The 115,343-nt window shown below is 42.0% G+C and carries 120 protein-coding genes, 1 riboswitch and 1 other annotated feature (2 of these 122 running past the window's edge); of the genes, 25 read left to right on the forward strand and 95 right to left on the reverse strand.

Going from position 1 to position 115,343, the window contains the following annotated elements:
- The 6 genes from KJS58_RS00865 to KJS58_RS00890 form a co-directional block, all read right to left on the reverse strand.
- Positions 1-97 carry the 5' portion of a stage V sporulation protein AB gene (locus KJS58_RS00865; protein ID WP_213529650.1) on the reverse strand. 326 nt of this gene lie to the left of the window's left edge, so the window shows 97 of its 423 coding nt (coding positions 1-97); its start codon is at positions 95-97; its stop codon lies off the left edge, out of view.
- Positions 94-753 (reverse strand): stage V sporulation protein AA, encoded by a 660-nt coding sequence (locus KJS58_RS00870; RefSeq protein WP_213529652.1) that lies wholly within the window; start codon positions 751-753, stop codon positions 94-96. The genes KJS58_RS00865 and KJS58_RS00870 overlap by 4 nt, the downstream gene beginning before the upstream one ends.
- Before the next feature lie 219 nt (positions 754-972).
- Positions 973-1,728 (reverse strand): RNA polymerase sporulation sigma factor SigF, encoded by a 756-nt coding sequence (sigF, locus tag KJS58_RS00875; RefSeq protein ID WP_213529654.1) that lies wholly within the window; start codon positions 1,726-1,728, stop codon positions 973-975.
- An 11-nt stretch (positions 1,729-1,739) separates the two neighbouring features.
- The gene (gene spoIIAB / locus KJS58_RS00880; protein ID WP_213529656.1) at positions 1,740-2,192 is read right to left on the reverse strand and encodes an anti-sigma F factor; all 453 of its coding nucleotides are present in this window, start codon (positions 2,190-2,192) and stop codon (positions 1,740-1,742) included.
- Entirely contained in the window at positions 2,189-2,542 is a 354-nt protein-coding gene (spoIIAA, locus tag KJS58_RS00885) for an anti-sigma F factor antagonist (RefSeq protein ID WP_213529658.1), read from the reverse strand. The genes spoIIAB and spoIIAA overlap by 4 nt, the downstream gene beginning before the upstream one ends.
- Before the next feature lie 113 nt (positions 2,543-2,655).
- On the reverse strand, positions 2,656-3,840 hold the full coding sequence (locus KJS58_RS00890) for a D-alanyl-D-alanine carboxypeptidase family protein (protein ID WP_213529660.1): 1,185 nt from the start codon (positions 3,838-3,840) through the stop codon (positions 2,656-2,658).
- 244 nt (positions 3,841-4,084) lie between these two features.
- Here KJS58_RS00890 and KJS58_RS00895 point away from each other — a divergent pair, with 244 nt between their 5' ends.
- The 3 genes from KJS58_RS00895 (at position 4,085) to KJS58_RS00905 (ending at position 7,507) form a co-directional block, all read left to right on the forward strand.
- A complete protein-coding gene (locus tag KJS58_RS00895) occupies positions 4,085-4,624 on the forward strand; it encodes an RNA polymerase sigma factor (RefSeq protein ID WP_213529662.1) in 540 nt (179 codons plus the stop codon).
- Positions 4,614-6,269 (forward strand): DUF4179 domain-containing protein, encoded by a 1,656-nt coding sequence (locus KJS58_RS00900; RefSeq protein WP_249716852.1) that lies wholly within the window; start codon positions 4,614-4,616, stop codon positions 6,267-6,269. The genes KJS58_RS00895 and KJS58_RS00900 overlap by 11 nt, the downstream gene beginning before the upstream one ends.
- 239 nt (positions 6,270-6,508) lie before the next feature.
- The gene (locus KJS58_RS00905; RefSeq protein ID WP_213529665.1) at positions 6,509-7,507 is read left to right on the forward strand and encodes a cation diffusion facilitator family transporter; all 999 of its coding nucleotides are present in this window, start codon (positions 6,509-6,511) and stop codon (positions 7,505-7,507) included.
- An 83-nt stretch (positions 7,508-7,590) separates the two neighbouring features.
- Here the strand turns inward: KJS58_RS00905 and KJS58_RS00910 are convergent, their stop codons facing one another.
- The 10 genes from KJS58_RS00910 to KJS58_RS00955 form a co-directional block, all read right to left on the reverse strand.
- A complete protein-coding gene (locus KJS58_RS00910; RefSeq protein WP_213529667.1) occupies positions 7,591-8,925 on the reverse strand; it encodes a pyrimidine-nucleoside phosphorylase in 1,335 nt (444 codons plus the stop codon).
- Positions 8,926-8,975: 50 nt separating this feature from the next.
- The gene (locus KJS58_RS00915) at positions 8,976-9,842 is read right to left on the reverse strand and encodes a purine-nucleoside phosphorylase (protein ID WP_213529669.1); all 867 of its coding nucleotides are present in this window, start codon (positions 9,840-9,842) and stop codon (positions 8,976-8,978) included.
- A 52-nt stretch (positions 9,843-9,894) separates the two neighbouring features.
- Positions 9,895-10,719, reverse strand: a complete 825-nt coding sequence (locus KJS58_RS00920) for a purine-nucleoside phosphorylase (RefSeq protein ID WP_213529671.1) — start codon at positions 10,717-10,719, stop codon at positions 9,895-9,897.
- A 17-nt stretch (positions 10,720-10,736) separates the two neighbouring features.
- Positions 10,737-11,930 carry a phosphopentomutase gene (deoB, locus tag KJS58_RS00925; protein WP_213529673.1) on the reverse strand — a complete coding sequence of 398 codons (1,194 nt, stop codon included), beginning with the start codon at positions 11,928-11,930 and terminating at the stop codon, positions 10,737-10,739.
- Positions 11,931-12,005: 75 nt separating this feature from the next.
- Entirely contained in the window at positions 12,006-12,911 is a 906-nt protein-coding gene (gene xerD, locus KJS58_RS00930) for a site-specific tyrosine recombinase XerD (RefSeq protein ID WP_213529675.1), read from the reverse strand.
- A gap of 54 nt (positions 12,912-12,965) precedes the next feature.
- Positions 12,966-13,208: a DUF4227 family protein gene (locus tag KJS58_RS00935; RefSeq protein WP_213529678.1), complete on the reverse strand. Its 243-nt coding sequence runs from the start codon at positions 13,206-13,208 to the stop codon at positions 12,966-12,968.
- Between the two features lie 265 nt (positions 13,209-13,473).
- Positions 13,474-13,935 (reverse strand): ferric iron uptake transcriptional regulator, encoded by a 462-nt coding sequence (gene fur / locus KJS58_RS00940; protein WP_213529680.1) that lies wholly within the window; start codon positions 13,933-13,935, stop codon positions 13,474-13,476.
- 119 nt (positions 13,936-14,054) lie between these two features.
- The gene (gene spoIIM / locus KJS58_RS00945; protein ID WP_213529682.1) at positions 14,055-14,681 is read right to left on the reverse strand and encodes a stage II sporulation protein M; all 627 of its coding nucleotides are present in this window, start codon (positions 14,679-14,681) and stop codon (positions 14,055-14,057) included.
- Between the two features lie 77 nt (positions 14,682-14,758).
- Entirely contained in the window at positions 14,759-15,967 is a 1,209-nt protein-coding gene (locus KJS58_RS00950; RefSeq protein WP_213529684.1) for an endonuclease Q family protein, read from the reverse strand.
- A 1-nt stretch (position 15,968) separates the two neighbouring features.
- Entirely contained in the window at positions 15,969-16,568 is a 600-nt protein-coding gene (locus KJS58_RS00955; protein ID WP_213529687.1) for an NUDIX domain-containing protein, read from the reverse strand.
- Positions 16,569-16,667: 99 nt separating this feature from the next.
- Here KJS58_RS00955 and KJS58_RS00960 point away from each other — a divergent pair, with 99 nt between their 5' ends.
- Positions 16,668-16,832: a Z-ring formation inhibitor MciZ gene (locus tag KJS58_RS00960; protein ID WP_213529689.1), complete on the forward strand. Its 165-nt coding sequence runs from the start codon at positions 16,668-16,670 to the stop codon at positions 16,830-16,832.
- An 81-nt stretch (positions 16,833-16,913) separates the two neighbouring features.
- On the opposite strand, the gene KJS58_RS00965 is transcribed toward KJS58_RS00960, so the two are convergent.
- The gene (locus KJS58_RS00965) at positions 16,914-18,041 is read right to left on the reverse strand and encodes a M20/M25/M40 family metallo-hydrolase (protein WP_374705766.1); all 1,128 of its coding nucleotides are present in this window, start codon (positions 18,039-18,041) and stop codon (positions 16,914-16,916) included.
- 86 nt (positions 18,042-18,127) lie between these two features.
- Between KJS58_RS00965 and prli42 the strand changes: the two genes are divergently transcribed.
- Complete coding sequence (gene prli42 / locus KJS58_RS00970) at positions 18,128-18,229, forward strand: stressosome-associated protein Prli42 (protein WP_160033399.1); 102 nt, start codon at positions 18,128-18,130, stop codon at positions 18,227-18,229.
- A 95-nt stretch (positions 18,230-18,324) separates the two neighbouring features.
- On the opposite strand, the gene lipB is transcribed toward prli42, so the two are convergent.
- The 5 genes from lipB to lpdA form a co-directional block, all read right to left on the reverse strand.
- On the reverse strand, positions 18,325-19,023 hold the full coding sequence (gene lipB, locus KJS58_RS00975) for a lipoyl(octanoyl) transferase LipB (RefSeq protein WP_213529693.1): 699 nt from the start codon (positions 19,021-19,023) through the stop codon (positions 18,325-18,327).
- A 46-nt stretch (positions 19,024-19,069) separates the two neighbouring features.
- Positions 19,070-20,431: a dihydrolipoamide acetyltransferase family protein gene (locus tag KJS58_RS00980; RefSeq protein WP_213529694.1), complete on the reverse strand. Its 1,362-nt coding sequence runs from the start codon at positions 20,429-20,431 to the stop codon at positions 19,070-19,072.
- Positions 20,432-20,479: 48 nt separating this feature from the next.
- Complete coding sequence (locus tag KJS58_RS00985; protein WP_213529696.1) at positions 20,480-21,466, reverse strand: alpha-ketoacid dehydrogenase subunit beta; 987 nt, start codon at positions 21,464-21,466, stop codon at positions 20,480-20,482.
- The gene (locus tag KJS58_RS00990) at positions 21,466-22,482 is read right to left on the reverse strand and encodes a thiamine pyrophosphate-dependent dehydrogenase E1 component subunit alpha (protein ID WP_191799457.1); all 1,017 of its coding nucleotides are present in this window, start codon (positions 22,480-22,482) and stop codon (positions 21,466-21,468) included. The genes KJS58_RS00985 and KJS58_RS00990 overlap by 1 nt, the downstream gene beginning before the upstream one ends.
- A 205-nt stretch (positions 22,483-22,687) precedes the next feature.
- Positions 22,688-24,109 carry a dihydrolipoyl dehydrogenase gene (gene lpdA, locus KJS58_RS00995; protein ID WP_213529698.1) on the reverse strand — a complete coding sequence of 474 codons (1,422 nt, stop codon included), beginning with the start codon at positions 24,107-24,109 and terminating at the stop codon, positions 22,688-22,690.
- A gap of 161 nt (positions 24,110-24,270) precedes the next feature.
- On the opposite strand from lpdA, the gene KJS58_RS01000 reads away from it, so the two are divergent.
- Both KJS58_RS01000 and KJS58_RS01005 read left to right on the forward strand, forming a co-directional pair.
- On the forward strand, positions 24,271-24,555 hold the full coding sequence (locus KJS58_RS01000; protein WP_191799176.1) for a DUF2627 domain-containing protein: 285 nt from the start codon (positions 24,271-24,273) through the stop codon (positions 24,553-24,555).
- Positions 24,556-24,648: 93 nt separating this feature from the next.
- The gene (locus tag KJS58_RS01005; protein ID WP_213529700.1) at positions 24,649-25,023 is read left to right on the forward strand and encodes a potassium channel family protein; all 375 of its coding nucleotides are present in this window, start codon (positions 24,649-24,651) and stop codon (positions 25,021-25,023) included.
- Positions 25,024-25,070: 47 nt separating this feature from the next.
- Here the strand turns inward: KJS58_RS01005 and KJS58_RS01010 are convergent, their stop codons facing one another.
- Positions 25,071-25,289 carry a hypothetical protein gene (locus KJS58_RS01010; RefSeq protein ID WP_213529702.1) on the reverse strand — a complete coding sequence of 73 codons (219 nt, stop codon included), beginning with the start codon at positions 25,287-25,289 and terminating at the stop codon, positions 25,071-25,073.
- Positions 25,290-25,467: 178 nt separating this feature from the next.
- On the opposite strand from KJS58_RS01010, the gene KJS58_RS01015 reads away from it, so the two are divergent.
- Positions 25,468-26,064 carry a thymidine kinase gene (locus tag KJS58_RS01015; RefSeq protein WP_213529704.1) on the forward strand — a complete coding sequence of 199 codons (597 nt, stop codon included), beginning with the start codon at positions 25,468-25,470 and terminating at the stop codon, positions 26,062-26,064.
- 94 nt (positions 26,065-26,158) lie between these two features.
- Here KJS58_RS01015 and KJS58_RS01020 read toward each other — a convergent pair whose 3' ends face one another.
- From KJS58_RS01020 to KJS58_RS01150, 27 genes are all read right to left on the reverse strand, one after another.
- Positions 26,159-26,638 carry a hypothetical protein gene (locus KJS58_RS01020; RefSeq protein ID WP_160033417.1) on the reverse strand — a complete coding sequence of 160 codons (480 nt, stop codon included), beginning with the start codon at positions 26,636-26,638 and terminating at the stop codon, positions 26,159-26,161.
- A gap of 507 nt (positions 26,639-27,145) precedes the next feature.
- A complete protein-coding gene (gene spo0A / locus KJS58_RS01025) occupies positions 27,146-27,955 on the reverse strand; it encodes a sporulation transcription factor Spo0A (RefSeq protein ID WP_160033419.1) in 810 nt (269 codons plus the stop codon).
- Positions 27,956-28,142: 187 nt separating this feature from the next.
- Complete coding sequence (gene spoIVB, locus KJS58_RS01030; protein WP_213529706.1) at positions 28,143-29,477, reverse strand: SpoIVB peptidase; 1,335 nt, start codon at positions 29,475-29,477, stop codon at positions 28,143-28,145.
- A 100-nt stretch (positions 29,478-29,577) separates the two neighbouring features.
- Positions 29,578-31,317, reverse strand: a complete 1,740-nt coding sequence (gene recN, locus KJS58_RS01035; protein ID WP_213529708.1) for a DNA repair protein RecN — start codon at positions 31,315-31,317, stop codon at positions 29,578-29,580.
- A gap of 155 nt (positions 31,318-31,472) precedes the next feature.
- On the reverse strand, positions 31,473-31,922 hold the full coding sequence (gene ahrC, locus KJS58_RS01040) for a transcriptional regulator AhrC/ArgR (protein ID WP_160033425.1): 450 nt from the start codon (positions 31,920-31,922) through the stop codon (positions 31,473-31,475).
- A gap of 37 nt (positions 31,923-31,959) precedes the next feature.
- Entirely contained in the window at positions 31,960-32,442 is a 483-nt protein-coding gene (locus KJS58_RS01045; RefSeq protein ID WP_213529710.1) for a hypothetical protein, read from the reverse strand.
- Positions 32,443-32,548: 106 nt separating this feature from the next.
- Entirely contained in the window at positions 32,549-33,376 is an 828-nt protein-coding gene (locus tag KJS58_RS01050) for a TlyA family RNA methyltransferase (RefSeq protein ID WP_213529712.1), read from the reverse strand.
- A 36-nt stretch (positions 33,377-33,412) separates the two neighbouring features.
- Entirely contained in the window at positions 33,413-35,320 is a 1,908-nt protein-coding gene (gene dxs, locus KJS58_RS01055) for a 1-deoxy-D-xylulose-5-phosphate synthase (protein WP_213529714.1), read from the reverse strand.
- A 129-nt stretch (positions 35,321-35,449) separates the two neighbouring features.
- On the reverse strand, positions 35,450-36,352 hold the full coding sequence (locus KJS58_RS01060; RefSeq protein ID WP_374705767.1) for a polyprenyl synthetase family protein: 903 nt from the start codon (positions 36,350-36,352) through the stop codon (positions 35,450-35,452).
- Positions 36,349-36,603 (reverse strand): exodeoxyribonuclease VII small subunit, encoded by a 255-nt coding sequence (xseB, locus tag KJS58_RS01065; RefSeq protein ID WP_160033433.1) that lies wholly within the window; start codon positions 36,601-36,603, stop codon positions 36,349-36,351. The genes KJS58_RS01060 and xseB overlap by 4 nt, the downstream gene beginning before the upstream one ends.
- A complete protein-coding gene (gene xseA, locus KJS58_RS01070; protein WP_213529716.1) occupies positions 36,593-37,954 on the reverse strand; it encodes an exodeoxyribonuclease VII large subunit in 1,362 nt (453 codons plus the stop codon). The genes xseB and xseA overlap by 11 nt, the downstream gene beginning before the upstream one ends.
- Before the next feature lie 14 nt (positions 37,955-37,968).
- Positions 37,969-38,826: a bifunctional methylenetetrahydrofolate dehydrogenase/methenyltetrahydrofolate cyclohydrolase FolD gene (gene folD, locus KJS58_RS01075; protein ID WP_213529718.1), complete on the reverse strand. Its 858-nt coding sequence runs from the start codon at positions 38,824-38,826 to the stop codon at positions 37,969-37,971.
- A gap of 23 nt (positions 38,827-38,849) precedes the next feature.
- Positions 38,850-39,299, reverse strand: a complete 450-nt coding sequence (gene nusB, locus KJS58_RS01080) for a transcription antitermination factor NusB (RefSeq protein ID WP_213529720.1) — start codon at positions 39,297-39,299, stop codon at positions 38,850-38,852.
- Between the two features lie 144 nt (positions 39,300-39,443).
- Complete coding sequence (locus KJS58_RS01085; RefSeq protein WP_213529722.1) at positions 39,444-39,677, reverse strand: DUF2273 domain-containing protein; 234 nt, start codon at positions 39,675-39,677, stop codon at positions 39,444-39,446.
- Positions 39,678-39,690: 13 nt separating this feature from the next.
- Positions 39,691-40,230 (reverse strand): alkaline shock response membrane anchor protein AmaP, encoded by a 540-nt coding sequence (gene amaP, locus KJS58_RS01090; protein WP_213529724.1) that lies wholly within the window; start codon positions 40,228-40,230, stop codon positions 39,691-39,693.
- Between the two features lie 105 nt (positions 40,231-40,335).
- The gene (locus KJS58_RS01095; protein ID WP_213529726.1) at positions 40,336-40,749 is read right to left on the reverse strand and encodes an Asp23/Gls24 family envelope stress response protein; all 414 of its coding nucleotides are present in this window, start codon (positions 40,747-40,749) and stop codon (positions 40,336-40,338) included.
- A gap of 117 nt (positions 40,750-40,866) precedes the next feature.
- Entirely contained in the window at positions 40,867-42,210 is a 1,344-nt protein-coding gene (gene accC, locus KJS58_RS01100) for an acetyl-CoA carboxylase biotin carboxylase subunit (RefSeq protein ID WP_213529728.1), read from the reverse strand.
- Positions 42,211-42,277: 67 nt separating this feature from the next.
- Positions 42,278-42,778 (reverse strand): acetyl-CoA carboxylase biotin carboxyl carrier protein, encoded by a 501-nt coding sequence (gene accB, locus KJS58_RS01105; protein WP_213529730.1) that lies wholly within the window; start codon positions 42,776-42,778, stop codon positions 42,278-42,280.
- Positions 42,779-42,917: 139 nt separating this feature from the next.
- Positions 42,918-43,628 carry a SpoIIIAH-like family protein gene (locus KJS58_RS01110; RefSeq protein WP_213529732.1) on the reverse strand — a complete coding sequence of 237 codons (711 nt, stop codon included), beginning with the start codon at positions 43,626-43,628 and terminating at the stop codon, positions 42,918-42,920.
- 64 nt (positions 43,629-43,692) lie between these two features.
- Positions 43,693-44,334, reverse strand: a complete 642-nt coding sequence (gene spoIIIAG, locus KJS58_RS01115) for a stage III sporulation protein AG (RefSeq protein ID WP_213529734.1) — start codon at positions 44,332-44,334, stop codon at positions 43,693-43,695.
- 28 nt (positions 44,335-44,362) lie between these two features.
- Positions 44,363-45,094 (reverse strand): stage III sporulation protein AF, encoded by a 732-nt coding sequence (gene spoIIIAF / locus KJS58_RS01120; RefSeq protein ID WP_213529736.1) that lies wholly within the window; start codon positions 45,092-45,094, stop codon positions 44,363-44,365.
- A 94-nt stretch (positions 45,095-45,188) separates the two neighbouring features.
- A complete protein-coding gene (gene spoIIIAE, locus KJS58_RS01125) occupies positions 45,189-46,379 on the reverse strand; it encodes a stage III sporulation protein AE (RefSeq protein ID WP_213530243.1) in 1,191 nt (396 codons plus the stop codon).
- A 23-nt stretch (positions 46,380-46,402) separates the two neighbouring features.
- Positions 46,403-46,792 (reverse strand): stage III sporulation protein AD, encoded by a 390-nt coding sequence (spoIIIAD, locus tag KJS58_RS01130; RefSeq protein WP_160033457.1) that lies wholly within the window; start codon positions 46,790-46,792, stop codon positions 46,403-46,405.
- A 30-nt stretch (positions 46,793-46,822) separates the two neighbouring features.
- Complete coding sequence (spoIIIAC, locus tag KJS58_RS01135; protein ID WP_191799151.1) at positions 46,823-47,026, reverse strand: stage III sporulation protein AC; 204 nt, start codon at positions 47,024-47,026, stop codon at positions 46,823-46,825.
- A 16-nt stretch (positions 47,027-47,042) separates the two neighbouring features.
- Complete coding sequence (gene spoIIIAB, locus KJS58_RS01140; RefSeq protein ID WP_213529738.1) at positions 47,043-47,561, reverse strand: stage III sporulation protein SpoIIIAB; 519 nt, start codon at positions 47,559-47,561, stop codon at positions 47,043-47,045.
- Positions 47,554-48,528 (reverse strand): stage III sporulation protein AA, encoded by a 975-nt coding sequence (spoIIIAA, locus tag KJS58_RS01145; RefSeq protein ID WP_213529740.1) that lies wholly within the window; start codon positions 48,526-48,528, stop codon positions 47,554-47,556. The genes spoIIIAB and spoIIIAA overlap by 8 nt, the downstream gene beginning before the upstream one ends.
- Positions 48,529-48,648: 120 nt before the next feature.
- Positions 48,649-48,912, reverse strand: a complete 264-nt coding sequence (locus KJS58_RS01150; RefSeq protein WP_374705768.1) for a YqhV family protein — start codon at positions 48,910-48,912, stop codon at positions 48,649-48,651.
- Positions 48,913-49,085: 173 nt separating this feature from the next.
- On the opposite strand from KJS58_RS01150, the gene KJS58_RS01155 reads away from it, so the two are divergent.
- Positions 49,086-49,817, forward strand: coding sequence for a 2-phosphosulfolactate phosphatase (locus KJS58_RS01155; protein WP_213529742.1), 732 nt, complete (start codon positions 49,086-49,088; stop codon positions 49,815-49,817).
- Positions 49,818-49,875: 58 nt separating this feature from the next.
- Here the strand turns inward: KJS58_RS01155 and KJS58_RS01160 are convergent, their stop codons facing one another.
- From KJS58_RS01160 to KJS58_RS01175, 4 genes are all read right to left on the reverse strand, one after another.
- Entirely contained in the window at positions 49,876-51,129 is a 1,254-nt protein-coding gene (locus KJS58_RS01160) for an aspartate kinase (protein WP_213529744.1), read from the reverse strand.
- A 246-nt stretch (positions 51,130-51,375) separates the two neighbouring features.
- The gene (efp, locus tag KJS58_RS01165) at positions 51,376-51,933 is read right to left on the reverse strand and encodes an elongation factor P (protein WP_160033467.1); all 558 of its coding nucleotides are present in this window, start codon (positions 51,931-51,933) and stop codon (positions 51,376-51,378) included.
- Between the two features lie 23 nt (positions 51,934-51,956).
- Positions 51,957-53,027, reverse strand: a complete 1,071-nt coding sequence (locus KJS58_RS01170; protein ID WP_213529746.1) for a M24 family metallopeptidase — start codon at positions 53,025-53,027, stop codon at positions 51,957-51,959.
- Positions 53,028-53,329: 302 nt separating this feature from the next.
- Positions 53,330-53,815 carry a YqhR family membrane protein gene (locus KJS58_RS01175; protein ID WP_213529748.1) on the reverse strand — a complete coding sequence of 162 codons (486 nt, stop codon included), beginning with the start codon at positions 53,813-53,815 and terminating at the stop codon, positions 53,330-53,332.
- Between the two features lie 151 nt (positions 53,816-53,966).
- On the opposite strand from KJS58_RS01175, the gene KJS58_RS01180 reads away from it, so the two are divergent.
- A complete protein-coding gene (locus KJS58_RS01180) occupies positions 53,967-54,971 on the forward strand; it encodes a DUF1385 domain-containing protein (RefSeq protein WP_213530247.1) in 1,005 nt (334 codons plus the stop codon).
- Between the two features lie 9 nt (positions 54,972-54,980).
- Positions 54,981-55,316 (forward strand): hypothetical protein, encoded by a 336-nt coding sequence (locus KJS58_RS01185; RefSeq protein ID WP_213529749.1) that lies wholly within the window; start codon positions 54,981-54,983, stop codon positions 55,314-55,316.
- Between the two features lie 99 nt (positions 55,317-55,415).
- Here KJS58_RS01185 and KJS58_RS01190 read toward each other — a convergent pair whose 3' ends face one another.
- Both KJS58_RS01190 and mntR read right to left on the reverse strand, forming a co-directional pair.
- Complete coding sequence (locus KJS58_RS01190; RefSeq protein ID WP_213529751.1) at positions 55,416-56,999, reverse strand: family 10 glycosylhydrolase; 1,584 nt, start codon at positions 56,997-56,999, stop codon at positions 55,416-55,418.
- 132 nt (positions 57,000-57,131) lie between these two features.
- Positions 57,132-57,557: a transcriptional regulator MntR gene (gene mntR, locus KJS58_RS01195; RefSeq protein WP_160033477.1), complete on the reverse strand. Its 426-nt coding sequence runs from the start codon at positions 57,555-57,557 to the stop codon at positions 57,132-57,134.
- Positions 57,558-57,756: 199 nt separating this feature from the next.
- On the opposite strand from mntR, the gene splB reads away from it, so the two are divergent.
- Positions 57,757-58,827: a spore photoproduct lyase gene (gene splB, locus KJS58_RS01200; RefSeq protein WP_213529753.1), complete on the forward strand. Its 1,071-nt coding sequence runs from the start codon at positions 57,757-57,759 to the stop codon at positions 58,825-58,827.
- 99 nt (positions 58,828-58,926) lie between these two features.
- Here splB and KJS58_RS01205 read toward each other — a convergent pair whose 3' ends face one another.
- From KJS58_RS01205 to adhE, 16 genes are all read right to left on the reverse strand, one after another.
- The gene (locus tag KJS58_RS01205; RefSeq protein WP_213529755.1) at positions 58,927-59,640 is read right to left on the reverse strand and encodes a cytochrome c biogenesis CcdA family protein; all 714 of its coding nucleotides are present in this window, start codon (positions 59,638-59,640) and stop codon (positions 58,927-58,929) included.
- Positions 59,641-59,685: 45 nt separating this feature from the next.
- Positions 59,686-60,489: a metal ABC transporter permease gene (locus KJS58_RS01210; RefSeq protein ID WP_213529756.1), complete on the reverse strand. Its 804-nt coding sequence runs from the start codon at positions 60,487-60,489 to the stop codon at positions 59,686-59,688.
- Positions 60,490-60,510: 21 nt separating this feature from the next.
- The gene (locus KJS58_RS01215) at positions 60,511-61,260 is read right to left on the reverse strand and encodes a metal ABC transporter ATP-binding protein (RefSeq protein WP_213529758.1); all 750 of its coding nucleotides are present in this window, start codon (positions 61,258-61,260) and stop codon (positions 60,511-60,513) included.
- Between the two features lie 58 nt (positions 61,261-61,318).
- The gene (locus KJS58_RS01220) at positions 61,319-62,335 is read right to left on the reverse strand and encodes a metal ABC transporter substrate-binding protein (protein ID WP_213529760.1); all 1,017 of its coding nucleotides are present in this window, start codon (positions 62,333-62,335) and stop codon (positions 61,319-61,321) included.
- Between the two features lie 229 nt (positions 62,336-62,564).
- Positions 62,565-64,565, reverse strand: a complete 2,001-nt coding sequence (gene metG / locus KJS58_RS01225) for a methionine--tRNA ligase (protein WP_213529762.1) — start codon at positions 64,563-64,565, stop codon at positions 62,565-62,567.
- An 81-nt stretch (positions 64,566-64,646) separates the two neighbouring features.
- Positions 64,647-64,916 (reverse strand) — a binding site (T-box leader).
- Positions 64,917-64,999: 83 nt separating this feature from the next.
- A complete protein-coding gene (yidD, locus tag KJS58_RS01230) occupies positions 65,000-65,233 on the reverse strand; it encodes a membrane protein insertion efficiency factor YidD (protein WP_213529764.1) in 234 nt (77 codons plus the stop codon).
- A gap of 2 nt (positions 65,234-65,235) precedes the next feature.
- Complete coding sequence (locus tag KJS58_RS01235; protein WP_213529766.1) at positions 65,236-65,703, reverse strand: Fur family transcriptional regulator; 468 nt, start codon at positions 65,701-65,703, stop codon at positions 65,236-65,238.
- Positions 65,704-65,860: 157 nt separating this feature from the next.
- Positions 65,861-68,146 (reverse strand): stalk domain-containing protein, encoded by a 2,286-nt coding sequence (locus tag KJS58_RS01240; protein WP_213529768.1) that lies wholly within the window; start codon positions 68,144-68,146, stop codon positions 65,861-65,863.
- Positions 68,147-68,313: 167 nt separating this feature from the next.
- Positions 68,314-69,921: a response regulator gene (locus KJS58_RS01245; RefSeq protein ID WP_213529770.1), complete on the reverse strand. Its 1,608-nt coding sequence runs from the start codon at positions 69,919-69,921 to the stop codon at positions 68,314-68,316.
- Positions 69,918-71,744 (reverse strand): cache domain-containing sensor histidine kinase, encoded by a 1,827-nt coding sequence (locus KJS58_RS01250; RefSeq protein ID WP_213529771.1) that lies wholly within the window; start codon positions 71,742-71,744, stop codon positions 69,918-69,920. Before KJS58_RS01250 ends, KJS58_RS01245 begins: the two co-directional genes overlap by 4 nt.
- Positions 71,745-71,784: 40 nt before the next feature.
- Entirely contained in the window at positions 71,785-72,612 is an 828-nt protein-coding gene (locus KJS58_RS01255) for a carbohydrate ABC transporter permease (RefSeq protein WP_213529773.1), read from the reverse strand.
- Position 72,613: 1 nt separating this feature from the next.
- On the reverse strand, positions 72,614-73,498 hold the full coding sequence (locus KJS58_RS01260) for a carbohydrate ABC transporter permease (RefSeq protein ID WP_213529775.1): 885 nt from the start codon (positions 73,496-73,498) through the stop codon (positions 72,614-72,616).
- Positions 73,499-73,621: 123 nt separating this feature from the next.
- Positions 73,622-75,001 carry an ABC transporter substrate-binding protein gene (locus tag KJS58_RS01265; RefSeq protein ID WP_213529777.1) on the reverse strand — a complete coding sequence of 460 codons (1,380 nt, stop codon included), beginning with the start codon at positions 74,999-75,001 and terminating at the stop codon, positions 73,622-73,624.
- A 190-nt stretch (positions 75,002-75,191) separates the two neighbouring features.
- Positions 75,192-75,941 carry a pyruvate formate-lyase-activating protein gene (gene pflA / locus KJS58_RS01270; RefSeq protein WP_213530249.1) on the reverse strand — a complete coding sequence of 250 codons (750 nt, stop codon included), beginning with the start codon at positions 75,939-75,941 and terminating at the stop codon, positions 75,192-75,194.
- A 47-nt stretch (positions 75,942-75,988) separates the two neighbouring features.
- On the reverse strand, positions 75,989-78,250 hold the full coding sequence (gene pflB / locus KJS58_RS01275) for a formate C-acetyltransferase (RefSeq protein ID WP_213530251.1): 2,262 nt from the start codon (positions 78,248-78,250) through the stop codon (positions 75,989-75,991).
- Positions 78,251-78,672: 422 nt separating this feature from the next.
- Positions 78,673-81,288: a bifunctional acetaldehyde-CoA/alcohol dehydrogenase gene (adhE, locus tag KJS58_RS01280; RefSeq protein ID WP_213529779.1), complete on the reverse strand. Its 2,616-nt coding sequence runs from the start codon at positions 81,286-81,288 to the stop codon at positions 78,673-78,675.
- A 315-nt stretch (positions 81,289-81,603) separates the two neighbouring features.
- Between adhE and KJS58_RS01285 the strand changes: the two genes are divergently transcribed.
- The gene (locus tag KJS58_RS01285; RefSeq protein ID WP_213529781.1) at positions 81,604-82,326 is read left to right on the forward strand and encodes a Crp/Fnr family transcriptional regulator; all 723 of its coding nucleotides are present in this window, start codon (positions 81,604-81,606) and stop codon (positions 82,324-82,326) included.
- A 79-nt stretch (positions 82,327-82,405) separates the two neighbouring features.
- Here KJS58_RS01285 and KJS58_RS01290 read toward each other — a convergent pair whose 3' ends face one another.
- The 8 genes from KJS58_RS01290 to KJS58_RS01325 all read right to left on the reverse strand — a co-directional run bounded on the left by KJS58_RS01290 (position 82,406) and on the right by KJS58_RS01325 (position 89,652).
- Complete coding sequence (locus tag KJS58_RS01290; RefSeq protein ID WP_213529782.1) at positions 82,406-83,116, reverse strand: hypothetical protein; 711 nt, start codon at positions 83,114-83,116, stop codon at positions 82,406-82,408.
- Between the two features lie 178 nt (positions 83,117-83,294).
- Entirely contained in the window at positions 83,295-84,023 is a 729-nt protein-coding gene (locus KJS58_RS01295) for a hypothetical protein (RefSeq protein ID WP_213529784.1), read from the reverse strand.
- A 178-nt stretch (positions 84,024-84,201) separates the two neighbouring features.
- Complete coding sequence (locus KJS58_RS01300) at positions 84,202-84,519, reverse strand: winged helix-turn-helix transcriptional regulator (RefSeq protein WP_191799125.1); 318 nt, start codon at positions 84,517-84,519, stop codon at positions 84,202-84,204.
- A 268-nt stretch (positions 84,520-84,787) separates the two neighbouring features.
- Positions 84,788-85,516, reverse strand: coding sequence for a ThuA domain-containing protein (locus tag KJS58_RS01305; protein ID WP_213529786.1), 729 nt, complete (start codon positions 85,514-85,516; stop codon positions 84,788-84,790).
- A 21-nt stretch (positions 85,517-85,537) separates the two neighbouring features.
- Positions 85,538-86,506, reverse strand: coding sequence for a sugar phosphate isomerase/epimerase family protein (locus tag KJS58_RS01310; RefSeq protein ID WP_213529787.1), 969 nt, complete (start codon positions 86,504-86,506; stop codon positions 85,538-85,540).
- Between the two features lie 147 nt (positions 86,507-86,653).
- Positions 86,654-87,736, reverse strand: coding sequence for a Gfo/Idh/MocA family protein (locus KJS58_RS01315; protein ID WP_213529788.1), 1,083 nt, complete (start codon positions 87,734-87,736; stop codon positions 86,654-86,656).
- A complete protein-coding gene (locus tag KJS58_RS01320) occupies positions 87,729-88,496 on the reverse strand; it encodes a sugar phosphate isomerase/epimerase family protein (protein WP_213529789.1) in 768 nt (255 codons plus the stop codon). Before KJS58_RS01320 ends, KJS58_RS01315 begins: the two co-directional genes overlap by 8 nt.
- Before the next feature lie 40 nt (positions 88,497-88,536).
- Complete coding sequence (locus KJS58_RS01325; RefSeq protein ID WP_213530253.1) at positions 88,537-89,652, reverse strand: Gfo/Idh/MocA family protein; 1,116 nt, start codon at positions 89,650-89,652, stop codon at positions 88,537-88,539.
- A gap of 162 nt (positions 89,653-89,814) precedes the next feature.
- On the opposite strand from KJS58_RS01325, the gene KJS58_RS01330 reads away from it, so the two are divergent.
- A complete protein-coding gene (locus KJS58_RS01330; protein ID WP_213529790.1) occupies positions 89,815-90,636 on the forward strand; it encodes an AraC family transcriptional regulator in 822 nt (273 codons plus the stop codon).
- Here KJS58_RS01330 and KJS58_RS01335 read toward each other — a convergent pair.
- The 3 genes from KJS58_RS01335 to KJS58_RS25745 form a co-directional block, all read right to left on the reverse strand.
- The gene (locus KJS58_RS01335; RefSeq protein ID WP_213529791.1) at positions 90,633-90,944 is read right to left on the reverse strand and encodes a hypothetical protein; all 312 of its coding nucleotides are present in this window, start codon (positions 90,942-90,944) and stop codon (positions 90,633-90,635) included. The two genes, KJS58_RS01330 and KJS58_RS01335, sit on opposite strands and share 4 nt — an antisense overlap.
- Before the next feature lie 33 nt (positions 90,945-90,977).
- Positions 90,978-91,928, reverse strand: a complete 951-nt coding sequence (locus KJS58_RS01340) for a Gfo/Idh/MocA family protein (RefSeq protein ID WP_213529793.1) — start codon at positions 91,926-91,928, stop codon at positions 90,978-90,980.
- A 127-nt stretch (positions 91,929-92,055) separates the two neighbouring features.
- Positions 92,056-92,130: a tyrosine-type recombinase/integrase gene (locus KJS58_RS25745; RefSeq protein WP_374705773.1), complete on the reverse strand. Its 75-nt coding sequence runs from the start codon at positions 92,128-92,130 to the stop codon at positions 92,056-92,058.
- 23 nt (positions 92,131-92,153) lie between these two features.
- Here KJS58_RS25745 and KJS58_RS01345 point away from each other — a divergent pair, with 23 nt between their 5' ends.
- Together KJS58_RS01345 and msrA are read left to right on the forward strand one after the other, a co-directional pair.
- Positions 92,154-92,705 carry a TVP38/TMEM64 family protein gene (locus KJS58_RS01345; protein WP_374705774.1) on the forward strand — a complete coding sequence of 184 codons (552 nt, stop codon included), beginning with the start codon at positions 92,154-92,156 and terminating at the stop codon, positions 92,703-92,705.
- A 94-nt stretch (positions 92,706-92,799) separates the two neighbouring features.
- Complete coding sequence (gene msrA, locus KJS58_RS01350; RefSeq protein WP_213529797.1) at positions 92,800-93,762, forward strand: peptide-methionine (S)-S-oxide reductase MsrA; 963 nt, start codon at positions 92,800-92,802, stop codon at positions 93,760-93,762.
- 56 nt (positions 93,763-93,818) lie between these two features.
- On the opposite strand, the gene KJS58_RS01355 is transcribed toward msrA, so the two are convergent.
- Positions 93,819-94,616, reverse strand: a complete 798-nt coding sequence (locus KJS58_RS01355; protein WP_213529799.1) for a lipid II flippase family protein — start codon at positions 94,614-94,616, stop codon at positions 93,819-93,821.
- 147 nt (positions 94,617-94,763) lie between these two features.
- Here KJS58_RS01355 and KJS58_RS01360 point away from each other — a divergent pair, with 147 nt between their 5' ends.
- Complete coding sequence (locus KJS58_RS01360) at positions 94,764-95,213, forward strand: DUF2188 domain-containing protein (protein WP_213529801.1); 450 nt, start codon at positions 94,764-94,766, stop codon at positions 95,211-95,213.
- On the opposite strand, the gene KJS58_RS01365 is transcribed toward KJS58_RS01360, so the two are convergent.
- The 6 genes from KJS58_RS01365 to KJS58_RS01390 form a co-directional block, all read right to left on the reverse strand.
- Entirely contained in the window at positions 95,210-96,145 is a 936-nt protein-coding gene (locus tag KJS58_RS01365; protein ID WP_213529802.1) for an ROK family protein, read from the reverse strand. The two genes, KJS58_RS01360 and KJS58_RS01365, sit on opposite strands and share 4 nt — an antisense overlap.
- Positions 96,146-96,338: 193 nt before the next feature.
- Positions 96,339-97,202 (reverse strand): DUF421 domain-containing protein, encoded by an 864-nt coding sequence (locus KJS58_RS01370; RefSeq protein WP_213529803.1) that lies wholly within the window; start codon positions 97,200-97,202, stop codon positions 96,339-96,341.
- Between the two features lie 185 nt (positions 97,203-97,387).
- A complete protein-coding gene (gene pyk, locus KJS58_RS01375) occupies positions 97,388-98,803 on the reverse strand; it encodes a pyruvate kinase (RefSeq protein WP_213529804.1) in 1,416 nt (471 codons plus the stop codon).
- Between the two features lie 183 nt (positions 98,804-98,986).
- A complete protein-coding gene (locus KJS58_RS01380; protein WP_191799110.1) occupies positions 98,987-99,253 on the reverse strand; it encodes a CD3324 family protein in 267 nt (88 codons plus the stop codon).
- A 737-nt stretch (positions 99,254-99,990) separates the two neighbouring features.
- On the reverse strand, positions 99,991-100,461 hold the full coding sequence (locus KJS58_RS01385) for a hypothetical protein (RefSeq protein ID WP_213529805.1): 471 nt from the start codon (positions 100,459-100,461) through the stop codon (positions 99,991-99,993).
- A gap of 137 nt (positions 100,462-100,598) precedes the next feature.
- Complete coding sequence (locus tag KJS58_RS01390; protein WP_249716840.1) at positions 100,599-101,435, reverse strand: YitT family protein; 837 nt, start codon at positions 101,433-101,435, stop codon at positions 100,599-100,601.
- Positions 101,436-102,085: 650 nt separating this feature from the next.
- Between KJS58_RS01390 and KJS58_RS01395 the strand changes: the two genes are divergently transcribed.
- The 4 genes from KJS58_RS01395 (at position 102,086) to cysK (ending at position 105,072) form a co-directional block, all read left to right on the forward strand.
- Complete coding sequence (locus tag KJS58_RS01395; protein WP_213529806.1) at positions 102,086-103,120, forward strand: nucleotide-binding protein; 1,035 nt, start codon at positions 102,086-102,088, stop codon at positions 103,118-103,120.
- Positions 103,117-103,347, forward strand: a complete 231-nt coding sequence (locus KJS58_RS01400) for a hypothetical protein (RefSeq protein WP_213529808.1) — start codon at positions 103,117-103,119, stop codon at positions 103,345-103,347. The genes KJS58_RS01395 and KJS58_RS01400 overlap by 4 nt, the downstream gene beginning before the upstream one ends.
- Positions 103,348-103,602: 255 nt before the next feature.
- Positions 103,603-103,995, forward strand: coding sequence for a YhjD family protein (locus tag KJS58_RS01405; RefSeq protein WP_213529810.1), 393 nt, complete (start codon positions 103,603-103,605; stop codon positions 103,993-103,995).
- Positions 103,996-104,151: 156 nt separating this feature from the next.
- Positions 104,152-105,072 (forward strand): cysteine synthase A, encoded by a 921-nt coding sequence (gene cysK / locus KJS58_RS01410; protein ID WP_213530256.1) that lies wholly within the window; start codon positions 104,152-104,154, stop codon positions 105,070-105,072.
- Positions 105,073-105,223: 151 nt separating this feature from the next.
- Here cysK and KJS58_RS01415 read toward each other — a convergent pair whose 3' ends face one another.
- On the reverse strand, positions 105,224-107,200 hold the full coding sequence (locus KJS58_RS01415) for an ATP-dependent DNA helicase (protein WP_213529812.1): 1,977 nt from the start codon (positions 107,198-107,200) through the stop codon (positions 105,224-105,226).
- Positions 107,201-107,404: 204 nt separating this feature from the next.
- On the opposite strand from KJS58_RS01415, the gene KJS58_RS01420 reads away from it, so the two are divergent.
- A complete protein-coding gene (locus KJS58_RS01420; RefSeq protein ID WP_213529813.1) occupies positions 107,405-108,376 on the forward strand; it encodes a GNAT family N-acetyltransferase in 972 nt (323 codons plus the stop codon).
- Positions 108,377-108,469: 93 nt separating this feature from the next.
- On the opposite strand, the gene KJS58_RS01425 is transcribed toward KJS58_RS01420, so the two are convergent.
- Positions 108,470-109,414, reverse strand: a complete 945-nt coding sequence (locus KJS58_RS01425) for a substrate-binding domain-containing protein (protein ID WP_213529814.1) — start codon at positions 109,412-109,414, stop codon at positions 108,470-108,472.
- A 139-nt stretch (positions 109,415-109,553) separates the two neighbouring features.
- On the opposite strand from KJS58_RS01425, the gene modA reads away from it, so the two are divergent.
- The 3 genes from modA to KJS58_RS01440 all read left to right on the forward strand — a co-directional run bounded on the left by modA (position 109,554) and on the right by KJS58_RS01440 (position 112,438).
- A complete protein-coding gene (modA, locus tag KJS58_RS01430; RefSeq protein ID WP_213529815.1) occupies positions 109,554-110,405 on the forward strand; it encodes a molybdate ABC transporter substrate-binding protein in 852 nt (283 codons plus the stop codon).
- Between the two features lie 12 nt (positions 110,406-110,417).
- Positions 110,418-111,083, forward strand: coding sequence for a molybdate ABC transporter permease subunit (gene modB, locus KJS58_RS01435; protein WP_213529816.1), 666 nt, complete (start codon positions 110,418-110,420; stop codon positions 111,081-111,083).
- Between the two features lie 359 nt (positions 111,084-111,442).
- Positions 111,443-111,576: riboswitch (cyclic di-AMP (ydaO/yuaA leader) on the forward strand.
- Between the two features lie 4 nt (positions 111,577-111,580).
- Positions 111,581-112,438 carry a C40 family peptidase gene (locus KJS58_RS01440; RefSeq protein WP_213529817.1) on the forward strand — a complete coding sequence of 286 codons (858 nt, stop codon included), beginning with the start codon at positions 111,581-111,583 and terminating at the stop codon, positions 112,436-112,438.
- A 271-nt stretch (positions 112,439-112,709) separates the two neighbouring features.
- Here KJS58_RS01440 and KJS58_RS01445 read toward each other — a convergent pair whose 3' ends face one another.
- The 3 genes from KJS58_RS01445 to KJS58_RS01455 form a co-directional block, all read right to left on the reverse strand.
- On the reverse strand, positions 112,710-113,381 hold the full coding sequence (locus KJS58_RS01445) for a cell wall hydrolase (RefSeq protein WP_213529818.1): 672 nt from the start codon (positions 113,379-113,381) through the stop codon (positions 112,710-112,712).
- 164 nt (positions 113,382-113,545) lie between these two features.
- Positions 113,546-114,184 (reverse strand): cell wall hydrolase, encoded by a 639-nt coding sequence (locus KJS58_RS25580; protein WP_213529820.1) that lies wholly within the window; start codon positions 114,182-114,184, stop codon positions 113,546-113,548.
- A 140-nt stretch (positions 114,185-114,324) separates the two neighbouring features.
- A protein-coding gene (locus tag KJS58_RS01455) for an MFS transporter (protein WP_213529822.1) crosses the window boundary here: on the reverse strand, positions 114,325-115,343 show its 3' portion. 199 nt of this gene lie beyond the right edge of the window; the window shows 1,019 of its 1,218 coding nt (coding positions 200-1,218); its start codon lies off the right edge, out of view — the gene reads right to left on this strand; it ends in the stop codon at positions 114,325-114,327.

Here is a 115,343-nt window from a genome sequence, read left to right on the forward strand (position 1 = left end):
TATCCAGTACGATAAACAGGGCTATCACACCACTCCCGACCGCAATACCACTGGCGACACCGAGGAACATAATTATGACGCCATCAAGTACAGTCATGGCGAATCCCTGCCGCTAAAGTTATCTGCGCTGATCGTGGATTTAATTCGTTCGTATTCCTCACTGATTGCGTATTGGTCTACATTCTGTTGATATAGATACATTTCCACTTCTAGCGGGGTAGGCTCATCGTTCCATTTTTTCTTAAATAAGTGATTAAAAAACACAGCCATACCAAAGCCGATCCCGATGGAGTAAGCAATCTGAAACATGTAAGGATTCTCATCCCTATATCCAGTAAGCATCTCAACAACACGAACATGAACCTCTTTCATATTAACGTCTGCGTGAAAATTCATAATCGTCAGAGCTGATCCAAAAAACAGCAAAAGCCAAACCAAAATGAAAAGAGATTTGGAAGGAGGCTTCTCATGGGGCAGCAATTCGACCAAAGTATGACTGCTCCCAAGCGTCTCCACCTGAGCCCTCGGAACAACTTGTTTAATCCGCGCAATAAGAGGAAGCACATCGACAAGTAACAATGTCCCATCCTTCTTTTCCGTATGTACCAGAACGGTTTCCCGCAATTTATTCTCATACTCTGGCGGATCACTCAAAATATTAGCAACATGCTTAATTTGGAGTGTACTGCCCATCTTTATTTTAATTCGGCTGTGCAGCCGAACATACACTACAGGAGTGGATGTTCCATTCATCCTGACGTCACTCCTTATACTGCGAAATTAGACATAGTATGGAGATTTAGACTCTTATTTATTCCATCAATCAGGAATGTAATTCGGTTCTTAGAAAATCACATCACAAAAAGACCCCATCCTAAACATAGGATAGGGTCTATTCTTATTCGCTTATTATCGTTGTTACATGAATTTACTATTCACTTACGTACACAAATCAGTGTCTTCTTGCGCCAGTTACTGCGCAATCTGATCACGAATGACCTGAAGGATTTTCTTCTCTAATCTGGATACTTGCACTTGAGAAATACCAAGTCTTGTAGCTACTTCGGACTGAGTCTGATCCCGATAATATCTGAGATACACAATCAGGCGTTCTCGCTCAGACAAGTTTCCAATCGCTTCGTTCAGCGCCAGTTTATCAAACCAGCGCTCCTGAGATTCGTCAGCAATCTGATCCATTAAGGTAATCGGATCCCCATCATTCTCAAATACAGTCTCATGAATGGAAGTTGGAGGCTTGTTTGCCTCCTGTGCGAAAACTACTTCCTCTGGTGTAATCTCCAAGGCCTCTGCCACTTCTTTAATTGTCGGCAACCGGTCTAAATATTTAGAGAGTTCGTCTTTCTTTTTACGAACTTTGTTCGCTGTCTCCTTAAGGGACCGGCTTACCTTGATGGTTCCATCATCTCTTAGGAACCTTTGAATTTCGCCAATGATCATTGGCACTGCATACGTAGAGAACTTGACGTCGTAGCTGAGATCAAATTTATCTACTGATTTCAGCAGCCCGATGCAGCCGATCTGAAACAGATCCTCAGGCTCGTATCCACGGTTCATAAACCGCTGTACGACGGACCACACAAGACGTATGTTACAATTGACAAGCGTGTCTCTGGCCACATTGTCCCCGCTTTGGGAGAGAGCAATGAGGCGTTTGACTTCCGCATCTTCTAGATACGTGTGTGTTTTATGTTTCGTTTCTGCTTCCATAGGTCCAACCCCTAATTATACAGTGCTTTCTTGGATTCTATCCTCTTCTTCATGAGGATTGAAGTCCCGCGTCCAAGCTCGCTTGACACTTCAAATTCGTCCATGAAGTTTTCCATAATCGTAAAGCCCATCCCTGAACGTTCCAGCTCCGGTTTAGAAGTATAAAGCGGCTGCTTAGCCATTTCGAGATCCTCTATTCCATGTCCGTTATCTTCAATAACCAGGGTAATGGTATCGTTAAGGATCTCAGCCCTAATCGTAACTACACCGCTCTCATCACTGTGATAACCATGGATAATACTATTGGTTACCGCTTCCGATACCACTGTCTTTAGATCACTCAGTTCATCCATCGTTGGATCAAGTTGTGAAATAAAGGCAGCAACTGCCACACGAGCAAAAGATTCATTTTCCGACTTTGCAGAGAACTGCAAGTTCATAAAATTCGATTGTTCTGGTTTCATGAAACTACCTCCAGACCCGAGAGGGCACTTCCCTCATTATCAAAAACCGGCATTATTTTGAACAAGCCCGACATATCAAGCAAACGGTGAACCGCTGGATTAGCGCCTGAAATCACCATTTTCCCGCCTTTATGATGGATCAGTTTATAGCGTCCTAGAATTACACCGAGACCCGAACTGTCCATAAACTGAAGATCTTGTAAACTAAGTACGAGATGCTTGCACTGTTGCTTCTGAATCGCTTCATCCATCTGCATACGAACGACATCTGCCGTGTGATGATCTAGCTCTCCTGTAAGCCGGACAATGAGTACCCCGCGATCGTGCTCCATGTTCACTTGCAAATTCATGCTTGCTCACTCTCCTCCCTGTCATAGCCAACCATTTCTACATCTGTAAAATGGTTTCCTGCCCCCCGACAAAACTAGAAGAAAACTCTCATGAATCTACAAAAGTACTTTTTTTAGCGAAAAAGATCAGAGGTAGTCCGTTTAAACAGCTTCCAGAAACCTGCTTTCTCCACATCCACCGCTGCCTTAATCTCAAATTCTTTCAATACCTTGTTATCTTGTGAAACAATTAATTTTCCTAAAACCTGACCTTTGGCAATAGGAGCTTTAATCTCTGCTGGAATGGTCAGCTGCTGAGTCGTTTCATCCGATGCTCCTCTTTTCATGAGGACGCTGTAAGGTGTGTCGGCAATGATTTCAATCTCTTTGATGTTCCCTTTTTCTATCTGCACTTTGCCTATAACGTCACCTTTTTTATAGATGGTTTTCATCATATACTGAGAAAATGCGTAATCCATCATGTTAGAAACTTCACTGTTTCTTGTTTTTGTATTCGGTTCGCCAAGTACCACAGCTACCACCCGCATGCCGTCTTTTACAGCGGTTGCAGACAAACAGAATTTAGCTTCTGATGTATAACCTGTTTTGAGACCATCGGCCCCCGGATAGAACCGCACCAGTTTATTCGTATTCACGAGCCAAAATGGTTTTTCGGAATCTTTACGCAAGTGGTCCTGATAGGCTCCTGTATATTTCGTAACGTCTTTATGTTTCAACAATTCCCTGCTCATGATCGCAATATCATGTGCAGATGAATAATGGTTATCAACAGGCAGCCCGTTACAGTTTGCGAAATGAGTATCGTTCATCCCAAGTTCTTTAGCACGTTTATTCATCAATTCAACAAATGCCGCTTCCGTCCCTGCCAGCTTCTCTGCCATGGCCACGGATGCATCATTACCTGAAGCCATAGCGATTCCTTTGAGCATATCATCTACCGTCATTTCTTCTCCAGCTTCAAGGAAGATTTGTGACCCGCCCATCGATGCAGCATATTCACTTGTACGCACTTTATCGGTCCATTTCAATTTTCCAGCATCAATTGCTTCGACGACCAATAACATCGTCATGATTTTGGTAATACTCGCTGGAGGAAGTTTCTCATGTCCATTTTTTTCATAGATAATGGTCCCTGTGTCTGCGTCAAGCAGTACCGCCGAAATTGCATTTTCCGCAAGTTCAACGGGAGGTATTACATTATTTTGCTCTTTAATCGGCTCCTCGGCTGTTGCGGTACCTGGAACAATAATGGCGCATGTCAACAAAAGAGCGGTTAGTAATTTTATCCTTTTTTTCATAAGTACCTTATCCTCCTCTTCGATCTATTGAGTTAACTGATGTGTGGCGTCATACTGCTATACATTCTCGTCAGGAAAATTGGGAATTATTCCATTATCTGAGATAAAATAATAATTCGACTTTGATTATTCGTTTTAATAAGACCTACATAATGAATTGGAAGAATGATAATTAACGGTAAAATGAACCTTTTTTGCAGCTTATTTGTTTTATATACATCAGCAGGCGAAAGGAGTGACGGCCATGACAGAACGTGAACTATTCAATACCTACAATAAAGAGATTTATCGAACCTGTTATTTTCTGCTTCAGAATGCACAAGATGCCGAAGACGCATGCCACGATGTTTTCGTTACCGTTTTCCAACGAGACTTCCGAAAAGTAGTTTATTTAAAGGCTTGGCTCATGCGAATTACTACAAATCATTGCTTGAATCTACTCAAAAAAAGTCGAAAGAAAAGAGAAAAACAACTGCAAATTTGGCATCTTTATGAGGAAGCAAGAACCTCTGCAAAAGCACTGGAAACGATTGTCGAGGAAAAATCTACTGCAGCCGATTGGCAAAAGTTATTTAAAGAGCTCCCGGACAAGCTTCTTGTGGTGATTACGCTTAGGTATGTTAACGATCTGACAACAACAGAGATTGCAAATGTTCTTCATATCCCTGTCGGAACGGTGAAATCGAGACTGCATAAAGCTTTAAAGATCATGAGAAACAAACTGCAAGAAGAAGACTTCTACTATCTGAAGGGAGAGAATCCTATTGAAGCCTATGGAAGATGAAAAGATTAGAGAAGCGATAAAGAAAGCTCCTTCTGTCACTTATCCGGATTTTGACCTGATGTGGAATAAGATTGAACAAAACAAAGAATGGCAACAAGGTTCAAAAATGAGGTGGTTTCAACGTAATAATCTAAGCAAAGCAGCAGTGATTACCGGGATCTCTGCAGTTATGATCTCAACTCCCGTATATGCAGCCATTCATTATAATTGGACAGATGTACTTTCTCATAAGGCGGGCATTCATTCGGTATGGGAACAGGGTCTTGGACAAACGATTGACCAGTCTGTTAGTAATCATGGAATTACACTTACGGTCGATACGGCTTTTTCCGATGAAAACAGAACTGTACTCTTGTACACACTGAATCCAGGTACATCTTATAAAGAGGAAACTTTGAGTTACGACAAAGTCGAGCTACTCAATTCAGATGGGCAGATAATCCCAGGTAATTACTATCAAAGATGGAATGCGGAGATCGGTAAATATCAGGGTTATTTTGAAACCGATTATGTTTTGAATCATAAGAGAGAAAATCTTCGTTTTTCGATTACGAATGTAGTCCTTACAGAAAAAACAGAGGTGCCTCTCTCCTATAATCCAGCAAATCAGGAGACACAAACGTTTGAGGTCAAGAAAGATGGGATTAGCACCGTTAGGATTGAGACTTTTGAACAGTCCGAAAAAGATACCCTTTTAAATACTACTGTTCATTTTGAAGGGCTTGATCAGCGTCAGCGGGAGCGTACCTGGACTACCTTTACTGTACTGGATACTAAAAATAATATCGTGAGAGGATCAAAAAACGTATACGGCATACCAGGTGCTAGCTCGGAGGAAACCGAATCTGAACAAATCTATACCAAAAAGCAGCTTATTGCTGATGGAACTCATTTCACTCTCTCTTATGAACGGGAGACAGGACGTACATCAGGCGAATGGGGAATGGATCTGACCTTGTCTAAATCCGAATTAGAAAACAGTACAATCAGAGAAAAGTTAGACCTGCCTGTACCTGAAATGCTGGAAGGCAGCAAAATTACGGAGATGATCGTAACTCCATCCGAAGTTCGTTTAATCATCACCAATCAAGAAAAATATGCTCATTTACCATTTATCGATTACGAGCTTGAAATCGGTGGAAAACAATTAAGTGGCGGTATCAATTATCATACAAATCCATCCAAAAAAACGGAGCTTCGTTTTGAAATGATGCATATGGATCTTACCTCTCTTCACGAACAGCCTATCTCTCTTACGGCTAAGAAACGTGTAGACGAGTATAAAGGAAGTGAAAAGACGTCTATCCGACTTTCCAATATCTCAACCAAACCACAGCATCTTCAAACGAAATACGGCGGATATACGGTAGATTGGACTTATTATCTAAAAGATGAGCAGCTATATGTAGAGTCCAGCAGCCAGGATCCTACTTTTGGAGGAATCAATCAAACCTATTATTATGACGGTAAAGAAAAGATTTATGGAAAACCGGTCATTGTGAACTTTAGAGGTGAAGGAAACAATAAAAGTATGGATGTTTATGAAAATTTCGCGCCGGATCAATTAGATATCTTTGTTTACATGTATACTGTAGATCATTTGAATGAAAAAATAACGATACCGATCAATTTGAAAGATCAATAACTTACTAAAGATATCAGGGTGTCCCTGGTATCTTTTTTGTTATACTCTTTTTAATGGTCAGTTTAAAACCCTCTCAAAGGCAGGCTTCAACGCGGGTAAGTATGGGGTAATATCAAGTATCAAGTCACTTGTCTTGTTTCATAAAATAAGGAATAGAAGGTACAGTATACGAGGACAATAATTCATTTGAGAATGGACTCTAGATCACATCTTTGTTATTTACATGGAGGCAATGAAAAATGAAAGAACATCAGCATACACAAGACCATAAAAATAATCATTCCCATCGTCATGAAGACCACCACCACCACCACCATAACCATGACCACGGACATTCTCATGGCGGCGGTGGAGGTCACACTCACATCCATACAAACAATAAAAAGGCGCTCTTCCTTTCCTTTTTACTGATTACGGCATTTATGATTGTCGAAGTCATCGGCGGTCTGTATACGGGCAGTTTGGCTCTTCTTGCAGACGCAGGACATATGCTTAGCGATGCGATCGCAATGGGACTTGCCTTATTTGCCTTTAAGATTGGAGAAAAAGCCGCCAGCTCATCCAAAACATATGGCTATAAACGCTTTGAGATCTTGGCCGCTTTTCTGAATGGCTTAACCTTGCTGATCATTTCCATTACGATTGTATGGGAAGCAGTTCAGCGATTCTCTGCTCCGCCGGAAATAGCCAGCAGCGGTATGTTAGCTGTAGCAGTCATCGGTCTTATTATTAATATTGTTGTAGCCTTTATCCTGATGTCGGGCGGCGATGTGAAAGGAAATTTGAATTTACGAGGTGCTTTCCTGCATGTCATAGGCGATCTGCTTGGCTCGATTGGAGCCATTATAGCCGGTCTGCTCATAATATGTTTTGGATGGTCTATTGCTGATCCAATCGCGAGCTTAATCGTTGCCGTGCTGATCCTAATCAGCGGGTACCGAATTACTAAAGATGCTGTTCATGTTCTAATGGAAGGAAAACCTGATTTTATTGACCTTGATGATGTTCGTGAAGAGCTTTTGAAAATTCCTTCGGTTATCAGCCTTCATGACCTTCATAGCTGGTCTATTACATCTGACTTTCCGGCCCTTACCGTTCATTTAGTAGTCTCTGGAGAGGCGAACCGAGATGAACTGCTGATCGAAGCAAAATCATTGCTAGAACAAAAGTTTCATATCTCCCACTCCACGATTCAAATGGAAAGTGAAATACCTCCCCTAGAAGAGCCTTGTAATTAAAAACGAAAAAAGAAGCAGATATCCTTTTACGGACTTCTGCTTCTTTTTGATGTCTGATAGCGATCTATACGGCCTTATCGAAGCTATACGAATCGCTCTACGCCATGTTTTGTAACAAGTGCATATATTAAGGGTTGTTTAGGTACGGCAGCATCTGTAATGCTGTAAGCCTGTTTCAGCTTATTCTCCGCCTCCTGCACCTTTGATTCACTTGCTTCATTGATGTGCATAACGGCAAGAGTATCCCCTGCTTTTACTTCATCGCTGACTTTTTTCATAAGGGTAACGCCGACTCCGTAATCAATAACAGATTCCTTTGTCTCGCGCCCTGCACCAAGCAGCATGGCAGCAATACCGATCGCTTCTGCTTCGATACTCGCCACATAACCGCTTGTATCTGCTTTCACCTCGAGTGTACGGCTCGCTCCAGGAAGTTTGCTTAGATCATCTATTTGTCCTACATCTCCATGCTGGGCAGCAACCATTTGTTTCAGTTTATCAAAAGCCGCTCCGCTTTTCAGCAGTTCTTCAAGCACAACACGTGCTTCTTCTACGGTCTTTGCTTTTCCGCCCAGTACCAACATATGCGATGCCAAAATAAGACTGACTTCCTGAAGATCTTCCGGTCCGTTTCCTTGCAAGGTTTCAACTGCTTCCTTGATCTCCAGCGCATTACCAATGCCAAAACCAAGCGGCTGATCCATATCACTGATTACAGCAACGGTATCGCGACCAACATGAGTTCCGATATCAACCATGGCTTCAGCGAGACGAATTGAATCATCCAGTGTTTTCATAAAAGCTCCGCTGCCTGTCTTCACGTCCAGTACAATCGCATCAGCGCCTGCGGCAATCTTCTTGCTCATGACTGAACTTGCAATCAGTGGAATGGAGTTAACCGTCGAGGTGACATCCCGGAGAGCGTATAACTTTTTGTCTGCAGGGGCCATATTTCCACTCTGACCAATAACCGCTGCTCCCACTTCATTCACTTGACTCAGAAACTCATCCCTGGTGAGCTCAATGGTAAAGCCTGAGATCGATTCTAACTTGTCTAGGGTACCACCGGTATGACCTAATCCTCGGCCTGACATCTTAGCTACAGGAACACCTGCCGCGGCAACAAGCGGAGCAAGTACAATCGTTGTTTTGTCTCCTACTCCCCCCGTAGAATGTTTGTCTACTTTGATGCCCTGAATCGGGGATAGATCCACTTGATCTCCTGACTTCGCCATTTCCATCGTAAGATGACCTGTCTCCTGTGCCGTCATACCCTGGAAATAAACCGCCATAGCCCAAGCCGACATCTGATAATCCGGTATCTCACCGCGGCTGTAACCCTGGATTAGAAACGTAATTTCTTCTGCTGACAACTCATGCCCATCGCGCTTCTTCTGTATTATATCCACAGCTCTCATATGCTTGACCACACCTTATTACCGTATTTAAAAAGTCAGTAAATCTTTGGTTACACTTCACGAACGAAAGCACGTACAAGACCGATAAATTTCGGTTTGGTACGATTTGCGACAGCAACTACTTGTTCATGAGTCAGAGGTTCTAGTTCTTCTCCAATTGCCATATCCGTAATACAAGAAATGCCCAGTACACGTAAACCCGCATGTCTTGCCGCAATCACTTCACCTACGGTAGACATCCCAATTGCATCTCCCCCAAGAAGAGCAAACATGGTTGATTCTTTCGGTGTTGAATACGTTGGGCCGCTGATACCGCAGTATACCCCTTCCTGCAATTCCAAATGCGTACCGTCCTCACCTTTAATTTCTTTCGAAAGTTTTTTGGCAAGAGCACGATATTCTGGATCATAGGCAGCAGACATATCAGGGAATCGAACGCCAAGTTTCGAATCATTTGGACCAATCAGGGGATTCGCTCCCGTCATATTGAGGTGATCTGTAATTAACATGAGATCTCCTGCTTTAAATCCCCGATTCATACCGCCTGCTGCATTCGTTAGCATCAGCGTTTCTACACCGATCTGTGCCATCACATAAACAGGAAGAACAACAGTACGCATATCATAACCTTCATAGTAATGAAAACGTCCTTGCATAATCACTACATCTTTACCTTCAAGCTGTCCAATAACAAACCGGCCCGCATGTCCTGCAACGGTCGATTCAGGAAAATGAGGAACTTCGTTATACGGAATATAGACTGCATCTTCAATCTGGTCACCCAAGTCACCGAGTCCGGAACCTAAAACCAGGCCAATCTTAGGAGCATACTTGCCTAATTTTTGTTTGATATAAGCTGCAGCTTCTTCAATGCGAGCACCGTAATCTTTTGTCAGATTACCTGTAGTTTGAGACATGTTTGTCATTCCCCTTTAGTTAAAAATTATGTTGCTATGATCCGTACCATATCTACATTTGTGGAATAAGCGACATGACCAGGTTCAAAAATTTTTCTTTTACCATTTCGGCTGTTTCCATGACTTCCTCATGAGATAACGGCTGCTCAAGAATACCTGCAGCCATATTTGTAATGCAAGAGATACCGAGCACTTCAATTCCTGCATGACGAGCTACAATGACTTCAGCTACCGTAGACATTCCTACTGCATCCGCGCCTAGTGTCCGTAACATAACGATTTCAGCCGGTGTCTCATAGTTAGGACCAAGAAGACCTGCATATACACCTTCCTTCATCGCAAAACCTTGTTTCTCCGCCGTTTCTTTCGCAAGCTTACGGAGTCTAAGGCTATACGCTTCAGACATATCAGGGAAACGCACTCCAAAATCATCATGATTGGGTCCGATCAGCGGATTACGGCCTGTCATATTGAGATGATCTGATATAATCATCAGATCTCCAGGCGTATAAGACGTGTTAACGCCTCCTGCTGCGTTTGTTACAAGCATCTTTTGAACACCGATCGCTTTCATCACTCGAACCGGAAAGGCGGTTACTTCAGGACCATAACCTTCATACATATGGAAACGGCCTTTCATCATCACTACAGGACGCCCCTGAATGGTTCCAATCAATAATTCCCCAACATGACCTTCTACAGTGGAAACCGGAAAATGAGGAATATCTTCATAAGGAATTGCGATGGCATCTTCAATCAGTTCAGCCAGAATGCCGAGTCCTGAGCCAAGAATAAGCCCGATTTCAGGAATAATGTTCGTTTTTGATTGGATATAAGTTGCTGCTTCCCCTACGCTGCTTCGCGCTAGCTGTGTCATAAACTTGGTTGTCCCCCTTAAATAAGTTCCCTTAAAAAACTCTCCCCATGCAGTGGAGCTGTCGTACCGAAATTATCAGCAATCGTCGCACCCAGATCGGAATACGTATCTCTTACGCCAATGCTTTTTCCTGGTGTTTGTAAAGATGGACTATAGATCAGCACCGGTACATACTCTCTCGTATGATCCGTTCCTGCATGTACAGGATCATTACCATGGTCAGCAGAGATAATCAGCAGATCATCAGGACCGATGCGCTCCATAATCTCTGGCAAAGCTTTATCAAATACTTCAAGAGCACCTGCATAGCCTTCCGGGTCTCTACGGTGACCGTACAAGGAATCAAAGTCTACTAAATTCGTAAACAAAAGTCCATTAAAATCCTTGCCTAATTGCTCAATAGTTAGTTCAATACCATGTTCATTGCTCTTAGACGGATAAGAAGCGGTTACCCCTTCTCCATCGAAAATGTCATTAATCTTTCCTACTGCGATCACATCATAGCCAGAAGTTTGCAGAGAGTTCATTACCGTTGGCTCTGGCGGTTTTACTGCGTAATCGTGCCGGTTAGGCGTTCTTTTGAAAGAACCTGGTTGTCCCACATAAGGACGAGCAATCACACGCCCTACAGAGTGCTCAGGAGCAAGCGTAAGTTTACGAGCAATCCGGCAAGCTTTGAATAACTCCTCTACCGGAATAATGTCTTCATGCGCAGCAATTTGGAATACACTGTCTGCGGATGTGTATACAATCCAAGCGCCTGTCTTCATTTGCTCTTCACCGTACTCCTCAAGTACTTCCGTACCGGAAGCCGGTTTATTACAAAGAACCTTACGGCCTGTCTGTTTTTCGAATTCAGTAATCAGATCTTGCGGGAAGCCGGCAGGATATGTATTAAACGGAGTTTCAATTTTGAGCCCCATTAGTTCCCAGTGTCCCGTCATTGTATCTTTACCTGCAGATACTTCTTTCATCTTTCCATAGTACCCTGCAGGTGCTTCAGCAGGAGACAAAGGCGGAATAGAAGCAATATTTCCAAGCCCTAATTTTTGCATGTTGGGAAGCTTTGTACCCGGAACTCGTTCCAAAATATGACCTAGTGTATGAGCACCTGCATCACCAAACTTAGGCGCATCTGGTTGTTCTCCAATTCCTACACTATCCAGCACAATAAAACAAATCCGTTTAAACCGTGATTCTCTGCTTGTCATGATGTATTGCCCCTTCCATGGTTCGAAAATTTATCTGAATATACATATAGTGCTGGAAATAGTGCTGAAAATCCATCAGGCACGGGGATGATAATGATCATACACATCTTTCATGTTGCGTTTGACCACTTGATTGTAAATCTGAGTAGTCGAGATATCAGCATGTCCCATCATTTCCTGCACTGATCTTAAATCAGCACCATTCTCCAGCAAATGTGCAGCAAAAGAATGTCTAAGCGTATGCGGTGTAATTCCTTCGCCAGCGAGACCCGCTTCTTCTGCGTACTTTTTTATCATTTTCCATATGCCTTGCCGTGTTAACCGGCTACCATTCGTATTTACAAACAAAGCTTGTTCCTCAGTATGTTCCCTTAGTAGTTTGCTGCGAGCAGACTCCAGATATTCAGTCGTTGCCCTGGCCGCAATCCCTGTCACAGGTATTACCCTTTCTTTCGCACTGTCTCTTCCCGTCCGAACATACTTGAGCTGGGTATTTAGGTCCTCTACGTTTAGATGAACAAGCTCTGAAACTTTAATTCCCGTCGCATATAAAAGCTCTAGCATAGCTTTGTCCCTAAGCCCCGAAGGCACAGAGGGATCCGGAATGCTGAGAAGCCTGTCCACTTCAGAAATAGAAAGGATTTTGGGCGGGTTTTTCTCTGTTTTAGGTGAATCCAGATGATAGGTCGGATCTTTAGAAACCAGGCCTTTAAACATAAGATAATGAAAAAAAGAACGAAGGGAAACGACATTTCGGGCAATGGTTGAAGCCGCCTTCCCTTCTTTTTTAAGATAGGATAAATACAGTACAATATGTGTACGTGTAATCTCAGACGCTTCCACATCCGCATCCATATGCTGTTCTCTATTCATATACCCAATAAATTGTTCAATATCACGTTTGTACGACTCAAGCGTACTGACAGAAGACCCTTTATCCTCCTGCAAATAATCCATGTAGGGCTGCACATACTTCCTCATCGTTTTCCTTACAGCTCCTTACCTTTGAATTTTTAAGTTAACAAGGCCACACTTCTATTCACCATACCAATAAAAAAAACGAAGACGATTCATTAAGTTTGTTTTCTCGGCTGCAAGCTGAATTCCTTCTTCGGGATGAAATACTTTCAGTGCATTCCCCTCAGGAATCTTATAATGATCCACAGGAGTGATCCAGTTTGAGAATAAATCGAACACATTATAAAACATATAAACAAGGGCAGCAAAGATGATAAATAAACGAACCATGCGAAGCCATTTACGAAGTGAAATTACCATAAGTTTCTTCCGCCTTTCCTAAAGTCATAATGTTGTCCTATATAGGGTTTGGGTAGTATTCCCCGATGACAATTTGGCTATGATTCAGCCTATGAAACTGTCAACCCGACTATGACCACCTTTAGGCTGGCGTAAAGAGGAAGTTATCGATATTCTATATTCAATGTACTATGAAATTCATTCCTGTTATTACCTATACGTGAACATGCTAAAAAAGCTCCCCCGAACTTGACTCGGTGAGAGCTTGCTCATGCTTGTCTTTATATCAGTTCTTCGGTTTCTGATCGTTCTTGTCTTTGCAACGATAACAGATTCCTTGAAAATCAAGTCTGTGATCTAGAACCGTAAAATTAAACTCACGCTCTAATCTTTCTTCAAGCGGCCCAAGCCAATCTTCTCGTATTTCGTCCATACTGCCGCATTGAACGCATATCAAATGGTGATGATGGTGCTTGCTTGTGTCACCGCGTAAATCATAACGGGCTACTCCGTCACCAAAATTTATCTTCTCAACGACATGCAGCTCACTGAGCAGTTCCAGGGTTCGATATACGGTTGCCAGACCGATTTCGGGAGCTTTTTCCTTAACCAACATGAACACATCTTCTGCGCTCAAATGGTCTTCTTCATTCTCTAGCAAGACTCGAACTGTCGCTTCCCGTTGGGGCGTTAGTTTGTAGCCTTGAGATTGTAACTGTTGTTTTATCTTGTCGATCCGTGCTTCCATATTATCCCTCCCCCTCGGAAATCACTGCATCGTGTACGTAAACCCACTTGTTTATTATAGGGTCACTTACGAAATAAAGTCAACAGTATCAGGGTTTTAAGGGAGATTTGGTCCCAGGTTTAAACCTTAATAAATAATGGGGTTACCCACTGCATTAACACAGGAGTTACAAAGGTCTCAAAGGAAGAGATTCCGACCATAAGCAGGGCCATTGCCAGAGTTAAAGTAATGTAACTGGTAAGCGGTCTTTTTAGACTTTGGTTACGCTGCATAAAAAACCGACTGCGAATCATATGAAGCGAAAAGGTAATTGCGGCCACACTGCTAATCATCAGGACAGGGATTAAAAACAGATTATGAGGAGCAATAGACAGCAAGGCGAGCAGCAGCCCTTTCCAGGAATACTGAGCAACCAAATATCCAACAGAGAAACCGATTAGCACCCCTTTTAAAAAGTCCAAAACCAGAATACCTGGAAGACCGATGACGGATAAACCAAGAATGAAGATAAGCCCAATCCACTTCAAATGAAGCATGGTAATGTCAAAAAAAGAATGAGATCCATCTACATTTCCTTGATGGATACTGACAAAAAAATTATCCAAATAACCCGCAAGATCCTGCTGCTGATCCAGGGTTAGTGCTCCTACCATTAATGCACCGAAAATAACCCCGACCAGAAATAATACAGCAACAAAAATATAAAGTGGAGTTTGGTCTCTAAATGTATGTTTGAGAAATGGCATGGTGAGAGGTCGTCCCCTTTCTGGTTACATACCCTACTCTATGAATTTCTCTCTCATTCTATGACCTGAACCTGAATTCATGTTCTCGAAACTTTTCCGTAGGTTCCTCCGCCGCCTGAGTTCAGCAGCAGTTCACCGCTTCTGGCCATAATAATGTACCTCGCGAGTTCATCTCCAACAACATTACGTAAATTGTCTTCTTCCGTACGATGCAGGATTGCCATTTCACTTCCGAAAGCTTCAAGTAATAAACGCAGTTTCACTTTGCCAAGTCCCGGAATAAATTCCAGTGGTACTTGATAGTGATAAGCAGGCCGCCCAGGTGGAATATAAGACTCTTCACGATCCGCAATGTTTAAAATTCGATCAAGTACACCCTGAATCAATTTGGTGCTTCCACAATAAGGACAGCGCTCCCCAGTGACCTTGGTTTCATCGAGAATACTGTTACATGCTGCGCAGTAAGTACGGTGATATTTACCAAGCAGCGGATTCAAACCATAATTCGCTTCGATCCGGCGGCCGTCTTTATTTTGTAAAGCATAACAAAACTCATCAAATGAAGGCTCTGAAAGCCGTAGACTATTGTACTCTCTTCCGATTTTGCCAAGGGAATGGGCATCCGAATTTGTCAAAAAGGGGATATGATCCAGTTCGCTGATATAACCCGCCATTTCGGAATCTGCACTAAGTCCAAGTTCGATGGCTGTTACGTCAGCTACATCTAAAATTTCCTCCATCCGGTACACACTGCTTCCATAAATGCCTTTATGGGGCGTAAACACATGAGCAGGGATAAACAGTCCACCGCGGCGTACAATTTCCTTTTGAAGTTCCTTTAAAGGAACGTACACTCGCTGCGAACTAAGATTCACATTTTTCATAAAAGGGGTAATCCAGGCGGTAAAAGATTCCATGTCTGACAACGTCCGAAAATAAGCAAGAAAATGGGATTCTTTTCGTCCAGGTTCCCTCACTTCAAGCTCTGTCCCGAGTAAAATCACCGTATTCTGATACGCGATGCCTCCGCCCGGTATTTCTCTCATCTCACCAGATTCGAGTGCTTCTCTAATATCACGCTGTACCACAGGAGCGTGGGCGTCAATAATACCGATCAGTTCAATTCCTTTGCGGGTTGCCGCTTCTTTTGCAATGTTAAGAAAAGTTAGATCCCGGCTGCCGCTGATTTTCACCGCTTCTCCTCTGTTTGTTCTGCCAATATGAATATGGAGATCTGCATAGAACGTACGGAGCGATGGAGCACTTTCAGAAACTTGCTGATTCATCTTACAGCTTCCCTGTCAGCTGATATAAGTGCCATGCGTAGACTGCAAGAATCGTCTTGGCATCGCTGATCCGTCCTTCTTTAATCAGTGAATAAGCTTCATCCAAAGTGATCTCCGATACTTCGAGAAACTCATCTTCATCTAGTTCCATCTCGCCCGCTTCGAGCTCTTCAGCCATGTATAGATAGATAACCTCATCAGCAAAACCAGGGGAAGTGTAAAAAGCAGGGAGTGGAACAAGAGATTTTGCACGGTACCCCGTTTCTTCTCTCAGCTCTCTTTTTGCCGCTTCCTCAGGGTCTTCGCCTGGGTCCAGCTTACCTGCGGGGATTTCTAACTCGGTCCTTCCTAGCGCCTGTCTATACTGATCGACAACCAGCATACGATCTCCTCGAACTGCCAGAACAGCAACCGCTCCCGGGTGTCTAATAATTTCTCTTGTTCCGGTCTGACCATTCGGTAAGGTTACGGTATCCAAGTGAAGAGAAACCACTTTCCCCTCAAATATAGACTCTGTGGATACGGTTGTTTCCACTAATGCCGGATTCGAATCCGGATGATTAAGTTTTGGATGCTTTTGACGAATAATCGATTCCTTCATAGTTAAACCTCCTCATAAATATAAGCAAACAATAAGTATTAAATTAGACTTCTTGGGCATACGGTGTATTATACGACTTTATTTAGGAGTGAGCCCCTGATGAAAAGCTATAAAACTCATGAATCGCTATATATGACCGGACAGGCACACCAGATTATGAATACGCTCAGACACTGGTTGTCAGATTACGGACCAGATATGCAGGTAATTGACCTCATTCGAAAGCCTCAACATGTATTACCCTTCATTCGAAATAGTAAATAAAAAAAACTGTTTCCAATTTTTCATTTACAAAAAAGGTCTGGTGCCTACGCATGCCCAGACCTTTTTATATGCTGTTTTATATTACAATTTTGCTGATTCTTTAACGATCGATACAACGACACGCGCCGCATCCACCAGACTGCTTACTTTGATTCGCTCATTTGTCGTATGAATATCTTCATATCCGAGGGCAAGGTTCACGGTTGGAATACCAAAACCATTGAATATATTCGCATCGCTTCCGCCGCCGGAAGGGAATGTTTTTGGTGTTAGACCCGCACTTGTAATCGCGCGTGCTGCGAGTTTTACAACCTCATCTTCATCCGTTAATTTAAAAGCAGGATAAGCGATATCACTTTCAAATTCAGCTTTTGCCCCGTACTGCTCGCAAGTTGACTGCAGCGCGTTTCTCATGTGATCAACTTGATTTTCCACTTTACTTTGAACAATACTCCGTGCTTCAGCCAAAATTTCAGCATAGTCACAAACGACATTCAGTGGACCTGCTCCGGAAAAACTCCCAATGTTCGCTGTTGTTTCGTGGTCAACACGTCCCAGTTTCATCGCCGCAATTGCTTTGGCAGCAACTTGAATCGCGCTGATTCCATCTTCCGGATTCACGCCAGCGTGAGCCGATTTACCCGTAATCTTCATTGTAATTTGTGCTCTCGCTGGAGCTGCAACACAGATTCCGCCAACTTCACCGTTAGAATCAAGTGCAAATCCGAATTCTGCGTCAATATCCTCTGCCTTCATCGCTCTTGCCCCAATTAGTCCAGATTCTTCACCTACTGTAATTACAAACTGAATCTGACCATGAGGAATGTTATTCTCCTCTATTACACGGATTGCTTCAAAAAGAGCAGCGATACCTGCTTTGTCATCCGCACCTAAAATCGTTGTCCCATCACTGCGAATAAATCCATCCTCGGAGATCTGTGGTTTGATTCCTTCGCCTGGAGCGACGGTATCCATATGACAAGTAAAGAACAGTTTTGGAGCCTGATCCGCACCTTGTGCTTTCCATGTGACAATCAAGTTGCCTGCGCCGTGTCCTGTTTCTTCTTTTGTGTCATCTTCCTTTACTTCAAGTCCAAGTTCCGTAAACTTTGTTTTAAGTACTTCAGAAATTTGCTGTTCATATTGGGTTACACTATCGATCTTAACAAGATCCATAAATTCCTTTGTTATCCGTTCTTGATTAATCATGGTTATCATCCCTTCTAGTTAGACTTTTCACTATGCTATGGATACGTTACAATAGATTATAATTATGGTATAAAAGGAGCTTACTGATGCAACAAAAAAAATGGTTTAAAGTTGTAATCTATTTGATGTTAATTGCGATGATTGCCTCAACGTTGTTAATTGTTATTGAACCACTGCTCTTTGGATAAGCAGATTTGACGAGAAATGAATAGGACAAGTTTAGCCCTCTCTTTGCTTCTCTCTTTAGAAGAACAGGGAGGGTATTTTCATTTTCACTGTGATTTCAAACGTATACGTCTGCAGCCCAAATCGGATCAAAGCCAAATTGTTTTGCAAAAATAGGGACCAGTTCCTGTGCTACCTGTTCCGGAGTGTGAACAAGCCCTGTACAATCTTCCAAAGTGGTTACCCCAAACTCTTCGATTCCGCAAGGGACAATCCCGCCAAATCCTTCGCTCTGTAAACCTGATTTGATATTAAATGCAAACCCGTGACTCGTAATAAAGTCTCTTCGGTGAGAAGTACTGCGATTAAACTTAATGCCTATGGCACAGATTTTGAAGTTCCCTACCCATACTCCTGTATACTGCTCTTTACGGCCTGCTTCAATACCATGGGACCTTAAATACGTGATAATTACTTCTTCCACATTCCTTAAATGAGCATGTAAGTCAATTTCTTTACCTCGGCCCAAAAACATGATGGGGTATGCAACTAGCTGACCGGGTCCGTGATAGGTAATGTCACCGCCTCGATCGATCTGATAGACTGAAATGCCTTTTTTCTTCCGATCTTCCTCACTAATCAGCAGATGTTCCGGATGTCGCTGCGTACCGATTGTATATGTAGGTGGATGCTGCAAAAGCAGCAGGTGTTCCTGCTGCTCTCCGGCATCGATGTCATGGACCAATTTTTTCTGTAGATCCCATGCTTCACCGTAATCCATCATATCGGTATAGCTTACAACAAGCGGTCTATTCATACGAATATACCTCCCCATGATTAACTCACCACATACCACAGATGTTTTAGTATAGCTTCGTGTCTAAAGAATAACTTTCTAAATTCTCTTTTACTCGTTGCAGGAATCTTCCTGAGATGACACCGTCCAAAATTCGATGATCCAGGGACAAACATAAATTAGCCATCGACCTTACCGCGATCATGTCATTAATAACGACAGGCTTTTTCACAATAGATTCGAAGGTAAGAATAGCAGCCTGCGGATAGTTAATAATAGGATAAGACAAAATAGAACCAAACGAACCCGTATTATTTACGGTGAAAGTTCCTCCTTGCATATCATCCAGCTTTAACGTACCTTCTCTGGTTCTTCTCGCCAGATCTTCAATCTCATGAGCAAGTCCAGCAATATTTTTGGTGTCTGCTCGCTGAATAACAGGAGTCATTACCGAATCTTCTGTTCCCACGGCAAGAGAAATATTAATATCACGTTTTACGATGATTTTATCAACAGCCCATACCGAGTTCATGATTGGATAATCTTTGATCGCATTAACCACTGCTTTTAATAGAAAAGCTAAATAAGTTAAATTAATCCCTTCTTTACGCTTAAACTCATCTTTCAGTTTATTACGCAAAGTAACGAGATTCGTCACATCCACTTCGATCATCGTCCAAGCATGCGGTATCTCCGATACACTCTGACGCATATTTCTAGCGATTGCATTACGTACCGGTGTTATATCGATGTACTGCTCTGCTCTTCCTTGCGTATATCCATCGACTTCAATCTTCGGCAATTTTGGTGTTTCTGATAAATGAATGCCAGAGTGACGGACAGAAATAGACGGGTCCATCGATAAATTCTGTGGTTCAGAAGACGCACTGCTCGGTGTTTGTTTACGTTCTTCCTGCATAAGGCTTGACGTTTGGTGCTGTGTATTTCCACTTTCTACGTAACGAAGTACATCCTTACGCGTAATTCGGCCATTCATTCCGGTTCCCGGCACTTGGCTAAGATCAATACCATGCTCTGCTGCAAGACTCTGAACGGCTGGTGAATATCGATTGCGCATGGAGCCTTCCACAGCACTTACAGTAGCCGCTTTTTGAGCAGTATGATCTGAGGAGCTTGTATCAGAAGTTTCTCCCACGATTCCGGTTCCTGCTGCAGCATGGACTTCCATACGGCAGATCAGCTCGCCTACTCCAACCGTTTGACCTTCTTCTGCCGTAAGTTCACCCATAATTCCTTCTACCGTAGAAGGAATCTCTGCATTCACTTTATCCGTAATAACTTCACAGATTGGTTCATATTGGTCTACCCGATCTCCCGGTTTTTTTAGCCACTTGGCGATCGTTGCAGATACGAGTGATTCCGCAAGCTGCGGCATAACCACTTCAATCAACTTCTTTTGTCCTGCCATGTTTTGTCACTCCAATTCTTCATCCTCATCTCTGAGGATCCCTATTCATTAATACATTGCAAGCTTAAGCATTGCATCTTTTACTTTATCTTTACTCAGCATGTAGAATCTTTCCATTGGCGGACTGATCGGCATTGCAGGCACATCAGGACCGCAAAGACGTTCAATCGGAGCATCTAGATCAAACAGACATTCTTCACTAATAATGGCAGATACTTCTGCTCCCACTCCGCCTGTTTTGTTATCTTCATGGATGATAAGGACTTTCCCCGTTTGTTTTGCTGCAGCTATAATGGCTTCTTTATCCAGTGGTTGCAAGGTACGCAGGTCCAGAACATGCGAAGTTATTCCTTGTTCTTTTTCCAGCTCCTCAGCGGCTTGCATCACAAAATGCAGCGGCTGTGAATAAGCGATCACTGTAATATCGTCACCTTCACGAAGTAAGTTAGCCTTGCCAATCGGTACGATGTAATCCTCTTCAGGCACTTCTTCCTTCGAGAGACGATACATTTTTTTATTTTCAAAGAAAAGTACTGGGTCTGGATCACGCACTGCTGCTTTGAGAAGCCCCTTCGCATCATATGCGGTGTAAGGTGCTACAATTTTAAGCCCCGGGGTTCCAAAGAAAATGGATTCCGGACACTGAGAATGGTATAGACCACCAAAAATACCGCCGCCGATTGGCGCACGAATAACAACAGGGCAACTCCAATCATTGTTCGATCTGTATCTAATTTTAGCAGCTTCACTAATGATTTGATTGGTTGCTGGAAGCATGAAATCAGAATATTGCATCTCCGCAATCGGCTTCATTCCATACATGGCAGCACCAATAGCTACCCCTGCAATAGCCGACTCCGATAAAGGTGTATCCATCACACGCATTTCACCAAACTGATCCATAAGTCCTTTGGTTGTAGTGAATACGCCGCCTTTCACCCCTACGTCTTCGCCAAGCACAAATACGGTCTCATCGCGCTCCATTTCTTCTTTCATCGCGAGTCTAATCGCATCAATATACTCCATTTCAGCCATTATTGTTTCCCTCCTGACTCATCATCGGCATACACATGCAGCAGGGTATCTTCCGGCTTCGGAAATGGAGCATTGTCTGCATATTCCGTCGCTTCTTTCAGTTCCATACTAAGCTGTGCAGCCAGATCTGCATCTCGCTCTTCATCCCATAAACCACAGTCAATCAAGTATTGTTTCATTTTGGCAAGGCCGTCTTTTTTCCAGTTCTCTTCTACTTCTTCTTTTGTTCGATAAGCGAGATCATTATCTGAAGTTGAATGTGGAGACAACCGGTACATCATCGCCTCAATTAGTGTCGGACCTTCTCCTGCTACGGCACGTTCGCGTGCTTCTTTTACAGCAGCGTACACAGCAAGAGCATCATTACCATCTACACGGATTCCCGGGAACCCATACCCGAGAGCACGATCACTTACTTTTCCGCTAAGCTGTTTGTGAACAGGCACAGAGATGGCATACTGATTATTTTCAACCATGATAATAACCGGAAGTTTATGAACGCCCGCAAAGTTACTTCCTTCATGGAAGTCCCCCTGATTACTCGAACCTTCGCCAAAAGTAACGAAAGATACAAAATCTTTCTTTTGCATTTTCGCTGCAAGTGCAAAGCCGACTGCATGAGGTACCTGCGTAGTTACAGGACTTGAACCTGTTACAATGCGAAGTCGTTTGCTTCCAAAATGACCAGGCATTTGGCGCCCTCCACTGTTCGGGTCTTCTGCTTTCGCAAAAGCGGACAGCATGAGTTCACGCGGCGTCATTCCTACGGCCATAACAAATCCATAATCTCGATAATAAGGCAGGAAATAATCCTTTTCACGATCAAGCGCAAAAGCAGCAGCTACCTGAGCTGTCTCTTGACCGATACCGGAAACGTGGAAATTGATTTTTCCCGCTCTTTGTAAAAGCATACAGCGTTCATCAAATTTACGGGCCAGGAGCATATATTTGTACATATCAATAACCTGACCATCAGATAGACCAAGCTCATTATGTTTGTACTGTTTAGAAGTCATATTATTTAAGTTCAAAACTAGCGAACCCTCCTTTTAGAGTAGCTCAAGCGTCTTAGGTATTGTTGTCTTGTCTTATAACCTGGTACTAAGACTTGGCTTAAGCTCATTATACTCGTTTTATTTGCAAAAAGAAAAGAGATAAACCACATTCATGATAAGTGTCATGTTTCATATCCACTTACTAGATAACGGGTAAAGCAGGCATTTACATTCCGATTGCATTACCGTCTACGGCAAGCATTGCTTCTCCCATAATCTCCGATAAAGAGGGATGAGGATGCACAAGCTGTCCTATTTCCCAAGGAGTTGCATCTAATAGCTGAGCTAACGCTGCTTCACTGATCAGATCTGTAACATGAGTTCCAATCATATGAACTCCCAAAATATCATTGGTGTCCTCATCCGCAATTACTTTCACAAAGCCTTCTTGATGTCCGTGTACCAAGGCTTTGCCAATCGCTTGAAAAGGAAACTTCCCAATCTTCACCTTATAACCAAGTTCTCTAGCTTGCTTTTCTGTATATCCAACACTCGCTGCTTCAGGTCTAGAATAGATGGCTCTTGGAATAAATTGATCCGGAGTCGCATGTACGGTTTCGCCTGACATATGATGTACGGCACGGATTCCTTCATGGGAAGCAACATGGGCAAGCTGGAGGCCTCCGATACAATCGCCGATCGCATAAATATGAGGAACAGCGGTCTGTAACTGCTTATTCACCTCAATGAATCCATTTGATAATTTTATATCCGTGTTCTCAATGCCAATATTCTCGACATTTGCTACTCGACCGACCGAGATTAATATTTTCGAAGCAGATAAAGTTTCGCTTCCCGCACTCGACTGTATATCAATCGAAAGTGAATCACCATGGTCTATATATGTATCCGTCATGACCTGGGAACCTGTTCTTACCTCTACTCCTCGTTTGACAAGCAGTCGTTTCATTTCAGCAGCGATCTCTTGATCTTCTTGGGGAAGAATGTGATCTGCTGCCTCAACAAGAGTCACTTTTACATTAAAATCAGATAGCATGGATGCCCATTCTACTCCAATAACTCCGCCGCCAACAATAATGATGGAATCCGGCAGGTCGTCCATTCGAAGAGCCTCGTCGCTTGTCATAATCTTATCGCCTTCAGGTTCGAGTCCTGGCAGCGTTCTAGGACGAGTTCCTGTAGCAATAATCAGATTTGCCGGCACTACATTTTCCATCTCTCCATTATCAAGTTCTACAGCAAGAGCTCCGCTTTTTGGAGAAAAAATCGAAGGACCAATGACTCTTCCTTTTCCATGCAAAACGGTGATCTTATTTTTACGCATCAAATACTGAACACCCTGATGGAGCTGCTCAACGATGGCTTCTTTTCTTTCTTGAACTTTAGGGAATACTAACGTCGCCCCCGAAGTTTCAATACCGTAACTTACGCTATCTTTAATATCTGCATATACTTCTGCACTTCGAAGCAGTGCCTTGCTTGGAATACAACCGCGGTGAAGACACGTTCCGCCAAGTTTATCTTTTTCTACAATAACGACAGATTTACCTAATTGCGCAGCCCGGATCGCAGCCACATAGCCACCTGTTCCCCCGCCCAAGATTGCAACATCACATTCTATTGCCATAAAAAATCATTCCCCCAATTCTTCCACGTTGTTATTAATTTATGTTCTATTGTACTCTCACTTCTCTGGAATCACAAAACAAGCCCATCTAATAGACAGTAACTAGAAGACAAGGTATCATATAGAAATACTACATGCGTATGAGAAGGGGTTTTTGCACGATGAAGCTTATGCTTTCCCGCTTTCTTGCCATTGTCATCCTCGTTATTCCTGGTCTTGGAGCCATGAAAGGTTTTTTAATGATCAAAGATTCGTTGTTTCATTATTATGCTGCTCATGGTGATGATCTTGTAACCGTCCCGCGCTTTGAATGGCTTCACTTCAGCTTAGGCATTCTTCTATTCGCCACGTGCATGGCTTTCCTTGGCGGCTGGATTCTGTTTCGTGATCGAAAACGTAATTATGTCGGACCTCGTTTCAAACAAAAACCAGATATGGATGCATAGCCAGACGCCCCTTATGAGAAACTTTACCTTTACGGCTGGATTCAATATAATGTTACTCTTATATATCTTTTTCGAAGATAGGGGCTTCTGACCATGATTTCATTTTTACTTACACTCAAACGATTACTCAAAGGATTATTCCATGGTTTTAAAGATAAGAGATTTCTTGCTCTTTTAACCTTGACCTTAGCTACCCTGCTCTCAGGAACTCTTTTTTATTCCAGTGTAGAGAATATGAGTTATATTGATGCACTCTACTTTTCTGCAGTTACTTTAACAACCATCGGTCACCCAACGCTCGCGCCGGTTACGACTTTTGGCAAGTTGTTTACGATCATTTACATGTTTGCAGGGATCGGTATTACGATTGCTATGATCGCTAGAATTACGCTCGGTATCGTTTTTCCAGAAAAGTTAGGCGATGAAAGACCTAAAGAAGAAATATCTGTAGATCCATCTGAACAGTAACTAATCTTAGGCCTTCTTAACAATTAAGAAGGCTTTTTATTATCTGCTTATTCATACAATGCATCTCTAAGTTTGGTAGACATTTTCGAACCACCCGTTGCTTTTTGCAATATTTGTTTTTTTAACCGTTGATTCTGTGCTTGTACAGCCGAGAATTCAGCTAGTAAATCAGATATGAATATTTCTGCATCTGGAGTAAGTGTCTCCTTTTCTTGCAGTAACTCAAACTTCTTTTGCCAAGCATTATATTTTTCATCATTATTCATTATGATCACCTCATCATTATCAACCATATCATGTTAGAAGAAATTGTGCATAATTTTACACTCCATGATCTAACAAAATAGTGGCTTCTATGCTTTTATTTATGTTAATCTATAATGGCTCTTTTGGGGAAACCAAAAGTTTTAGAGCGGATTGTGCTAAAGAGAGGAAGATATCGCTGTGTCAAAAGGTCGTATTACTGTTATTACCGGACCCATGTTCAGTGAAAAATCAGGGGAACTGATCAGACGCTGTCAAAAACTAATGAAATATGGACGCCAGAAGGTCGTTGCCTATAAGCCTGTTGAAGATGACCGATTTGAAATCGATGAAATCGTAAGTCGGATCGGATACAAATTACCTGCAATCCCCATTCCAAAACAACTTACTCCGCAAATCGTGGAACAAATTCTAGAACAAACAAAAGATGCAGATGTTGTTGCTTTCGATGAGGTACAGTTCTTCAGCAGAGAAATCATGGATATTGCCGAAGAACTCGCTTATTGCGGAAAACACGTCATCGTGGATGGTTTAAATATGGATTACCGGGGTAAAGAATTTGGATATGTTGGCGGTTTGCTCGCCATGTCCGATGATATTGAAAAACTATCAGCCTTCTGCGCTGTATGTGGAAGCCCTGATGCAGCATTTACCCAACGTATCGTCAATGGCGAGCCGGTCACCCTTGGTCCTGTCGTCATGATCGGAGACTCTGAGGCATACGAACCGAGATGCCGCAAATGTTTTGTCCCGCCTCATAAAGTGAAATGCGATTAAGAGAAATTAAATAAAGGAGTGTCCGGTATACACCCGGCACTCCTTTACTTTTCAGCTGTCGACAAAGCGGTAGCTGTGCACATCATTCTATTCATTATTGTTCCCGTGTAACAAAGTACTTATTAGTCATATAGTAAGCATCACCGCGGGATGTCTCTACCATTCCTTTTTTCGGGTCCAAGAATACAATTTCCTTACACTTCGTGCAATACCACTTTGTTCGTTTGTACGGAGACTCGGTAACATAAGCAGTTCCACATTTGCAATCAATTTTCATTAAAATTTCATTGGCACGATATGCGGTTGATAGACGATCCATATTATCTTGTTGTTGAACAGGCACGATTACATTCTGATAGTCAGAGAACTGATTTTGAACTTTAAAGTCAGAGACAAGTGAAGGATTTAATCCAAAGAATTCTTTACCGATCTCAGCAATAAACTTCGTATCGTTTCTGTAACAATGAATCCATTCCTGAATCTGTTTATTGGACAATGGAACTGTCCCCTTAACACCGCTGTTCAGTGTGTATGTCATAATATATAGTGTGTCGTCTTGTTTGCTTGAGTACATTAGAAACCTCCTTATTCTCTGCTAATGTACTACAACTCTTTAACGAAAGCAAAGGCTATTCTCCATGTAATTATCACCAAATGTGGGACTTGTCGTAAACTATGGATTTTAGTTATATTCTAAGCATCTTATTACTTTTATCGTTATATTCACACTCTTTGCACAAACCTGTAACTTTACCAGAGGGACTTGCATAAAAATGAAGTCTTTTATACTTATTGCACTTTTCACATTTCTGCACTTTTTGCATCTTCTTATTCTGATTATTTTTGCGATAATGATCCAAATAGACCACATTGGAAGAATTCTTTACCTTGCTTACGTGATATCGTCTATAAGTTACCCAAACCAAGCATGAAGCAATAATACCTATAATCGACAACCATAACATTGGTCTCTTCCCCTTTCATGATTCCCGAAAAAGCGCCTACCTTCTCTTTCGGTAAGCGCATTTTATTATAAGGTTCGAAGGGCGTTGTCCATATAAATCAACAATCCAAGTCATCTTTAAGATACTTTATTCTCAATTCTAAGCTTGTCAGCTACCATCGCAATAAATTCACTGTTCGTCGGTTTGGATTTGCTGATGTTAATCGTATATCCAAACAAATGACTGATTGAGTCGATGTTACCCCGTGTCCAAGCCACCTCAATCGCATGACGAATCGCACGTTCAACCCTGGAAGGAGTTGTTTTAAATTTCTCAGCGATTGCCGGATATAATGTTTTGGTAATCGCTCCGAGGATTTCGATATTGTTGTATACCATAGTGATCGCTTCCCGCAAATATTGATATCCCTTAATATGGGCAGGTACACCAATTTCATGAATAATGGAAGTAATACTCGCATCCAAATTTCTTGATTTTCCGATAGGAACAACATTTGATTTTTGGGAGGAGGATATCATTTGTGAACCATTGCTTGCGATTGCTTGAGCACCAAATAGCTGCCTTACTCGATTTGCAAGGACTTCCATATCAAAGGGCTTCAAAATATAATAAGAAGCTCCTAATTGTACAGCACGCTGAGTAATGTTCTCTTGCCCAAAAGCAGTAAGCATGATTACCTTAGGCTGTGGAGACAAATTCATTTCGCGCAGGCGTTCAAGCACCCCTAGACCATCTAGATGAGGCATAATAATATCAAGAATTAATACATCAGGTACAGACTTTGCTTCTTGAATGATCTGAAGTACCTCCTCACCGTTATACGCGATGCCCGTTACTTCCATGTCCTCTTGATTAGATATATATTCAGCTAGTAAATTAGTAAACTCCCGGTTATCATCAGCCAATAATATTTCAATATTTTGCAAATGTTTTTCCTCCCTTAGACAATTGTTGATGCTCATTCCCTTACAGCATAAGATTTTCGACACACAAAAGGAAAATCCTTCTGTCGAAAAATATTTTCTTTATTTTTTTTAGCCATTGATTTATAATATTGTATTTTATTTCATTTTATGATTTTCTTCTTATGTATTCGACAAAAAATCTTAAGGCTTAACTCGCCTTAAGATTCATTGTTTGCTTATTAGGGATTACTACTCCAGCATCTTCTAACATCCATTCAATGAAACATCCATAACCCGATTTAGGATCATTCACAAAAACATGAGTTACAGCTCCAATAAGTTTGCCATTCTGGATAATCGGGCTGCCGCTCATCCCCTGTACAATACCACCTGTCTTATCAATTAGACGTTTATCGGTAATTCGAATAACAAGTCCTTTTGTAGCCGCATGATCTTGAGGTGAGACATGAACGACATCAACCGTGAATCGTTCTACTTTTTGTCCTTCGAGAACCGTTAAAATTTCAGCAGGTCCTTCTTTCACTTCATGTGCAAATGCGACGGGAATAGGCTTTTGATATAAACTGTGTTCTGGATTCACAGGCATTTTTCCAAAAATTCCAAAGGGAGTATTTCTTTCGATATTTCCAAGAATTCTGCTTTCTTTTGTAAAGATCGCTCGTTTCTCACCTGGATCGCCAGATTCGCTCTTTGCGATGGAAGTAACATTAGATTGGACAATCTCGCCGCTGCCAACCACAATTGGCGTTTGCGTATTCATGTCAGTGATCACATGACCTAAAGCTCCGTACACACCTTGATCTGGTGCATAGAAAGTTAAAGTACCCACACCGGCGGCTGAGTCCCGGATGTAAAGGCCAAGACGCCAAACTTGATCTTCTTCATCAAACACAGGAGTTAACTTCGTCTTGATGACCTTCCCTTGACGAGATAACGTAATATCAATGGGTTTCTTCGTCTTTCCTGACTCCAGAACGGTATCAGCAACTGCATTCACTCCTGTGATCGCTTTGCCATTCATATGAGTCAATAAGTCACCCAGTTTGATACCTGCCTCTTCCCCTGGTGACACAGGATCCTTACTCGTTACGTGTACCAAATGATGACCTACAACCAGAATACCAGCTGATTTTACCTTAACTCCGATGGTTTGTCCCCCAGGTACTACTTTCAAATCAGGCACGACAAGCACATCTGTCGTTTTTAGCGGGATTTTACCAAACAACTTCCATGTAAGTTTTGTCGTTCCCTCTTGTTGAGGGTTCAAATGAATGGAATGTTGCCTGGTAGAAACCGAAAGTTTAGAGGAGGTTTCTTTCTTTACTTGCAGCACCTCTGATTGGTCAGAGACGGTCGCATCCACGGGCGCAGATACTTCGAGGTGTGTTTCCCGTCCAGCTAATAAACGTAGCTCATCTGGCAATGAGGCATAACTAAACACGGGCAATAGGGTCTGTCCGAACAGACAGATAGATAAGACAACAATAAGTCCAATAAGTTTCTTTCCAAGGTTAAGCTTCAAGTGGCTGTCACACTCCCTTTGCTTCGTTCGCTTGACGAAAGGTGGTCGCCAATTGCGTAACTATAACATAACCTTGGACTTGGTCTTTTATTACTGTCAATCATTGCTCCGTAAGTACTTCAGCCCCTTTTTTGGCTTCCGCAAGTTTAAGCATTTCCTGTGCATGATGTCTTGTTTTTTCTGTAATTTCAACACCGCCAAGCATTCTTGCGAGCTCCATTATTCGTCCTTCTTCAGAAAGTTCTTCGACCTGTGTCATTGTCCGTTCCTCATGCACTTTTTTCTCAATTAGATACTGATGATCTGCCATACAAGCCACTTGTGGTAAATGTGTTATGGAAAAGACCTGACAAGTGGAGGATAAAAGGAACAATTTTTCAGCAATAGATTGAGCTGCTCTTCCGCTTACTCCCGTATCGACTTCATCAAAAATTAATACTGGGATTTGATCATGTCTTGCAAAGATGCTTTTTAGGGCAAGCATAATCCGCGACATCTCCCCACCCGAAGCGATCTTGCCCAGAGGTCTAAGGGGTTCACCTGGATTTGCGGATATCAGAAATTCCACACTGTCAATTCCCTGTTTCGTAATCCGGATCCGCTGACCATTCCATTCCACTCCGCGAGGGTCCTCTACGACAGAAATCTGAGCCTTCATGGATGTTCGTTCCATCTGTAAATCCTTTAGTTCTCGTTCCACTTTTTCTGATAATTCTTCTGCACATTTCTTACGAGCCATGCTCATTTTCTCTGCTGTAATGAGTAATTCCGCCAAGTAACGATCACGTTCGGCGAGTAATTTTTCCATGCGCTCATCTTTATTCTCAAGCTGATCTGTTTCCCGTTCGATTTGGGCATAATATTGGAGAATGGATTCCACATTGTCCCCATATTTACGCTTTAGACCGGTAATCATATTCAGTCGTTCTTCCACTTCACCCAGTCTCGCCGGGTTAAATTCAATATCATCACGATATCCGCGAAGCTGAAACGCAGCATCTTCCAATTGATAAAAAGCGGACTGAAGCTGGTCTAATATAGGCTTAATCCCTTTTTGATCATATCCACTGATATCTTCAAGCTTTGAGATTGCGTAACTAACCGCCTCGAGCCCCTGAGAGCCTTGAAGAATATCATAAGCTCCTGCAACAGAATCCATCATTTTTTCGCTATGGGATAGTTTGACCTTTTCTTCATGCAGTAATTCATCTTCGCCCGGTACGAGTTTAGCGGCTGATATCTCTTCTAACTGAAACCGATACATATCAAGTAATTGATATGCTTTTTGACTTGATTCCTGAAGCTGACGAACTTCTTTTTCTACTTTTACGAATGCTTTATATTGCTCTGTATATTTCAGTTTTATCGGACCAATGATACTTTCTCCATATGTATCGAGCAGACCCAAGTGCTTCTCTGCCCGCAATAAACTTTGGTGTTCATGTTGTCCATGGATATTAATGAGCTGTTCTCCAACCTCACGTAACATGGTCAAGTTAACTAGTTGTCCATTAATTCGAGATACACTTTTCCCTGTTGAAATGAGTTCACGGCGTATAATCAAATGTTCGTCTGGTTTCGCCTGAATACCGAGCCCTGATAATGTCTGCCATACGGGATGAGAGCCAGGAAGTTCAAACATAGCTTCCATCTCCGCTTTATCACAGCCATATCGTATGAGATCAGCTGATCCTCTGCCTCCCGCAATAAGACCAAGTGCATCTATAATAATCGATTTACCTGCGCCCGTTTCCCCGGTAAGTACATGAAATCCCGCATGGAAATGAACATCCACAGCTTCAACAACTGCTAAATTTCGAATAGATAGTGTAGAAAGCACAGCATTGCACCTCCGATGATCACGTTAATTACGTGTAATTACATTCCCCAAAAAAAAGCACAGGGAACGTCCGTTTGCTTTTTTCATCTTCGTTTATACTTTACACTATTTTCTTCGAAAAAGAAACGTATGTTCGCTCGATTTTTTATTATATTTTACGATATATATCCCATGATTTGATTAATGAATGACTTACTGTTTTCTTCCGTTCGGCAAATCACAAGAATGGTATCATCTCCGCTGATGGTTCCCATAATTTCCGGCCATTCAATGTTATCAAGGAGCGCTGCTACGGAATTTGCTGTACCGGGAAGGAACTTCATAACCACAAGATTCGTAGTGTGATCGATACTAAGAAAGTTATCGACTAAAGCACGTTTTAATTTTTGTCCCGGATTATATCTTTGATCGGTCGGTAAAGAGTATTTATACCTGCCATCTTCTGTAGGCACTTTAATAAGAAGAAGTTCTTTAATATCTCTTGAGACGGTAGCTTGCGTTACCTGATATCCAGACTTACGCAGTGCTTCCACCAGTTCATCCTGTGTTTCAATATCATTTTGACTGATAATTTCACGAATTTTAATATGTCGTTGCCCTTTCATACATGCCTCCAATTGTCGTGCTCATTATTATTCCTGTTTACTCATCCCCTGGATCATACAAATAATCATCTTCATCCAGTAAGGATATGCGCTTGATTGTTTCCTCTTCTGTATCCACATAAAGTAGACCATCGCATGCCGGATAGAGCAAAAGATACAGAAGCAATCGATCTCTAATTCCTGATCCCGTCCATTCTACCGGCATGCGGCTTCGGGATGTTTTAACAATATAAACCTCGTCTTCCTTCTCGGCTACATAATCAATAAATAATCTGCTGTAGAGCGTATTTTGATTGACCTGAAAAGAAAGCGGAACCTTTAATTTCCCTCCAATAACTTCATATCCTTCTCTCTCTAAAATGTAAAGAGCCGGATGTTCCTGAATTTCTTCGTTTAACATAAGTTCAGGCATATGTTCAGGCGCAGGGTCTTGAAGCCATTTACGTACACCATATAATATCCAGATCAACACGATTAAACCAAAAAAAGCGATAACCACTTTGTCATATTGACCTTCCATGCAACCACCTCTACAGAAAATATTCGTGAACTTATGTTCAATTTCCTGTAATGGGCAGTCGGTTAGTATCCCTTTTCAGTAAAAGAAACTCATCCGAAGATGAGTTTCAGGTAAATGTATTCGATGCTTGTTTCACAATAGACTGTATCAAAGCATCTGTATCCATGGATGATTCTGTCCTCATCTCAGGAGGATTTAATCTCCAGTGTGCAAGAAACTCAATATTCCCTTCGCCTCCTGTAATTGGAGAGAAGGTGAGATCCTGGAGTTCAAGGCCGAGTTCCTTCCCATAGGCGATAATGGAATGCAGCACTTCTGCATGCACTTTAGGCTCTCGTACAACACCTGTTTTAGGAACCTTCTCACGGCCAGCCTCAAACTGAGGCTTGATCAGTGCAGCAATATCTGCTGGTTGTTTAAGCAGGTTCAGCAGCGGAGGAAGAATGATTTTTAAGGAAATAAAAGATACATCAATACTCGCCACATCAGGTACCGGTCCTGTAAGATCTTCAGGAGTTACATATCTGAAATTGGTCCTTTCCATGACCGTTACGCGCGGATCATTACGTAATGACCAATCCAGCTGATTATAACCTACATCAATTGCATATACATGAGCAGCGCCATGCTGCAATGCACAATCGGTGAATCCGCCAGTGGACGAACCAATATCGAGCATCGTTCTTCCTTCCATGTTCAGATGGAAGTGTTTGATTGCTTTTTCCAGCTTCAAACCTCCGCGACCCACATAAGGATGCACTGCACCTTTTACCTTTATAACGGACTCCCTGGGAACTTTCATTCCTGGTTTCTCGATCCGCTCTTCATCAGCCAGAACAAGCCCCGCCATAATAGCGGCTTTTGCTTTTTCACGGCTTGCATAAAAACCTTGTTCTACCAATAATATATCAATTCGTTCTTTAGGGACTGACATGAGTTTCTCCTGTTCCAAAATATTTAATTGATGGGCTCAGGAAGGCAGACTTGTTTTTGGAAGATCATAAGCATATTGTAACTTCAGTTTGCGCATTTCCTCACACACGGATTCTGCCGTAAGACCGACCTCTTCCCGTTGTTCCTTCACACTGCCGTGTTCAACAAACAAATCTGGAATTCCCATAAGGTGAACTTTCGCTTCATACATTCCTTTTTCAGAGAAAAATTCAAGTATGCTGCTTCCGAGACTGCCTGCTTCACAAGCTTCTTCAAGCACAATCATCTTCGTATCATTCTGAGCAAGCTCCATTAAGAGTTCATGATCCAGCGGTTTGAAGAATCGGGCATTAATTACACTTACCTGCATGCCATCGCGTTTCAGCATTTCCGCAGCTTCTTCCGCCACTTGAATCATAGGACCAGCGGAAATAATGCTATATTTCTCACCTTGTCTTACTGTCTCCCACGAACCAATTGGAATCGTCTTCAGTTCCTGATCCATCGGAACACCGACAACATTAAGCCTAGGATAACGGTAAGCAATCGGTCCATCATTATATTCGAGTGCCGTCTTCATCATATGTCTAAGCTCATTCTCATCCTTAGGCATCATGATTACAATATTCGGTATATGACGCATGAACGCCACATCATAGACACCTTGGTGTGTCTCCCCATCTGGACCTACAAAACCGGCACGGTCAATAGCAAACATGACATTGGCATTATGGCGGCAGATATCATGTACGATTTGATCATATGCTCTTTGCATGAAGGTTGAATAAACAGCAAATACAGGTTTCAGACCTTCCATCGCAAGCGATGCACACATGGTTGCCGCATGTTGTTCTGCAATTCCTACATCGACCATCCGGTCAGGGAACTCTTTACTAAATGGAATGAGACCTGAACCGCCCGGCATGGCAGGAGTGACAGCAACAATTCGATCATCCTGTTTTGCAAGTTCAATTAAAGTTTGACCAAAAATATCGGTATACATCGGATTTCCCACTGATTTCAGTACTTGCCCTGATTCAATCTTATATGGGGAAATACCGTGCCATTTAACAGAATCGGCTTCTGCCGGTTTATAACCTTTACCTTTGGTGGTTACTGCATGGACGAGAACCGGACCATTTACATTATCTGCTTGTTTGAATGTCTCTATAAGTTTCGGCAGATCATGACCATCCACAGGTCCAAGATAAGTAAAACCAAGCTCTTCAAAGAGAACACCCGGTACCATCATATATTTAAAACTGTCTTTGAGCCATCCAGCGGATTTAGCTAATCTGCCGCCGATGGCAGGAATTTTATTTAAAAGATACTCAACTTCATCTTTAGCTTTCAAATAATGGCGATCCGAGCGAATTTTACTCAAATAATTATGCATAGCCCCGACATTAGGTGCGATAGACATTTCATTATCGTTTAAAATAACCATCATTTTCTTCTGTTCATGACCGATGTGATTCAGCGCTTCAAAAGCCATACCGCCTGTTAGTGCCCCGTCACCAATAATTGCAATAACCTTATTGCCTTCGCCTTTTAAATCTCTGGCATATGCCATCCCCATGGCAGCTGACAGTGAAGTACTGCTGTGACCGGCTTCCCAGACGTCATGCTCACTTTCGTTTCGTTTCACAAATCCGGACATTCCCTTATATTTGCGAAGCGTATCAAAACGATCCATACGGCCTGTAAGTACCTTATGAACATAAGATTGATGACCAACATCATATATCATTTTATCTTTTGGACTGTTATAGCAGTAATGCAGGGCAACCGTGAGCTCTACCACTCCCAAATTCGGCGCCAGATGCCCCCCTGTGTACGATAGCTTCTCAATGAGAAATTGACGTATTTCTTCAGATAGAGAGACTAGTTCATCCACAGACAATGATTTCAGATCGTTAGGTTCCTTAATTTGTGGAAGCAGCACGTGAAATCCCCGCTTTCCTTCATAAATTTTTGATAAGTATCTCCAAACATAGTCCCCATTATATCACATCACAACCTAAATCATAAATTTCGTCATTTTCCGATCATGATTTTAGGGTGGTTTTTCAGATTAATGATCACGTTTCATGAGATAATCTGCTATTTCAAATAGACGTGCTGGGTCAGGAATTCCCCCTTGGATAAGCGCATCCTTAGCCGATTGTGTGAGGCGTTTCACTTCAGCTGCGGATTCTTCCATCCCGATAAAGTATGGATAAGTTACCTTCTGCTGAGCAACATCACTCTGTGTTTTCTTTCCAAGTTTCTGTTCATCACCGATCAAATCAAGAATATCGTCCTGTATCTGAAAAGCGAGACCCAAATCTCGTCCAAAAATACGTAAAGCTTGAAGTTGTTCTTCGTTTGCTCCCGCGATGCGACCTCCCGCTACAAGCGAAAAAATCATTAAATCCCCTGTTTTGTGAAGATGGATATATTCTAGTTGAGACATAGAGGTCATTCCTTGCTCACCTTCCATATCTGCCACTTGACCGCCGACCATTCCGCGTGCACCCGCATACTCAGATAGATCTTCAACAATATCAAGCAAACGATCCGCAGGGATGCCATACTTTCTACCCGACTGAATGATACTGTAAAAAGCATGCGTTAACAGCGCATCTCCCGCTAGAATAGCCATAGCTTCTCCGTACACTTTATGATTCGTGAGTCTCCCTCTGCGATAATCATCATTATCCATAGCCGGAAGATCATCATGGATAAGTGAATAGGTATGCACCATTTCTACGGCAGCCGCTACCGGTAATGCCGCTTTGCGATCTACTCCAAAGGCTTCTGTAGCTGCAAGCACGAGGACAGGGCGTAGTCTTTTTCCGCCCGCCATGAGCGAGTACATCATCGATTCTTTTAAATGTGTCGGTACATCCCAATCCGCCGGTATAACATGTTCAAGTTCATTCATGAGTATGTCAGCGATGTTCTGAATATAGAGCTCTAAGGAAGGTCTCGTCACAGAGAGACACCGCCCTCTTCTTCCATGCCGCCAAATGCTTGTTTACGGTAAGCTCCATCTTCTTCTACTATAATCTCAATTTTGCGTTCTACTTGCTCAAGCTTATGGTTACAGAGCTGAGACAGCTTCATTCCACGTTGGAACAGCTCGATCGCTTGTTCCAAAGGAACATCCCCTCGTTCGAGCTGGTTTACCACTTCTTCAAGTTCAGCCATCGCTGCTTCAAAACTGAGTTCCGCTTCATTTGTCATCTTTATCATCCTCCTTTATTTCCCGCACTTCACAGGAGAGTCCGCCATCACTCAGCTTGATCTTAATTACATCACCTGGTAATACATCATGGGTAGATTTCACAAGCTGTTTTTCGTCTTCATTATAGACAAGGCTATAGCCTCTCGACATTACCTTCAAAGGACTTAACGCGTCTAGATGCCTAAGACTTGCTCCTAGCTTCTGACGTGTTTCTTTTATTTGAATTCGCATTGCAGCTTCGAGCTGTCTCCGGTTTTGTACAACCTGCTTCTGAGCTGCGGCAACTTGGTCTGATGGATTAAATCTGGACAAAGAGATCTTCATCCGTTCTTGTTTTTCACGTGCAAAGCGCAGCTTAGAGTCTGTAGATCGCGAAAGTCTCATGGTCAGCTGATCTAATCGCTCTGTGTGCTGAATCAGAGACCGGCTTGGGTTCACAAGCACGGATGAACGGGATAACTGATTTAGACGTTCTCTTCCATGTTTTGCTCTCATCATCAAACTTTGCTTCAGTCTGCGCTTCATTACATCAACTTGGTCCTTAAGTTCCATCTGGTGCGGAACGGCAAGTTCTGCTGCTGCTGTTGGGGTAGCTGCACGAACATCTGCAGCAAAATCAGCAATTGTAAAATCGGTTTCATGACCTACCGCAGAGATGACCGGAATTTCAGACTCTGTAATCGCTCTTGCGACGATCTCCTCATTAAATGCCCACAGTTCCTCTAAAGATCCGCCTCCGCGGCCCACAATAACCACATCCGCTTCTGCCATTTGATTCACCGCTCGAAGCGCTCTAACGATCGATGGCGCAGCAGTCTTCCCTTGTACAACCACAGGATATAAAATAACCTCAGCAAGTGGATAGCGGCGAGTGATGGTGGTAATAATATCTCTCACTGCTGCACCAGTCGGTGAGGTGATTACGCCAATCGTTTTTGGATATCGTGGCAAAGGACGTTTGCGCTGCGCAGCAAACAGACCTTCCTGTTCTAATTTCTTTTTTAATTGTTCATAAGCCAAATACAGACTGCCGATACCGTCAGGCTGCATTTGAGTTGCATAAAATTGATATTGTCCATCTCGTTCAAATACGGTGATATTTCCTTGAGCGATTACTCTCGCTCCTTCCTTCGGAATGAAGGGAAGACGCCGATTATGTGTTGCAAACATAATCGACTTAATTCGGCTTCCTTCATCTTTCAGGGTAAAGTACATATGACCGCTCGAATGATGCGTAAAATTCGATATTTCCCCGCGAATCCATACACTCGACAACAGGTTATCTGAATCCATCTTCATCCGAATATAACGATTGATATCTTTTATAGAGTAAATCCGCTGTTCTGCCATCAGAACACCCCTTTTTAATTCAGACCATGAGCACGTTTTGCGGAAAGCAGCGTATTTTGCATGAGCATCGTAATTGTCATCGGTCCCACTCCGCCAGGAACAGGAGTAATTGCACCCGATACTTCTTTTGCACTTTCAAAATCAACATCGCCTGCAAGTTTACCGGTTTCTAGACGATTCATGCCTACGTCGATGACAACCGCGCCTTCTTTAATATAACTTGCGTCAATGAAGTTAGCACGGCCAATTGCCACAACTAGGATATCTGCTTGCTTAGCAATTTCCTGCATATTTGCTGTCCGTGAATGACACATGGTCACTGTAGCATTTTCGCGTTGTAGAAGCAGAGATACGGGTTTACCTACTATGTTACTGCGACCAATAACAACTGCATGTTTTCCGCTAATTTCGAGCCCCGTACGCTTGATCAGTTCAATAACTCCTGCCGGTGTACAAGGAAGCAAACTGTCGTCTCCAATCACCAAATTACCAACATTTACAGGATGGAATCCATCTACATCTTTATCCACCGAAATTGCATTTATCACTTTTTTCTCGTCAATATGCCCTGGTAGAGGCAATTGCACCAAAATTCCATTAATACTCATCTGACGGTTCAATCGATCAACTAGTGCAAGAAGCTCTTCTTCAGACGTATCTGCAGAAAGGCGGTGTACTTCAGAATAGAAACCAAGATCATGACACGCTTTTTCCTTATTGCGTACATAAACTTGTGAAGCTGGGTCTTCTCCAACAAGAACTACAGCAAGCCCGGGAACAATACCTTGTTCTTTTAGCTGTGCCACTTCCTCTGTTATTCCTTTACGAATTTCTTCAGATACTTGTTTTCCGCTAATAATCGTTGCCGTCATGTCTCTTCTCTCCCTTGATTTGACTAGAGGTTTGATTTCAAAGTATCAATATCCTGAATCATTTTTCCAAGTACACCATTAACGAATTTACCGGATTCAATTGTACCAAAATGTTTGGACAACTCAATCGCCTCGTTAACGGATACTTTTGCTGGTACATCTTCACGATACAACATCTCATAAGCTGCCAATCTCAAAATTTGACGATCGACTCTGGATAAACGGCTCACTTGCCAGCCTTTCAGATAATCGACAAGAAGTTTGTCGAGTGCATCTTTAGTTTCCCATACCCCGCGAACATGCTCAAGTACGTATGCACGCATTGCATCTTCACTCTTAACTTCAACTTCCCCTTCATTCTCTTCCGCTGCTTCCTTAAACAGCATATTTACGGCTTGTTCAGCCTCCACAGCGTTCATTTCCATTGAATACAAACTTTGTACTACAAATTCCCTCGCCAAACGTCTTTTCATTTCCTGCCTCCTGCTTCTTTCTCATATACATAACCTATTATCCTTATTCTTCACACAAAAAAACCTGCGTTATGCTAATCTTTTCCCAAAAATGGACATGAAGAAACTGCAGCTCTTTTTGGCAAAAATAGCATATCACAGGTCTTATTTGAATGGACGCCAGCGTTCAGATAGATAACCCATCCAGTTCCTCCAAGGAAGAACAAGGGGTAATTTCTCATCCCTTCTTCTGCCAAGCGTATATCCGATAAACACCACGAGTGCAAAGAACAACATATCCCAAAATCCAAACATCAAATAAACAATACCGAAAAATAACCCTCCGGCAATTCCAATAATCCGACCTCTATGACTCTCCCAGATTTCTTTCCACGGCATCCGTGAGTCACCTCTATTCTACTCGGCTCTTATAGTTCGGTGATTGAACAAGATTAGCAATATATACCGATACATGAGATACCGGAATTCCTGTAATTTCTTGTACATAGTCATGAATTGCTTTTTGTAATTCTGTTGTCAGCTGAGGGATCGAACTTTCTCCGTCAACGATCGCACGAATTGTAATCTCAAGGCCCGCTTCCGTAACATGGATACGAGACTTTACATCACGAACACTTCGGAATTTAGATGAGGCCTTCAGACACAGATTTTCAATCGTTTCCATCGAAATCTGGACATCACCATACTCCGTCCGCTGATCAACAGAGGGCAGCGAACCTTGGTCTCTGCGAACAGAAATATAGAAGAACCGCATACTAAGTAAGAACAGAACAGCGGCAAAGGAAATAACAATAATCGTTGTCATTTCATTATACTGACTCTGAACAAGATCAGGAGTAAGACCGCTTAAAAGGAGGATTATCAGTACAGATATAATGCCAACACTTAAACTGTAGAAAAACAGCAAAAGCCTGTCCAGTATTTTAGCCACGAACAGAATAACCTCCTCAATCAACAAATAAAAAAAGCTTTAAATCCAATCAAAAAGGAAGGACTAAACCCCTGGTGCGATCACCGGGGGTTTAGGTCAACTATTTTATTTCACACGCTGTGGAGTCAGCTCAGCCGGGTCATTCACAACTTCAGCCGTTTTGAACTGAACATCATGTACCTGCACATTGACTTCCACAACAGTTAAGCCTGTCATGTTCTCAATGGAGCGTTTCACATTTTGTTGAATGGAAGAAGCGACATCAGGAATACGATTTCCATATTCGATGATAACAGAAACGTCAACAGCAGCCTCGCGTTGACCAACTTCGACTTTTACACCCTTGGACAAATTTTTACGACCAAGCAGTTCAGCAAAGCCGCCAGCGAATCCACCGCTCATTCCTGCTACACCGCTGACTTCAACGGTTGCAAGACCCGCGATGACTTCAATCACTTCTGGTGCAATCTGTATTTCACCAATCTCAGTTCTTTCAAATTCCGTCGGCAATGTGCTCATGATATCAACACACCTCTCAAAGTTTAAGTTTCCTTACGTCCACAAGAAGACACGCGTACTTATTATTCATACTATAGCATTCGCTGGACATTATGACAAACAAGCTTATTATGACAATTAAACTTCGTTTTCTTCCAAAAATTTAATATCAAAATCGCCTTTTCCAAACACCGGATGCTCAAGCAATCTCATATGGAATGGGATCGTAGTAGGAATACCTTCTACCGCAAACTCAGAAAGCGCACGTTTCATTTTGCTAACCGCCTCATCCCGTGTAGGAGCCCATACAATTAGTTTCGCAATCATAGAGTCATAATATGGCGGAATGTTATAACCTTGGTAAGCAGCGCTGTCTACCCTTACTCCCGGGCCTCCAGGAGGCAGATAGAAATTGATTTTGCCTGGAGCAGGCATAAAATTACGGCTAGGGTCTTCTGCATTAATTCGGCATTCGATGGACCAGCCGTTAATCGTAATTTCTTCCTGGGTAAAGGACAACGGATTCCCTTCAATTACAGAAATCATTTCTTTGATGAGATCCACGCCGGTAACCATTTCTGTAACAGGATGTTCTACCTGGATACGGGTATTCATTTCCATGAAGTAAAAATCCCCGTTAGGGCTGAGCAAGAATTCAAGAGTTCCCGCTCCAGCATAGTTTACAGCCAGTGCAGCACGTACTGCAGCATCCCCCATACTTTTCCGCGTTTCTTCGCTTAGGATCGGACATGGAGCTTCTTCAATCAGCTTTTGTCTTCTGCGCTGAATGGAGCAGTCTCTTTCTCCTAAATGAACCGCATTACCATGCTTGTCAGCAATGATCTGTATTTCTACGTGTTTCATACCTGTTAAGAATTTTTCGAGATAAACGCCAGCATTCCCGAATGCTTTTTGTGCTTCCTGCTGGGCCGCTGTAATTTGTTTGATCAGAGATTCTTCATCCTCTGCGATGCGAATCCCTTTTCCTCCGCCGCCTGCAGTGGCTTTAATAATAATAGGATAGCCGATATCGCGAGCAATCATAACTGCCTCATCTAAATCTTCAACCAGTCCATCAGATCCAGGAATAACAGGCACACCTGCATCTCTCATCGTTTGTTTTGCAACCGCTTTGTCTCCCATTTTGGTAATAGCTTCTGCTGATGGGCCGATAAAGGAAATATTGCAAGACTCACAGATTTCTGCAAAATCAGCATTCTCAGCTAAAAAACCATAGCCGGGGTGAATGGCATCACATTCTGTAAGAGTTGCAACACTCATTATATTTGTAATATTAAGATAACTCTCTTTTGAAAGAACAGGTCCGATGCAGTATGCTTCATCTGCAAGACGTACATGCAGCGCATCTCGGTCTGCCTCTGAATAGACAGCTACCGTTGAGATGCCTAGTTCTTTGCAGGCACGAATAATCCGAACGGCAATCTCGCCACGGTTAGCAATCAATATTTTTTGAAAATTCATTTATATATCCTCCTTTGGAGCTTTACTCTAATGAAACCGTACTACAGAGTGGTTCACCAATAGGAGATTACTCCGATTTAACCAAGAACAAAGGTTGACCGTATTCAACGAGTTGACCATTTTGTACGAGGATCTCAACGATCTCGCCTTTAACGTCTGCTTCAATCTCGTTCATGAGTTTCATTGCTTCTACAATACATACGGTTGTTTTCTCCGTCACTTTGCTGCCTGGACTTACAAAGGCTGCTGCTTCTGGCGACGGTGAGGAATAAAATGTACCCACCATAGGCGAAACAATCTTATGTAAATTGGATTCCGTCTTCTCAGATAGTTCCTGAACAGGCGCTGCTTGATTTCCAGGCGTGTTACTTGCAGGTGCTGCAAAACTTGGCTGCATCATCTGAGTTACAGGCGGATATGTGCTTACGTTTACTGGTGCTTGTACATATTCAGTCGGACCTGGCTTGCGTATTGTCAGTTTGGAACCTTCGTTTTCAATCTCAACCTCTTGAACAGAAGTTTCATCAATCAGCTTTATTAATTCTTTAATTTCATTTAATTTAAACATTAATTATAGTTCACTCCTTCGGCATACTGCCATCTTCACTCGGACAGTGATAACGTTATGTATTATATCACAATCATTAAAAATGGAAAGAGCCCGGAAATGTTGTCCCGGGGCTCTTCCCTAAAAGTGAGTACGCTGTTTATTCTTTTACGTACTGTACTCGAACTTTATCTTGTGTTACATCAAGCTCATTAATGACCATATCGACGATTGTAACCGCATCTTTCGCTTCCAGTTTTTCGCTGATCACAACCACTTTATATTGGTCATTATCCTCTTCTACAATCGCATTTGCGTATTGCTGAGAAAGCTGCTCTTCAATCCCGGTAATTTTCGAGTTTTTCTCTTCTAGTATACGCAATTGCTCTACAGCTTTTGCATTCTCTTCTGGTGTTTTACTGTTATCGCCTGCTGCTGCAAGCAGTTCACTTTCTATTCTGGAATTCTCAGCGGTACGCTCCCATTGGTAGTTTTCAAATATATTAGCTGCAGAAGCGGACGTATTTTGAGCTTCCATTTCTTTTAGTACTTCTTCATCTGTTTTTGCCCCATCCGTTTTTTCTGAGGATACTTCTTCTTCTACTACTGCCTCAGGTGCAACGGGAGCACCCGTCTCATCTGTTTGTTCGCCTGTTACCAGACCTTCTGTAACGACTTCGTTCATAACAAGTCCATCCAGCGGATTCGTTGCGGAAGCTTCCTGTGCATCACTAGGCGTGCCTTTGATTTGTTGTGTTTCTGCTACCTGGCTAGATGTCCCCGTATCTTCTGTGAACAGATAGTAAGCAGAAAGTACGACCATTAGACTCAGCATCGATACGAGCCATATCGTTTGTCTTTTGTTAGTCATTGTTTTATTCCTCCCAAATTGATTTAAGTTTATTAAATCTCCCACCTACAGGTGAGGAATGCATCTACTCTTGTTTCCTTGGAACAACCGATATTCGATAGGATTCAACGTTTAAACCTTTTTCGACAGCTTCTGTAATGAGATCTTTAACAATTTTATTCTCTGCCCCTTTTGCAACGACGAGTACTCCGCGGATTTGAGGTTTGATCTTCTTGGTAATGATGGGTGATTGGTCTCCTGAAATATCATAGGTTACAATTTCCCCATCTCTTGTGTACTGAGTTATACTGCGCTTCCCACCATTTGCGTCTGTTTCCTCCGTATTTTGCTGTGTATCCTGCCGGTTTCTCTCGACCACAATCTCCTCTGTAGAATCAATGGTAACCATAACATCCACTGTTCCAACGCCTACAATTTGTTCGAGTATCCCTTTGATTTTGGATTCAAATGCATGCTCGGTGGTATCAAAAGGGGTCATCTCACCTTCCGCAGCACCAAAAGCAGATTGTACACTATTGTCCAGCGGCGGCTCTCTCCCCACGTTTTCTGTATCGATCTCTTTCACATTAATGAAAGAACTAATGATGATAATAGCCACACCAATCAAGCCGACAATAATTAACCACCGAAAGGTTTGCGTTCGTTTCGTTGATCCTTCTTCAGAAGATCCTATCCATTTATTCAAACTGTTTCTCAGTTTCCCCATTTCAGCTGCTCCTTTCGGTTTAAGTAGTTTACAGTTCCCTGCTTCTTTCAGGTTTCAAAATAACAATATGTTTGGCATCGACCTTCCACTGTCCTTCAATCAAAGACGTGATCTGATCTGCTTCTGTTCCTGTCATAACAGAGACGGCTTCCTCTCCTGAATCATATGGCCTCTCTTCAGGTGCATTCTCTTCTTTCGCAAGATCAGATATTTGGACTGAAATGGGATTCTGATCCACAGGAGTAATTTCTATTGGTCCGTTTTCGGGACTCCTCGTTATCTGTCTATCTTCATTACTTTGTCCCATCGTGACTTTCACACTGGTAATTGAGGTTAGCTCCGCACTCTTCTCCGTTTTTTTCTCGGTTCCAAGGACAACGCTGACCGATTCAACCGGAAGCTCCGTTTCTCTTTCGATCTGCTCTTTGATTTGATCCGCTACTTCTTTAGCCGCCCATTCTTTTGCTTTTAGATCTTGTTGCTTGTGGAGCTTTTCCCCTTCGTCCAGGATGTCGTCCAGCGTCATCGCCTGTATCTGTGCCCCGTCTTTAGTCCAGTCCCTAAGCGCTTCTTTAAGTCTTGCATCGGGTTCACTGCTTAGCAGATTGATTAAGGGGGTGATTAATGTCAGCAGAATAAGTAAACTCAGTACAAGCTTGACATACCGCTCCATGGAGCGATTCGGAAGCAGCATATCCACAAAGGTAGCCAGTAAAACGACTAGTATTAGTTCTCGCAACCATCCGCTCAGCCATTCCACTGCATCCACCTCCGTGCTGTACGTTTTTACATCCTCTTCTTATTAGGACCTCTGACCGAAGGGTACCTGTGATTCGTCATTTTCCTCATTTTGATCACCTCAACATTACCGTCATATTTCCAGCTGTCAGCATGATCGTTATCGCAAGAAAGAACATAAGACTGACCGCTGCGAGCGCAGCGAAGACATAAATTAAACTCTTGCCAATTGCCTGCAGACATCCCACAATCGGTGTATCACCGAGGGGCTGCATTAAGGCTGCGGCGAGATTATATATAAAAGCGAGAGTCAGAATCTTTAGAGCTGGGAATGCACATAAGAATAAAATAATAATGACTCCCGCAAGTCCAATCGAATTTTTAACTAGCAGGGATGCTGTTATCACGGTATCGGTTGCATCTGCGAGAACTTTGCCGACGACGGGAACAAAATTGCCTGATACATACTTTGCTGCCCGAATCGTAACTCCATCTGTAACCGAACTTGTCGCCCCTTGAACAGAGATAACGCCTAGAAAAATCGTTAGAACGACTCCCAGTACACCAATTCCAATGAGTCTAAGCAGGTTCGCAAGCTGTGTCAGCTTGTACTTGTCCGTTAAAGAACTGACTAAATGCAGAACAGCTGAGAAAAACAAGAGCGGAAATACGATCTTATAGATCAGTACGCCGATCGTGTGAATCATGAATACGATGAGTGGATGTGTAACACTGACCGTTACGATGTTCCCCATAGATGCAAGTAAGGCAAACAGCAGAGGAATCATAGCGAGCATAAAATTAATCATCCGATCGATCGCTTCTTCCGCATAACCAATAGCGACACTGAAGCTGTTAATCGAAATTACGATAATCACCATATAACAAATGGCGTAAGCCACTTTACTGATCGTACTTTTCTCGAAGGCCGTTTGAAGTGTCTCTAAAATCATACTTAAGATGTTTAGCATAATGATCGTAACGAGCAGTTTTGCATTGAAGAGAACTTCATGTAACAAATACTGGCCTATGGCTCCAAACATGCTTTTGATGCTCAATGCTTCGCCGCCGGGCATCAGCATGTCCATAAATGAGGGCAGCTTGCCTTCAGGGAAAAATCCTCCGTATTCATCGATGAGGGACTGCCAATACCTTTCCACCTGCTCTGTCGGCAGTTGTTCAACTTGCTTATTTGCCCAGTCGGTTACAGGGGAGTCCGCAAAAACCTGGTTTGCAAGTGCAAAGAAAAAACACAACATCAGTGTGACAATCACGATCTGATTGCGGGATCCACTGGAATTTTTCATCACATCTTACTTCCTCCACCTCTTTATACCGGCAGCAGCTTCATCACTGTTTCGATAATAATACTGATAATGGGTACAGCCAGTACCAGAATCAGCACTTTGCCGGCAAGTTCAATTTTGGATGCAATGCTTTCTTGTCCCGCATCCCGTACAATTTGTGCGCCAAACTCTGCGATGTAGGCAATACCGATGATTTTCAGTATTGTTTTTAGATGGATCTCATCCATTCCGGAGGATTGGGCCATCCTCTCGAGTACCTGGAGCACAGCACCAATTTTGCCGATAACAAACATGAAGATTAGGATCCCTGCTGTTGTTGCAATCAAAAACGCAAAAAGCGGCTTTTGTTCTTTGACTATAAGAATCAGGATGGTCGCTATGAGTCCAAGTCCTACGATTTGAATGATTTCCATTTCTAATCACCTGTTTAGATAAGGCTCTATTTAATGAAAAAGGAAAATAGATTTAATCTCCTGGAGTAAATTGTCGAGCATTCGTATCACCATGAATAAGACCACCACAAAGCCAATTAACGTTACCCAGTGCGCCATATCTTCTTTTCCCATTTGCTTTAGTACCGTATGAATCATGGCGATGATAATGCCGATACCTGCGATTTGAAAAATCGCATTCACTTCTAAATTCATTTACTCTGGCACCTCACTATAAGATCAGAATGACGATCAGCGCCCCGACCAGTAGACCAAGACTGCGGCTCATCTTTTCATATTTCAGTTGATCCTCCCGAGCCGTGATTTCTTCATGATTTAATTGCTGGATGGCAAGCGTAATGTGTTTGTTTTGTTCCTCTCTGTCGCTTGTCCCGAGACTTAAACTCAGCTGAAGTATCACGTCTTTCTCTGGTTGTTTCATAGCCGTCTGGCTCCAGTATTTGTCTATCGCATAGTGAAAGCTTTCGTTTGCCGAATGCCCTTTAGGAGAGTTCATATGCTCTGCAGCCGCTATGAAAAGACGTCCAAGTGGTTTACTCGCTTGCAATCCTATCTTTTGAAGCGCATCGGCAAGCGGACTATAACTATAATTAATTTCCGTCAGCAGACGCTGGAAGATAAGAACAAGCTCTCTAATCTGCTTGGGTCTGGAAGCAAAAAGATTGGCTTGATACATGCCTAGAAAAGTTCCTGAAAGCAGGATCATCAGAGCACCTATCAGTTTAAGCATGAGCACCACCTGCGTTCGTAATGCCTTGCTGCTGTAAGGTTCTGTTTTTACTATCTGCCAGTTTGTACGTCACTTTTTTACCGAAGCGATCAATCATAACGTACAGCTGAAACAATTCTTCCTGAATTAGATCCTTAATGAATGGACGTTTGCTCAGGTCAGCCATGTCCCTTGCATGTGCGCTCGCAATGACGGAAATACCGGCATTCAGTGCCTCTTTTATTGCTTCTGCATCTTCTTCCCTGCCGATCTCATCTACAATCAGTACTTCGGGTGACATGGATCTCAGCAGCATCATCATCCCTTCGGCTTTCGGACAAGCATCCATCACGTCTGTTCTTGGTCCAACATCGAAGGTAGGAACGCCTTTATAACTACCCGCAATTTCGGAACGCTCGTCCACAATACTCACTTTATAACTCCTTCTTTTCTCGCTTCCATGACTGATTTGTCTGGCTATATCTCGAAGCAGTGTCGTTTTCCCTTGCTGGGGAGAAGAAACGATGAGTGTATGTTTGATTCGAGAAGTTCGGTAGTCTACAAGATGTGGAATAATCTGATCCGCTGCACCGTTAATCTCCTTGGCTATCCGAACATTAAATCCACTGATATCTCTTAAATGTTCTACTCTCCCGTTTTTAAGTACCGTTCTTCCAGCCAGTCCAATTCGGTGACCGCCTGGAATCGTAATGAAACCTTTGCGAAGTTCTTCTTCCATGGTGTACAGCGAATGATTACTGATGACTTCTAGAAATCGGTGAGTATCCTCCCTAGATGGACAATATGCTTCTGACTGTATTTTTGAGGGCTTAGAAAGCCGGGTTACAAAATAGTGCTCCCCATTTGTGTTAATTTCGAGAGGCCTTCCCTCACGAATTCGAACTTCCTCTAATGATTCTAGAAGCGGTCTAGGAAGATGCATCAGCAGTATTTTTAGCGACTCAGGAAACAACTCAAGCCATTTCATGATCCGGCACCCCCATTCCCTAGATGATCAGGGCTTTTTCCAAGGCCCTTTCCGGGGGCCCGTTTTTGTTGGTCATACCCCATATTTATGCCTGTACACGTTTTTTATGACGGGAATCTATCATTTTTTTAAAATACCAATTAAGAGACAAGTAACTCCCATAAATACCCACACCAATTTACCAAATGAAAGCTTGTCTGCCATCCCTACCAGTCCAATGGTTGTCGTTAGAATAAGGATCATCGGACCAACAAAAGCAAGGGCGGAATTCACAGCAAGAGCTTTCTCGACCTGATTAAATCTCAGCATAAGCAAGGCGGCAATCAATTCAGCTGATCCTGAAAAGATACGTAAAATAGCCATCGACAATACATATTTATCCAATGTAGCGTTCCTCCCTGAAGCAAGTTGTCTTAGAACATATGCCAAAACTAGTCTATTTATATCCACAGAAAAAAAGAGGTAGGCACCTGCCCTTCTCCTGCTGCATATAGTAAGAATAGATAGGCTGGATGATGTAGAGAAACAGTGCAAAAACAAGTTAGGGAGGTACACCTATGCGTATCGATGTTGTTGCCAGTGCCAGTGAAATACGCACAGAAGATGTGATTCACCGCAGCGCAGTGGTTATCGATGTATTTCGAACAACGAGTACCATTGTTACTGCACTAGCACAAGGGGCAATCTGCATTACGCCCGTAGAAACGGTACCACAAGCCAAACAACTTGGACTTGAGGGTATGTTTCTAGGCGGTGAACGATTCTGTAAAAAAATAGCTGGATTTGATGCGGGGAACTCACCTTTGGAATATACAAAAGAATTAGTAGAAGGAAAAAAAGGAATTATGACCACCACCAGCGGTACTAGAGCTTTAATTAAAGCAGGGAAAGCTTCCTATATATTCACAGCAGCCTTTTTGAACGCAAAAGCTTGTGCAGAAGTGCTAACAGAGGTTGATCTGGATATCGCTATTCTATGTGCGGGTCAACAGGACAGGTTAACTATGGAGGATTCACTTTGCGCTGGAATGCTCATTAATTATATAAAACAAGCAGCAGTGCAGCCTGTACGCCTTAATGATCTAGGGTTGGTTGTCCATCATGCCTATCTTGGCTGCGAGGCAGACCTTCGAAATAAGCTGAAAGAAAGCAGTGAGGCGAAGAGATTAACTAAGCACGGACATGAAAAAGATGTGGATTATTGTTTAACGGAGAATGCTTTTACACTTGTTCCTGTTATGGAAGACCACCTTTTAGTCCCTTGGAAGCCAAAAGAGAAGAAAGAATAAAAAAGAGACTTACACGTTATTCATCGTGTAAGTCTCTTTTTGCGCTGTACTACCATCATTATCTTCGATCTTGTGGTCCGCCTACAAAAGCTTGAACTTCTGCATCGAGGTTATAAGCTGTATGCAGTGCACGGATTACTTCATTCAGTTTTGTACCTTCCACTACACAGGAAACTTTAATCTCAGATGTACTTACCATTTTGATATTGACACCTTGGCTTGAAATGACTTCAAACATTTGAGCAGCAACCCCGGGATGGCTGACCATACCTGCCCCAACAATTGATATTTTCACAAGCCCATCCTCTGATGTAATTTCACGAAATGGTAGAATGCTTTCCATTCCTTGAATCACATCAATAGCACGCTCTCGATCATCTAGAGTAACAGTAAAGGAGAAGTCAGCTTTGCCATCACTAATACCGCTTTGTACGATAATATCAACATCGATTTGTTCTTTTGCTAACGCGCCAAACATACCTGCAAGCACGCCTGGAATATCTTCAACTCCCAAAATACTGATACGCGCTACATTTTTATCGTAGGCAATACCGCTTACCACTACGCCTTGTTCCAATGCTGCTTCCTCCTTCACTACCGTTCCTTCATTATAAGTAAAGCTGGATCGAACCACTAAAGGTACTTTCGAATGTTTCGCATATTCAACTGCACGCGGGTGCAATACAGCTGTACCCAAGTGAGCAAGCTCCAGCATCTCATCATACGAGATTTCACTCAATTTTCGAGCAACCTTGACGATTCGCGGGTCAGTAGAATAAACCCCGTCAACATCTGTATATATTTCGCAAGCGTCGGCTTTGATCGCAGCTGCAAGTGCAACTGCTGTCGTATCCGATCCACCGCGTCCGAGTGTCGTAATTTCTCCTTCTTCGGATATACCTTGGAATCCGGCAACGATGACAATCTTGCCTTCTTTCAAGGATCGTAGTACTCGTTCTGGCTGTATATCCGTTATTCGTGCTTTTCCATGAACCGGTTCAGTCCGGAATCCCGCTTGCCATCCTGTATAGGAGACGGTCTCTCGTCCTAAGCTTTGGATGGCCATTGATAATAAAGCAATTGAAATTTGCTCCCCCGTTGTGAGCAGCATATCCATTTCCCGTGCAGGAAGCTTATCATTTAATATTTTTGCCTGGTCAATGAGTTCGTCTGTTGTATCCCCCATAGCGGAGACGACAACGACACATTGATGTCCTTCATCTTGTTTCTGGGCTACGCGTCTTGCTACTCGCTGCATTCGTTCCGTATCACCTACGGAACTTCCTCCGAATTTCATTACAAACAAAGACAAACCAATCTCACTCCCTACCCTTACAAGTATAAAACATCATTATATAGGCGATAAGCTGGATTACGCTTACCTTACTTTTAAACAGTATAATACGAAATTTGGAAACTGGTAACCCTTTTTTACTGTAAATCATTGAAGAAGTCTTTATAACCTCCTCTTTTCTCCTCAAAATACAACAAAGTCCCCTGCTGATTAGCAGAGGACTTTGTAAAAGAGCGTATCTCTCGTAGATAGAACGTTATCTTATTATGCGCGAGAGCTGTATTTACCTTCGCGAGTATCAATGATCAGAACATCGCCTTCATTAATAAACAAAGGTACTTGAACATTCAGACCTGTTTCTACTTTTGCATTTTTAGTAGCACCTGTTGCCGTGTTACCTTTGATACCTGGCTCTGTCTCAATAACTTTGAGTTCTACAGAGTTCGGCAAGTTAATTCCAAGAATTTCACCTTTGTAGCTGATGATGTTTACATTCATGTTTTCTTTAAGGAAGTTCAGTTCCCATTCCAGTTGATCACTAGTAAGTGTGAACTGATCGTAAGTTTCGTTATCCATGAACGTATGCTCATCTCCACTTGCATACAAATAAGAAACACCACGGTTGTCAATTTGTGCACGGCCGATGGTTTCACCAGCGCGGAATGTTTTTTCTACTGTGTTACCATTACGAAGGTTTTTAAGTTTAGAACGAACAAATGCCGCTCCTTTACCTGGCTTAACGTGTTGGAAATCAAGAACTGTAAAAATATCACCGTCAACCTCAACGGTCAAACCTGTTTTAAAATCGTTAACTGAGATCACTAAAAAACCCCTCCTAATTATAATTACAATGTTATTAATTCTTTCTTAGAGTGCGTTAAAATCGAGATTCCAGATTCAGTCAGTACGACATCATCTTCAATCCGAACGCCTCCGATGTCAGCAAGATAAATCCCTGGCTCAACGGTAACAACCATTCCTGGTTCGAGAATATCATCACTATGTTTGGATAAACGAGGGGACTCATGAACTTCCATCCCAAGGCCATGCCCTGTACTGTGTCCGAAGTAGTCGCCATATCCATATTTCGTAATTATGTCTCGTGCTAGCGCATCTGCTTCCCGACCTGTCATACCCGGCTTAATATGCTCCAAAGTATGTAATTGAGCTTCCAGCACAATATCGTAAATCTCAAGCAATTTGGCTGCCGGTGTACCGACTGCAATGGTTCGGGTCAGATCTGAACAATACCCATCTAATAGTGCACCAAAATCAAAAGTAATAAAGTCGCCTTTCTCAATTACCTTATTGCTGGCAACGCCGTGGGGCATGGCTGAACGGATCCCGGAAGCTACAATCGTATCAAAGGAAGAAGATGTTGCGCCATGCTTGCGCATAAAGAATTCAAGTTCAAGGTCTGCTTCGCGTTCTGTCATACCAGGTTTTACGACTGTCAGGATATGAGCAAAAGCAGCATCCGCCAAATCTGCAGCACGCTGCATAATCGCAATCTCGTTCTCATCTTTATATAACCGAAGTTTTTCAACAAGTCCGCTCACCGGAACCAGTTTCACTGGTTTCAGTTGATCTGTGTACGCCTCATACGTTGCGAACGTGATCAAATCCTTCTCAAATCCCAGAGACTGAATTCCTTCTTCAATCAGTAATTCCTTTACTGTTTCCATCGGTTTCGCAGCGTGTTCAAGAACAGTAAATGCTTTTGCTTGCTGCGGAGCCTGTGTCATATAACGGAAATCAGTAAGCAAATACGCTTTTTGGAGCGTTACGAGTACATAACCTGCTGAACCAGTGAAGCCGGTAATATACCGTCTGTTAATCGGGCTCGTCACCAAAATGGCTTCAAGTCCCTGTTCTTTCATAGCCTTACGTAGTTTCATCACGCGGTTGTTCTCCATGATTATACCTTCTTTCTTCGCCTTCAAGCCAGTTCCTTATCTCTCTCTATGAATCTCCAGATCGTTATATCATGGCCTGAAGATCAGATGTAAAGCTGTAGACTGAATCCAGCAAATTGACTGGTTTCTGGTGCCAACACTAACGTGCGTAAAAAACGATAGTACGTTCATGAAAGTCTGCAGTACGTGTAGCTCACAAACCGAAATAAAGCTTTATCCTTGTGTACTACCTTCCCTGCCGATAACCATTTGCTATTTTAACACAATGAGCAAGGGATTGAGAAGTTTTTTTGATTGCAGCCTTATGCCATTTCTGGCTCTCGTTTCCTTTCGTTGGTATACTCGACGGCTATAGAATAACCGATAAATAATCCCCATAATAAAAACAAACAGAATTCTGCGTAAATCGTGTCCCAGGTCACTTCTGTAATTGGCTTTACCATACCGAGGTTTGGACCCGGCCAGATGAAAATAAGAAACCACCATACGATACCGTATAGTAATCCAGGAAGTGGTCCTCTAAGTTTACGCAAAATGAGGATGTACAGTAAGGTGGCAAGGATCGAAAATCCGATAAAAAACACCCATCCCAGCCATTGTCCCGGTAGTGAATAAATAAAAGAGTGTTTGAAAAAAGGTTCTGCTATAAATCCGGTTGGAATCACCGTAAAATGAAAAATATAAAAAACCCACTGAATTCCTCCCCAAAATAATCCGGCAAAAAATCCAATTTCCAAACCGAAAAGCAGCGGATTGGTTCGTTTTGTTCTTTTCTGCTGATGGTTCACCCTAAGATCGTCTCCTTATTAATAATATCGTCATGTAAATTCATCCTATAGCATGTAGTATGTGCAAATTCCAAATCGTTACTCAAAACTAGAAATTGCTGGCTAAAAAAGATACAATAGAGGTAATGAAGAGAATAGGAAGGTGAAACTTTTGCCTCAAGAATCAAAACCAGTAGCTTACGGCGGCCAAGCAGTCATAGAAGGCGTAATGTTTGGCGGGAAGCATGTAAATGTTACAGCAGTAAGACGAAAAAACCAGGAAATCGCTTTTTTAGAAGTCCCGAAACAAGATAAATCCTGGGTTAAAAAACTAAGAAAAATCCCTTTTTTACGCGGGATTGTTAGTCTAATTGACTCGAGTGCCAAAGGAACCAAACATCTTAACTTTTCTGCTGATGCTTACGCAGATGACGAGTTAACAGAAGAAGAACGACAAGAACAGAAAGATAACGAAAATACCGGATGGAGCCTGTCCATGGTCATTGGAGTAGCGGCTGTCGGCGTACTGTCTTTTGTATTTGGCAAGGTTGTTCTCACCGCTGTGCCTGTATTTATTGAAGATTTTCTATTTGGTAACACGGGGTTGAGTAAATTTAGTCACACCTTTATTGAAGGTATTATTAAAATATTGCTAGTATTTTTATACTTGTATGTCATATCGCTTACACCGACGATTAAGAGACTGTTCCAATATCATGGAGCAGAGCATAAAGTAATCAGTGCTTATGAAGCAGGGGTAGAGCTTACGCCTGCAAATGTACAAAAGTTCAGCCGTCTTCACTATCGTTGCGGCAGTAGTTTTCTTGTTCTGAGTGTTATTGTTGGGGTACTGGTCTATTCTTTATTCTCCATCCCTTTCCCATATGATAATGTGTGGGAACGTGTAGGTCAGCGTCTGATTCTCTTACCGGTCGTGCTAGGGCTGTCTTTCGAAGTTCTGAAATTCACGAATGCAGTTCGTGATATTCCTGTCCTCCGTTATCTGGGATACCCTGGTCTATGGCTTCAACTGCTAACTACAAAAGAACCAACAGATGATCAGGTGGAAGTGTCTATTGCCTCCTTCAATCGGATGCGTGAACTCGATGCAGAACTTGAAAATGCTACTGTAAACGTATCTTATGCAAGCGGAAATCTGGATCCTGTGAAAGGATGAGGGTGGAAGATGTTAAAACACGGTGTTATTTTCTTTTCAGTCATGGCTTTAGCCATTTTTCAGTTCATTGTATTTGCAGCGAGCGGCGCTTGGAATCAACTCATATTTCCTATCATTCTAGTCGGTTTGATGTTGTGGTTTTATCTGAAGCCACCGGCTGGTTATGCTAACAGCAGGAAGAAACACCCGAAAGTCAAACCGTCAGCAGCAACCATGGCAAAGCTTGGTCAATCCAAAAATGGAGTAAAATCAACAACAACTAAAAAAAGAAAAGATTATCCTTTCCACGTAATCGAAGGAAATAAAAGAGATAAAGATGATCCCGATCTTCCTAAATATCATTAAAGATCACAAAAGAACCCCGCAGACTTAAGTTCTGCGGGGCTCTTTTGTATCCTTTTTAATTGTAATTCTCAGGAGTAAAGTCTGATCCGTTTCAATTTGCTATTTGGTATAGTATGAGGTTAATGATTGAATTAATCCAAGCGGATTTTTGGTGAGATACTGACTACTGAAAAATATAGATCCTGTGATATCTTCATATTGTTCATTGTATTTCAGCTGACTCATAATCTCTTGTGATGTCTGCCAGCCAACTTCTGCAGTTCCGAGCTTATAAGGAGAATGACCGATAATAAGGTCCACGTTTGTTCCCTTCACTTCATTAGCCCACCAGTCTACCAGCACATCATATCTTGCAGCGGTAAATGACATACTCCAATAGATCTGCGGAGCCACATAATCGACCCAGCCTTCTTTTATCCATGTTCTAACATCAGCATACATATCGTCATATGCTGTTACACCCGCTTTCGTGTTAGACCCTGTAGGATCTTTCGCTATGTTTCTCCATACACCAAAAGGACTGATACCATACTCTGCTGACGGCTTAGACTGTTTCACGCTTTGTCCTAAACTTTGAACAAAACGATTGATGTTATCTCTTCTCCAGTCATCTATATTCTTGAATTTGCCGGCGTTATATTGCTTGTAAGCAGCATTGTCATTAAACGTCGTGTTTGATGGGTAGAAGTAATCATCAAGATGAACTCCATCAATGTCGTAGTTATTTACCACTTCCATAATTGTATCAACAATATGTTGTCTTGCCTCAGGGATACCTGGGTTAATATACATTTGGTTTTTAGCGGTTACGATCCATTCCGGGTGCTGTTTTATGACATGGTTTGCTGCTAGTGTACTTGTATTCGTTGTGGTATTTGCACGAAAAGGATTAAACCAAGCATGGAATTCCATTCCCCGTTTATGTACTTCCTCAACCATGAACGCAACGGGATCATATCCTGGATCCAGCCCTTGTGTCCCGGTCAGTACTTTATTCCATGGAACCAGAGTCGATGGATATATAGCATCAGAAGCTCCGCGAAGCTGAACATATACGCTGTTAATCCCCATAGACTCAAGAGAATCTAACTCTTTGATAAAATCTTGCTTTTGTTTTGCGATATTTTTAGTAGAGCCTGATTTAGGCCAATCTCCATTAATCGTAGATATCCAGGCCCCTCTTATTTCCGAACTTGGTTCACCTGGCACACTTGGAATCTCAGGGTCCGCAGGCCATAAATTTGTTGTGGTCAGTTTAATCGTTTTAGCTGATTGATTCCAAGTCACTTGTAGGCCTAGATGCTCGCTTACAAACCGTAAAGGAACCATAACTCGGCCTCTAATAATTTCAACCGATGTTGTTAAATTTACGGACTTCCCATCAACAATCCCGGTTGTCTTTCCATTCGTTAAGGAAATAGAAGTATACAGCCCTTGAATGTTTACCGTTCTCGTAGCCTGATTCCATTTAGTTGAAGCGCCGATTCCCTCACTGATCACTCGAAGTGGAACCATCGTTACATTATCTTTTGGTTTCAAATAAGGGGCTACATCCGTCTTAAGCTGACTTCCATCCAAATAAATCATAATTTCACTCGAACTTGCCGCCGATATATTCGGGGCTCCTTGCAGTACAAGTAATACAACCAGTAACAAAGCAAGGCACTCTTTAACTTTCCTCATAAAACGTTGTCCTCCAAGCATATAAATTTAGAAAAATAACCCATTTGTTATAGTTATAGACGTTTTTATATGCTGAAAGTTGCGACTGAATGTAAAAACACCATCCTATGAAACTAGAATGGTGTTTTTTCTTTAAGATTCGTTTGTTAGTTCCTTATGGACGTTTCGAAGATCCTGCAGCCTTGCATCATCACGGCGGAAGTACTCCACGAGAGTCTCAATACAAGTTATGGAATCCCAACTAAGGTGATGCTCAATCCCTTCCACGTCTCTGTATATATTCTCGTCCTGTACCCCGATAATGGTCAAAAACTCTTCAAGCAGCTCATGGCGATCCATCAGTCTTTTTCCGATTTTTTTACCTTTTGGAGTAAGGATAAGGCCTCGATACTTCTCATAGATTAAATACTCGTCTTTATCCAGCTTCTGTATCATTTTCGTTACTGAGGATGGATGTACTTCGAGTCCTTCCGCAATATCGGATACACGCGCATACCCTTTTTCATCGATTAACTTATAAATTCGCTCCAAATAATCTTCCATACTGGGCGTTGGCATGTGCCTAACCTCATTTCATTAATGAACTAGCGTCCTTGCGGCCGAGTAAGTTTGCTCTTGTTATGATACATGTTATTCAATAGGATTTGCAAGTCCTGAAGGGCATAGCATCCCGTTTAATACGTAATGTTTCCATGCTTAAGAATACAGTTATCAAGGCAAAATACATAGTGAATTACAATGTGAGAGGAGCTTTTTCATGCCGACTCAAGTCTTAGAAAGACCTGAACGCAAAGTTAGGCCCACTAAAGCTTTTGTCCCTGATCTTGTTTATTTTGAACCAAGTTCCCTCGACTATCCAAAAGGACAGCGCATTCTGGAATGGGTAAAAGAAAAAAACATCGAATATCATATGACGACTTCCCATAACCGAATTACGAATTTGCCTGGAGAAACGGACTTGGAGAAGTATCGGATCGCCAAGCGAACACTCGTAGTCGGAATTCGCAGAACCTTAAAGTTTGATCAATCCAAGCCATCAGCTGAATATGCAATCCCCATCTCTACTGGCTGTATGGGCCATTGTCATTATTGTTACTTACAAACAACACTCGGGGCAAAACCCTATGTTCGCGTATATGTGAATACGGATGATATTCTTCTAGCAGCAAAAGACTATATTGAAGAACGTAAACCCGAGATTACTCGGTTTGAAGCTGCCTGTACTTCAGATCCGGTAGGTCTAGAGCATATTACTGGGAACCTAGCTGACCTGATTACCTTTATGGCTGACGAAGAGTTCGGCAGATTACGATTTGTAACCAAATACCACCATGTAGAACCTCTGCTTTCCTTGAAGCATGGTGGAAATACTCGCATTCGATTTAGCGTTAATGCAGATTATGTCATTAAAAATTTTGAACCTGCTACCTCTCGTTTTGAGGAGAGAATTGAAGCAGCCGGAAAAATTGCTCATGCGGGATATCCATTAGGGTTTATTATCGCTCCTATTATATGGCATGAGGGATGGGAAGAAGGATACGGCGATCTTTTAAAACGATTAGCGAACACCCTGCCTAAAGATGCTACCAAAGATTTAACTTTTGAAATGATCCAGCATCGTTTCACAAAGACAGCTAAAAATCTAATTGAACAACGTTATCCAAAATCTAAGCTGGAGATGGATATTGCTAAACGAGAGACCAAATGGGGCAAATATGGGCAATATAAATATGTGTATCCAAAAAACCAACAACAAGCCTTACGCGAATTTATTACGGAACGAATTTTTGAATATTTCCCTGAATCAAAAATTGAGTATTTCACGTAAGTACTTTTCACTTATATATAATAAAAAGGTGCTTTCCTATACTCCGTCAAAGCTGACAGCTATAGGGAAGCACCTCTCTAAATTTAAACGAATTCAATTCTAAATGATCATCCAATCGGGAGTAATTCGCTGCAGCCAAATCGTAATCTGGGTCATTCGATCAGTAAAGAGTAAAATTCCCATCAAGATCATGATACTGCCTCCGACTTTCATTAAAATCCCAGAGTATTTCGTAATCCATCTTGTTGTACCTACAAAGAAAGCAAGCACGAAAAATGGGACTGCAAATCCTGCCGTGTAACCTGTAATGAGACCAATCCAGGCGCCTGGCTCCGTTGCTGCCATAGCGATAATTGCGGTGAGTATAGGTCCGATGCAAGGAGACCATCCGGCAGAGAACCCAATACCAAAAATAAAAGATCCGAGATATCCCGCCGGTTTCCACTTCATCTCCATCTTACGTTCCTTCATCAGAAACTGAGGCTGAAAAAGCCCAATTAACATCAGTCCCATGACGATGATGAGTACAGCCGATAACATTCGAATCAAATCTTTATACTCATGAAAAAACTCTCCAAACACTCCTGCTCCAAACCCCAAAGTATAGAACACAACGGAAAAACCAAGGATAAAAGCAAGCGTGTGACTTAAGGTTCGTAAACGTATTTCTCTCTTATTTTGCTCATTCTTCAGCTGCTGTACAGACAAACCGGTTATGTATGACAAATACGAAGGATACAGCGGCAAGCTGCAAGGGGACAGAAACGAAGCAATACCTGCCCCAAAAGCAAGCCATACGTTTACATCAGGCATTGAAGGAACGCCTCCTCATGAGTTAGGGATTCGAACAGGTAAGTCTTAAGCCCGAACCCCTTTTTTCCCAAGCATAATGACAATAAGCAATCCAATCAGCAATAATACAATGGTTGCTCCTGGTGCCAGATTCCATATCCCTGCGATCACAAGCCCTGCTATTACAGCAATCTCCGAGATGATAACAGATAAAATAATGGATGCCCGAAAGCTTTTTGCTAGGAGTAAACTAATCGCTACCGGAATCGTTAATAAAGCAGATACGAGCAGCGCCCCAACAATTTTAATGGCGGTACTGATAACCAGAGCCGTCATAATGGTAAGCAGCATATTTAGAATTTTCACAGGAAGGCCGGTAACGGCTGCTGCATCCTCTTCAAAACTGAGCAAAAAGAATTCCTTGTGAAATAAAGCAACCACCAAGATGACTATCGCAGTAACAACACCAACAACCATAAGATCCGTACGATCAAGTGTGTAAATGCTGCCGAATAAATAACTCATCACATCCGCGTTATAACCCCTGCCTAATGTGAAAAACAAGGAAGCCAGTGCTACCCCGCCTGACATTATAATCGCAATGGATAATTCCGCATAACTTTTATAAGCTTTTCGCAATTTCTCAATTCCAAACGATGCAATTACAGCAAAGACAAGCCCTGCCGCAATCGGATACACCCCGATCAGGAAACCAAAAGCCACACCTGCGATCGTAACGTGAGACAATGTATCCCCAATCATGGAGAGTCTACGTAGTACTAAGAACAAACCAATCAGCGGTGCGGTGACTCCGATAAGAATCCCCCCGACTAATGCCCGCTGAAAAAAATCACTCGTTAAAATTTCCAATCTTCACGACTCCTTTGACCCCTATAACACCGAATGTTGCAAATCTGTCTGAACACAGTTCTCCAGATCATGGGAATGACGAACATAGAAATTAATTTTACCGTTCACCTGCTGAGGTTCGTTTCCAAGGTATCCTTTGATCATCTCAATATCATGCGATACCATCAGGAATGTCATATGATGATGTTTATGCATGTGAGTAATCAGTTCAAAGAAACTTGCCTGTGTCTCAGCATCAATTCCTACCGTAGGTTCATCTAAAATCAGCAGGTCAGGGTGATTGATCAGTGCCCGGGCCAAAAATGCACGCTGCTGCTGACCTCCGGATAGCTGTCCTATTCTTTTATCCGCCAAATCCTGGATCCGCATCACTTCGAGAGCATCATCACATTGCTGCTTATGCTTTTTCGTCATTTTACGGAAAATATGTTTGTTATTATAAAGCCCGGAAAGCACAACTTCCCGAACGGTTGCTGGAAAGAGAGGATTAAAAGCGTTCTTCTGCGGTACATATCCGATCCGTTCCCAGTCCTTAAATTTAGCGATGGGTTGACCGAATAAACGAATCTCGCCATCGCCTGGAGGTAACAATCCGACCAGCATGCGCATGAGCGTCGTTTTTCCCGCTCCGTTTGATCCAATAACGCCAACAAAATCTCTTTCCTTCACCGTAAGGTTCAGATTTTCGATGACCTGCTGCTCACCGTATGAAAAACAGAGATTCTTTATTTCAAGAACCGGATCATGACATAAATTAGTAGCTTTTTGCATGGTCTTCCTTCCTTCTTCTTAAGCTAACCTTGATAAAGTTATCAAGTATGATCACATTCTATTGTAAAGCTGTTACGAGATTTTGCAAATTTTTCTCCATCAGCGTGAAATAGTTATCTCCATTCTGCAATTGTTCTTCGGTAAGCCCTTCTACCGGGTTAAGAACCATCGTTTCTACGCCTGCCTCAGATGCAAGAGTTTTTGCCAATTTATCAGAGACTAACTCTTCAAAGAAAATATAGCGGATTCCTTCTTCTTTAACCAGATTAGCAAGTTTCACAATATCTTGTCCTGTTGGTTCTGCATCAGGGGAAAGTCCCATAATTGAATGTTGTGTGAGTCCATAGTCACGTGCTAAATATCCAAATGCCTGATGAGAAACAACAATTTCTTTTTGAGATACGTTAGAAAGTTGTTCTGTAAACTTCGTATCCAGATCTTCTAGTTGTTGTTTAAGTTCACTATATCTCTCTTCGTAACCTGCCTTATGTTCTGGGTCGGCTTCGACAAGACTGTTCTTAATGTTCTCTGCCATAACAAGCGCTGATTTTGGACTTACCCATGTATGAGGATCAATAGAACCATGATTATGCCCATCGTCTTCGTGATCATGTGCATGATCATCATGCGCTTCACCTTCATGTGTATGGTCTTCCTCTTCCGAATCAATCAGATTAATACCTGCACTTACTTCCACTGCTTTCACATCGGAGTCTTTATCTAGACCTTTCAGAAAATTTGGAACCCATGCTTCAAGCCCTGCACCATTATATAAGAACAAACCAGCTTTGGATGTATTCACAATATCTTGACTTCGTGGTGTCCAGTCATGCGGTTCAACACCCGTTGGCAGCAGATTAATCACATTAACATCATCTCCGCCAATCGCCTTCGTAAACTCATAAATCGGATAAAAACTAGTCACTACATTAAAATGGTCCTCCGAAATTTTCCCTTGAGAAGAACTACCCGAATTGCTTCCGCATGCGGATACAATCAACATCATGATACTGCATAAGGCAACCGTCATAAAAAACCGTGACCTTTTTTCTGAATTCGTAAGCCTGTTTTTCATTTCATCCACTCCATATTTACATTGTTTTATTCTATGTTTAATCGTAATCGTAACGATTACTACTAAATAGTAGTATAGGTATCCGCCTATTGGTTGTCAATACTTTTCAAATGGAAAAAAGCGCCCCCGAAAGGACGCCTCATCCGCATATCGTATTCTGAAATGACAAAAGCCCTTCATCCTACGAGTATGCTCTTTTTCATTTATTATATAAGTCTGTATAAAAAGCTTACTTCACAATAGCCCCGTTCGGCATATTTTCTGGAACGGTAGCAAGGGTCAGCTGATCCCCATGAGACGCAGCCAAAATCATCCCTTGGGATAATTCACCCCGAAGTTTAACTGGTTTTAGATTTGTTACACAGATTACTTTACGGCCGACCATTTCCTCAGGAGTATAGAATTTAGCAATACCAGATACAACCTGGCGTTGTTCGTAACCAAGATCAAGCTGCAGTTTCAGCAGTTTATCCGCTTTTTTCACCGGCTCGCAAGCAATTACTTGTGCCACACGAAGTTCCACTTTAGCAAAATCTTCAATTCCGATCTCAGGTAAGCCTTCAGGAGCAGGGACTTCTTTGGCTTCGGTTTCTTTCGCAGCTTCTGGTTGGGATCCACCTGTCATCGCATTCGCGATATACGCTACTTCCTGCTCTACATCCAGTCTAGGGAAGATCGGCTCTCCTTTACGAAGCTCATTACCTTCCGGGATAAGCCCTGCTTGTTTTGTGCTGTCCCAAGCAGTCAGTTCGCCCTCTTCGATATTGAGCTGATCCCAAATTTTACGCGGTGCTTGCGTTAAGAACGGCTGCAGTAAAATGGACGCTACACGAAGGGATTCCACAAGGTGAGCCATAACGGAAGCCAGTTCCTCTCTTTTCGCTTCATCTTTCGCCAGAACCCAAGGCTGAGTCTCATCAATATATTTATTGCAGCGGCTAATAAATTGACCAATAGAAGTAAGTGCTATAGAGAATTCTAAATTCTCCATCGCTTCTTCTACTTTTTGTACCGTCGTAAGTGCCAATTCTTCCAATGTTGCATCAAATGGCGTCACTCCTGAGCGGTATGCCGGTGTTTTTCCATCAAAATATTTATGAACCATCGCTACAGTTCGGTTCAATAGGTTACCTAGATCGTTCGCCAAATCGGAATTCACACGTTCTACAAAACTTTCAGGCGTGAAGGTACCATCTGAACCAAATGGAACTTCGCGAAGCAGATAGTAACGCAAGGAATCCAGACCATAACGATCAATTAAAGTAACGGGATCTACTACGTTCCCTTTGGATTTGGACATTTTACCGTCTTTCATAAGCAGCCAGCCATGTGCAAATACTTTCTTCGGCAGTGGAAGATCCAGAGCCATCAGCATAATCGGCCAATAAATCGTATGGAAACGTACAATCTCTTTACTCATGAGATGAACATCAGCTGGCCAGAATTTATCATATAGTGTTGTATCATCGGTACCATATCCGAGTGCAGTAATATAGTTAAGCAGCGCATCAATCCACACATAAATTACGTGTTTAGGATCGCTCTTCACTTTTACTCCCCAATCGTAACTTGTACGAGAGACGGCCAGATCTTCAAGTCCTGGTTTGATAAAGTTGTTTATCATCTCATTTTTACGAGACTTCGGCTGAATAAATTCTGGATTTTGTTCGTAAAACGCTAAAAGACGATCTGCATATTTACTCATTTTGAAGAAATAACATTCTTCTTTTACAAGTTCTACAGGATGTCCGCTATCTGGGCTTTTTCCCCCAATGATATTACCTTGGTCATCTTTGACTGTATCCACAAGCTGGGTTTCTGTGTAGTACGTTTCATCAGGAATACTGTACCATCCTTCATATTCCCCTTTATAAATATCACCTTGCGCTACCAAACGTTCAAATATATCTTGAACAACCTTTGTATGTCTTTTTTCACTTGTACGGATAAAGTCATCGTTAGAAATATCGAGTTTCTTCCATAGATCCTGGATACCTGCAACAATTTCGTCTACGAATTCGATCGGCGTTTTACCCGCTGCTTGCGCTTTTTGTTCAATTTTCTGTCCGTGTTCATCCGTACCTGTTAAATAACGAACATCGTAACCTCTTAATCTTTTGTATCTTGAAATCGCATCTCCTGCTACCGTTGTGTAAGCATGCCCAATATGCAGTTTGTCACTTGGGTAGTAGATTGGTGTTGTGATGTAAAATGTTTTCTTCTCTGTCATTATTATACCTCCTGTAAAATAATTGGTGCCCTGTCATTCTGCAAAAAATACCAGAAGACAATACAAAAAGACCCTCATCCCCTATGGGACGAGAGTCTATTATTCTCACGTGGTACCACCCAAATTCCCTGGATCCTCACGGATCACAGGCTCAACCGGTTATGTTGTGTCATCAACCGGACCCATTAACGCTGGAACACGCCACTCCCTTACCTCTTCCTTTGTATATAGAAGACGGCTCGAAAGTGGTTCCTCCAGGACCATTTTCCAGTGATCTACAGACCGGTTTGCAGCTTCCCCGGCTCTCTGTACTGCAGATGTTAACTGTACTTATCCCTTCATAAGAAACATATGAATTTATCAAAATAATACTAAACGAACGCAATCCATGTCAAGGTTATCACATGACTATAAGCCTATGATGTGGAAGAATTCTAACTTCCTTTTTTGGGTGGAACCAAATCCACGCCCCCTGGATGAAAGGGATGACATTTCATAATCCGTTTAGCGGAAAGCAATGAACCTTTTACCGCACCATGCACTTCGATCGCTTCTAGTGCATAAGCCGAACAAGTCGGATAAAACCGACAGCTTGGAGGTTTCAGCGGCGATATAAATTTCCGATAAAATGTAACAGGTGCTTTTGCAATCGTACGAGTAACCTTCATCTTTACTGACCCTTTGAAGAAGCTTGATTCTGATCTGTCTTAGGCGACACTTTGCCAGATACTTGACAGTCTTTACAATAACCAAAGATTTCAAACTTATGCTCCACCACTTGAAATTGATCTGGTGTATCCGTAAGCTGCATTGGACAAAACTCAATAGGAAGCGTCTTTTGACACTGAAGGCAGATCAGATGGTGATGGTGATGTCCCGAGCTGCAAGAAGCCTTGAATTTCACTCCATCCTCAAAGATGACTTGTTCAAGTACACCTAGTTCCTGCATGACCCTGAGATTTCGATAAACCGTATCAAAACTGAGCCCGCTGTATGTCCGGCCCATATATTCGTATACATCCTTTGGTGACAAATAACCTTCTGTTTCAGCAAAAAGTCTAGCGAGCGTCTTTCGTTGATCCGTAATACGAAGTCCTTGGCTAGACATGGCTTCAATAATCTGATTCGTTGACAGCATGACTTTTACCCTCCCGTCATACCAAATCTGTCTATATATCTATAATGCCTGAAATGGTGTACCACGTCAACGAACATAGAACGACCTTTTATATCTGCAGAAAAAAGAACTCTTTATGACTTAAAGAGTCCTTTTCCATCCTACTATTGGTTAATGCTTAATTCTTACTTGGTAAAGGTGCAATCAGCAGGTTAACGGGAAGGCTGCTTGCCGGTGCTGCTGTGAGTAAAATTTCTACTTTACGTTCATATTCTCCCGTACGATATAATACGGCCTGTTCATTAGGAGCTCTAACCGCGCCATCTGTATAAAGAGGAGTTATCTCTCCATTTACCATGGCGTAACCCGTATACGTGCCTCCTCTTGGATTAAAGGAAATCAAAGTATTAGGTGCAACGCGCTCCAGCGTTATTTTATAAAGCACCCCAAAGTTACCAGAGTTAGAAGCTTCCACGCCGACCATCGGGTCCATTCCCGTTACATTCGGGTCATCCTTATTATCCCCTATCACGAGTCTTTCTGGCTTTTCTCCAAGTCGATCGCTGTAAGTAATCTCCCGGGTTGCATTTGGATAGGTTCCCCGATTATGCACTCCATCCCGATCCAGAATTGGAAGTCGATAAAGTACCTTCAGCGGATTTAAATTTTCGTCAATAATAACAACGTTATACTCAATCGGATAATCACTATACACATCGGATAGTAAAGAAACGATCTCCTGCTGCTTCATGCTTGTTTTGCTCATATCCGTCAAGATTAGCTTGCTTTCCCCTGGTTTCAATGTAGTCGTTGTACGTTTTGAATCATCCTGAATCGTGGTAAAGTAACGCTCAACTGCTTTTTTTCCAGCTGCTTGTGCGATTGTGCTTGGTCCAGCAAATCCTAGATTCTCTGTACGCAGGATCGCTGTTGCAGAATTCTTGTTTGTCGCTACAACGTACATTTTCACTCTTTTTCCCGTATTATTCTTATGGTGAATTAAGAAACGAGTGTTGCCTACTGCTGTATCTTTGTATACGATACCTTCCTTATACACCGTTTCCGGGCTGTTACTGCGAAGTAACGTACTCGGATAATCCGTATACGAATAATTCACTTTTGCCCACGTGGGCACGGCCGATCCGTCAAAGGAGAACTTTTCTCCGATGGGCGTAAATAGCTGATTAAACTCGGTTAACGAATAGAGCGTTTCATTCGTAATGATAATCGTTTTTTGGTAGGTATTTGTTAATCCTTTATTATCCTTCACTGTCAGGCTGATTGTTTTTGGACCTGGCGTAAAAAAGGCAAGTGCATTATTATTCCATTCTGTTTTCACAATGGCTTCATCATCTGAACTTTGATCTGTGTACGTAATGAGTTCGCCCATTTTATATTCTTCTTTATCCGTTACAAACAAAGCTGCCGGCGGCTGATTAGGACGCAGGACATTGACCGTGAGTGAATAAGGGTCACTCCAAGAACCACTAGAGTCTTGTACATAGTATTTGATCGTATATCTCCCTGGAGCATCAAATACGTCTTTTTTTCCTTCCCAACGTTCATTTATGATGGAAAGACCTTTTGGAGAAACCCCTTCTGCCTTGTATGTAACAGCTTGTCCTGCATACACTTCAGAAGGTGATATGCTGAAGCTAGCAATTGGTTTTGTAGATAAATTCATAATGATGCTTTTATTCACTACACTATACTTGATCCCAAGTGCTCCAGTGATCGCTGTTAGAGGCACCATAAAAGTATTTTGAGTCTGATAGGAGGTTCCTTTCATTGTTTTTGAAACTCCGTTGACCTTGTATTTATTGCTGTTCGTTTTGAACTTCAGTTCATTATTCCCTTGAATGATACTCGTTTCTTTTGTGGTGTTGTTATATGAAACCCGGTACCCGACCCGGTCAACCAAAGCGCGAATCGGTACATAAGATACACCGCTTTTCACTTGCATCGGCTGCGGCGCATAATAAGTTACACCGTCTTGCACCATTTTTTTACTATTATAATAGAGGATCAACTGACTGCTGCTTCTTAGCGGCTGTACCTCTGGAACTTCGGGAACTTCTGGAACCACTGGAGCTTCGGGAACCACTGGATTTTCTTCTGTTTGAACAGGAGTCTTATGATCCTCTGGATTCGATGTAACATCTTCTACAGTACCCGTAACCGTTCCTCCTGTGATCACAGTAGCTTCTTCTGTAGTGGCCTCTTCTGTAGTGGCCTCTTTCGTTCCACTGATGGTGTCTTCTTCTTGTTCTGTTACACCAGATACATCCGTTTTTCCTTCCACTTTCACTTCTTCGTTAGCTGTTTCTTCAAGCTGTGATTTTTCCTGAACAATCGTATTTGAAACGGGTTCATCAATGGCCATTTCTGCGCTTGCCGTGTATGCTGGTACCACTTGTGAAAATAGAGCTATTATGGTGAGCAACGTTAATTTCTTGAATTTCATTCTCCGACTCCCTCTGTATCTATTTTGTATAAATTCCTTATCATGTCATTGTATTAGACGCACCTAGTCCTGAAAAGTTGCTCTCTACTTTACGAGAAACAACAAAAAACAGCATCCTTTGACAGTTAACCGGCATCAAAGAAATGCTGTTTATACGTTTTTTTAAATTATTGATTATTACGATCAGCAGTGACCGGTGGATTCGAAGCTGCCATCTCACGATACTCTGATGGTTTCATCCCATAATATTTGTGGAATACCTTGGAGAAATAGCGCCTTTCTCGGTATCCCACCGAAGCGCCAATCGATGCGATACTGCGATCTGTTCTTGCAAGCAGTTTTTGGGCTGATTCCATTCTTTCTTTTGTAATATATTCAACAAATGTCACTCCAAAATGGCTTTTGAACAACTGACAAAAATAGCTGGGGCTAATATTCAATTGATCTGCCATTTCTTCTATGCCCAAATCCTGATCAAGGCGCGAGGCAATATAATCTTTAGCAGAAGCTACCAGTAAGCCTGCTGATTTTTTGGGCTGCTCTTCACCACATCTTTCTGTCAACGTAAGGGCGAGTTCATATAATTCTCTGAGTGTTAGAGGTTGAAGCATCACATTCCAGAACTTCTCTTCATCCTCTGGCTTTAATAAACGCATTTCATGCATTTCACGCAGCATATGAACAACCACATAGTGAAAATATTTCACTGCCTTGCCTGGTATCTCTTCGGGTTGAAGACAGATTTTATTATATAACTGATGTAAAATATTCGAAATCTCGTCCTTGTTCTGATGCCTTATTCCTAAAGTGAGTCGATCTGACCAAGCACGGGACATCCAATCATTCTCTTCATCTAATAAATCCTTACGCATCGTAAGGAGCTCCGAATGTTCCATGTGTATCACCGCCTGTTGCGCTTTTCGGTACTGCTCGGCTAGCAATGAGAAGACAACCTCTTCTCCCTCGGAGTATAAACGTACGGACATCCCTGCTACTTCTTCGAAAGTTTGTTTTAATTCACTTAGTCCCTCTTGATTGAGACCTGATCTATTATAAACAGAGCTTTGCTCAATAACAATGCACCATTCGCCTTCTCTTGTTTGAATGACAATGCCAGGGGGGACAAGCTTCTCCAGTTTCCTTTCTAAAGCTTCTCGCACCTCTTCATGCCAGGTCTTCCGCTCCTGGTCGCTCCAAAACATTGCTCTGCGAAAATAATCCTGAGCATCCAGAAGGATGAGGGTATACCGATTCTTCTCTTCATGTACTTCAGACTGAGGAACAAGAGGATATGAACTTTTTGACTCGCCAAGAAGTAATTCCAGCAACCATTTTCTCCGAATCCAGTTACTCATTTGTTCTTGCTGTAAAGTTCCTTCCTCTTCCTTCCTCCTTTTCTTCATAATATAATCAGCTAACTGGCTGATTGTCTGTTCCAGCTCTATATAATCGATAGGCTTGCATATGTACTCTCTCACTCCCTGCTGAAGGGCAAGCCTTGCATATTCAAATTCCTGATACCCGGTAAGCAGCAAAATTTCAGCTTTTCCATCCCGTTCACGATACTGCTTAATAAAGGAAAGACCATCCATGATCGGCATACGAATATCGCATAAAATTAAATCAGGGTCAAATTCAGCAATCTGCTCAAGCGCTTCACGGCCTGTTCGTGCAGTTCCAGCAACTTCAATTCCTATTGTTTCCCAGGAAATAAATTCAGTCAGGTTATCCAGAATCGGTTGTTCGTCATCTACAAGCAGCACCTTCAGATTCAAGGCCGATCCCCCCAATCGTTTTTAGGCAGTATGCACCGGATCACCGTTCCATGACCTTTTGAAGAGCAGATAAAAATCCCATAGTGATCCCCATATTGAATTCGAATTCGATCTGCTACACTTCTTACCCCAAGACCACGTCTTTCAGACATAACCGGACTTTTTATAATTGCTTTATGATGATGCCAGTCGGAAGATTCTTTTAACATATATTCAAACCTGCTGAGAACTTCATTATCCATACCGAGTCCATTATCCTCTACTTGCAGGATCACTTTCCCCATATCTTCCCATGCACTAACTTTAATCTCACCTTTGTAATCAATTCCTTCAAATCCGTGCTGAATGCTATTTTCCACTAATGGCTGGAGGGTAAGCTTGAGCATTGGAAAAGATTCGAGCCCAGAGGGAATATCCATTTCATATTCAAAAAGATCTGGAAAACGGTACTTCTGAATTTCAAGGTAGCTTTTCAGATGTTTAACTTCTTCTTGAATCGTTATTTCTTCTTTATCCTGAATACTAATCCGCAAAATGCTGCCGAGTCTCGTCACCATCTCACTCACTTTACGGCCTTCTCCTCTGAGGGCAAGACCATTAATCGATTCGAGTGTATTAAATAGAAAATGCGGCTTAATCTGTGCTTGAAGAACCCTTAGCTCTGCACTTGTTTTTTGCATTTGTTCAGCCTTCACCCTGGAGAATAAACTGCTTATTTTATCCATCAGATCATTAAATCCCTGAGCTAACAGCTGCATCTCATCATAACCTTTACCTTCCACTCTAGCGCTAAAATCACCTCGTTCCACTCTGCGCATAAACCGAACAAGTACAGCAATCGTACCTGTAATTCGGTTCATAAACAGGATATTGAACATGAGGGCTGCGAGCAGACAAGCCATGATAATAATGACATACCACTTTGCCAAAACCGTCGTTTCCTGTGACAAAGACTTCCACGAAGTAACCGATATTAAATGCCAAGGAGAATCCTTCATCTGATAGGACGAAACGATACTTTCCCTGCCATCAAATCCTACTTTTAAGCTTTCATACCCTTTCGAAAACGGCTTTTCTTGTTCCACCAGTTCTGACATATGCTGCCCCTGGTACGTTCTTGAAGGATCATAGACAATGAGTCCATCCTCATTTACCATCATGAAATGAGTATCTTGCGCACCGCTTATACTGAGATTTCGAAAAATACGATCGATCTCCCAGTTCTTAATTTGCACAACAAGAATGCCGATGTTTTGAAAAAAACTCAGTTCCTTTATTAATCTGATCTGTGTAAATACAGGTTCGCTTCCTGTAAACTCCGGGTATTCAAATGGTGCAATCCAACGGGGAACTCCGTTTAACTTCATCACTTCATTGTATAAGGAATGCCTTTTAAACTTGTCAAAGGATAAGGCATTAAAATTTTCTTTAGTAAAAATAGATACAATCCGGTTACTAGGCGTTGGTTGAAGGTTATATAGAAACGCATAGCTGATTGCCGGATAATTATATAGAAGGCTGCGGAAATTCCGCTGACTTGCATTCAGAGATAATTGATCTCCTTCTCCAAGATTCACTGGATTATCTGCGATAAGAGCCATATGAAAAACGGAGGATGCAACTCCATTATCCGTTACATTATTCATCTCGCGAAACACATTTTCTATACTGTAGCTGATGGATTTAAGGGAATACTCGGCCTGCTCGCTATACTTTTTCTCAATGGTATGAGAAGTAACGAGAAAAGTTCCGATCCCCATCGCACACATGGGAATGACAATGAGAGAAAGAAACGCCATATATAGTTTCATCCTTAGATTCATTCGGCATTTCTCCCTATATCATCTTTGCGAATGTTATCCTTCAGCCTTTAACGCTGCCTGCTGTTACGCCCTCAATAATTTGTTCTTGTAAGATGGCATAGATAATAATGACAGGCACTACACTGTACACAATACCTGCAGACATTTGAGCATAGTTCATCTGATATTCGTCTCGGAACTGAACCATACCTACTGGAAGCGTGCGGAGCGTGTCCGTAGATAAGAAATAGTTAGCCAGCAAAAACTCATTCCAATTACCAAGAAAGTTAACAATGAAAACGGTAACAATGGCAGGAATAGTAAGAGGTAACACTATCCTAGCAAAAATACCAGGCGCTCTCAACCCATCCATAACCGCTGCTTCTTCAATTTCACTCGGAAGTGATCGCATGAATGCCGCTAGGATAATAATTGTAAAAGGCAGAGCATTTGCGATGTAAGGAATGATGAGCGCTAAGTGCGTATCCAGAATGTTCATTTTTCGTACAAGTAAATAGATAGGCAGCATAAGTGAGTTGTTCGGAATCAGCATGCCTACGAGAATAAGACTGAAAAGGGCAACATTCCATTTGCCATGTTTCATCCGTGTTACTGCAAAAGCAAACATAGCACCAAACAGAATGGATATAACCGAAGCTAAGATGGAGATATACATACTATTGAAAAAATACGTTCCAATCTTGGCATTCACCCAAGTTTCTACATAGTTAGAAAACACGAATTCTTTTGGAAATCCAAACGGATTCAGTGCAATCTCATTATTATCTTTCTTAACAGAAGAGAAAATAACGAACAAAAATGGAAATAGAATAACCAGCAAATAACTTAATAAAAAGAGATGAGGGATTGATTTTTTTAGTTGGGTCATCTTAGTATTCAATCCTTTCACTACGGCGAGCGATGAGCAACTGATAAAGTGCCGTCAGAATCAATGTAAAGATAAAGATGAGCACTGCAATCGTGTTACCATAACCGTATTTAAAGTTTGTGATTGCATACTTGATCATATAAGTTGCCAGGACGTCTGTGGAGCCTGCCGGGCCGCCTTTGGTCATAACGATAACGATATCCGCAGCTTTCATTGCCCCTGCAATAGATAACATAATCACCACTGATATAATAGGTTTAATTAAGGGAAGGGTAATAGAGAGCGCACGTTGCAGCCGCGTTGCACCATCAATTTCTGCAGCTTCATCCAAATCACGCGGTATAGACAAAATGGCAGCGAGTACCATGATGATATAAAAACCCGTCCACTGCCAAGCATTCGTTAACAGAATAGAGAACATGGCGTACTTTTCATCAGATAACCAGTACAAAGGTTCGATCCCAAAAAGGCCAAGCAGCTTGTTTAAGAGGCCAATATTCGGTTCGTATATAAACCCCCACAGGATTCCAATGACGGCAGTAGACATAATGGATGGCAGAAAAACGGCTGTTTTATATAAGCCTTTTAGTTTCTTGACGTTTGCAATCAACAGGGAGAAAAAAATAATAAGCGGTACTTGGATAAAGCAGGAGAATACGATAAACCAACCATTATTCTTTGCTGACTCCCAGAACCGTTCATCACCGAGGGCTTTCAGGTAATTAGAAAAACCGATAAATTTCGGATTTGCGGAAACCCCGTTCCAGCTTGTGAAGCTGTAATAGATGGAGCTGAAAATGGGATATATGAAAAACATGAAAAATAAGAGCAACGCAGGCAAAATAAATAAGATATATACTAGCGGATTACGAAGTGATTTATTCATGCTGGACCTCCAATAAATAGAGCCTATATTCGGATTCTACTTGATGACCTTTATGTCATTACATGTTAAATAAGAAAATACCCCGGACGCCGTCCGGGGTACGTAGCCCTTTGTTTTTATCTTTTATTCAACTGCTGAGTTTGCTTCTTCCTGAACTTTTTGCAGATCCTCTGCCATTTTTTCAGGAGTCGTTTGACCACCAATCAGTTTTTGAATTTGAATATTACTGATCTCCGTCGTCACATCAGCCTGAACAAGAGAATCAAATGCCGGGAAAGAGGTTTCAGATGCATTGAGTACGGCTACGATTTCTTTCATCAGATCATCCGTAATGTTTTTCGTTAATACCTCTTCATCAAACTTCATAGCAGGCAGTACGCCATCCTCTACCAGACCTCTGATTTGCATCTCTTCATTGTAAAGATTTTTGATAAAGGATTTTACGGCTGCGAGTTTTTGCGGATCATCCGCTACAGAAGCGGCAAAACCATATCCGTTGTTCACATCACGCATTAGGGAAGTTTGGTCTCCTGCTCCACCATCAACAGCAGGTAAGTTAAAGAACCCTACTTTTCCGATCAGTCCTTCACCGGATTGACCTTCTTTAAATACGGAGGATTTCCAAGTACCGTCGTACATTAGAATCGCTTCACCGCTAGTGAACTGAGTTGTGTATTCAGCATATTCAAATCCAAGCTCACCTTTTTTGAAATATCCATTGTTAACCCATTCCTGATACTTTCCAAATGCTTTGACAACCGCCGGATCTGTCCATTTTGCTTCTCCTGTTGCGAACTTGTTTGTCACATCAGAACCAGCATAACGGGACCAGAGATGGTTAGTCAGCATAAGCGGGACCCATCCTGCTTTGGATGCACCAGCAAGAGGTACTTTTCCGTCTGCTTTGATATCTGCAAGCTGTTGTTCCAACTCAGCGAACGTTGAAGGCGCTTTCCAACCTTTTGATTCATAGTACTCTTTGTTATAGAAGAATCCTTCACCGGAACCCCCGATAGGAAGTCCGTATACGTTTCCTTCATATATAAACGGTTCTAGCGATGAAAACTTATCTGAGATGCCTAGTTCATCTAAAATTGGTGTCAGGTTAAGCAGCATTCCTTCTTTAGCGTATACTTTCGCATCCGGGCTTCCAAAAAGGTCGAAAATATCTGGCGGGTTTCCTGCAGCCATTTCGCCGCGAAGCTTCTCTTTACGGTTTACATCAGAGTCAACACCATCGAGTGTAAAGGATGCCCCCTCAACTTCTTCTTCTACCTTTTTAATCACATCTTGCAGAATGGCGAGACGTCTTTGCTTGTCAGCCCCAACTTGCGTATGACGCAGTGTCATTTCAAAAGGTTCCGTAGAAGCAGCCGGCGGTGTTTCCCCCGAAGTACCTGGGTCGGCAGCTGGTGGTGTTTCTTTACCACTACTACACGCTGCCAGAGTTAGTGATGCAGCAAGCATAATAGACATCATCGAACCAAATTTTTTCTTCAACATTTTGTGACCCTCCCCCTAAGTCCCTCTGTCCTGGATGAAATTTACATCCGCTTTACAATTTTCATTATAAAACTTTTTATTTCGAACGTAAGGACGACATTTTAGTAATGGAGGGATAAAATCTTCGAATAACAAAAAAAGATCTCCCTACGAGTTAAAGTAAGGAGATCTTTTAAATATCTTATGTTTTTTAGTAAGAAAAATGAAGATTCTGTGATTCCGTACGTCCTTCTTCAATAATGCGGTATGCACGATCCACTTCTTCCTGAGTAGGAGATGGTACTCCTTCTAGCGGGTACTCTTTGCCTAAAAGTTCCCATTTATAAATACCCATTTGGTGATAAGGCAAAATCTCGAACTTTTCGACGCCTTTCAGTGTCCCGATAAATCGTCCCAAGTTACGCAAATCTTCTTCATCATCATGAATACCAGGTACATATACATGTCTAATCCACATTTTCTTACCATGATCTGATAACCAGCGTGCTGTCTCCAGCATCCGTTCATTGGATTTTCCAGTCAGCACTTTATGCTTTTCATCATTGAAATGCTTTAAATCAAGAAGAACCAAATCCGTTGCATTAATTAATTCTTCTATACGGTTCATATCATTGAATCCATTGCTATCTAGTGTAGTATGAAGGTTCCAGCGTTTTTTCACTTCTTGAAAAAGGCTTGCTACAAACCCTGCTTGAAGTGTTGGTTCTCCACCAGAGACCGTCAGACCACCACCAGAACTTTTATAGTAATTCAAGTAAGGCTCAATTTCACTTAGAACTTCTTCCAGTGTCATTGTCTTCCCGCCGTCAAGTGCCCAGGTATCTGGGTTATGACAATACTGGCATTTGAGATGACAGCCTTGCATAAAGAGCACAAAGCGGATGCCTGGCCCATCGACAGTGCCGAAAGTTTCCAATGAATGAATATGTCCTTTTATCATCATTTCATCATCCTTCCACGCACCCGCTTGTGCGTACTTATTTTTACTTACATGCTGCCGTGGAACGTACGGTTGATAACATCAAGTTGCTGCTCTTTCGTCAGTTTGATGAAGTTAACCGCATATCCGGATACACGAACTGTAAGCTGCGGATAATCTTCTGGGTGTTCCATTGCGTCAATCAATTGTTCGCGGTTAAATACGTTAACGTTCAAGTGATGCGCGCCACTTCCAAAATAACCGTCCATCATGGAAGTCAGGTTTGTTTTTTGGATTTCTTCTTCTTTACCCAGCGCTTTTGGAACAATGGAGAACGTGTTAGAGATACCATCTAAGCTGTGCTCATATGGCAGTTTCGCTACCGAGCTAAGACTTGCGAGTGCACCTTTTTTATCACGTCCATGCATTGGGTTCGCACCTGGTGCAAATGGTTCGCCTGCTTTACGTCCATCTGGTGTAGTTCCTGTTTTCTTACCATATACAACGTTAGAAGTAATCGTAAGAATGGATTGCGTAGGCATCGCATTACGATAAGCTTTGTGCTTACGAATCATCGTCATGAACGATTCAACCAGTTCAACAGCAATTTGGTCTACACGATCATCGTTGTTACCGTAGCAAGGGAAGTCGCCTTCGATCTCAAAATCAACTGCAATACCGCGCTCGTCACGGATTGGACGTACTTTTGCGTATTTAATTGCGCTGAGGGAGTCAGCTGCTACAGACAGACCAGCGATACCGCAAGCCATCGTACGCAGAATGTCGCGATCATGCAGCGCCATTTCAATACGCTCGTAGCTGTATTTATCATGCATATAGTGAATCACATTCAGTGTGTTCATGTAAAGTTTAGCCAGCCATTCCATCATTGGTTTGAAGCGTTTCATGACTTCGTCATAGTTCAATACTTCAGATGTAATTGCAGGATACTCAGGGCCAACTTGCATACCCAGTTTTTCATCCACACCACCGTTGATTGCATACAGAAGTGCTTTTGCTAAGTTTGCACGTGCGCCGAAGAACTGCATTTGTTTACCAATACGCATTGCGGATACGCAGCATGCGATACCATAATCGTCACCGTAGATTGGACGCATCAGATCATCATTTTCATATTGAATGGAACTTGTTTCAATCGAAACTTTCGCACAATACTTTTTGAATCCTTCTGGCAGTTGTTCAGACCAAAGTACAGTTAAGTTTGGCTCTGGAGCTGCACCAAGGTTATACAAAGTATGAAGGAAGCGGAAGCTGTTTTTCGTTACACGAGTTCTTCCGTCCATACCCATACCACCGATGGATTCAGTAACCCATGTTGGGTCTCCACTGAACAGTTCGTTGTAATCTGGTGTGCGAAGGAATTTAACAATTCTGAGTTTCATTACAAAATGGTCTACAAGCTCTTGAGCTTCTTGCTCAGTAAGTGTTCCTTCTTCCAGGTCACGTTCAATGTAGATATCAAGGAAGGAAGATACACGACCAAGAGACATTGCCGCACCATTTTGTTCTTTAATTGCTGCAAGATAAGCGAAGTATACCCATTGGAAAGCTTCTTTCGCATTACGTGCTGGGCCAGAGATATCAAAACCGTGCATTTCACCCAGTTGTTTCAATTCTTGCAGTGCACGAATTTGTTCTGAAAGTTCTTCACGAAGACGGATGATATCTTCATCAATCACATCAACTTCAAGTTCATTTAATTCTCTCTTTTTATCTTTAATCAGGAAATCCACACCGTAAAGTGCTGCTCTGCGGTAGTCACCAATGATACGACCGCGGCCATAAGCATCTGGCAAACCTGTGATAATCCCTGCTTTACGAGCATTTCTCATCTCTTGGGTATAAGCGTCAAATACCCCTTGGTTATGCGTTTTACGGATGGTCGTAAACATATCAATAATTTCTTGTGGAAGTTCGAAACCATATGCTTTACAAGCGTCTACCATCATGCGAATACCGCCGAAAGGTTGGATAGAACGTTTGAACGGAGCATCCGTTTGAACCCCTACAATTTGTTCTTTCTCTTTATCAAGATAACCTGGTTTGTGAGAAACGATAGTAGAAGGTGTATTTACATCTACATCGAGAACTCCACCATTTTCTCTTTCTTTTTTGGTAAGATCCATTACGATCTCCCAAAGTGCTTTTGTATTTTCAGTTGCCCCTGCCAGGAAACTTTCATTTCCTTCATAAGGTTTCAAGTTTTTTTGTAGAAAGTCATTTACATTTACTTCTTTTGTCCATTTGCCTTTTTGAAAGTTTCTCCAACCGGACTGTACACTTTGCACATCTTTTTCGGTTACCGCCATGGTAATCCCTCCAATAACTTTTGGTTTAATCTGGACTGATTGAGAGGACAAGGCGTGAAGGAAGGGCCTGGTCCGAACAAAATCCATGAAAACTGTACTCCTACTAACTGTAAAACTGTTACTACAGCTGTCACACTATGTGACTATTTTCACTTCCTTGCTAGTTATAACCCCTTCTCTTCACTTTTCAAGGGAAGCGACTGTTTCATGGAACTGCTTTACACCTTGAATTATAGAACATATCTCACACCTACTCTGTGATATAAATCACATGGTTTAAACTGTTATTCTATTTTTATTTCTCTGTTATAGTCGGTCGGCAGATCGGTAAGCAACATGAATTCATCCCCTTCCTCCCTTTTATAAAAAAAACCGAGCTAACCAGGATTATTCCCTCTCAGCTCGGCTATTTTTATCATTACTTATTTATCAAAATTACCATAGAAAGCATTACGGTACACATCAGCGAGTTCTGTTACCAGAGGTAACTTCGGATTAGCTGTTGTACATTGATCTTCGAATGCGCGGTCTGCCAAATAATCTACACGGGATTCGAAATCTTTAGCATCAAAACCTAGTGCTTGGAACGATTCTGGGATGCCAAGTTTTCTGTTCAGATCACGAATAGCTTGAATTAAGCTGTTTACCCCTTCTTCTGTTGTGCTTGCAGGGAGTCCCAGAATTCTTGCAATTTCAGCATAACGTTGATCAGCTACAAAGTGTGCATATTTAGGGAAAGATGCAAATTTTGTTGGTTTTTTCGCGTTATAACGAATAACATGCGGCATCAAGATTGCATTCGTACGTCCATGAGCAGTATGGTACTGTCCTCCCCATTTATGGGCAAGGGAATGGTTAATTCCAAGGAATGCATTTGCAAACGCCATACCTGCAATGGTCGACGCATTATGCATTTTTTCTCTAGCCAGTTTATCCCCGGTAAGTGCAGATGCTTCGAGATATTCAAATACAAGCTGGATGGCTTTAATTGCAAGTCCGTCTGTATAGTCATTCGCCATTACTGATACATATGCTTCAATTGCATGGGTAAGTACATCCATTCCTGTATCAGCAACTGCTGTTTTAGGCAAACTATAAACGAACTCAGGATCTACAATTGCTACATCAGGCGTAAGCTCATAATCAGCCAGCGGATATTTCGTGTTGCCATTGTTCTTGTCGGTAATAACCGCAAACGAAGTAACTTCAGAACCCGTACCCGAAGTGGTTGGGATTGCAACAAATTGTGCTTTTTGTCCCAGACGCGGATATTTGTAAATCCGTTTACGAATATCCATGAATTTTTGTTTTAAGTTGTGGAAACTTGTATCTGGGTACTCGTAGAACAGCCACATTGCTTTGGCAGCATCCATTGGCGAACCTCCGCCAAGAGCAATAATACAGTCAGGTTGGAATTGATTCATTAGTTCCGTACCGCGTTCTACCGTTGTTGTCGATGGATCTGGCTCTACATCAGAGAATACTTCAATGGCAACAGGCACACGGCGCTGACGAAGGTAATGTTCTACTTTTTCCACATAACCGAGTTTTACCATCATTGGGTCAGTAACGATGAGAATACGGGAAATATCCGGCATTTTGGCAAGATATTGAGTAGCACCTTTTTCAAAGTACACTTTGTTTGGAACTTTAAACCATTGCATATTCACAGTTCTCCGCGCCACCCTTTTTACGTTAATTAGATTGACTGCTGTCACATTAGAAGAAGTCGAGTTACGACCATACGATCCGCAGCCGAGGGTAAGGGAAGGAATATTAGAATTATAAATATCACCAATGGCCCCATGCGTCGAAGGCGAATTTACCAGAATACGGCATGTTGGCAGACGATCTGCAAAACGATTAATCACATCATCATTATTGGAATGAATAACCGAAGAGTGACCCATTCCGCCAAAAGCAACGATTTCAGCTGCACGTTCAATCCCTTGTTCTGCTGTTTTTACTTTGTAGCAAGCAAGTACCGGGCTAAGTTTTTCTGCGGAAAGCGGGAATTTCGGACCTACACCGTCAATTTCTGCAATCAGGATTTTTGTTCCTTCTGGAACATGGATTCCGCACATTTGAGCAATTTTCACAGCGGACTGTCCTACAATTTTTGGATTAACAGCACATTTCTCAGCGATAATTGTACCTGCGGTAAGTTTTGCTGTTTCTTCTTTCGTTACAAAATAACATCCATTGTCGATTAACAATTTTTTAACTTCATTGTAGATTGGTTCTTCGATAATAACAGCTTGCTCAGATGCACAGATCATTCCGTTATCAAAAGATTTAGACAAGATCAGATCATTCACCGCTTGTTTCAAGTCAGCTGTTTTTTCAATGAAGCAAGGAACGTTACCAGGTCCTACGCCGAGAGCTGGTTTACCGCAGCTGTATGCTGCTTTTACCATTGCTCCCCCACCTGTAGCAAGGATCAGCGCAATGTCAGGATGATTCATAAGTTCATTTGTTTTCTCCATGGAAGGTTCATCGATCCACTGGATACAATCCGCTGGTGCTCCTTCTTTGATCGCTGCGTCTCTTAAGATGCGTGCTGCTTCACGGCTGCAATTTTGTGCAGATGGATGGAAACCAAAAATAATCGGATTACGTGTTTTGATAGCAATAAGTGCTTTAAACATCGTAGTGGAAGTCGGATTTGTTACAGGTGTAATCCCCATAATTACGCCGACAGGTTCAGCAATCTTTTGGCAGTTTTCAAATTCGTTGTCTTCAATGACACCGACTGTTTTATCGTATTTAATTCCGTTATAGATATATTCTGTAGCGAAAATATTTTTAATAATTTTGTCTTCATAAACACCGCGTCCTGTTTCTTCTACAGCGAGTTTAGCCAGGTGCATGTGTTTGTCTAAACCTGCAAGTGCCATTGCCTGAACAATGCGGTCGATTGCAGCTTGATCTAGTTCCATAAATGATTCGAGAGCTTTCTTTCCTTTTAGTACGATTTCATTAATGTAATCCTTGGCAGTTGTTTCCTTTTGTACTACTTCATTTTTATTAACGGCCATGTGATTCATCCTCCTACCAAAATGTCTATATATTTTGTTTCTCTCTTTCTACGAGATCATAGTATCATAATAAAAATATAAAGTTTGTGATTATTTTCACATATTTTGTGAATGTCTTCACAAAGTTTACGGGTACGCCTTTCAGTAGTGAAATGAATCACAAAGTTTAGAATTTCGTCACAGTTTCCCTCTCTTCAAGGCCCAAAAATCATATTCATAAGTATATACTTGAGGTATTCAAAGACTTAAATCACATTAACAAATGACTGTTCTCATGTTAAGGAACTTATTTACGATAAAAGCTAGGGGGAAATCATGATGACTTATACAAATGTATTAGAAAAGACCGAAGGAAATACCAGTTGTTTTTCTAAGGAAAATTTGAACCGCCTTTTTGACTCCATGAAGGAACGAACTTTCCCCCAAGGATCTCATCTTTTCTGGGAAGGAGACACTGCAGATAAACTCTTCTATATAAAGAAGGGTCGGATTAAAGTCACTAAATCAACAGATGAAGGTAAAGAACTCATCATGTACATCCATCAAGATGGAGATATGACAGGTCATGCAGACCCCTTCTTCTCAAGTCGACACAGTTTCTCTGCAGAAGCGCTTGAGGAAAGTGAAGTTGGCATTATTGAAACCGCTGATCTTGAATTGTTAATAGGGTTATACGGTGACTTCGCAATTGACTTTATGAAATGGATGGGAATTTACCACCGTATTACACAGACTAAATTCCGTGATCTTATGATGTATGGTAAGCAAGGAGCTCTATGTTCTACACTGATTCGCCTCGGCAATACTTACGGTGAGCAACAAGCCGATGGAAGTATTCGCATTAATAAGAAATTGACGCACACTGACCTCTCTAACATGATTGGAGCTACAAGAGAAAGCGTAAACCGAATGCTCGGGGAGCTTCGAAAAAAAGGTTCTCTTGCTTATGAAGGTGGCTACATTATCATTAAAGAACTAAATTCTCTTCGTGAAATTTGCAGATGTGAACAATGCCCCATCGAAATTTGCCGTATTTAGAATAGAAAGAAGCCGGTTCCTCCCAGAGGAATCGGCTTCTTTCATTCTTCACACATTCTTTATACGATTCTGTGTTTTATTAGATTTTCTCTACGATTTCAATCCGCACTTCATCGCCTGGATCTAAAACCATATCAAGTCCATGTTCAGCAAGTTCCTTGTTATTCACCTTCATCATCCATCTCTCCGATATTCGAGGGGTATAACCACTTATAGATTGAAGATGCTTCTTATTATCGGACAACTGCACAGAATCTGTACTCATTAGTAGATCTCTAACCGTGAGCGTGGGATCATACAGCCTTGCTATAGTAAATCGTAATTCCGGATTATTTGATCCGCCACTTAACTCCAGAGTAACCCCTGATCCACCCGTTTGGCTCATATCTATAGGTGTCGCAGGTACTACGGACAGTTTGAGTGAATCTTTGTCTTTTATGGATTGTCCCCACATATCAGCACTGATTTCTTTATTGTTTTTCTCTACCTTCCACTGTAACGTATCATCAAGTACAGTAGATCCGACCGAAATAATCTGATTTGACTCCTTCGATAAATTCGCTACACGGTCCAGCGCTTCATAAACCGTCATACCTTCATCATAACGTAAATGCAAGGATTGATTCATAGACGGTATAAAAAATCCACCTTCCACAATCATGTTCACCTCACCTGGTGTTCCTTCCTCGGCTCCACCTACGTCTTCATTCCATACACTGCAACCCGAAATCAACATAACGAGCACGACCAGAATGATAGATGGGATTGTAATTGGATTTCGCACTTTCATGCTATCACCACCTTACTTTTTTTGGCCTCAGTCTATGAGCAATTGTGTGGTTCATTTAATGATTGCTAAAATTAGACAATATCCGTCAATTACATAACTCTAGCATACTATTATCTATACCTTGAGAGCAACTAATGACAAAAAAAGCCCTAGGAAGGGCTTCATATTATTAATGAGATTATTCTACTGCAGCTTGCATAAAGATCCGCGTTCCAGACCTGTTCTTTATGTAAGGTCCAAGCCCTTTAAACTGCCGATCCGATATATATACTCCCGTTGTTAAGCGCTCCTCAACCATTTCAGATTCAGCGGAATAAACAACCGAAGAAGTGCGTAAATTCTCCTGATAGATGGGAATAGACAGATTTCGTTTACGATACGCTTTACCACAAGTACGTAACGGTCTCTCTGAAAAATAAGTAGGCACAAAATAGGCTGCTATAATATCAAGTTCTTCCTCTGAATAAAAGCTATCTTCCCCGAGAAAAGGATGCAACAGCCTTATTTCTTCATATTGTGACCAGATCAGTGCTTGTAAACATAGACTAATTAACGAAGTAATGGTATTTTCACTTGTGCTAGAAGATAGATCGCTGGAAGGGTGAAACTCCAAGAGATTAAGTCTTGTTTTCACATCTGTAATTGTCGAGGGATTCTCTGTACTTTCTGGCGTATACTCACTTCCAAGAAACTTCCATCCTTTTATTGTATATATCCATTTTTGAAAATAAGTACGTGGAACCTGTTGGAAAGCGGTGGGATAACTGAGGTCTATAGAGAGATAATACTGTCTAGCCATCGTGGCTGCTCTGTCATAGATCGACTGAACTTGTAAGGATGCACGTTCGAGCACGTCAACTTCGCGTTTTGGGTAACCCACTTTTCGGGACACGATATTTTTATTCATGTGATCAGCCTCCCTACGCCAAATTCATTTCTTCGAAATTATACTCGAAAATCCGCCTAGAGGTGCATGGACTACTTCTATTTGAAGAAAAACTCCTTATTTTCGGTTTAGGAAAATAAAGAGTCTTAGGAGCAAAAACTTACCCTATTGTGCTTTGTTTTTACTGCAATTCTTTGTGCTAGTCAATCCATTCTTCAGCCCAGTTTTGAATCTGGGACATGACTGGATTTAACGCCTTTCCCTTCTCTGTAAGTTCATATTCAATACGAACTGGAGTCTCGGGATAAACATGACGTGTTAGTATACCTTCTGCTTCTAAATCTTTCATTCGCTCAGAAAGCATTTTGTCACTCATCTGTGGAATTAGATTGGAAATATCTTTAAACCGTTTAGGCCCGTCTAACAATGTTTTAATAATTAGTCCGTTCCACCTTTTACCTAAAAAAGAAAAAGCAGTTTCGAACCTTGGACACATCTTAAGATGTGGATTTTCCATTATTTTCACCTCTTTAGTAATTCCATGAAAAACAACTTACTATAAGTTAGTATATTTCATATTAACATATTTTAACCCGAAAGAAAACGAAATATTAAAAATAGGCAGAAAATAATTTGTTACAATTATTACCCATTATGGGACGCTATGACTCTTATCTAAGTAATCAATAAAAAGGACCGTCCTAAGACGGCCCTCCACCTGTGCACTACAAAACTTATGATCGTATCCCGCGCCTCCATTAGTGTCTATATTACTTAGTTAAACATTAAACAAGAATATCTCCTAACGGTCTCACTGGTTCGCTGTAACCATACACCGGTTTGGTGTGCGGAGTAGGATAAGCCCATCTGATGGAATTGCTGATGACCTTCATCACTTGCGGATTGTAATAGGTTGGATATGTCTCATGACCCGGACGGAAGTAAAATATTTTCCCTTCGCCCCGCTTAAAAGTACATCCACTTCTAAATACTTCGCCACCTGCAAAGTTACTCAGGAAAATAAGTTCATCTGGCGTAGGAATATCAAAAAACTCACCATACATTTCTTCATGTTCCAGTAGGATATGACTTTCAATTCCTTCTGCAATCGGGTGATTCGGATTCACACACCAAATAATTTCTTGTTCTTTTGCTTCCCGCCACTTGAGATCGCAAGAAGTACCCATCAAGGCTTTAAAAGGCTTAGAGAAATGACCCGAATGAAGTACGATAAATCCCATGCCGTCTAATACCCGTTTCACTACCTTACTTACAACCTGATCATTTACTCGATCATGTGCCATGTGTCCCCACCAGATCAGTACATCTGTCGTATTTAGGACATCATCGGATAATCCATGATCAGGTTGATCGAGCGTAGCCGTGCGAATGGCGTATCCCTCACCCTCTAGACCATCAGCAAGCACTTTATGAATTCCTTCCGGATAAACTTCTTTAGCCTCATCATGAATTTTCTCATGGACAAATTCATTCCAAATCGTGACGTTAACCATGTTTATTGCCCCCTAAAATATTTACACCCACCACATATCGCCAATAGGCTCTTCAATTAGAACCTGTTTGAGATTGTGGACGGCTTTTGAAAAACCTTCTTCAATAGACATTAAGCCATCTTCATGCTCAATGCTGACAACATAATCGTAACCTACAAGTCTAAGGGCGCTAATAATATCTGCCCACGTTTTTATATCATGACCGTATCCAACCGTACGGAACTGCCAAGCACGAGTCTGCATATTCGTATAAGACTGCATATCAGTCAGACCATACATATTTACGTTTACTGGATCTATTGTTGTATCCTTCGCATGGAAATGGTGAATGGCGCCCTCGCGTCCAAGAATCTTGATCGCCTCTACAGGATCAATTCCTTGCCACCACATGTGAGACGGATCAAGGTTTGCTCCGATCGCTTCTCCAGCTGCTTCACGCAAACGCAGCAAAGTGGCTGGTGTGTGTACTGAAAATCCGCCATGCAGTTCTAAACCAACTTTAACATCATGATCGGATGCGAATTTTCCCCATTCCGTCCAGTAAGGTATCAGTTTGTTCTCCCACTGCCATTTCAATACTTCTTGGAAATCATTTGGCCAAGGAGCTACAGGCCAGTTCGGATATTTAGCGTCTTCATGATCACCCGGCAATCCAGAAAAGGTGTTGACGACGGGTACTTCGAGTTTTTCAGCAAGTTTTACTGAATTCACAAAATCATCATGAAATTTCTTAGCGATATCTTTCTGAGGATGAAGCGGATTTCCATGACAGCTTAGTGCACTGATGGTTAAACCGCGAGATTCAACGGCCTTTTTAAATTCTTTTAGTTTCGTCTCGTTCTCTAGAAGTTCTGCTGGTTTACAATGTGCATCCCCTGGGTTTCCGCCTGTGCCGATTTCAATTGCACCGAGTCCCTGAGAAGCGATATAGTCGAGTGCTTCTTCCAAACTTCTGTCACCAAATAGTACAGCGAATACGCCTAATTTCATAATAAATTCCCTCCTAGTTCTATAATAAGTAGGTTTTAAGCCGGGTATTGAAAAACCCGAAGCGAGCTTGCAACTAAATTCTTACCTGCTTACTTCGGGATCTACTTTCTATTACCCAATAATTGATTGCATCTATGTTAGTTTGTATTAGTCGAAATACACTGCTTTACCTGTACGTGCAGATTCGTAAATGGCTTCCAGTATTTGAGTAACAACCAGTGCCTGCTCTGGTCTTACCAGCGGTTCTTTGTCCTCAGTAACAGCTTCGATCCACATTCTTGCTTCACGATCCGACTCTGTTTCACTTGAACCTTCGAAGAAAGCAACGCCACCTGCGTTAAGGTTAATATTTTGATCATATAATCTGCTTCGTTTCTCTCCATTCAAACGAAGACCATTTTTCATATCCGCTCCGCCTTCTGTACCCGCGAGAAGGGTTTGAGCTTCGCCTTGTTCTACGATATTTAGTGCCCAGCTTGCTTCCACTTGAATTGTGGCTCCGTTCTCCATCGTTACAAAACCAAAAGCAGAATCTTCTACTTTAAATTCTTCTGGATCCCAAGGACCAAAGTCATTTGCCGCATTTTCACGGTTACTTAGTTTATGGAACACAGATCCCATCACACTCTTCGGCTTATAGTTATCCATGAGCCATAAGGTTAAGTCGAGTGCATGTGTACCAATATCAATCAGCGGCCCGCCGCCTTGTTTCTCTTCATCCAGGAATACTCCCCAAGTAGGAACGCCGCGGCGGCGAAGAGCGATCGCTTTACCATAGTAAATATCCCCTAAATCTCCTTCTTCTATGAGTTGTTTCAAATACAAGCTATCATTACGGAAACGGTTTTGATAGGCGATCGACAGCTTTTTGCCCGTACGTTTTGCGGCATCGATCATTTCTTGTGCTTGTTCTGTCGTTTTCGCCATTGGCTTTTCACACATGACGTGTTTATCTGCTTCAAGTGCTGCTACGGTAATAACCGAGTGAGAATCGTTAGGAGTACAAACATGAACAATATCAATAGATTGATCTTTTAATAGCTCATTATAATCTGTATATACTTTTGCACCTTCTACACCAAACTTTTCAGCTGCTTCCTCTGCACGAGATTTTTCAATGTCACAGAATGCAATCATTTCTACATTTTTCTGTTTGGATAGAGCTGGCATGTGTTTACCGTTTGCAATACCTCCGCAACCGATAATGGCTACTTTTACTGTTTTAGACATTTACTTTTCCTCCGTTATTCACATATTGTTTGATCCAATTTAGGCTGGTTTCAATGCTTTGTAATGGGGGATTCGTACAAAGGTCCTGCTCGACAACAATCCACTCTACCCCTGCTTTATCCGCTGCATCACCTACTGCTGCTACATCTACTTCACCTTGACCAAGCTCGACAGTCAGCGGACTTCCATCTGGATTACGTTTTAGATCTTTCCAGTGAACAATCGGCAGTCGTCCTTCGTATGCAGCGATATACTGGGCCGGATCGTAACCAGCATAGTGTATCCAACAAGTATCAAGCTCAGCTAACACCTCTTCAGGGAGTGTAGAGAATAACGTATCCAGCGCTGTTTTTTCATTAATTTTCTCTGTCAGTTCAAAATCATGATTATGATATAAAAGCACCATATCGTGTTGTTTCAATTTATTACTAATCTCCTTGAGATTCGCAAAGATTAAACTCCAGTCGCTGCGCTGTTCTTCAGATAAATGAGGTACGATAATGTTGCGATTCCCGATCGCTTTGTGATAAGAAACCACTTGATCAAAATCGTTTACCAAACTATCGTACTGTACATGCGTACCTACCATTTCGAGACCAAGCTCATCAAGCAATGACTTAACTTCTTCCGCTGAGTATCCATAAAAGTGATGGAACTCCACTCCTTGATATCCGAGTTCTGCGACTTTAGCTAGCGTTCCTTTAAAATCTTGTTCCAATAAATCACGTAGTGTGTACAATTGAAGCCCGAGTTTTAACATGGGGAGCCACCTCTGCTGATTGGATTAGTTATTACATAGGCTATGAAACGATCTCATTTACAAAGTTTAGCTTCATTACTTGCTGATCTACTGTAGATTCTGGCAAAGTACTTTCTAGAAGAACATGTCTTCCTTCCAGGGAAGAGCGCTCAAAAGCATGCATTGCTTCAAGAATATGATAACCAAGCTGTCCGCTTGCTTCGGCAGGTGTCTGACTTTGAATAGCCTCTGCCATTTGATTCAGTCCTGCTCCGCGTTCATTCTGCTCACTCACAAACACAGGCTCGAGCGTCTCCCATACGGCTGACCCATATCTTCTTAGTTTGACTTCTCCATTAAAAAAGTTTGGGTCTGGAACTTGCAGTGTACCTTTCGTACCATGAATTTCAATCAACGGCAAACTGGACCCTGCGGGAATATCAAAGCTCGCAATCATAGTTCCAATGACTCCATTCATGAAATCAATGGTTCCTGCTAAATGTGTTGGAGTCTGTACCTGCAGCTTCTGTCCTTGTTTTGGCCCGGAACCGACAACACGATCTGGAATCTGAATTCCTGTTGACGCACTGACTCTTCTAATCGGGCCAAGCAATTTGACGAGTGCCGTTAAATAATACGGTCCCATATCAAGCATCGGTCCACCGCCGTAAGCGTAGAAAAATTCTGGATCCGGATGCCAGGATTCAGGTCCGCCCCCCATAAAAAATGCAGTAGCGGATACCGGGGTGCCGATCAGACCATTTTGAATAGCTTGAATCGAAGTCTGAATACCAGAACCCATAAACGTATCCGGAGCACATCCAACATAGAGCCCCTTTTCTTCCGCAAGTTCTATTACCTTACGACCGTCTTCAAGGGAAATCGCAAAAGGCTTCTCGCCATAAACATGCTTTCCTGCTTGCAGAGCCGCAATATTGGTTAAGGCATGACTGCCGGGTACCGTCAAATTTAAAATCAGTTCAATTTCGTTATTATTTAGCATTTCATCTACTGTGTAAACGTTTTCCACACTGAATTCAGCTGCCCGCGCCTCGGCGCGTTCCATGATCAGATCCGCTAACGCCACGACTTCAATTACAGGGCTATTCTTCAGGTTGGTAAGGTAGATACTGCTGATATTGCCACAACCGATGATGCCTGTTTTCATTTTTTTCACTTCCACGAGTTGTGTCACTCCTCTGACGTAAGTAGCCTTTGGAAAAATATAACTCATTAAATCCTGGTTCTATAGTATTCGATTTGGTTTTAAATTAAAATGAAGTATATGATAAAAACATGAACAATCTGGTCATAATTTTAATTCAAGGAGATCTCTCATATGACAGCTGATCAAATCTGCCAAGTTCTTACAGCAGGTTTCTCATTTCACCGTAAACCTTACTATTTTTCACAGTCAGACGGAGTTAAGAATTACTTATTACGACTCCAAACGGATGGTCGCTGCCGTGCCAAAGTAAATGGGAAACTAACGTATATCGAATCAGGGGATCTTCTTTTATATCATCCTACCGAGCCATATGAATTAAAAATCGACAATGAAGAGAATAAATTAGGAGAGGTCCTTGTAGAAAGTGGGGATTATCATATTTTTTTTAGCGGGCAGTGGGTTGATGAATGGTGGAATAAAAAAAAGCGTCCGACGCTGATCAAGGTTGATTTAACGGAAAACTTACTAACTTTATTCCGACAAATCGTACTTGAACAGCGGCGGATCGCCAATCCTTACCCGGAAATCCCAAGTTACTATATGCGTATCTTATGTCTTGAAATCGATCGACTTCTCTCAGAGCAGCCTACATCCACACAAAACGGATATCTTGCCTTTCAGATCAAAAATTATATTGTGGAAAACGCCTCTACTCTCTTCAAACTAGAAGATGTAGCATCCAGTGTAGGGATTAGTGTGTCTAGAGCCGTTCACTTATTTAAAGAAGCTTTTGATACCAGCATTATGCAGTACACGATGGATGTTCGGCTGAATATGGCCCGGGAACGCATTATATTTAGTCCTATGCCGCTTGAACATATTGCTGAATCCTGCGGATTCAACAGCTATACTTATTTCCACCGAGTATTTCGCTCAAAATATGGCATGGCACCTAGAGAGTTCCGCACCATTCACCGAGAACAACTGCTTTAATTTTTCTGTTTGTTCAACTGGTTTGCAATAACCTCAGATACGACCATCGCAAGATCTTCATTACCATATAAAGATAAGACTCCGAAGAGTGTATCATTAGGAATCTCTCCTGCTTCTTCCTTAGGAACAACAAGACTCAGCACATGCTGGAGTCTCTCGTTATGTTTTTGATCAGGATACGCTTGTTGATATAACTCCTCGGGGTTTAGTCCATGGTTTACACACCACTGTGCAAACACCAGAATCATCATATCTTCATCCTGTCTGTAGCTTTCAATGATTTGTTCTTCTCTTGTTTTATAATCCATAACAATTTCCTCCTGTATTTCCTTTTAATGAAGTTACGTTTTACTTAGTATTTGCTCTGCCAGTTCATGACTTGCCAGTACATGTGCAGCATGCAGTTCGCACTGTTCTGGCTCTTTACCTATATGATCCAAAAAATGCTGCACTGCAAAAGTGAATCCTCTTCGATCAAGAATGGAATCCCAACTTCCAAACGTCCGAATGCTTTCACCGGAATTTGGTTCCCATCTTCTCGCAGTTTCCATCTGTTCGACCACGATTGAACGATGATGCCCGTGCAGCTCCACTCTCTCAAGATCAGTCCCTGCCAAGCGATGAGTAGATATCGTTCCGAAATTTTCTTTGTTCTTACCATAACGGATATGACCATAACCTTGCAGCAGACTTCCGCTTGAATTCATATGCAGCCCGTGCGATATCCATTCAACATCTTCACCACTAAGCCACAATAAAGTATCGATCATATGAATAAAATCATCATATACGGTTATCCGAGCTGAATCGGTACTTAGTTTACTACGGTGTTTGCTTAGAGACATATTTTCTATGCTTCCCTTTTCAGCAATCCAATCCCTTGCGTCTCTATAAAGGGGCGCAAATCTACGGTTAAAGCCAACAGCTAAGAGTACATTCATGGATTCTGCAAAAGCAACCATTTCTATCGATTCTTTCAGATGATAGGATAAAGGCTTGTCTACGTAAATAGCAATCCCTTGTTCAATACAAGCCATAACGATCTCAAAATGCGATTCAGTAGAACTATGTATAAACACAGCATCCAGTTCCCAGCTAAGCAGTTCCTTCATTGAAGATGTCCCTTTCGGAATCCGGTACAGATGCATTACTTCTTCGACTTTGGTAAAGGATCGATTCATCACACCTACAATTTCAACACCCCGATGTACTGATAATATAGGCAAATATACTTTCCTTGCAATATCACCTAGTCCGATGATGGCAACCTTGATTCGTTTCGAAGCACTCATCCCGTATCCCTCACTTCATCTTTATTCTGCAACTAAGTGTATCAAGCAAGCAAAAAACAATCAAAACGCATCTAATATCAAATCAGATTATCCATTCACCCTTCGTTAGACTATAATGGAGATCATACTACCTGTAAGGAATGATTTGGTTTGAAAAAATGGCTTCTTTTTTGTTTATTGTATATTCCTTTACTCGGGGTATTGTTTATTTATCGTAATGAGATTATGGATTGGTCACAAACTAATGCATCATATACAAATCTCACAATCCTTACCACCGTTTTTGCCCTATTCCCCGTCCTGCCGTTTAAGCTCATCATCGCTTTACTAGGGTATGCATTCGGTCCTATTATGGGAGGCATTGTAAGCTGGCTGGGTACCATGATTTCGTCCCTCATTACGTACGGCGTATTTCGCTGGCTGCTCAGAGATACGGGCGACAGTTATTTAAAACAGATTCCTGGAGTGAAAAACCTGACGATCATGATGCAGCAGCAAACATTCAGCGCTGTGCTTCTAGCAAGAATGATTCCGATTATTCCTCAAATGGCAGTGAATGTTTATGCGGGTACGGCTGCTCTCCCTTTCTGGAGTTATATGATTGCTTCAGGACTTGGAAGATTGCCGAGTATCGCCCTATATGCGTATGCAGGTAAAAATGCTGCAGAACATCCGCTTGCCACGCTTACGATTTTTATCATTTATCTCCTGCTCCTGATCCTTGCGTTTGTATCGTATCGAATAAGGTTAAAGCAAATACAAGAGGACGGGTCGTAACCAAAGATTGGTTTACCGGCCAAGTTTGGGATATAATACATCTACGCAAAACCTTAAGTTCGATTATCTCATCAAGATTGGAGTGAATTATATTATGGAACCATTATATACAGAAAAAGCAACATTCGCCGGAGGATGTTTTTGGTGCATGGTGTCACCTTTTGAAGAACTTCCAGGCATACTTCAAGTAAAATCAGGTTACACAGGCGGTCACACGGAAAACCCAACCTACGAGGAAGTATGTTCGGATACAACGGGTCACGTAGAAGCTGTACAAATCACTTTTGATCCAAAAGTATTTCCTTATGAAAAGTTACTAACCCTGTTCTGGCAACAAATCGATCCTACGGATGCAGGGGGTCAATTCCATGACCGCGGTACTTCTTACCAAACTGCTATCTTCTATCATACAGAAGAGCAGAAAGTAAAAGCAGAAGCTTCGAAACAAGCTCTTGAGGCAAGCGGACGTTTTGATAAACCCATCTTCACTCCCATTCTTCCGGCATCTACATTCTATGAAGCTGAAGAACATCATCAAGATTATCATAAAAAGAATCCTGCTCATTACAAACGATATCGCAAAGGTTCAGGACGTGAAGACTTCATAGAGCAATACTGGTCTTCGAACAAGAAACAAGATAATCTAAGAGAACGCCTGACTCCTATACAGTACGAAGTAACACAAAACAGTGCAACAGAACCTCCTTTCCAAAACGAGTATTGGGATCACGAGGGTGAAGGCATATACGTTGATATCGTGTCGGGTGAGCCGCTCTTCAGCTCACAAGATAAATATGATGCAGGCTGCGGCTGGCCAAGCTTTACTCGTCCCTTACGCAGCTACAGCATCAAAGAAAAAACGGATCTCAGCCACTTTATGATTCGTACAGAGGTAAGAAGCCGGGAATCAGACTCCCATCTTGGTCATGTATTCGATGATGGCCCTGGTGAGAATGGATTACGGTACTGCATTAACTCTGCCGCACTTCGTTTTGTACCGAAAGAGGATATGGAAAAAGAAGGGTATGGGGAATATCTTTCTCTCTTCGAAAAGTAATATTTAAATCTAATAAAAGCGCACACTCCTTGATTATGGAGTGTGCGCTTTTTGATTTATAGAAAACCGACAATCCAGCTGATCCATAAAGCAAAAGGAATCAAAAGAAATTGGGCTACCATCGTTCCAGCCAGCCGGGATACCAGCATATAACCATAAATTTTATTCATATGGGCGACAGGAATCTCTCCACGTAACGTACGGTCGCTTAACAGAGCTAATTTGGGATCTATCAACATGGCGAGAAGAATAGTCGCGATCCCATTGATAAGTCCTGTTGATTGTGAAGCAGTTACCGCTTGTTCAGGATTCATATAAGCAGCATATAGAGTAGCAAGTACACCGCAAGTATAGATCGCAGTTACGATCATATTAAGCAATATGAGTCTGCGGGGGACTCTCCCTATCATCAGCTGTTTAAACATGGATAACCGAGGCAGGCACACATAAAACCACGCATTTTTCAATTTTGAAAGATGAAATAATGACTTCATCATTGCCGGGATTGAGCCCGCCTTCTCTAAATGGACAACCATCCTGGCTGACCAGCGTACCGTTGTCGGAAAGAAAAAGATAGCGATCATCGTGCCCACGGCAGCAGCCAGAATAATGATATGTAGTCCCATCTGAATGGAACCTCCACCGCTTACTCTAGCGGAATCAATCATAGAACCGAGCAGCGGACCTTGTGCCATATTAGACGTGCGGGATAATAATAAGAGCATGCCGGACAATGAGATGGCTATTGTTATTCTTCGTGTCCTCATTCCACCGAGCCGCAGTGCATAAGACATACTGTCTGCTGCATGAATAATCATCGTAAATAAAAAGGGCAATGCCAGTTGATAGATCATCTATGGTTACTCCTTTGTCTTATCCAAGTAGTTCAGAAGTCCAGTTCATTTCTCTTCTGTTTTTGTTACCTGCGAAAAGGGTAATTCATTATAACGTAATATTAAGATCTAACTTCTAACTAAATTCCGATTACAGGAGGAACCTATATGCCTTGGAATAAAACAGATTATCCCCCATCCATGAAAAACCTAGAGCCCCGTGTACGCAATAAAGCGATTGAAATTGCTAATGCCCTGCTCGGAGAAGGTTATGAAGAAGGTCGTTCGATAGCTATTGCTACCGCACAAGCAGAAGAATGGAATGAGAATCATCCTGAAGGAGAAACGAAAACTCAAACCAAAAGCGGTAAATCCGATCATTCTTCTTCAAAAAAAGCAGACTCGTCAGGTCACGCTAGTGATCACCGAAATATCCATGTAGTACCTCGCGAAGACGGATGGGCTGTGAAAAAAGAAGGAAAAGAGAAACCCGAACAGATCTATGATGTGAAAGATGAAGCTGTAAAAGCGGCGAAAGAAATCGTTTCATCCAAAAACATTCGTCTCATCATCCATGATAAGCAGGGTAAGATCCAAACATCAAAAATTTACAATTAAGCTTCGCTTCTTGCAATCGCAAGCTTTGCTGCACCCATGATTCCTGCTCTATTCCCAAGCCTAGCAGGAAGGATAGGCACATCCGGACGATTTGCAAAACCGTCCATTGTAAACTTTTGAACAAAGGTTCGAATCGGTTTGAATAAAATATCCCCCTGTTCTGTTACAGCACCGCCAATGATAACAGCAGGCGGATTAAAATGATGGATCAGATTGGAAAGGCCGACTGCAATATATTCCGTATATTGCAGTATGAGGTCTTGTGCTTTTTTATTACCTGTTCTCACTTCATCAAATATCAGTCTGGGATGTTCAGCCCAGGCTGTTTCCCCTGCTTCTGCTGCTTGCCTTTTCAGTGCAGTGACTGATGCATATTGTTCCCAGCATCCTGCTGATCCGCATGTACAGGATACACCTTTCATTTGAATCACTTGGTGTCCATAGGCTCCTGCAAAGCCGCTTCTTCCTCGGTAAGGAAGTCCGTTCAAGATCAAACATCCCCCAATACCTGTCCCAAGACTTACGCATAGGAAGTGATCCAGATCTTTTCCTGCACCTTGCCACAGTTCCCCTAACGCAAGCATGTTGACATCGTTATCCACATAAACGGAGATCCCGATTCTTTTTTCTAATTCTGCTCGCAGCGGAGTTCCTTTCCAATCGGGTAAATTGGCTGTAGCGCTTCCAATCTCTCCCTCCAGGTTTATAAACCCTGCGGTTCCTATTCCAAGAGCAAGGATATCCAAATTACTATATAACGCCTCTTCCAAACAACTTGTAGCTATCTCTTCTATTTTGTTTAGTAAGGCTTCCTTGCCATTTTCCGAGTATGTAGGAAGGGTACGGTCAACAATCAATTCACCCTTAAGAGTGACTACCCCCGCCTTTATGTTCGTTCCTCCGATGTCTATACCGATGACTGCCTGCTGCATTCCAGAAACCCTCCTCCAAATGTAGAAAGATCTTTTGCATTACAGTATACCTTTTTATGGTTAATATGAGTATGTTTTACTTCTCGTAATTTGTACTAATGCAGCTATGTGAAATAAAACGTTTCAAAATCCTACATCGCTATAAAACGAAATTATACAATAAAAGGAGAAAAAACCGTCACATATCGCTATGTCACGGCTTCTTCGTACTCTGATATGAGCTCATTGCATGATTCAATGTATCCAGTGCTTCTTGATACTGTAATTGATCCTTATCATTCTGTGCCAGCTTCTTACGCATCGTTAGTTCATCTTGAAACTGTGCTACAAGATCAGATATTTGAGCACTTGGCTGGGGCTGAGCTGAATTAGGTAACGCCCTGCTCCCGGTTTGGACCGTCAATTCGCCTTTACTGTCCACTTGTCCTATAAAAACATGTTTGAGAGGAAGATGTAAATCTCTGAGCTGCTTGTGAACCCAACTTTCGCTAAATCCTGTTTCCTTCAGAGAATCAGGCAGAATACGTCCATCAATAATAATGGTTTTAGGCTCTTGTTCTTTCATTAGTCGATAACCAAGTGCATCTGCGGTGAGTGGTTGAAATTCTTTTTTGAGCATCACATTAATTTCACCGCTTTGCTCCATAATAGCAAACTCTACATCCGCTACTCGGAAAACATCCTTCTTACGCAGCTGTTCTAAAAATTCATCAACCGTTAGTTTTTCTTTGCGTAAATTATCAGCAATTAGTGCACCATTTTCTACGAGGATCGTTGACTTTCCATCAACTATATCTCGGAATTTTTTGCTTTTCATAGTGAAATACTCAGCTCCGACAGACACTACAATCCATACTGCCAAAGCTACAAATCCCAAGTACCAGGTGCTGTCCAAGTCAAGTGAGATATATCCAACCAAGTTACCGAGTGTAATCCCTGTAATGTACTCAAAAAGAGACAGTTGGGATATTTGTCGCTTACCCAATATTTTAGTGATAATAAAAAGTACGGTAACGGCTGAAAGCGTCCTTAGCGCAACTTCAATCCAATCGGGCATGTAACTATACCTCCAGCTGATTTCATTCTCTTACCCATCTTGATTTAAAATCCCCTAAGGCAGATAAAATATTCTCACCTTACATTTATTGTTCAGTAAAAATAAGAAAGTAACGAAAGGTAGAGCTATAAGCTACACAGCCTCTAAACCTTTCGTTACTGAGTCCTATTTATTTGCTTTAAATCTTACACTTGTACAATTTTAATTAGATTCGTTGTGCCTGAAATCCCGATCGGTACACCTGCAGAGAGAACTACGGTATCTCCAGATGAGATAAATCCTTTAGTAGCCGCATTCCGGGTAATCGATTCAAACATCTCATCTGTCGAGTTTACTTTTTCCCCAAGGTACGGGAAAACTCCAGAGAAGAGGCATATTTGAGACAGCACCTTCTCATTAGAAGTGATCGCCAAGATTGGAGCTTTCGGACGATATTTGGAAATGATTTTTGCCGTAAATCCACTTCCGGTGGAAGCGATGATCACTTTGGCATTCAATTCAAGAGAAGCACTTACGGCACTTTGACTGATCACTTCTGTAATATTGGTTGCATGTTGTTCCCGCTTTTTGAAGAAGTTATCGCGGTAATCAATTAAAGACTCTGCTTTTTGGGCAACAGCTGCCATGGTCTTCACTGATTCGAGCGGATATTTACCGGCTGCCGATTCACCGGATAACATGACAACGTCTGCACCCTGAAGTACCGCGTTCGATACATCACTTACTTCTGCCCGGGTTGGACGTGGATTGACCTGCATTGAATCCAGCATATGAGTAGCTACAATCACCGGTTTACCTGCGAGATTACATTGTTTGATAATATCAATCTGCATCATCGGTACATCTTCGATTGGAACTTCAACTCCAAGATCGCCGCGGGCAATCATCACTCCATCAGAGGCTTCAATGATTTCTTTAATATTGTCAACGCCTTCTTGGTTTTCAATCTTGGAATAGATCTGAACATGTTCTGCCTGGTTTTTTTTCAATATGGCTCGGATCTCTTCCACATCTGCTGCTTTACGTACAAACGACGCTGCAATCATCTCAATGTTATTTTCGAGACCAAAAGCAATATGTTTTTTATCACGCTCGGTTACACCCGGAAGCGTCGTTTTGATACCAGGCAAATTCACCCCTTTTCTTGGCTTAAGAACACCTCCGTTTAAGATTTGGCAATAAATTTCCGTACCCTCTACCTTCTTTACATTTAAGGCAACGAGTCCATCATCAATGAGAATGGTATCTCCCGGATTTACGACCTCATTCATTTCCGCGTAATTGACGCCGATCCGGTGAACTTCTCCTAAAATCTCCTCCGTCGTCAAGATCAGCTCTTTTCCTGTTTCCAAAGTGACGGAAGCCTCTTTGAGTTTACCAATCCGTATTTCCGGTCCTTTAATATCCAGCATAATGGGTATAAAAGTTCCGAGATCTTTCGCTGCTGTTCTAACGCGTTCCATACGATTCACATGCTCTTCCAGCTCTCCATGAGCCATATTTATCCGAGCTACGGTCATTCCGGACTGTATCATCTGTTTCAGTAAGTCGATGGAATCGCAAGCGGGTCCCATTGTACATATGATTTTTGTTTTCAACATTTTACTTCTCCTCACAATGTTTTGATTATCAAGCAAATTATGAACTTAAGCATCCTATTCATACCAAGTATGTGTACTCATCCAGTAAATCATGTAAAAGCAAACTTCCTTTTATTGTGTATGAACATAATAAAAAAACCGGCACAAAGGTAAGGAACCTTCATGCCGGTAAATCGTATTTCACTACCATGTTTTCACAACAATTTTACGAATGCTTTCGCTTGAAAGATGATATTTCTGAACAAGTTCAGGTACGGTCCATCCCTTGGTATAATGAAGGGTGATTTCTGCGTTACGCTGAGCCAGCTCTTTGCGGGCTCCGCTTTTCTCACCCCATCTTGCTCGTTCTTCGGTAGCTTTAGGTATATAGATCAGATCACCCTGAATATATTTTTGAATCTCTTTTAACAGGCTAGGGGGAAGCGCTTCTCTTCCATTTTTGTACCTCACGATAAAGGTCCTCCTCGAATACGGATATTGTTGATCTCAAACTTTGTTTCCATGCGCCATATAAATTTTGCATGTTTACGCCTCCTTTCGATTAGTTGGTTTTAGAATCCACTGCGAACTATGCCGCGTAAAACAAAAAAAACCTTGGATCTGTTTTGCTCCAAAGGTAGTTCATTACGTATAAACATATGTGTAGTGCTGCTTTGACTTGACTCAGAAGTTAAAATAAACTGTTCAAATCCGAGTAACTCAGCTGCATTACAGATGATCATTCATCTATGACACCTTGGTTTTTTCGTATGAAATTGTGGTATTTGAACGTACTGATATGTCAACATGTCGCTTCCTCCTCTCTTTGTTTTTAGATATGTAATCGAATCAATTGAACCATTTCCATCTAGATCATCCTGATTAAAAGCAACGAAAGATATTATGAAATGGATTCAATCTACATTTATTATAATTTTGGAAGTTCAGATATACAACCATTATATTTTATAATTCCCTTATTTTTCAAATCAGGCGGTTATAAAGAGAGGAGAGACATATGCCCTCCCCTCTTATCAATGCTTCTTTCGCCTAAGCGAAAGTCACCTCACGGTTTTTGATCAAATGGATCATCTCCTTTCAGAAAGTATTTCGTCGGCCCGACAACCACATTATAACTCCCTTCTGCAGAGAAGAGACAGTGAAAGAAAAGTTATAATTAATCTTTACCTGACTGATCCTATATTGACTCAAGGCACCGTGTTTAGCACAATTTCGTGATCTTGGTTATATGTAATTTTATAGGCAATAACACCAGGCAGTAATTTGCTCATTTCTTCTTCCGTCAGCTGACTCGTATCAAGTAGAAATTCTCCATTTACATGAAGACTCTCTTTTTTCTTTAGAACCCGATCATATATAAGAATTTGTTTCTCTGGGTGAATTAACAGGTTAGATGCATCAACTGATAGAATCGGTTCTATGGAATGAATGGTTAGAGACTGATTGGCATGATTCTCTACTGTCCCTGAATAAGACAAGGTCACTTCGCGCTGAGGTTGATCAGGAATAGATTCTCCGAATCCACTTATGAGGAGCAACTTATCATTCACGTGATCAGCCCCTGTAATTTGTATCATTTTAGATAATAAAATAAGAATTCCAAGCAACATTAATACTACTCCGCCGAACGTTCTCTTGTTAGATAGCATAGTGCTCACATTCCCCCACACCCCTCTTATCCCCTAATATTTTCCTGTTATTGAAGTTACACTATCTTAACATGCTTTCGCAACGAAAAAACGCCTGGATTTCTCCAGACGCTAGTCTTCATTTCTATTTACTTGTAGCCCTTTAACTAGGAACCTCCTGTACTTGATGGATGCACTTTTACTCCCGCTAAGCTCCGCTGGCTATTCGTAAGAATCACCTTTGAAGGTTTAGAGGCAGGCTGTACAACCTGTACGGCGGATGAAATTTTCACTTTATCTTGTATTACTTGTTTGTATGGTACACTTGGCACTGTTTCTGTTTTAGGATGAGACTGATTAGACACTTGTGTAACCAAAGTAATCAATTTCCCTGATATCCAAACAGCAAGTATGGTATATAGGGTCTCTTTCAGCGGCATAAAAGCAAGAGATACTACCAAAACCACTGCATCCATCATAAAGAATACAGTACCTATCTTAAACCGGCTCCGCTGACTTATGAGTACCGCTAGAATATCGTCTCCACCGGTCGCACTGCCGCTTCGAATGACGAGTCCTGCACCGATCCCCGTTAAAATACCAGAGAAAATGGCTGCAGCAAGCAAGCTTCCGTGCAAATCAATGACAAGCGGAGAATATCTCTCGCACCATTCATAAAACAAGGAGAATGATATGGCTCCTAATAATGCTTTGTACATATATTTACGTCCCATCAAATACCAAGCAATCAGAATAATTGGCAGATCAAGCAGTAAAGAAGTGAGCGCAGCCGGCCATCCAGCTATATAACTTCCAAGCAGGGCAAGCCCTACAAATCCACCTTCTGATAAATGATTGACATAGTTAATATGATAAAACGCAAATGCCATCAGCATTGTTCCTAACATCATCATACCTGTGCTTTTCAAAAAAGCAGGCAGTGCAGGAACTTTATTACCATACCTCTCAGTTTCTTTCTTTACTTGTTGTTCTATTGTCCTCATACAGATTCCCTCGCATTATTAGTAGTATGGTCGATAGACCGTACCTATGCGGGAGGAGCTCTATTGAGGAATTCATCCTTCGAATTTTCATTTATAACCTCTCCTTACGCATAAGTACCGTCATCATTCATGGGTGACTTGTTCTACTTTACGTAAGGGAAGCTAAGTATAGGAGGAATCGTTGCGTTTCCAAATCGTCCTTTGGGGCTCTGTCCTTCGGGGACTCATGGTATCCAGATCCTTTCTTGTTTAACCATATATTTTGCTCGCACGAGCAGTTCTTATACATATGATTACCCTTATTATAACATGCTTTAAACATAGAGAAAAAGTGAAAAACACCTGTCCCTTATAATTTATGTGGTGCATCCTGCGTTTAGGAACGGCAAATTGTAATGATTTTTATTTTTGTTAAAAAGATGCCAAATTTCTCTTTCATAAGATACAAGGTTTCCTTCATATATTGATCTATGAAATTTGTAGCATATTCTCTTTATCTTCATGTTGCTTCAGACATAGGGAACTAGTACTAATGACTCGTTCTTTGCCATGTGATGTTTTTGGGTTCGTCAAAAAAGGGTAAATGGTATAATATAGAAAAAGATCTAAATAAAAACTGAATCCCGTTAAGCGAGGCGGAGCGGACTATGATGACTAAAAAGCCTAGAGCGTTCATTGGATGTTCTCTTGAAGCGAAGCCTATAGCCGCAGCGGTGCATGAAAACCTTAGATATGCGGCTGAAGTGACTCCTTGGTATACCGGTGTATTTAATCCGGGGAATTATACGATTGAGGATCTTGAAAAAGAAGTACAAAATAATGACTTCGCCATTTTTATTTTTCATCCAGATGACGTCGCGAAAATTCGTGGCAAAGTGGTAGCAACGGTACGGGATAACACACTATTCGAGATGGGTCTTTTTATGAGCAAGTTGGGTAGAAAACGCATATTCTTTATATTACCAGAGCATGTAAAAGAACTCGAAGATACAGCACAAGTGGAAGGCATGCGAATGCCATCCGATCTGCTTGGGCTCGGGTCATTACATTATGAAATCCGCTCAGATGGCAAATGGGCTCCCGCCGTGGCAGTAGCCTGTAATAAAATTACAGAAGTTATGGAAATGCTAGGCCCATGGACGGACCTTTCGGTTCAAAAGGAAATAAACAAGGTCCGCCAAGAAGAAGACAGTAAACGAATTCAACTTCTCAAGCTGCTTCGTTTCTTTCGCGAACTGCTGCGTTCCCGTAAGGCAGATGACCAGATGCTTCACCGAATGAGTGATACGCTGAGAACCACATTTGTTTCCCGCCCTCATTTTCTTGTCCGAGGAACTACCGTTCATCGGACAACAGAATCCGGATATCTTCAGCAAGTGGCAGGAAATGTGGGAGAGATTGGACGGAAATATTCACTGGATGTGAACGATGGGAAATCCCCAGATGATCCAAGCCGCATCCTTACCGTAGATGCTTTTAAGGAGAATAAAATCAAGGTCAACCTATATGACGATTATCTTGAGAAAGAGTATATGCTGTGCTATCCTGTAGCAAGTAATTATGTATTCACCGTGCATCTTGTGGGACATCTCGAGGCGGGTGACGAATTATTTCAGCAGATTGACCATGATAATCGCCAATTATTTAGTGCAATTCATGACCTGTTAGGAGGAGAAATGGGATGAAACCGATCAGACAAAGGCTCACAAAGAAAAGAGGAGCCCCCAAGGTGCGTCTGAGCGCTGCCCCGGATTCCACTGGACCTGCACCCGAAAGTGACAGCGGCGACCTTTTCAAAAAACCAGAACAGCCTATTACTACGTTAGGTCCGTCACTAAAGGGCAAAGAGCGTCCGTACAAGGTCATTTTGGAAAAAGAAGCTCTCTATGACAAACCGCAATATATGGCTTAAGTAGGAACCATCTGCGTATCACATCTAAACTAGGTTAGGACGGCTCACTCTTCTAATAGGTGATGCTCGTCCTTTTTCTATATATCGATCTACACTTGTTTATTCCACCAGTGCCATGAGCCCCAGCTCACTCCTAGAATATCCACTTGCCAAAAAGCATAATGAAATCTTATATTGGATAGTATAGAATAAGAACGTATGTTCTGTTAATTGCTAATAACCAATTATTCTATCCATAGCTAGGAAGTGAAAAGGATGACGGTGCCATCCACCCCTCCCGCTCCATCTGAAGCGGATCATTTGCTAATTAAAAAGTATCTCATCTACACATTAATGCTAGACGTTCTCGAACAAGATATTGATTCGATAAGGCAGGTTTCTCTGTACATGCCTGAGGTATACATAATGCGTCTCTCCAAGCTTCAATCCGAGGTTACCGTGTCCCTGACGAACCTTCGTTCAGACATGCGCACCCGCGGGATCCGGGTATATGAAGAGTCGAAACAAAAGGAAGGCATGGAAGCACTTTATTTATGCAGAGGATATCGGCGGCGCCTGTTTCTTCTATGGACCTTTGCTAAAACAGAGGTAAAAAAAGAAATGAGTGCGTATCTTGGTATAGATCTGTCTACATGTTCAGAAAGTTAAAGAGAGAGTTCATTCCGCCTTTTTTATGTCCTTCACAAAGAACTCACTTTATTACATATCATTACACTTTATAGAATTTCATGTCATAATAATAGGAACATGATAGTAAAGGGGATGATAGGCATGAATTCTAGACAGACAACACCCTCGAAACATATGAATCGGTTAGTTGCTCAGCATGTTACAGATCTCATCGGAGATACGCCGGCTGTAAAGTTACAGCGTATTCCAAGTTCCGAACATGCTGAAGTTTATGTAAAGCTCGAGTATTTTAACCCCAGTGGAAGTGTGAAAGACCGTGCTGCCTTCAATCTGATCAGACAAGCAGAGCTTGACGGACTACTTCTGCCTGGCTCAACCATTATTGAACCGACGAGTGGAAATACGGGGATTGGCCTAGCGATGAATGCGGCAGCCAAAGGATACAAAGCCATCCTTGTCATGCCCGATAATATGAGCAAGGAACGCATTCAAATACTGAAAGCATATGGCGCAGATGTGGTGCTCACTCCGGCTTCAGAACGGATGCCTGGCGCAATTCGTAAAGCACATGAGCTAAAAAAAAGCATTCCTCACAGCTTTATCCCGCAGCAATTTGAGAACAGTGCAAACCCTGATGCACACCGGACTACGACTGCACTTGAAATCCTTACCCAAATGGAAGGAAGACTCGATGCCTTTGTTGCCACTTCTGGCACAGGAGGAACGATTACAGGGACAGGTGAGGTTCTGCGTGAACATCTTCCGAGTATAAAAATCTATGCGGTAGAACCCGCAGGTTCTCCCGTTCTATCCGGCGGTAAACCAGGTCCCCATCAGCTAGTTGGCACAAGTCCAGGCTTTATTCCTCCGATCGTGAATACAGACGTTTGGAATGAAATCATCCAGGTGAAGGATGAGGAGGCTCTCCACACGATGCGGCAACTGGCCTCGCAGGAAGGGTTGCTATTGGGACCATCTTCAGGAGCATCCGCGTGGGCCGCTTTGCAAATTGCAAAACGTCTAGGACCTGGGCATAAAGTGCTTTGTATCGCTCCAGATACAGGCGAAAGATATTTAAGTATGGGCATGTTCTAACGTTTCGTCTGTATCTCTTCCTATTCATCACAAGAATAAGGATAATAAAAGACCTGTTATGATCCGGTTCAAGTCTACGTTATGACTTGAACTGGGTACAAAACAGGTCTTTTTTAGGTTATTTCTATTTTCTTTAGAATAAGATCTCGAACTACAGTGATTCTACTGAGAGTTTAGCTCCAGGTGGCAAGACGGCTTCCACTCGCTCTCTCACATTGGAATTAGACAGAATTTCCGCATCTAGTATAGCAGCAATCCCTTCATCTGTTGAAGAACGAATGAGTCTTCCGAGTCCTTGACGCAGACGAAGCAGCATGTACGGCAGGTCTACTTCTTCATATGCTGAATCAGCAGCTTCCCGTTTAGCCATAAATACAGGATCCTCCGGCGGGTAAGGAAGTGACCAAATCATAACATTAGAGAGCGAAGGTCCTGGCACATCCAGTCCTTCCCATAGACTAGCCGCACAAAGCACGCTTTCCTCGGTATTCTGGAATTCCGCAATCAAGCTGCTGATCTCCCGGTCGCCTTCATAAAGCATCTTATAGGATGCAAAGTAAGGATGATGGGAAGCTGCTTTTTTAAACTCACGAAGTTCATTCATGGTTTTAAACAACAATAAAGCTCGTCCATCGGTACGCTTGATCAGCTTGGCAGCCATCGCCAGTTTCTTCGCTGCAGCAACTTCCATTCGCATATCTTCTTCTCCAAGGAGTTCACTTGGGGCGATCAGTTTCATCTGCTTCTCGTAATCGTATGGAGAATTTACAGAGAAAGATAAATAATCACTGATACCAAGGCTGCTTGCTACATAATCAAACGACCCATCGACCGAAAGGGTTGCGGAAGAAAATACGATCGGCATTTGTAGTCCAAATACCCGTTCCTCTAATACTTCTTTGACCGTTTGCGGCATAATGGCAAGTGTCGCTGCCCCGTCCTCATTTTCTTCTGCCCAGCAAATATAATGAGCTGGATCGCGGAACAGATGGAGTGCCGTTTGAATCATTTCCAAATGTTCTTCGACAATACGCAATTTATATTCATCTAGTGTATGAAGTCCACTTTCAAATACAAGCTCTTCATCAATCGCTTCAATCGTACTCTTCCAGCGATTCAGTTCACTAAGCAGTTTATCATCGATGCGGACGCGTTTTCGGTCGGAACCAGGTATGGCTGTACTTTGCTCTGCAACCAGTTCAAAGACAAGCTGACTCTGGTCAATAGAATCTTCAATCCGCAGTGCGAGTGTCTCCCGAATCTCTCCATCCAACAGCCGAGTAACAATCTCTTCATAAGCACTATGTTTCAGCTTATAACTAAGAGCATGCTGTGCAGCAGATTCAAGTAGATGTCCTTCGTCGAATACAACCGAACTATGTTCAGGAAGCAGCGGAAGCTGACCCTCTCTTTTTCTTCCTTCATAGGTCCATACATGCTCCATGTAATAATCGTGGGAACAGATAATAATGTCTGTCGCCTTGCGGTAATAATCACGAGATAGTGTCATGCCGCAGCGATGTCTTTTATCACATACAAAACAGTCCTGAAAAGTATCCCAGTTGATCTTATTCCACTGTTCATCATTTAGATTCGGGTATTCCTTACGATCTCCATAGGGGTAAAAAGATTGCATGGTGCCCGGTGAATGGACAAAATCAGGAAGTGTTTCATATACGTCTTCAATGACAGCTGCATCTTCATCCTGAAGACGGACACTGTCTATTTTTTTGAGACAGAGGTATTGGTCCGGAGATTTTCCAAGCCGCGCATCAATCTGTAGATCCAAATAACGGGCAAGCTTAGCAATATCCCCTTCTTGCTTAACAAGCTGCTCAATGAGCGACTCATCTGCACAGGCAATGACTGCCGGTTTGCGTGTATACCTTGCATAGTTTACTGCATACAGCAGATACACGAGTGTTTTCCCCGTACCTACTCCTGCTTCAGCAAAAATGGTTTTCTTATTGGCATAGGCTCTTTCCAGTTGGTAAGCCATAAATATTTGTTCATCACGGATATCAAATCCATGTTCAGGTAATACATCATAAAAAACGTCCGCTACCCAGTCGCCGACCTGCTTGACGAATGGTTCTGACGGATCATAGGAGAAAGGATATCGCTCCATGGTTACGCCTCCAACACTATCAAATTCTTATTAGGCAAACTCCAATTATCTCACGAATAAAAAGTTTTAGCAACCTCTCCTTTCTTACCAAGTCTATCTTATTTCAGTCCTTTCTCATGCATAAAAAAACCATGGTAACGCCATTCTACATTTATGAGAATTATCAGATTCCACCTTTTTATTAAAAGAAATGAGGTGTACATCATGACTTCCTGGATCATTCGTTCCGAACTCCCTTCAGATTTCCATGCGATTGCGGAACTGCATGCCCTAGCTTTTGCCTATAACTTTGGGATGGGAGAAGCCGCTCTTGTCAGTGCCCTTCGTACACGGAAAACTTTCGATTCCGAACTCTCCCTAGTCTGCATAAAGAACGATCAAGTCATCGGTCATATTCTGTTTACCCCGCAAGAAGTACAAATAGAAGGAAACAAGGTAAAAAATCTAATCCTGGCTCCTTTATCCGTTCATCCTGATTATCAAAAACTTGGTATTGGTTCAGCTTTAATTACAGAAGGATTACATCGTGCTCAGCAGAAGGGATATGAATTATCCATTGTACTGGGCCACCCGCATTTCTATAGCCGATTTGGCTTTAGAAGCAACGCATGGATGGACGAAAAAGTAAAAATCCCGCTGGAAACGATCTTTGTAACCGAAACAGAACCCTTCCTTCGGGAGCGGCGTGTAGAGTCTAGTGATCTTCCTAAACTATATGACATGTGGGAAACCACTTATGGCCATTCTTCTTTTTCAATCCTTCCGGGACATTCACTGCTCGATTGGATTAGCCCGTCTAACACAATACGCGCATCCTCCATTCTGATCGGTGAAGAACTAGCAGGTTATATACGCTATAGCGAGAGAGACCCTAATTCTATTATTATGTTACTTGCGCGTGACAGAGAAGCTTTTGTCTATATAACATGCTATTTAAAAGGGAAGCTAAACCCGCTTCAGAACACCCACCTGCTTCTTCCTGTTTCTTCTTTATCTTCGCTTCTTAGGCAGCTGGATTGGGTTTATGATATTACACAGAAAACATATGCCGAATATATGGTCTTCGTACTGAATGGACCGTCACGTTCTAGTTTACTTTCCTACTTTAAAGACATTCATAAAGGGATTAAAACTAGAGGATCTCTGATCTGGCCAACTGAATTTGAGCTTTGTTAAAACGCCGTGTATGTGAAAGGCGGGTCTTTTTGGCAGACGAAAAAACCCGGTTATTAAAGCCAGGCTTTTTAAAAGCTTCTATATATAGCACATTTACATTCTCAGCATAATCTTCCCTGTCTCCGAAAGATCATATCCAGAAATCATACTAAGCTCATGACGAAATGCATCCGAACGAAGGATATCAAGCACGGTTTGGATGAGTACCGTATTCTCCGGTTGATCCAATAAGACAAGATCATAACGTTCTTTAATAAGCGGAATAAATTCAACTCCCGCTACAACAGATGCTGCTTTCATAGATCCTACCCCAACATCTGCTTCACCAGAGGCAACTTTTGCTGCTACAGCGAAATGACTGGTTTCTTCATTCTCATATCCTTGAATCGTCCCTCTATCCAAACCATGGATACGAAGTTGTTCATCTACAAGAACTCTAGCCCCTGCCCCTTTCTCGCGGTTTACGAATCGAAGCCCCGGTTTAGTAAGATCAGTCCATCCCTGTAACTGATGCGGATTGCCTGGTGCTACATATAATCCAGCCCACCGGCTCATCAGATTAACAACAAGATATGAAGACCCAACTAAGAGCTTACGAATATAGGGAATATTGTATTCTCCTGTATCTCCATCAAGTAAATGAGTGCTGACGATATCCGACTTCCCTTGATACATAGAGATAAGACTGTCCAGACTTCCCACATAGGAACGCAGTGGTCTTAAAAAGGGTGAATGTTTCTCCAGATAGCTCGACAGAATATCCAGACTCAAGTCTTGGCCCGTAATAACCACTTGTCTTACTCCGCTATTCTCGGAGGCTACATAGAGTTCCCGTTTCCCCATATCATGAGCTGGCTTCGCAACAAAATCTTTGGAAGCCTGTTTGTAAGCCTCCAGATCGGCATGGTCTATTCGCATTTGTTTGCCGACTTTATAAGCGGGTAACTTTCCTTTTTTTATTAAATCATACACGGTCAGTTTGGATATTTTTAAAAGCTTCGCTATTTCCTCTGTTGTATAAGATACATTATCATTCACCTGCAATACCCCCATACAAATCTATACCCGTCATTGTATCATAATCTATTCACAATTTAGCATTGCCATCCTATCTATCATCAATATAATATATTAATTATATCTATATATAATCAATTATAACGAAAAGGTGGTTGTTATGTTCAAATTGAATAAGGTTAGTTATGTTTGTTTTAGTTTTCTCTTCATGATGTTTCTAGCAGCATGCGGTAGTACAAGCAGTACACCGGACTCTACTTTTACGCCTACAGAGCAAGAATCACAGCAATCTACTCCAGAATCATCCTCTACACAGGCTGAGGTCACTGAGCTTACCATTTCAGCTGCAGCGAGCTTAACGGATGCGCTCGAAGAAATACAGCCGATCTTTGAGGCAAATCATCCGGAAATCCAGCTTACTTTTAATTTTGGTAGTTCCGGCGCGCTGCAGCAGCAAATTGAACAAGGTGCTCCCGTTGATCTCTTTCTGTCAGCTGCGGAGAAGAATATGCAAGCACTGATTGACAACAATCAGATCATGGAAGGATACTCTGAAACTTTGCTGACAAACGAACTTGTGCTTGTATCCGCAAATGACAGTGAGATCGATATAACATCTGAGGTTGATCTAACGAAACCGGAAGTAAAGATTGTAGCCATCGGTATTCCGGAAAGCGTTCCTGCGGGCAGTTATGCCAAAGAAGCACTCGAAGGACTTGGGCTATATGATAAACTGCTTCCAAAGGTTATACAGGCCAAGGATGTCCGTCAAGTATTACAGTACGTTGAAACTGGTAATGCTGACGCAGGTTTCGTATATAAAACGGATGCCATTCTTTCTAAAGTCAACATTGTACATACGGTTGATCCAGAGCTTTACACACCTATCCATTATCCAGTCGGCATTACTGGGGCAAGTAAACATAAAGAGGAGGCCAAAGTATTCTATGAATTCCTCAAATCTGATGAGGCCAAGACCATATTTCAGAAGTACGGGTTTAAAGGCCTTTAGTTTGCGGTGCCTATGATTGACTGGAATTTATTTTGGGCACCCGTACGATTGTCACTGATTATCGCATTGCTCTCAAGCATGGTAACGATCATTGTAGGAAGCTTACTCGCAAAATGGATGTCCAGGAAAACATTCCGCGGTAAGCTTTTTCTCGAGACTGCATTCATGCTGCCCATTGTACTGCCCCCTACCGTTGTTGGATTTTTGTTACTTGTTCTTTTTGGCAGAAACAGCTTCGTCGGTTCAGTAATTGAGCGTATATTTAATGCTCCACTTCTATTTACATGGTGGGCAGCCGTTATTGCTTCGATTGTTGTTTCTTTTCCTCTTGTCTATCAGACGATGAAAGTTGGATTTTCGTCCGTTGATAGGGAGCTTGAAGCAGCTGGACGTTCCATCGGTGCAAATGAATGGCAAGTCTTTCGTTATATTACACTTCCTCTTGTATGGCCTTCTCTTATGACCGCCTATATACTTGGATTCGCCCGTTCACTTGGGGAATTTGGGGCTACACTCATGATTGCAGGCAATATCCCAGGAAAAACGCAGACTGTACCCACTGCTATATATATTGCTGTAGACAGCGGTAATACAACCATGGCTTGGGTGTGGACCGTCTCTATTATTGTTATTTCTTTCCTCCTTTTACTAATAACAGGCCGTAATAAAACGACATAAAATGATAACATCTTTGTAATGATCAGCCCAACAACCCGTTAATTCTAAAAATACGGGTTGTTTTTTTGGTATATTCTTACCAACTAACTAGAAAATAAAGGATATTATATGAAATAATAGATAAATATTTTGTAATAAAAATAAGAAAATTAATAATTTTGGTTACAATATTGTAACCAAAAAAGGTGTTTCAGTTCTTTAGATTAGTGATAAAATACCCCTTTTAAAGGAACTTAACCTCTCTACATAAGTATATAACTAAAAATTCTGCCAAGTTTTAGTGTGCAAAAGGTGAATCGCTGGTTACAAAATTGTAACATTCAACGCTTTTTTTATTATATATTAGTTACAGTTGATTAATATTAATAAAGCCGAATCTACTACTTAGTACGGGGGACGATTTACATACTTGGGGTGAATGGATGATGAAGATCCTAGAGTACCTTCTACTCAAACCCGTCAACTAACCTCGGAGGCTAATGGAGGAATAAATAATAATGATGAAATTTGGTAAATGTATGTTGTTAACTACTCTGCTTGGAGCAGGCTTAGTACTCGGAAATTCGCAAGTGGATGCATCTTCTTCAAGTTCAAATAGTGTAAATGTACAACTTAATGATAGTCTTGTTAATTTTGAAGATGCTTCTCCTTTTCTAGATAATAACGATAGAACGCAAGTTCCATTACGTAAACTTGCAGAAGAAATGAATTATACCGTAAGTTCTTCTAAATCAGGTTCAACTACAACGGTTACTATTAAAAAGAATGGAACCACGATTAAAATTAAAACAGGTTCTACAACAGCAACAGTCAATGGAAAAAGTGTAAGTCTTGATACTCAAGTATTTATTCGCGATAGCCGTACATACGTTCCACTTCGTTTTGTATCCGAAGCCATGGGAAGTGAAGTTGTTTGGAAAAAGAGCTACTCTCTTGTTATGGTAAGTACTACAGGTAAAACATATAGCCCGATTCTTGTAGGGAATGATCATGTAAAAGGAACGAGTATTGTTCAAGAAGCTACAAAATATATAGGTACACCTTATGTATATGGAGGCTCTACTCCAAGCGGATTTGACTGCTCTGGTTTCGTGAAATATGTTTTTGAGAAACACAATGTATCCCTTCCGCGTACAGCAGCTTCCATGTATAAGACAGGAACTTCTGTATCAAAGAGTAATCTAAAGCAAGGTGATCTTGTTTTCTTTAATACAACAGGTTCTGTCTCTCATGTCGGCATTTACGTTGGAAACAATAGTTTCATTTCTGCCACTACTTCCAGTGGTATTAAAATCGACAGCTTGAGTAACACTTACTGGGGTCCTAAATATGTAGGAGCAAAAAGTGTACTCTAATATCATAGATTAGAATAATAAGAAGACATTCACTCCGCGTGTTGGAGATGAATGTCTTCTTTTTGTCTTATACGGTGCCGCACAAGGGCACAGAACCAAGGTTTGTTGTTGTCTAACCATTCGCGTTCCTCTACTCTTCTTGATGCACTAACTATAGTCAAAAAAGGTACGGCTCCTCAACTGTTTTCAGGAGCCGTACCTTTTCTTTATAAGAGGACTTTTAAGCGGCCTCGTTTAAGAACATCTTTTTTGACTTCAATATTATAAATTCCTATTTTGTGAATACATGATTCCCTATTGTTTTTATAATAGGACGTGCTTTACTCCAAGCGGATGTGGCAATCTTCGGATTATAATAATAGAGCGCTCCCCCTGTTGGATCTTCGCCATTCAGTGCACGCTTTGCTGCTACATAAGCAGATGAATTAGGAGTGAGGTTATACTGGCCGTCATCCACCGCAGTAAACTGTCTCGGATGGAGGATAACATCTTTTATAGAACTTGGGAACTGATTAGACTGGACCCGGTTAAGGATGACAGCAGCCACCGCCACCTGCCCTTTTAATGATTCGCCCCTCGCTTCACCATTTACGGCTTTAGCCAAAGCATTCAGTGTAGTTCCTGCGGCAGGCACCTTAGCCTTCAAAGCGGCTATCGTCCGTTTGCCTGCCTTTCCGTCTACAGCAAGACCACTCCGCTTCTGGAAGGTTTGAACGGCCTTCTCTGTTTGCGATCCATAGTATCCGGTTACGCCAGCAGACAAGTAGCCTAGCGTTCTGAGTCTCTCTTGCAGCTCTACAACTTCAGAGTGCTGAGTTCCTTTTTGAAGAAGCATTGCACTGGCCGGGGAAGCCGCTCCTACTGTACCTATTGCTATCGATCCGCTTAAAAGTAAACCTGCTGCGAGTGTTTTCCATTTTTTATTATTATTTAATTTGTTCATATATCCTATGACAACCTCCAGATTCGTGATGTAAGTGTAATAGTGGGATCTGGCTTTGCCGATCCTGAAAAAAAAGCCGGGAGAAAGGGAATTGTTCCTGCTTTCTCCCGGCGAAGTGTTTTTTAAGTGCACTCAACAAATTCAATATTTATTTTGTGAAAGATTTATTTTGTGAAAACATGATTACCAAGTCTTTGTGTAACTGGCCTAGAACTCATCCAAGAAGATGAAGTATACTTCGGATTATAGAAGTATAGAGCACCTTTGGAAGGATCATATCCTGTCAAAGCTCTGCGAGCTGCCTCATAAGCACCCGCCGTTGGCACACTTAGTTTGCCATCCGCTGCAGGTGAGAATTGTCCTTTTTGAAAAATCACGTTCGTAATGGCGTTCGGAAACGCCGAGTTCTGAACCCGATTTAGAATGACAGCACCTACTGCAACTTGTCCAGTAAATGATTCTCCGCCAGCTTCATCTTGAATAATACCTGCCAGATGTTTTAACACTTTGTTATTAATCGGCGCTTTGGCTTTAAGTTTGGCTTCTGTCTTGGGACCAACCTTTCCATCGACAGCTAAGTTGTTCACCCTCTGGAATTTCTTCACAGCTTCAACCGTTTTGTCACCATAGTAACCGCTGATGCCAGCCCAGAAATATTTTATTTTATTCAGTCTTTCTTGGACCTCAACTACTTCGGAACTTCTACTACCCTTCTGTAGTGTCGCAGCACTAGCTGTTGATGATGCACCCAGTATGGAAAGAGCACAGGCACATGTTAAGATAAGTGTGGGTATTTTTTTCATTAGTCTTACATATCCTCCGTTTCATTCGTGATCAGATGCCTTGCATTAAAAAATCTCATCACTGAATTTGGCGGCGCTAAAAGTAACACCTAATGTGTACTATAACATAAGTTACAATTTTGTTACATCTGTCGATGGACCTAATCTACAAGTTCGGTGCCTTTTGTTTCCTTACCTAGCACGAGTACCGCTGCTGCACCAACTAATACCGTAACAAAGAACAAGGTGAATATTGTACTAAAAGAAACCCCTTTTTGGACCAAAAGACCTACAAGAAGCGGTGCAATAACGCCTCCTATTCGGCCAACAGACGCAGATAACCCCACTCCAGTAGAACGTGTTCTCAGCGGATATAGTTCCGGTGTGTATGCATACATGCCTCCCCAAGCTCCCAGATTAAAGAAAGAAAGTGACATTCCTGCAATAATTAAGGATAATTCGGAGCTGGCATTTCCAAACCAAAGCGCACTGAATCCTGTCATCACTAAATATACGACAAGCACAAATTTTCTCCCGAATTTCTCAATAAAGTAAGCCGCAGTAAAATAACCAGGCAACTGTGCGAGTGTCATAATAAGTACATACTGAAAACTTTTGACGAGTTCATATCCTTTTGATGTCATGACACTTGGCAACCATAAAAACATGCCATAGTAAGAAAATACAACCGTAAACCACAAGATCCATAACATCAGTGTGGTCTTCCGATGTTCTACGGACCAAACTGATTTGAATTTCTCTCCAAAGGTAACTTTTTTCAGTTCCTTTTTCTTCTTGAATTCAGGTGGATCCTGAATGGCTTTGCGTAAGTACAGCGCGTAAAATGCCGGTAGTGCACCGATTAGAAAAGCTACACGCCATCCATACTCGGGGATGATGAAAAAAGAAATGAGAGCCGAAATAATCCAGCCTGCAGCCCAAAAACTTTCAAGCAGTACAACGGCTCGTCCTCTTTCCTTAGCAGATACCGATTCTGATACCAGCGTTGATGCGACTGGAAGTTCTCCTCCAAGACCAACCCCTGCAACAAAGCGAATGAGGCAAAGGAACACATACCCTGTAGCTAAAGCAGAAAATCCACTTGCTACCGAGAAAATAAGCAGCGTCCACATTAAAACGGCTTTTCTTCCATACTTATCAGCCAGCGTTCCTGCGAGGG

The organism is Paenibacillus sp. J45TS6 (assembly GCF_018403285.1).
In the GTDB taxonomy this organism is placed as follows: Bacteria; Bacillota; Bacilli; order Paenibacillales; family Paenibacillaceae; genus Paenibacillus.

Coding starts and splice junctions, on each gene's coding strand:
- KJS58_RS00870 (WP_213529652.1), bottom strand. CDS start 753: ATGAATGGAACATCCACTCCTGTAGTGTATGTTCGGCTGCACAGCCGA.
- sigF (WP_213529654.1), bottom strand. CDS start 1,728: ATGGAAGCAGAAACGAAACATAAAACACACACGTATCTAGAAGATGCG.
- spoIIAB (WP_213529656.1), bottom strand. CDS start 2,192: ATGAAACCAGAACAATCGAATTTTATGAACTTGCAGTTCTCTGCAAAG.
- spoIIAA (WP_213529658.1), bottom strand. CDS start 2,542: ATGAATTTGCAAGTGAACATGGAGCACGATCGCGGGGTACTCATTGTC.
- KJS58_RS00890 (WP_213529660.1), bottom strand. CDS start 3,840: ATGAAAAAAAGGATAAAATTACTAACCGCTCTTTTGTTGACATGCGCC.
- KJS58_RS00895 (WP_213529662.1), top strand. CDS start 4,085: ATGACAGAACGTGAACTATTCAATACCTACAATAAAGAGATTTATCGA.
- KJS58_RS00900 (WP_249716852.1), top strand. CDS start 4,614: ATGGAAGATGAAAAGATTAGAGAAGCGATAAAGAAAGCTCCTTCTGTC.
- KJS58_RS00905 (WP_213529665.1), top strand. CDS start 6,509: ATGAAAGAACATCAGCATACACAAGACCATAAAAATAATCATTCCCAT.
- KJS58_RS00910 (WP_213529667.1), bottom strand. CDS start 8,925: ATGAGAGCTGTGGATATAATACAGAAGAAGCGCGATGGGCATGAGTTG.
- KJS58_RS00915 (WP_213529669.1), bottom strand. CDS start 9,842: ATGTCTCAAACTACAGGTAATCTGACAAAAGATTACGGTGCTCGCATT.
- KJS58_RS00920 (WP_213529671.1), bottom strand. CDS start 10,719: ATGACACAGCTAGCGCGAAGCAGCGTAGGGGAAGCAGCAACTTATATC.
- deoB (WP_213529673.1), bottom strand. CDS start 11,930: ATGACAAGCAGAGAATCACGGTTTAAACGGATTTGTTTTATTGTGCTG.
- xerD (WP_213529675.1), bottom strand. CDS start 12,911: ATGAGGAAGTATGTGCAGCCCTACATGGATTATTTGCAGGAGGATAAA.
- KJS58_RS00935 (WP_213529678.1), bottom strand. CDS start 13,208: ATGGTAATTTCACTTCGTAAATGGCTTCGCATGGTTCGTTTATTTATC.
- fur (WP_213529680.1), bottom strand. CDS start 13,935: ATGGAAGCACGGATCGACAAGATAAAACAACAGTTACAATCTCAAGGC.
- spoIIM (WP_213529682.1), bottom strand. CDS start 14,681: ATGCCATTTCTCAAACATACATTTAGAGACCAAACTCCACTTTATATT.
- KJS58_RS00950 (WP_213529684.1), bottom strand. CDS start 15,967: ATGAATCAGCAAGTTTCTGAAAGTGCTCCATCGCTCCGTACGTTCTAT.
- KJS58_RS00955 (WP_213529687.1), bottom strand. CDS start 16,568: ATGAAGGAATCGATTATTCGTCAAAAGCATCCAAAACTTAATCATCCG.
- KJS58_RS00960 (WP_213529689.1), top strand. CDS start 16,668: ATGAAAAGCTATAAAACTCATGAATCGCTATATATGACCGGACAGGCA.
- KJS58_RS00965 (WP_374705766.1), bottom strand. CDS start 18,041: ATGATTAATCAAGAACGGATAACAAAGGAATTTATGGATCTTGTTAAG.
- prli42 (WP_160033399.1), top strand. CDS start 18,128: ATGCAACAAAAAAAATGGTTTAAAGTTGTAATCTATTTGATGTTAATT.
- lipB (WP_213529693.1), bottom strand. CDS start 19,023: ATGAATAGACCGCTTGTTGTAAGCTATACCGATATGATGGATTACGGT.
- KJS58_RS00980 (WP_213529694.1), bottom strand. CDS start 20,431: ATGGCAGGACAAAAGAAGTTGATTGAAGTGGTTATGCCGCAGCTTGCG.
- KJS58_RS00985 (WP_213529696.1), bottom strand. CDS start 21,466: ATGGCTGAAATGGAGTATATTGATGCGATTAGACTCGCGATGAAAGAA.
- KJS58_RS00990 (WP_191799457.1), bottom strand. CDS start 22,482: ATGACTTCTAAACAGTACAAACATAATGAGCTTGGTCTATCTGATGGT.
- lpdA (WP_213529698.1), bottom strand. CDS start 24,109: ATGGCAATAGAATGTGATGTTGCAATCTTGGGCGGGGGAACAGGTGGC.
- KJS58_RS01000 (WP_191799176.1), top strand. CDS start 24,271: ATGAAGCTTATGCTTTCCCGCTTTCTTGCCATTGTCATCCTCGTTATT.
- KJS58_RS01005 (WP_213529700.1), top strand. CDS start 24,649: ATGATTTCATTTTTACTTACACTCAAACGATTACTCAAAGGATTATTC.
- KJS58_RS01010 (WP_213529702.1), bottom strand. CDS start 25,289: ATGAATAATGATGAAAAATATAATGCTTGGCAAAAGAAGTTTGAGTTA.
- KJS58_RS01020 (WP_160033417.1), bottom strand. CDS start 26,638: ATGTACTCAAGCAAACAAGACGACACACTATATATTATGACATACACA.
- ahrC (WP_160033425.1), bottom strand. CDS start 31,922: ATGAAAGGGCAACGACATATTAAAATTCGTGAAATTATCAGTCAAAAT.
- KJS58_RS01045 (WP_213529710.1), bottom strand. CDS start 32,442: ATGGAAGGTCAATATGACAAAGTGGTTATCGCTTTTTTTGGTTTAATC.
- KJS58_RS01050 (WP_213529712.1), bottom strand. CDS start 33,376: ATGTCAGTCCCTAAAGAACGAATTGATATATTATTGGTAGAACAAGGT.
- xseB (WP_160033433.1), bottom strand. CDS start 36,603: ATGACAAATGAAGCGGAACTCAGTTTTGAAGCAGCGATGGCTGAACTT.
- xseA (WP_213529716.1), bottom strand. CDS start 37,954: ATGGCAGAACAGCGGATTTACTCTATAAAAGATATCAATCGTTATATT.
- folD (WP_213529718.1), bottom strand. CDS start 38,826: ATGACGGCAACGATTATTAGCGGAAAACAAGTATCTGAAGAAATTCGT.
- nusB (WP_213529720.1), bottom strand. CDS start 39,299: ATGAAAAGACGTTTGGCGAGGGAATTTGTAGTACAAAGTTTGTATTCA.
- KJS58_RS01085 (WP_213529722.1), bottom strand. CDS start 39,677: ATGCCGTGGAAAGAAATCTGGGAGAGTCATAGAGGTCGGATTATTGGA.
- KJS58_RS01095 (WP_213529726.1), bottom strand. CDS start 40,749: ATGAGCACATTGCCGACGGAATTTGAAAGAACTGAGATTGGTGAAATA.
- accC (WP_213529728.1), bottom strand. CDS start 42,210: ATGAATTTTCAAAAAATATTGATTGCTAACCGTGGCGAGATTGCCGTT.
- accB (WP_213529730.1), bottom strand. CDS start 42,778: ATGTTTAAATTAAATGAAATTAAAGAATTAATAAAGCTGATTGATGAA.
- KJS58_RS01110 (WP_213529732.1), bottom strand. CDS start 43,628: ATGACTAACAAAAGACAAACGATATGGCTCGTATCGATGCTGAGTCTA.
- spoIIIAG (WP_213529734.1), bottom strand. CDS start 44,334: ATGGGGAAACTGAGAAACAGTTTGAATAAATGGATAGGATCTTCTGAA.
- spoIIIAE (WP_213530243.1), bottom strand. CDS start 46,379: ATGAAAAATTCCAGTGGATCCCGCAATCAGATCGTGATTGTCACACTG.
- spoIIIAD (WP_160033457.1), bottom strand. CDS start 46,792: ATGGAAATCATTCAAATCGTAGGACTTGGACTCATAGCGACCATCCTG.
- spoIIIAC (WP_191799151.1), bottom strand. CDS start 47,026: ATGAATTTAGAAGTGAATGCGATTTTTCAAATCGCAGGTATCGGCATT.
- spoIIIAB (WP_213529738.1), bottom strand. CDS start 47,561: ATGCTTAAACTGATAGGTGCTCTGATGATCCTGCTTTCAGGAACTTTT.
- spoIIIAA (WP_213529740.1), bottom strand. CDS start 48,528: ATGAAATGGCTTGAGTTGTTTCCTGAGTCGCTAAAAATACTGCTGATG.
- KJS58_RS01155 (WP_213529742.1), top strand. CDS start 49,086: ATGCGTATCGATGTTGTTGCCAGTGCCAGTGAAATACGCACAGAAGAT.
- KJS58_RS01170 (WP_213529746.1), bottom strand. CDS start 53,027: ATGGAGAACAACCGCGTGATGAAACTACGTAAGGCTATGAAAGAACAG.
- KJS58_RS01185 (WP_213529749.1), top strand. CDS start 54,981: ATGTTAAAACACGGTGTTATTTTCTTTTCAGTCATGGCTTTAGCCATT.
- KJS58_RS01190 (WP_213529751.1), bottom strand. CDS start 56,999: ATGAGGAAAGTTAAAGAGTGCCTTGCTTTGTTACTGGTTGTATTACTT.
- mntR (WP_160033477.1), bottom strand. CDS start 57,557: ATGCCAACGCCCAGTATGGAAGATTATTTGGAGCGAATTTATAAGTTA.
- splB (WP_213529753.1), top strand. CDS start 57,757: ATGCCGACTCAAGTCTTAGAAAGACCTGAACGCAAAGTTAGGCCCACT.
- KJS58_RS01205 (WP_213529755.1), bottom strand. CDS start 59,640: ATGCCTGATGTAAACGTATGGCTTGCTTTTGGGGCAGGTATTGCTTCG.
- KJS58_RS01215 (WP_213529758.1), bottom strand. CDS start 61,260: ATGCAAAAAGCTACTAATTTATGTCATGATCCGGTTCTTGAAATAAAG.
- KJS58_RS01220 (WP_213529760.1), bottom strand. CDS start 62,335: ATGAAAAACAGGCTTACGAATTCAGAAAAAAGGTCACGGTTTTTTATG.
- metG (WP_213529762.1), bottom strand. CDS start 64,565: ATGACAGAGAAGAAAACATTTTACATCACAACACCAATCTACTACCCA.
- yidD (WP_213529764.1), bottom strand. CDS start 65,233: ATGAAGGTTACTCGTACGATTGCAAAAGCACCTGTTACATTTTATCGG.
- KJS58_RS01235 (WP_213529766.1), bottom strand. CDS start 65,703: ATGCTGTCAACGAATCAGATTATTGAAGCCATGTCTAGCCAAGGACTT.
- KJS58_RS01240 (WP_213529768.1), bottom strand. CDS start 68,146: ATGAAATTCAAGAAATTAACGTTGCTCACCATAATAGCTCTATTTTCA.
- KJS58_RS01250 (WP_213529771.1), bottom strand. CDS start 71,744: ATGAATCTAAGGATGAAACTATATATGGCGTTTCTTTCTCTCATTGTC.
- KJS58_RS01255 (WP_213529773.1), bottom strand. CDS start 72,612: ATGACCCAACTAAAAAAATCAATCCCTCATCTCTTTTTATTAAGTTAT.
- KJS58_RS01260 (WP_213529775.1), bottom strand. CDS start 73,498: ATGAATAAATCACTTCGTAATCCGCTAGTATATATCTTATTTATTTTG.
- KJS58_RS01265 (WP_213529777.1), bottom strand. CDS start 75,001: ATGTTGAAGAAAAAATTTGGTTCGATGATGTCTATTATGCTTGCTGCA.
- pflA (WP_213530249.1), bottom strand. CDS start 75,941: ATGATAAAAGGACATATTCATTCATTGGAAACTTTCGGCACTGTCGAT.
- pflB (WP_213530251.1), bottom strand. CDS start 78,250: ATGGCGGTAACCGAAAAAGATGTGCAAAGTGTACAGTCCGGTTGGAGA.
- adhE (WP_213529779.1), bottom strand. CDS start 81,288: ATGGCCGTTAATAAAAATGAAGTAGTACAAAAGGAAACAACTGCCAAG.
- KJS58_RS01285 (WP_213529781.1), top strand. CDS start 81,604: ATGATGACTTATACAAATGTATTAGAAAAGACCGAAGGAAATACCAGT.
- KJS58_RS01290 (WP_213529782.1), bottom strand. CDS start 83,116: ATGAAAGTGCGAAATCCAATTACAATCCCATCTATCATTCTGGTCGTG.
- KJS58_RS01295 (WP_213529784.1), bottom strand. CDS start 84,023: ATGAATAAAAATATCGTGTCCCGAAAAGTGGGTTACCCAAAACGCGAA.
- KJS58_RS01300 (WP_191799125.1), bottom strand. CDS start 84,519: ATGGAAAATCCACATCTTAAGATGTGTCCAAGGTTCGAAACTGCTTTT.
- KJS58_RS01305 (WP_213529786.1), bottom strand. CDS start 85,516: ATGGTTAACGTCACGATTTGGAATGAATTTGTCCATGAGAAAATTCAT.
- KJS58_RS01310 (WP_213529787.1), bottom strand. CDS start 86,506: ATGAAATTAGGCGTATTCGCTGTACTATTTGGTGACAGAAGTTTGGAA.
- KJS58_RS01315 (WP_213529788.1), bottom strand. CDS start 87,736: ATGTCTAAAACAGTAAAAGTAGCCATTATCGGTTGCGGAGGTATTGCA.
- KJS58_RS01320 (WP_213529789.1), bottom strand. CDS start 88,496: ATGTTAAAACTCGGGCTTCAATTGTACACACTACGTGATTTATTGGAA.
- KJS58_RS01330 (WP_213529790.1), top strand. CDS start 89,815: ATGACAGCTGATCAAATCTGCCAAGTTCTTACAGCAGGTTTCTCATTT.
- KJS58_RS01335 (WP_213529791.1), bottom strand. CDS start 90,944: ATGGATTATAAAACAAGAGAAGAACAAATCATTGAAAGCTACAGACAG.
- KJS58_RS01340 (WP_213529793.1), bottom strand. CDS start 91,928: ATGAGTGCTTCGAAACGAATCAAGGTTGCCATCATCGGACTAGGTGAT.
- KJS58_RS01345 (WP_374705774.1), top strand. CDS start 92,154: ATGGATTGGTCACAAACTAATGCATCATATACAAATCTCACAATCCTT.
- msrA (WP_213529797.1), top strand. CDS start 92,800: ATGGAACCATTATATACAGAAAAAGCAACATTCGCCGGAGGATGTTTT.
- KJS58_RS01355 (WP_213529799.1), bottom strand. CDS start 94,616: ATGATCTATCAACTGGCATTGCCCTTTTTATTTACGATGATTATTCAT.
- KJS58_RS01360 (WP_213529801.1), top strand. CDS start 94,764: ATGCCTTGGAATAAAACAGATTATCCCCCATCCATGAAAAACCTAGAG.
- KJS58_RS01365 (WP_213529802.1), bottom strand. CDS start 96,145: ATGCAGCAGGCAGTCATCGGTATAGACATCGGAGGAACGAACATAAAG.
- KJS58_RS01370 (WP_213529803.1), bottom strand. CDS start 97,202: ATGCCCGATTGGATTGAAGTTGCGCTAAGGACGCTTTCAGCCGTTACC.
- pyk (WP_213529804.1), bottom strand. CDS start 98,803: ATGTTGAAAACAAAAATCATATGTACAATGGGACCCGCTTGCGATTCC.
- KJS58_RS01390 (WP_249716840.1), bottom strand. CDS start 101,435: ATGAGGACAATAGAACAACAAGTAAAGAAAGAAACTGAGAGGTATGGT.
- KJS58_RS01395 (WP_213529806.1), top strand. CDS start 102,086: ATGACTAAAAAGCCTAGAGCGTTCATTGGATGTTCTCTTGAAGCGAAG.
- KJS58_RS01400 (WP_213529808.1), top strand. CDS start 103,117: ATGAAACCGATCAGACAAAGGCTCACAAAGAAAAGAGGAGCCCCCAAG.
- KJS58_RS01405 (WP_213529810.1), top strand. CDS start 103,603: ATGACGGTGCCATCCACCCCTCCCGCTCCATCTGAAGCGGATCATTTG.
- cysK (WP_213530256.1), top strand. CDS start 104,152: ATGAATCGGTTAGTTGCTCAGCATGTTACAGATCTCATCGGAGATACG.
- KJS58_RS01415 (WP_213529812.1), bottom strand. CDS start 107,200: ATGGAGCGATATCCTTTCTCCTATGATCCGTCAGAACCATTCGTCAAG.
- KJS58_RS01420 (WP_213529813.1), top strand. CDS start 107,405: ATGACTTCCTGGATCATTCGTTCCGAACTCCCTTCAGATTTCCATGCG.
- modA (WP_213529815.1), top strand. CDS start 109,554: ATGTTCAAATTGAATAAGGTTAGTTATGTTTGTTTTAGTTTTCTCTTC.
- modB (WP_213529816.1), top strand. CDS start 110,418: ATGATTGACTGGAATTTATTTTGGGCACCCGTACGATTGTCACTGATT.
- KJS58_RS01440 (WP_213529817.1), top strand. CDS start 111,581: ATGATGAAATTTGGTAAATGTATGTTGTTAACTACTCTGCTTGGAGCA.
- KJS58_RS01445 (WP_213529818.1), bottom strand. CDS start 113,381: ATGAACAAATTAAATAATAATAAAAAATGGAAAACACTCGCAGCAGGT.
- KJS58_RS25580 (WP_213529820.1), bottom strand. CDS start 114,184: ATGAAAAAAATACCCACACTTATCTTAACATGTGCCTGTGCTCTTTCC.